General features: G+C 54.2%; 106 protein-coding genes and 5 pseudogenes (1 of these 111 running past the window's edge). 30 read left to right on the top strand and 81 right to left on the bottom strand.

What is annotated here, in order from left to right; all coding sequences use genetic code 11:
• Positions 1-114 precede the first annotated feature (114 nt).
• Complete coding sequence (locus DXB00_RS04100) at positions 115-741, bottom strand: flavodoxin family protein (protein WP_118284858.1); 627 nt, start codon at positions 739-741, stop codon at positions 115-117.
• 55 nt (positions 742-796) lie between these two features.
• Positions 797-1645 (bottom strand): YihY/virulence factor BrkB family protein, encoded by an 849-nt coding sequence (locus tag DXB00_RS04105; protein ID WP_119214560.1) that lies wholly within the window; start codon positions 1643-1645, stop codon positions 797-799.
• Positions 1646-1781: 136 nt separating this feature from the next.
• Here DXB00_RS04105 and DXB00_RS04110 point away from each other — a divergent pair, with 136 nt between their 5' ends.
• Entirely contained in the window at positions 1782-2297 is a 516-nt protein-coding gene (locus DXB00_RS04110; RefSeq protein ID WP_117489612.1) for an SLOG family protein, read from the top strand.
• Positions 2298-2547: 250 nt separating this feature from the next.
• On the opposite strand, the gene DXB00_RS04115 is transcribed toward DXB00_RS04110, so the two are convergent.
• From DXB00_RS04115 to pta, 4 genes are all read right to left on the bottom strand, one after another.
• Complete coding sequence (locus tag DXB00_RS04115) at positions 2548-2946, bottom strand: hypothetical protein (RefSeq protein WP_117489610.1); 399 nt, start codon at positions 2944-2946, stop codon at positions 2548-2550.
• 15 nt (positions 2947-2961) lie between these two features.
• A complete protein-coding gene (locus DXB00_RS04120; protein ID WP_147323780.1) occupies positions 2962-3360 on the bottom strand; it encodes a hypothetical protein in 399 nt (132 codons plus the stop codon).
• Positions 3361-3362: 2 nt separating this feature from the next.
• Complete coding sequence (locus DXB00_RS04125; protein WP_117489606.1) at positions 3363-3791, bottom strand: hypothetical protein; 429 nt, start codon at positions 3789-3791, stop codon at positions 3363-3365.
• Between the two features lie 97 nt (positions 3792-3888).
• Positions 3889-4899: a phosphate acetyltransferase gene (pta, locus tag DXB00_RS04130; RefSeq protein WP_110436271.1), complete on the bottom strand. Its 1011-nt coding sequence runs from the start codon at positions 4897-4899 to the stop codon at positions 3889-3891.
• Positions 4900-5170: 271 nt separating this feature from the next.
• Between pta and sigG the strand changes: the two genes are divergently transcribed.
• Positions 5171-5926 (top strand): RNA polymerase sporulation sigma factor SigG, encoded by a 756-nt coding sequence (sigG, locus tag DXB00_RS04135; RefSeq protein WP_118729023.1) that lies wholly within the window; start codon positions 5171-5173, stop codon positions 5924-5926.
• A 56-nt stretch (positions 5927-5982) separates the two neighbouring features.
• On the opposite strand, the gene DXB00_RS04140 is transcribed toward sigG, so the two are convergent.
• From DXB00_RS04140 to DXB00_RS04240, 23 genes and pseudogenes are all read right to left on the bottom strand, one after another.
• Entirely contained in the window at positions 5983-7110 is a 1128-nt protein-coding gene (locus DXB00_RS04140) for an anaerobic sulfatase maturase (protein WP_118479098.1), read from the bottom strand.
• A 19-nt stretch (positions 7111-7129) separates the two neighbouring features.
• Positions 7130-7918, bottom strand: a complete 789-nt coding sequence (locus tag DXB00_RS04145) for a sulfite exporter TauE/SafE family protein (protein ID WP_117489598.1) — start codon at positions 7916-7918, stop codon at positions 7130-7132.
• 12 nt (positions 7919-7930) lie between these two features.
• Positions 7931-9394 (bottom strand): annotated as a pseudogene (locus DXB00_RS04150) (sulfatase family protein); the annotation flags it as partial.
• A gap of 186 nt (positions 9395-9580) precedes the next feature.
• Entirely contained in the window at positions 9581-10327 is a 747-nt protein-coding gene (locus DXB00_RS04155) for an ABC transporter ATP-binding protein (protein ID WP_117489594.1), read from the bottom strand.
• 15 nt (positions 10328-10342) lie between these two features.
• A complete protein-coding gene (locus DXB00_RS04160; protein ID WP_442861138.1) occupies positions 10343-11134 on the bottom strand; it encodes an ABC transporter ATP-binding protein in 792 nt (263 codons plus the stop codon).
• Complete coding sequence (locus DXB00_RS04165; RefSeq protein WP_117489592.1) at positions 11107-11880, bottom strand: ABC transporter permease; 774 nt, start codon at positions 11878-11880, stop codon at positions 11107-11109. The genes DXB00_RS04160 and DXB00_RS04165 overlap by 28 nt, the downstream gene beginning before the upstream one ends.
• Entirely contained in the window at positions 11877-12671 is a 795-nt protein-coding gene (locus tag DXB00_RS04170) for an ABC transporter permease (RefSeq protein WP_117489590.1), read from the bottom strand. Before DXB00_RS04170 ends, DXB00_RS04165 begins: the two co-directional genes overlap by 4 nt.
• A gap of 112 nt (positions 12672-12783) precedes the next feature.
• Positions 12784-13914, bottom strand: a complete 1131-nt coding sequence (locus DXB00_RS04175) for an ABC transporter substrate-binding protein (RefSeq protein WP_118729025.1) — start codon at positions 13912-13914, stop codon at positions 12784-12786.
• 91 nt (positions 13915-14005) lie between these two features.
• Positions 14006-15460 (bottom strand): response regulator transcription factor, encoded by a 1455-nt coding sequence (locus tag DXB00_RS04180; protein WP_118729026.1) that lies wholly within the window; start codon positions 15458-15460, stop codon positions 14006-14008.
• Positions 15441-17228, bottom strand: a complete 1788-nt coding sequence (locus DXB00_RS04185) for a sensor histidine kinase (RefSeq protein WP_118729027.1) — start codon at positions 17226-17228, stop codon at positions 15441-15443. The genes DXB00_RS04180 and DXB00_RS04185 overlap by 20 nt, the downstream gene beginning before the upstream one ends.
• A 167-nt stretch (positions 17229-17395) precedes the next feature.
• The gene (locus tag DXB00_RS04190; protein ID WP_118729028.1) at positions 17396-18928 is read right to left on the bottom strand and encodes a sulfatase; all 1533 of its coding nucleotides are present in this window, start codon (positions 18926-18928) and stop codon (positions 17396-17398) included.
• 20 nt (positions 18929-18948) lie between these two features.
• Positions 18949-20415 (bottom strand): sulfatase, encoded by a 1467-nt coding sequence (locus DXB00_RS04195; RefSeq protein WP_119214562.1) that lies wholly within the window; start codon positions 20413-20415, stop codon positions 18949-18951.
• 429 nt (positions 20416-20844) lie between these two features.
• Positions 20845-22194: an MATE family efflux transporter gene (locus DXB00_RS04200; RefSeq protein WP_158578265.1), complete on the bottom strand. Its 1350-nt coding sequence runs from the start codon at positions 22192-22194 to the stop codon at positions 20845-20847.
• A gap of 154 nt (positions 22195-22348) precedes the next feature.
• A pseudogene (gene nagB / locus DXB00_RS04205) lies at positions 22349-23085 on the bottom strand (glucosamine-6-phosphate deaminase).
• 21 nt (positions 23086-23106) lie between these two features.
• Positions 23107-23592 carry a carbohydrate kinase family protein gene (locus DXB00_RS17650; protein ID WP_305143087.1) on the bottom strand — a complete coding sequence of 162 codons (486 nt, stop codon included), beginning with the start codon at positions 23590-23592 and terminating at the stop codon, positions 23107-23109.
• Complete coding sequence (locus tag DXB00_RS17655) at positions 23550-24017, bottom strand: carbohydrate kinase family protein (protein WP_305137753.1); 468 nt, start codon at positions 24015-24017, stop codon at positions 23550-23552. The genes DXB00_RS17650 and DXB00_RS17655 overlap by 43 nt, the downstream gene beginning before the upstream one ends.
• 3 nt (positions 24018-24020) lie before the next feature.
• A complete protein-coding gene (locus DXB00_RS17005) occupies positions 24021-24347 on the bottom strand; it encodes a hypothetical protein (RefSeq protein WP_243023989.1) in 327 nt (108 codons plus the stop codon).
• On the bottom strand, positions 24335-25387 hold the full coding sequence (locus tag DXB00_RS04215) for a family 4 glycosyl hydrolase (RefSeq protein WP_243107154.1): 1053 nt from the start codon (positions 25385-25387) through the stop codon (positions 24335-24337). Before DXB00_RS04215 ends, DXB00_RS17005 begins: the two co-directional genes overlap by 13 nt.
• 16 nt (positions 25388-25403) lie before the next feature.
• A complete protein-coding gene (locus DXB00_RS04220; RefSeq protein ID WP_158578266.1) occupies positions 25404-26048 on the bottom strand; it encodes a DUF624 domain-containing protein in 645 nt (214 codons plus the stop codon).
• 14 nt (positions 26049-26062) lie between these two features.
• Entirely contained in the window at positions 26063-27163 is a 1101-nt protein-coding gene (locus DXB00_RS04225; RefSeq protein WP_118360265.1) for an ABC transporter ATP-binding protein, read from the bottom strand.
• A gap of 15 nt (positions 27164-27178) precedes the next feature.
• Positions 27179-28030 carry a carbohydrate ABC transporter permease gene (locus tag DXB00_RS04230; RefSeq protein ID WP_117751200.1) on the bottom strand — a complete coding sequence of 284 codons (852 nt, stop codon included), beginning with the start codon at positions 28028-28030 and terminating at the stop codon, positions 27179-27181.
• A gap of 15 nt (positions 28031-28045) precedes the next feature.
• On the bottom strand, positions 28046-28918 hold the full coding sequence (locus DXB00_RS04235) for a carbohydrate ABC transporter permease (protein ID WP_118729033.1): 873 nt from the start codon (positions 28916-28918) through the stop codon (positions 28046-28048).
• 70 nt (positions 28919-28988) lie between these two features.
• Positions 28989-30308, bottom strand: a complete 1320-nt coding sequence (locus DXB00_RS04240; protein WP_118729034.1) for an ABC transporter substrate-binding protein — start codon at positions 30306-30308, stop codon at positions 28989-28991.
• A gap of 339 nt (positions 30309-30647) precedes the next feature.
• On the opposite strand from DXB00_RS04240, the gene DXB00_RS04245 reads away from it, so the two are divergent.
• The 3 genes from DXB00_RS04245 (at position 30648) to DXB00_RS04255 (ending at position 35538) form a co-directional block, all read left to right on the top strand.
• A complete protein-coding gene (locus DXB00_RS04245) occupies positions 30648-32348 on the top strand; it encodes a sensor histidine kinase (protein WP_118729035.1) in 1701 nt (566 codons plus the stop codon).
• Positions 32342-33934 (top strand): response regulator, encoded by a 1593-nt coding sequence (locus tag DXB00_RS04250; RefSeq protein WP_118284884.1) that lies wholly within the window; start codon positions 32342-32344, stop codon positions 33932-33934. The genes DXB00_RS04245 and DXB00_RS04250 overlap by 7 nt, the downstream gene beginning before the upstream one ends.
• 245 nt (positions 33935-34179) lie before the next feature.
• On the top strand, positions 34180-35538 hold the full coding sequence (locus DXB00_RS04255) for an ECF transporter S component (protein ID WP_118729036.1): 1359 nt from the start codon (positions 34180-34182) through the stop codon (positions 35536-35538).
• 264 nt (positions 35539-35802) lie between these two features.
• On the opposite strand, the gene DXB00_RS04260 is transcribed toward DXB00_RS04255, so the two are convergent.
• The 4 genes from DXB00_RS04260 to DXB00_RS04275 all read right to left on the bottom strand — a co-directional run bounded on the left by DXB00_RS04260 (position 35803) and on the right by DXB00_RS04275 (position 41231).
• The gene (locus DXB00_RS04260) at positions 35803-37455 is read right to left on the bottom strand and encodes a solute:sodium symporter family transporter (RefSeq protein ID WP_118729037.1); all 1653 of its coding nucleotides are present in this window, start codon (positions 37453-37455) and stop codon (positions 35803-35805) included.
• Between the two features lie 155 nt (positions 37456-37610).
• Positions 37611-38606, bottom strand: a complete 996-nt coding sequence (locus DXB00_RS04265) for a sugar ABC transporter substrate-binding protein (protein ID WP_158578267.1) — start codon at positions 38604-38606, stop codon at positions 37611-37613.
• A 302-nt stretch (positions 38607-38908) separates the two neighbouring features.
• A complete protein-coding gene (locus tag DXB00_RS04270; protein ID WP_118284888.1) occupies positions 38909-39847 on the bottom strand; it encodes a sugar phosphate isomerase/epimerase family protein in 939 nt (312 codons plus the stop codon).
• A gap of 205 nt (positions 39848-40052) precedes the next feature.
• Entirely contained in the window at positions 40053-41231 is a 1179-nt protein-coding gene (locus tag DXB00_RS04275; protein ID WP_117751205.1) for a Gfo/Idh/MocA family protein, read from the bottom strand.
• Positions 41232-41524: 293 nt separating this feature from the next.
• On the opposite strand from DXB00_RS04275, the gene DXB00_RS04280 reads away from it, so the two are divergent.
• Positions 41525-42427: an AraC family transcriptional regulator gene (locus tag DXB00_RS04280; RefSeq protein ID WP_118729039.1), complete on the top strand. Its 903-nt coding sequence runs from the start codon at positions 41525-41527 to the stop codon at positions 42425-42427.
• Between the two features lie 538 nt (positions 42428-42965).
• Here the strand turns inward: DXB00_RS04280 and DXB00_RS04285 are convergent.
• The 12 genes from DXB00_RS04285 to DXB00_RS04330 form a co-directional block, all read right to left on the bottom strand.
• On the bottom strand, positions 42966-43658 hold the full coding sequence (locus DXB00_RS04285; RefSeq protein WP_117489569.1) for an MgtC/SapB family protein: 693 nt from the start codon (positions 43656-43658) through the stop codon (positions 42966-42968).
• Between the two features lie 15 nt (positions 43659-43673).
• Positions 43674-44399 (bottom strand): MgtC/SapB family protein, encoded by a 726-nt coding sequence (locus DXB00_RS04290; RefSeq protein ID WP_117554962.1) that lies wholly within the window; start codon positions 44397-44399, stop codon positions 43674-43676.
• Positions 44400-44788: 389 nt separating this feature from the next.
• Positions 44789-46438 (bottom strand): putative manganese-dependent inorganic diphosphatase, encoded by a 1650-nt coding sequence (locus DXB00_RS04295; protein ID WP_118729040.1) that lies wholly within the window; start codon positions 46436-46438, stop codon positions 44789-44791.
• A gap of 357 nt (positions 46439-46795) precedes the next feature.
• Entirely contained in the window at positions 46796-47497 is a 702-nt protein-coding gene (locus DXB00_RS04300; RefSeq protein WP_118479050.1) for an MgtC/SapB family protein, read from the bottom strand.
• Between the two features lie 98 nt (positions 47498-47595).
• On the bottom strand, positions 47596-48366 hold the full coding sequence (locus DXB00_RS04305; RefSeq protein WP_158578268.1) for an HAD family hydrolase: 771 nt from the start codon (positions 48364-48366) through the stop codon (positions 47596-47598).
• Between the two features lie 2 nt (positions 48367-48368).
• Positions 48369-49415: an endonuclease/exonuclease/phosphatase family protein gene (locus DXB00_RS16270; RefSeq protein WP_158574633.1), complete on the bottom strand. Its 1047-nt coding sequence runs from the start codon at positions 49413-49415 to the stop codon at positions 48369-48371.
• A gap of 12 nt (positions 49416-49427) precedes the next feature.
• Positions 49428-49865, bottom strand: coding sequence for a hypothetical protein (locus tag DXB00_RS04310; protein ID WP_117489562.1), 438 nt, complete (start codon positions 49863-49865; stop codon positions 49428-49430).
• Between the two features lie 83 nt (positions 49866-49948).
• Positions 49949-51184 carry an ABC transporter substrate-binding protein gene (locus tag DXB00_RS04315; protein ID WP_118729042.1) on the bottom strand — a complete coding sequence of 412 codons (1236 nt, stop codon included), beginning with the start codon at positions 51182-51184 and terminating at the stop codon, positions 49949-49951.
• A gap of 65 nt (positions 51185-51249) precedes the next feature.
• A complete protein-coding gene (locus DXB00_RS04320; protein ID WP_110436250.1) occupies positions 51250-52377 on the bottom strand; it encodes an ABC transporter ATP-binding protein in 1128 nt (375 codons plus the stop codon).
• A gap of 36 nt (positions 52378-52413) precedes the next feature.
• On the bottom strand, positions 52414-53214 hold the full coding sequence (locus tag DXB00_RS17010) for an ABC transporter permease (RefSeq protein ID WP_243107155.1): 801 nt from the start codon (positions 53212-53214) through the stop codon (positions 52414-52416).
• Positions 53215-53339: 125 nt separating this feature from the next.
• Complete coding sequence (locus DXB00_RS17015) at positions 53340-54245, bottom strand: ABC transporter permease (protein WP_242994828.1); 906 nt, start codon at positions 54243-54245, stop codon at positions 53340-53342.
• 1 nt (position 54246) lies between these two features.
• Complete coding sequence (locus DXB00_RS04330; protein ID WP_117751213.1) at positions 54247-55020, bottom strand: HAD family hydrolase; 774 nt, start codon at positions 55018-55020, stop codon at positions 54247-54249.
• 268 nt (positions 55021-55288) lie between these two features.
• Here DXB00_RS04330 and DXB00_RS04335 point away from each other — a divergent pair, with 268 nt between their 5' ends.
• The 4 genes and pseudogenes from DXB00_RS04335 (at position 55289) to DXB00_RS04355 (ending at position 58148) form a co-directional block, all read left to right on the top strand.
• Positions 55289-56167: a PfkB family carbohydrate kinase gene (locus DXB00_RS04335; protein ID WP_192924436.1), complete on the top strand. Its 879-nt coding sequence runs from the start codon at positions 55289-55291 to the stop codon at positions 56165-56167.
• Positions 56168-56300: 133 nt separating this feature from the next.
• A complete protein-coding gene (locus DXB00_RS17660; protein ID WP_119191217.1) occupies positions 56301-56702 on the top strand; it encodes a LacI family DNA-binding transcriptional regulator in 402 nt (133 codons plus the stop codon).
• Positions 56666-57321, top strand: a pseudogene (locus DXB00_RS17665) (LacI family DNA-binding transcriptional regulator). The gene DXB00_RS17660 and the pseudogene DXB00_RS17665 overlap by 37 nt, the downstream one beginning before the upstream one ends.
• A 140-nt stretch (positions 57322-57461) precedes the next feature.
• Positions 57462-58148 carry a PHP domain-containing protein gene (locus tag DXB00_RS04355; RefSeq protein WP_117751218.1) on the top strand — a complete coding sequence of 229 codons (687 nt, stop codon included), beginning with the start codon at positions 57462-57464 and terminating at the stop codon, positions 58146-58148.
• A gap of 500 nt (positions 58149-58648) precedes the next feature.
• Here the strand turns inward: DXB00_RS04355 and DXB00_RS04360 are convergent, their stop codons facing one another.
• From DXB00_RS04360 to DXB00_RS04405, 12 genes and pseudogenes are all read right to left on the bottom strand, one after another.
• Entirely contained in the window at positions 58649-60970 is a 2322-nt protein-coding gene (locus DXB00_RS04360) for an S-layer homology domain-containing protein (RefSeq protein ID WP_119214565.1), read from the bottom strand.
• Between the two features lie 92 nt (positions 60971-61062).
• On the bottom strand, positions 61063-61785 hold the full coding sequence (locus DXB00_RS04365; protein WP_119214566.1) for a hypothetical protein: 723 nt from the start codon (positions 61783-61785) through the stop codon (positions 61063-61065).
• A 296-nt stretch (positions 61786-62081) separates the two neighbouring features.
• Entirely contained in the window at positions 62082-62771 is a 690-nt protein-coding gene (locus tag DXB00_RS17025; protein ID WP_330425272.1) for a transketolase family protein, read from the bottom strand.
• Positions 62717-63052 (bottom strand): hypothetical protein, encoded by a 336-nt coding sequence (locus DXB00_RS17030; protein WP_330427912.1) that lies wholly within the window; start codon positions 63050-63052, stop codon positions 62717-62719. Before DXB00_RS17030 ends, DXB00_RS17025 begins: the two co-directional genes overlap by 55 nt.
• 37 nt (positions 63053-63089) lie before the next feature.
• Positions 63090-63917 (bottom strand): transketolase, encoded by an 828-nt coding sequence (locus DXB00_RS04375; RefSeq protein WP_243107156.1) that lies wholly within the window; start codon positions 63915-63917, stop codon positions 63090-63092.
• A 191-nt stretch (positions 63918-64108) separates the two neighbouring features.
• Complete coding sequence (locus DXB00_RS04380; RefSeq protein ID WP_118479034.1) at positions 64109-65554, bottom strand: 4-hydroxyphenylacetate 3-hydroxylase family protein; 1446 nt, start codon at positions 65552-65554, stop codon at positions 64109-64111.
• Positions 65555-65848: 294 nt separating this feature from the next.
• Positions 65849-67156: an acetyl-CoA hydrolase/transferase family protein gene (locus tag DXB00_RS04385; RefSeq protein WP_118360749.1), complete on the bottom strand. Its 1308-nt coding sequence runs from the start codon at positions 67154-67156 to the stop codon at positions 65849-65851.
• Positions 67157-67174: 18 nt separating this feature from the next.
• Positions 67175-68296: a 4-hydroxybutyrate dehydrogenase gene (locus DXB00_RS04390; RefSeq protein ID WP_118729045.1), complete on the bottom strand. Its 1122-nt coding sequence runs from the start codon at positions 68294-68296 to the stop codon at positions 67175-67177.
• Between the two features lie 14 nt (positions 68297-68310).
• Entirely contained in the window at positions 68311-68883 is a 573-nt protein-coding gene (locus DXB00_RS04395; protein ID WP_243107157.1) for a 5-deoxy-glucuronate isomerase, read from the bottom strand.
• Positions 68832-69101 (bottom strand): hypothetical protein, encoded by a 270-nt coding sequence (locus tag DXB00_RS17035; protein ID WP_243107158.1) that lies wholly within the window; start codon positions 69099-69101, stop codon positions 68832-68834. The genes DXB00_RS04395 and DXB00_RS17035 overlap by 52 nt, the downstream gene beginning before the upstream one ends.
• Before the next feature lie 93 nt (positions 69102-69194).
• A pseudogene (gene iolD / locus DXB00_RS04400) lies at positions 69195-71144 on the bottom strand (3D-(3,5/4)-trihydroxycyclohexane-1,2-dione acylhydrolase (decyclizing)).
• A gap of 862 nt (positions 71145-72006) precedes the next feature.
• Complete coding sequence (locus DXB00_RS04405) at positions 72007-72882, bottom strand: AraC family transcriptional regulator (RefSeq protein WP_119214567.1); 876 nt, start codon at positions 72880-72882, stop codon at positions 72007-72009.
• 317 nt (positions 72883-73199) lie between these two features.
• Here DXB00_RS04405 and iolG point away from each other — a divergent pair, with 317 nt between their 5' ends.
• From iolG to DXB00_RS04420, 3 genes are all read left to right on the top strand, one after another.
• Positions 73200-74219: an inositol 2-dehydrogenase gene (iolG, locus tag DXB00_RS04410; RefSeq protein WP_118729049.1), complete on the top strand. Its 1020-nt coding sequence runs from the start codon at positions 73200-73202 to the stop codon at positions 74217-74219.
• 108 nt (positions 74220-74327) lie between these two features.
• Positions 74328-75713, top strand: coding sequence for an MFS transporter (locus tag DXB00_RS04415; RefSeq protein ID WP_118729050.1), 1386 nt, complete (start codon positions 74328-74330; stop codon positions 75711-75713).
• A 13-nt stretch (positions 75714-75726) separates the two neighbouring features.
• Positions 75727-76560, top strand: coding sequence for a sugar phosphate isomerase/epimerase family protein (locus tag DXB00_RS04420; RefSeq protein ID WP_243022615.1), 834 nt, complete (start codon positions 75727-75729; stop codon positions 76558-76560).
• Positions 76561-76798: 238 nt separating this feature from the next.
• Here the strand turns inward: DXB00_RS04420 and DXB00_RS04425 are convergent, their stop codons facing one another.
• The 7 genes from DXB00_RS04425 to DXB00_RS04455 all read right to left on the bottom strand — a co-directional run bounded on the left by DXB00_RS04425 (position 76799) and on the right by DXB00_RS04455 (position 81649).
• Entirely contained in the window at positions 76799-77206 is a 408-nt protein-coding gene (locus DXB00_RS04425; protein WP_118729051.1) for a TRASH domain-containing protein, read from the bottom strand.
• A gap of 21 nt (positions 77207-77227) precedes the next feature.
• Complete coding sequence (locus DXB00_RS04430) at positions 77228-77872, bottom strand: L-fuculose-phosphate aldolase (RefSeq protein ID WP_118360741.1); 645 nt, start codon at positions 77870-77872, stop codon at positions 77228-77230.
• A gap of 12 nt (positions 77873-77884) precedes the next feature.
• On the bottom strand, positions 77885-78970 hold the full coding sequence (locus DXB00_RS04435; RefSeq protein WP_158578269.1) for a 2-hydroxyacid dehydrogenase: 1086 nt from the start codon (positions 78968-78970) through the stop codon (positions 77885-77887).
• Between the two features lie 90 nt (positions 78971-79060).
• Entirely contained in the window at positions 79061-80473 is a 1413-nt protein-coding gene (locus DXB00_RS04440) for a PTS galactitol transporter subunit IIC (protein ID WP_118729053.1), read from the bottom strand.
• 79 nt (positions 80474-80552) lie between these two features.
• The gene (locus DXB00_RS04445) at positions 80553-80852 is read right to left on the bottom strand and encodes a PTS sugar transporter subunit IIB (protein WP_199667385.1); all 300 of its coding nucleotides are present in this window, start codon (positions 80850-80852) and stop codon (positions 80553-80555) included.
• A 57-nt stretch (positions 80853-80909) separates the two neighbouring features.
• Positions 80910-81368: a PTS sugar transporter subunit IIA gene (locus tag DXB00_RS04450; RefSeq protein WP_118479014.1), complete on the bottom strand. Its 459-nt coding sequence runs from the start codon at positions 81366-81368 to the stop codon at positions 80910-80912.
• Between the two features lie 20 nt (positions 81369-81388).
• On the bottom strand, positions 81389-81649 hold the full coding sequence (locus DXB00_RS04455) for an HPr family phosphocarrier protein (RefSeq protein WP_118729054.1): 261 nt from the start codon (positions 81647-81649) through the stop codon (positions 81389-81391).
• 180 nt (positions 81650-81829) lie between these two features.
• On the opposite strand from DXB00_RS04455, the gene DXB00_RS04460 reads away from it, so the two are divergent.
• Entirely contained in the window at positions 81830-82795 is a 966-nt protein-coding gene (locus DXB00_RS04460; RefSeq protein ID WP_118479010.1) for a sugar-binding transcriptional regulator, read from the top strand.
• A gap of 106 nt (positions 82796-82901) precedes the next feature.
• On the opposite strand, the gene DXB00_RS04465 is transcribed toward DXB00_RS04460, so the two are convergent.
• Positions 82902-83948, bottom strand: a complete 1047-nt coding sequence (locus tag DXB00_RS04465) for a zinc-binding dehydrogenase (protein WP_119214568.1) — start codon at positions 83946-83948, stop codon at positions 82902-82904.
• 308 nt (positions 83949-84256) lie between these two features.
• On the opposite strand from DXB00_RS04465, the gene DXB00_RS04470 reads away from it, so the two are divergent.
• The 4 genes from DXB00_RS04470 to DXB00_RS04485 are packed head-to-tail and all read left to right on the top strand — an operon-like array spanning position 84257 to position 87528.
• Entirely contained in the window at positions 84257-85159 is a 903-nt protein-coding gene (locus DXB00_RS04470) for a 1-deoxy-D-xylulose-5-phosphate synthase N-terminal domain-containing protein (protein ID WP_118284910.1), read from the top strand.
• A 17-nt stretch (positions 85160-85176) separates the two neighbouring features.
• Complete coding sequence (locus DXB00_RS04475; protein WP_118479004.1) at positions 85177-86163, top strand: transketolase family protein; 987 nt, start codon at positions 85177-85179, stop codon at positions 86161-86163.
• Positions 86164-86823, top strand: coding sequence for an HAD family hydrolase (locus tag DXB00_RS04480; RefSeq protein ID WP_118729056.1), 660 nt, complete (start codon positions 86164-86166; stop codon positions 86821-86823).
• A gap of 12 nt (positions 86824-86835) precedes the next feature.
• Positions 86836-87528, top strand: coding sequence for a class II aldolase/adducin family protein (locus DXB00_RS04485; protein WP_110436230.1), 693 nt, complete (start codon positions 86836-86838; stop codon positions 87526-87528).
• A gap of 203 nt (positions 87529-87731) precedes the next feature.
• Here the strand turns inward: DXB00_RS04485 and DXB00_RS04490 are convergent, their stop codons facing one another.
• Positions 87732-88586 carry a helix-turn-helix domain-containing protein gene (locus DXB00_RS04490; protein WP_118729057.1) on the bottom strand — a complete coding sequence of 285 codons (855 nt, stop codon included), beginning with the start codon at positions 88584-88586 and terminating at the stop codon, positions 87732-87734.
• A 224-nt stretch (positions 88587-88810) separates the two neighbouring features.
• Between DXB00_RS04490 and DXB00_RS04495 the strand changes: the two genes are divergently transcribed.
• The 5 genes from DXB00_RS04495 to DXB00_RS04510 all read left to right on the top strand — a co-directional run bounded on the left by DXB00_RS04495 (position 88811) and on the right by DXB00_RS04510 (position 93813).
• The gene (locus DXB00_RS04495) at positions 88811-89743 is read left to right on the top strand and encodes a sugar phosphate isomerase/epimerase family protein (protein ID WP_118729058.1); all 933 of its coding nucleotides are present in this window, start codon (positions 88811-88813) and stop codon (positions 89741-89743) included.
• 34 nt (positions 89744-89777) lie between these two features.
• Positions 89778-90956 carry a Gfo/Idh/MocA family protein gene (locus tag DXB00_RS04500; protein ID WP_118729059.1) on the top strand — a complete coding sequence of 393 codons (1179 nt, stop codon included), beginning with the start codon at positions 89778-89780 and terminating at the stop codon, positions 90954-90956.
• A 96-nt stretch (positions 90957-91052) separates the two neighbouring features.
• On the top strand, positions 91053-91694 hold the full coding sequence (locus DXB00_RS17670) for a sugar ABC transporter substrate-binding protein (RefSeq protein WP_305143088.1): 642 nt from the start codon (positions 91053-91055) through the stop codon (positions 91692-91694).
• Entirely contained in the window at positions 91586-92065 is a 480-nt protein-coding gene (locus DXB00_RS17675) for a sugar ABC transporter substrate-binding protein (RefSeq protein WP_305143089.1), read from the top strand. Before DXB00_RS17670 ends, DXB00_RS17675 begins: the two co-directional genes overlap by 109 nt.
• Before the next feature lie 116 nt (positions 92066-92181).
• The gene (locus DXB00_RS04510) at positions 92182-93813 is read left to right on the top strand and encodes a solute:sodium symporter family transporter (protein ID WP_119214569.1); all 1632 of its coding nucleotides are present in this window, start codon (positions 92182-92184) and stop codon (positions 93811-93813) included.
• Between the two features lie 106 nt (positions 93814-93919).
• On the opposite strand, the gene DXB00_RS04515 is transcribed toward DXB00_RS04510, so the two are convergent.
• From DXB00_RS04515 to DXB00_RS04530, 4 genes are all read right to left on the bottom strand, one after another.
• Complete coding sequence (locus DXB00_RS04515) at positions 93920-96694, bottom strand: MBL fold metallo-hydrolase (protein ID WP_118729061.1); 2775 nt, start codon at positions 96692-96694, stop codon at positions 93920-93922.
• 72 nt (positions 96695-96766) lie between these two features.
• Positions 96767-97585 (bottom strand): S-layer homology domain-containing protein, encoded by an 819-nt coding sequence (locus DXB00_RS04520; RefSeq protein ID WP_118729062.1) that lies wholly within the window; start codon positions 97583-97585, stop codon positions 96767-96769.
• 11 nt (positions 97586-97596) lie between these two features.
• Positions 97597-97806, bottom strand: a complete 210-nt coding sequence (locus DXB00_RS04525; protein ID WP_158578270.1) for an S-layer homology domain-containing protein — start codon at positions 97804-97806, stop codon at positions 97597-97599.
• A gap of 194 nt (positions 97807-98000) precedes the next feature.
• Complete coding sequence (locus tag DXB00_RS04530; protein WP_118729064.1) at positions 98001-99053, bottom strand: hypothetical protein; 1053 nt, start codon at positions 99051-99053, stop codon at positions 98001-98003.
• A 250-nt stretch (positions 99054-99303) separates the two neighbouring features.
• Between DXB00_RS04530 and DXB00_RS04535 the strand changes: the two genes are divergently transcribed.
• From DXB00_RS04535 to DXB00_RS04560, 7 genes are all read left to right on the top strand, one after another.
• Positions 99304-99498: a hypothetical protein gene (locus DXB00_RS04535; RefSeq protein ID WP_118729065.1), complete on the top strand. Its 195-nt coding sequence runs from the start codon at positions 99304-99306 to the stop codon at positions 99496-99498.
• Between the two features lie 799 nt (positions 99499-100297).
• Positions 100298-101602, top strand: coding sequence for a hypothetical protein (locus DXB00_RS16155; RefSeq protein ID WP_147359186.1), 1305 nt, complete (start codon positions 100298-100300; stop codon positions 101600-101602).
• A complete protein-coding gene (locus DXB00_RS16160; RefSeq protein WP_147359187.1) occupies positions 101599-101919 on the top strand; it encodes a hypothetical protein in 321 nt (106 codons plus the stop codon). The genes DXB00_RS16155 and DXB00_RS16160 overlap by 4 nt, the downstream gene beginning before the upstream one ends.
• A gap of 318 nt (positions 101920-102237) precedes the next feature.
• Entirely contained in the window at positions 102238-103842 is a 1605-nt protein-coding gene (locus DXB00_RS04550) for a hypothetical protein (protein ID WP_118729068.1), read from the top strand.
• The gene (locus DXB00_RS04555) at positions 103835-105031 is read left to right on the top strand and encodes a RecQ family ATP-dependent DNA helicase (protein WP_118729069.1); all 1197 of its coding nucleotides are present in this window, start codon (positions 103835-103837) and stop codon (positions 105029-105031) included. The genes DXB00_RS04550 and DXB00_RS04555 overlap by 8 nt, the downstream gene beginning before the upstream one ends.
• Before the next feature lie 99 nt (positions 105032-105130).
• Entirely contained in the window at positions 105131-105280 is a 150-nt protein-coding gene (locus DXB00_RS16275; protein WP_158578271.1) for a hypothetical protein, read from the top strand.
• A gap of 12 nt (positions 105281-105292) precedes the next feature.
• Positions 105293-106990 (top strand): recombinase family protein, encoded by a 1698-nt coding sequence (locus tag DXB00_RS04560; RefSeq protein WP_118729070.1) that lies wholly within the window; start codon positions 105293-105295, stop codon positions 106988-106990.
• A 54-nt stretch (positions 106991-107044) separates the two neighbouring features.
• On the opposite strand, the gene ptsP is transcribed toward DXB00_RS04560, so the two are convergent.
• From ptsP to DXB00_RS04615, 11 genes and pseudogenes are all read right to left on the bottom strand, one after another.
• Complete coding sequence (gene ptsP, locus DXB00_RS04565) at positions 107045-108694, bottom strand: phosphoenolpyruvate--protein phosphotransferase (RefSeq protein ID WP_118729071.1); 1650 nt, start codon at positions 108692-108694, stop codon at positions 107045-107047.
• A 12-nt stretch (positions 108695-108706) separates the two neighbouring features.
• Entirely contained in the window at positions 108707-108964 is a 258-nt protein-coding gene (locus DXB00_RS04570) for an HPr family phosphocarrier protein (protein WP_118729072.1), read from the bottom strand.
• Positions 108951-109598 carry a hypothetical protein gene (locus DXB00_RS04575; protein ID WP_118729073.1) on the bottom strand — a complete coding sequence of 216 codons (648 nt, stop codon included), beginning with the start codon at positions 109596-109598 and terminating at the stop codon, positions 108951-108953. Before DXB00_RS04575 ends, DXB00_RS04570 begins: the two co-directional genes overlap by 14 nt.
• 20 nt (positions 109599-109618) lie before the next feature.
• Entirely contained in the window at positions 109619-109786 is a 168-nt protein-coding gene (locus DXB00_RS04580) for a helix-turn-helix domain-containing protein (RefSeq protein WP_118729074.1), read from the bottom strand.
• A 19-nt stretch (positions 109787-109805) separates the two neighbouring features.
• Positions 109806-111475 (bottom strand): annotated as a pseudogene (locus DXB00_RS04585) (Cof-type HAD-IIB family hydrolase).
• Positions 111438-111710 (bottom strand): hypothetical protein, encoded by a 273-nt coding sequence (locus tag DXB00_RS04590; RefSeq protein WP_117751252.1) that lies wholly within the window; start codon positions 111708-111710, stop codon positions 111438-111440. The pseudogene DXB00_RS04585 and the gene DXB00_RS04590 overlap by 38 nt, the downstream one beginning before the upstream one ends.
• 92 nt (positions 111711-111802) lie before the next feature.
• Entirely contained in the window at positions 111803-112624 is an 822-nt protein-coding gene (locus DXB00_RS04595; protein ID WP_117489529.1) for a PTS system mannose/fructose/sorbose family transporter subunit IID, read from the bottom strand.
• Between the two features lie 2 nt (positions 112625-112626).
• Positions 112627-113481 (bottom strand): PTS mannose/fructose/sorbose/N-acetylgalactosamine transporter subunit IIC, encoded by an 855-nt coding sequence (locus DXB00_RS04600; RefSeq protein ID WP_117489527.1) that lies wholly within the window; start codon positions 113479-113481, stop codon positions 112627-112629.
• Positions 113482-113521: 40 nt separating this feature from the next.
• Positions 113522-114016 carry a PTS system mannose/fructose/N-acetylgalactosamine-transporter subunit IIB gene (locus tag DXB00_RS04605; RefSeq protein ID WP_117489526.1) on the bottom strand — a complete coding sequence of 165 codons (495 nt, stop codon included), beginning with the start codon at positions 114014-114016 and terminating at the stop codon, positions 113522-113524.
• A gap of 38 nt (positions 114017-114054) precedes the next feature.
• Positions 114055-114480 carry a PTS sugar transporter subunit IIA gene (locus DXB00_RS04610; RefSeq protein ID WP_118729076.1) on the bottom strand — a complete coding sequence of 142 codons (426 nt, stop codon included), beginning with the start codon at positions 114478-114480 and terminating at the stop codon, positions 114055-114057.
• 206 nt (positions 114481-114686) lie between these two features.
• On the bottom strand, positions 114687-115343 hold the 3' portion of the coding sequence (locus tag DXB00_RS04615) for an extracellular solute-binding protein (RefSeq protein WP_118729077.1). The gene runs 648 nt beyond the window's last position; the window shows 657 of its 1305 coding nt (coding positions 649-1305); its start codon lies beyond the right edge, outside the window; the stop codon is at positions 114687-114689.

Below are 115343 nucleotides of genomic sequence, written 5' to 3' on the forward strand. Positions count from 1 at the left end.
TTCGAGCGAGAGGCTGTTCGGAAAACGAAGTTTTTCGACAGCCTCAGGCACAATGAGTTTCTCATTGTGCCTTTTGGAACTCTGCAATTTTTGTTTAACGGATAACCATACGGATCAGCGGATAAAGTTCATCATCGTGCGCGGACGGCTTTCCGGCGGCTCGATTCCGGCCTTGTCGATCACCTTGAGCATCCATGCGATATTGCGGCCCAGCTTTTCGATGACTTCAACGCCCTCGATATCCTGCACAGCCTCGCCCTTGTCTGCGCCGTGTACGGCGTTCCAGTAGTCCGAGGTGACAAGCACCATCTCCATGGTGTTGATCGTGCCGAGCAGCTGCTGGTAGGTCTCCATGCCGCCCGAACGGCGCAGCGTACACAGCGCCGCACCGACCTTGTGCTTCAGCTGATTATCGCCGCAGCCTGCCGCCAGAATCAGACGGTCGAGCACGCACTTCATACCGCCCGCAATGCCGCCGTGGTACACCGGAGACGCGAGCACGATGCCGTCCGCCTCAATGCACTTGGCGATGATTTCATTTACACCGTCGTCGTCCTGCACGCAGCGCAGCGTGCCGTTGTCCAGGCAGTGATAGCACGCCATGCACGGATGCACCTTCGCCCCCGGCTGACATACCTCAAACTCGATGCCCTCCTGCTCGAGCACCTTGCCGAGCACCTCGAGCATCTGCGCACAGTTGCCGCCCTTGCGCGGCGAGCCGTTGATTGCTACAACTTTCATATCCTTTTCCTCCGTGTTTTCTCTATTTTCAGTGCGCGTCCGCACCGTTTTTGACTTACAAATGCTTCTGATTTTCCAATCGATACAGGCGCATGACCACCAGTGTATGATTCAGCTGCGGACCCATCAGCAGGATCATGCTGACGATATACAGCCACAGCATCAGTACGATAATCGCCGCCAGAGAGCCGTACAGCACGGAATACCGCGCCATATTGTCCACATAGAACGAAAATCCAAGCGAGACCAGAATCCATGCTACCAGTGAAAACAGTGCACCCGGCCACACCTCGCGGAACCTAAGGTGCAGATTGGGCACAACCTTGTTGAACAGCATGAGAAACACGAAAATAAACGCGATCATCACCCAGAAGCTGGCATCATGCAGTCCGTCCATCACAGCCGGCGGCACCGGCAGATATTTCGGTACAACGCGGATGATGGTTCGTCCGGCGACGACAAGCACAAAGCTGCACACAACCGAAACAAGAAAGCCCGCCGTAATACCGAACGAAATGAGCACGTCCTTGACCATGCCGCGCGAGATTTCAACGTGGTAAATATCGTTGACCGTGCGCATCATTGAGCGCACCGCACGGGACAGGAAATACAGCGTCAGACCCAGACCGACGATCATCGGGCTGAACGACGGCGTGCTGGTCAGCTGCTGAATATAGCCGCCTATGAGCTGCTGCAGACTTTTCGGCAGCATTTCCAGCACCGGCTGCATCCCCTCGATTGACAGGTCAAGCTGTGCGAGCATGGAGTTGACGAACATCAGCAGCGGGAACATGGAAAACAGCAGAAAATACGAAAGCTCTGCCGCAGACTGCGGAATGCCGTCATCAAAAAAGCGGTAAACCATGCGCTTGATCAGATATAGCCATCGGTTTTGACCGTTCATTGCGTCCCTCCCCTGTGTCGGTAGATTTTGCTGTACTTATCATATCAGCTTTTTATCAAATTTACAACTTGCGTTTTGGCTTCATCTATTGTATACTGATAAAAATAGAACATTTGTTCTGATTGGAGGGTGTGTCATGGCGGATCTGCGTCCGGTGACCTGCTGCTTTTCCGGCTACCGAATTGAAAAAATGCCGTTCCGGAACGAGGACTGTCCCGCTGCGCGCGAGTTGTTCGCCGCACTCGATGCTGCGGTCGCAGAGGCCGCCGCTGACGGCTATACACGGTTTCTCTCCGGCATGTCCACCGGCTTTGATCTGTGGGCCGCCGAAGCTGTTCTGCGCGCGCGCGCCGCACTCCCGGTGCAGCTGCTGTGTGCTGTGCCGTTCGACGGACAGGCCGATCGGTTTCCGCTCGAGTGGAAGCGCCGGTTCAACCGCTGCCTGCTCGCCGCAGATAAGGTATACGCGCTCTCGCGGAGCTATCACGCCGGGTGCTTTGCCGCGCGCAACCGGTTTATGGTGGATGCATCGTCAAGGCTCATCTGTTACTATGATGGACGGTCAGGCGGTACCGCGCAGACCGTGCATATGGCTGAGCAGAGCGGACTGAAAATTGTAAATCTCGCAGATGGACAGCTGTCGCTGCTGTAAAAAGGACTGACCGAGACGGGCAGTCCTTTTGTTTTGCATTTGTTTGCGTATGTGTTCTCTGTAGAACGGCGGGATGGGGTCATCCCGCCGTTTCTCTCTAAATTGCACCGATTTTACTCAGCTATACACAGCATCGTAGGGGCGCACCAATGTGTGCGCCCTAAGCGAACCGCCACCTATGAAAAAGGGCGGACACATTGGTCTGCCCCTACGGTAATCTGTTCAGGTAGATTGCATCACAGCGTTGTTGTTACGAATTGCAAATTTCATCCAGCTGAGTAAGAATCTCACTGCCGTTTTTCAAATCATGCACCCAGCCGTTGCCGTTGTACACAAAATTAAGTTCACCGATATTAAGGAAGGTCGGCGTATCATTATACACCGCGATGATTTCGTAGCTGACCTTATCCATCGAGAAGCTATGCTGCGAACGCGGAACACGTTTGGCCTGCACCTGTGTCAGCGCTTCGCGCAGAGCCGTTTGATTGACCTGCTCGGTCAGTTCGGTCATATCCGCGCCATTGACGCGCCAGATACGCACGTTCCAGAAGCCGTCCATGTCCGGCATAGGCGTGTACGGCACAAGCCAAACCGCTGCTCCGACGCACACCAGTATGCCCACCAATACAAATGCGATTCGTTTTTTCATGTCGGTTCCTCCCTTTTATTGTTTATCAAGCAGCGCAAGAAGCTTCTCGCTGCCGGACAGCTTATGCACCCACGGTGACATACTTTCTGTGACCTCATACGCATAACTCGGTTCACCGAGGCTGAAACATACTGTTTTACCGCCGTATACCACCTGAATCTGATAGCAGTCTTCGCTGATGCCACGATGATAACTCGGCAGACGGCGCGCTCTGATTTGCGGCAGCAGTTCGCATACGGCGTTCGTATCGACCTGCCCGGTGATGTCCTCAGCCGTATCTCCCGCATGAACATGGAGTACCAGCACGTCCACAATCTCTGCTGTATCCGGCATAGGCGTGTACGGTACAAGCCAAACCGCTGCTCCCACACAAATCAGCACACTTATCAATGCAAATACTATCCTTCGTTTCATCGCTATCCCTCCCCTTTGTTGTAGTAGCTGTCCGCCAGCAACGTGAGCAGTTCCTCACCGCCGGACACCTTGTGCATCCACAGCGTATGACGCAATATACCGTCATACACATAATCCGGTCCACCCGGTTCGCCGAGATTGATACACATAGTTTTATCCCAGTATTTCACCTCAACGACAAAACTGCCTTCCTGTATCCCCTCAAGCCGCAGACTCGGTATACGACGTGCCCGAATATGCGTAAGCAGTTCGCGTACGGTATCTGTATCAACCCGCTCGGTGAAATCATCAGCGTATTCTCCCCTGTCAAGCTGATACACCCGCATTTCCGTGATATTCACCGTATCCGGTATCGGCGAATACGGCACAAGCCAATATGCCCATCCAAAAATCAGAATACCTGCAATAACAGCTATAATCTTCCGTTTCATACGCTTTCCCTCCCCACTGAAAAAGCAAAACCCGCCGACGCGATTCACTTTTCACGTCGGCGGATTCCTTACTTATGCAATTATGTGTGTGCTGAAATTACTTCAGGCCAGCGGTGATGATCGCCATCTGGTAAACCTCGTCAGCGTTGCAGCCGCGGGACAGATCGTTGATCGGCGCATTCAGACCCTGCAGAATCGGGCCGTAAGCAGCGTAGCCGCCCAGACGCTGAGCGATCTTGTAGCCGATATTGCCAGCCTCGATAGACGGGAAAATGAAGGTGTTAGCCTGGCCTGCAACCGGAGAGCCCTTGCACTTGGTAGCAGCAACAACCGGGGATACGGCAGCGTCAAACTGCAGCTCGCCGTCGATTGCCAGCTCCGGGTTCATCTCCTTAGCGTACTCGGTAGCCTCGCGGGACAGAGCAACCGTGCCGCCCTTGCCGGAGCCCTTGGTGGAGAAGGACAGAACAGCAACCTTCGGGTCGATGCCGAAAGCCTTAGCGGTGTTTGCGGTCTCGATTGCAACCTCAGCCAGCTTCTGGCTGCCCTTCAGGGTTACGTTGCCTTCCTTATCAACAGAATCCGGATAGTCGATGTTGATCGCGCAGTCGCCCATAGCCAGCTTCTCCTCTACGCCGTCCTTCTCGCGGACCAGAATAAAGCAGGAGCTTACGAGGTGTGCGCCCGGCTTGGTCTTGATCAGCTGCAGAGCCGGACGAACGGTGTCAGCGGTGGAGTAGGTAGCGCCGCCGAGCAGAGCGTCAGCCTTGCCCATCTTAACGAGCATGGTGCCGAAGTAGTTGCCCTTGGACAGTGCAGCGCGGCAGTCTTCCTCGCTCATCTTGCCCTTGCGGAGCTCTACCATCTTAGCTACCATAGCGTCCATCTCCGGGTAGGTAGCCGGGTCGATGATCTCCATGCCCTCGATATCGAAGCCGCCCTTTGCAGCAGCAGCCTTTACTTCGTCAACATTGCCGACCAGGATGGAATCCATCAGGCCGTCCTTCTTCAGGCGTGCAGCCGCTTCGAGGATACGAGCGTCCGGGCCTTCGGTGAATACGATCTTGCGCTTGTCAGCCTTGAGTGCTGCAATCAGATTTTCAAACATATTGCATTCTCCTTCGTTTTCAATCGCCTGTGTGCAGTATGACACCGCAAACAGGCATTCTCTTGAATTTATTATACACCCTTTCCCCCTATTCCCACAAGAGGGAATTTCTGATGGGCGCAAAACGCTTTCTCGGTTCCATATCACAAGGCGAACGTGAAATTTATCGAATCTCCGGCCCATGCAAAATATTTCGTCGGTATATTTGACCGGGACCGCGGGGAAAATCCAGATAGTATCCTCATAGTGACGACCAACAGGAGGGAATTTTATGCAGACAAAAGTTGAGATCTGCGGTGTGAATACATCGGGACTGCCGGTGCTCTCCGCAAAAAAGACGGACGAGCTTTTGAAAAAATCCGCTGCCGGAAACAAGCAGGCACGCGATGAGCTGATTCGCGGCAATCTGCGGCTGGTGCTCAGCGTTGTTCAGCGGTTTCAGGGCCGCGGTGAATCGCCGGACGACCTGTTTCAGGTCGGATGCATCGGCCTGATGAAAGCCATCGACAATTTTAATACCGAACTCGGCGTACGCTTCTCCACCTACGCCGTACCGATGATCATCGGCGAAATCCGCCGCTACCTGCGCGACAACAGTGCCATGCGAGTCTCGCGCAGCCTGCGCGACACGGCGTACCGCGCTCTGCAGGCCAAGGAGGCATTCATCCGCGAGCACCAGCGTGAGCCGGACATCGTGGAACTGGCCAAGCTGATGGACGTGCCGAAAGAGGAGGTCGTGTTCGCGCTCGACGCGATACTCGACCCGGTGTCGCTGTTCGAGCCGGTGTTCCACGACGGCACGGACACGGTCTGCGTGATGGATCAGGTCGGTGACACCAAAAACACGGACGACAACTGGCTGGCCGGTATTGCTCTGCGGGACGCTATGCGCAGCCTGAATGACCGCGAGCGCCGTATCATCCGGCTGCGGTTCTTCGAGGGACGCACCCAGATGGAGGTGGCACGCGAAATACACCTTACGCCAAACAAAAGGAAGGAAGATTCCGGTCCTTTTCTTACTATATAATAGGAGTGGCAGAAAACATGAGGATCGCATATCAAAATGGCATGAGGATTTCCCTTTTACCTATACTGCATACGCTGAATGCACTCAATCGATTGTGCCAGCTGACGGAATCGCTCTGAGAAGAATTTTTTGTATGCCGTACAGTAAATATTCTGCCCGATTACGCCGCTCGGCAGGATATCTCGGTCACGGCGGCAGCCGTTGCGGCACAAACCGAACCACTGACAGGTCTTGCACTCCTCCGGTACGGCAAGCGACTGCCGAACGAATCTTTTTGCAGTCTCGCTGTTCTGCATATCAGCCAGACCAGTTTCTCCGATGTTTCCCAGCCGCCATTCATCCAACACATAAAAATCACAAGGATACACACCGCCGTCGCCCTCCACAACGAACTGCACCGAGCAGCAGCCTGCCATATTACAGGCTTCCGGCCGCTCCCCCAGAAGGATGGACAGCCAGTTGTCCAGATGGCGGATGCTGATATACTCGCCGTGCCGAAGATCGTCGAACCACAGGTCGAACAGCCGTACAAGGAAATCACCGTAACCGTCTGCGGTCAGCGTATAGCATGGCTCACCATCTGCCCGGTCAAACGGATCGATGCACGGAATAAACTGCAGCCATCTGAAATTCTGTTTACGATAAAACCGGTACAACTTTTCGACCGAACGTGCATTCTGTCCGGTTACGACACACAGAATATTAAACGCAACATTGTGTTTTTTCAGCAGCCGCACGGATTTCATAACTCGATTGAACGTATCCTTTCCCTGCACATCTGTGCGATTGCGGTTATGCAGCTCTGGCGGTCCGTCCAGCGACAATCCCACCAGAAAATGGTTTTCCGCAAAAAACGCGGCCCATTCCTCATCAATCGTGTATCCGTTGGTCTGTATGGCATTACGAATTTCCACACCCGGTTTGGCATACTGCTTTTGCAGTACCACCACCTGACGGTAAAAGTCCAGGCCTGCAAGCGTTGGCTCACCGCCTTGGAATGCAAAGGAGCAGATATGCTCGGCATATTCCATGCCCGCCTGTATCACCTTTTCGATTGATTCGATTGAAAGCATTCCCTCGAACTCCTGCTCCCGGTGTGCCGCAACATCCTTGTAAAAGCAATACTGGCATGCCATGTTACATGCAGACGATGCAGGCTTGATCAGAATATTGATCGGCGGCATAATCACCCCTCCTCAGCTTTTATTTTAACAGAAAACGATAAATATTGCACGCGCTGAGCACCATCACCAGCAGCATGGAACCTTCAAACAGCAGGGTTGCCTGCCGGTCGCTCAGACGTTTATTGATGCGTCCTCCGGCTTCGCTGCCCAGTACACCGCACAGCACCATACCGCACAGCAGAATAATAGATAATGTCGGAATACTGCCTGTCACCGCCGTAGTAATGATGCCGACGCTCTGGCTGATGAGGATAATGTACAGGCTGTTCTGTGCCGCCACCTTGGTCGGCATAGAGAAAAAGAAGAACAACACCGCCATATTAAACGGTCCGCCGCCAATACCGAGAAAGGTTCCCAGCATGCCCAATCCCAGTCCAATCAGCACGCAGACCGCCGGATTGCGCACTTGAAGCATGGTTAATCGGTCCTTGCGGATAGTATAGAGCAGCGTGGCAAACGTCGCGGTACACAACAGCGCCGCCTGTATACCGCCTGCGGTATCCGCATTTAAAAACAGACCGGCCACAGCAGAAAACATCTGTTTTCCTGCCATACCGCCAACAGCCGCACCGATTGCCAACGGTGTTGAAATCGACAGATCAATCTGCGACTCGTGCTGCACCAGCGATTTACCAACCGACCAGCACGTCATGCCAAGAACCGTACACCCAGACAGAAAATTGATTTCTGTCACCTGCATAATACCGAGCGCATCCAGTGCAGGCTTGATGATCACGCCTCCGCCCATACCGCATATTTTACCGATGATACAAGCGCCGAACGCTACCAGAAAACAAATACTCTGCACCTGATCACACCCTTAGTCCTTCGCCGTCTGACGATTTGCCGCACAGGCAGTTGTCCACGTTTTCTGCGCCGGCGGATAATGATCCACCATGTACGACAGCCTACGGCGCGCCTGTTCGATCTGCTCTCGATAAGTTTCATCTGCAATGCGGTTTTCACGCTCCTGCGGATCGCGTTTCAGGTCGTAGAATTCCTCATACGGCATCTCATCCAGCTTATAGCCGAGATATTTGATGTACTTGCTGTTCTCGGTGATGATAGTCTGCCACGCATTGCTTCGGCAGCCGTCTGCGCCGCGCCAATATGGTGTTGAAGTGATGGAAACGCCGTCGATACGCTCCTCGGTAAAGTCGCTTTCGCTAAAGCAAAAATCACGGACGCGCTCTTGTTCCCCACGCAGCACCGGCAGCAGTGAACGGCTCGGAATAATATCGTTATACGCCGGCCAGCTTCTGCTGAGCACCCGCTGTGCATCCAATCCTGCATAATCGAGTGCAGTTGCTGCAATGTCGGAAATTTCAACCGGTGCGGTGCTTTCACCAACAGGCGCTGCACCCGGCAGACGCACCGCCAACGGAATACCAACCGACTGCTTCCACGGCACGCCTTTCTGAATCATGAAGTGATCGCCCAGCATATCACCATGATCTGAGGTAAATACGATCAGCGTATCGTCCAGCATGCCTCGCTCTCGCAGCACATCCAGTGTTGCACCTATCTGATCGTCGATCAACCGAATCATCGCCTTTGCAGAACGGCGCTGACGATACAGACTCTCCTTGTCCTCATCCGAAATAATCTGTCCTTCCGGCAGGATAAAATCATCCTCCCGCTCAAGTGGAAACATATCCAGATACCGCTGCGGTGCGTCATACGGCTTGTGCGGTCCGCAGAAGGACACCATCATGTAGAACGGCAGCTCCGCCGGATGCGCGCGAAGCTGCTCGCGTGCCACACGGCCGGTAACCACGTCAATATAATCCTCCTCATCGAACGGCCACGGCAGCGCCTTATCATAGTTGTGGTTCGCTACATCGCCGTTTTTGCCGCCGCTCTGCGAGAAAAAGTCTCGTACCTGCTCGAGCATGCCCTTCTTCGCCAGATAATCACCGTAGAAGCAGTAGTTGGAAACCACCTGCTGCTTGCCTGCGGTCTCCCAGATGAAATCATAACCGTAGGACTTCTCGTCCTGTTCTCCTGCCACCGGATCCATGCCGCAGCCTCTCGGCGTAGACCACGGATAGGTCTGATTATAATGGAACTTGCCGATGCCGTAGGTCTTGTAGCCTGCACCCTGCAGGGCCTGCATAAATGTCGGTATCTGCGGGAACAGATCACCTGCCATGGTCAGCGTGCCAATCTGGCGCGGATATCGTCCCGTGATAAGCGAGGTACGCGCCGGAGAACAGATAGGATTGGTTGTATTGCAGCAAGTAAAATGGGCATGCTGTGCAATCCAGTCGATATTCGGCGTGGAAACGCAGCTGTCCGCGGCATAGCCACATAATCTGTGCGCTGCTGATCAGTCATAAACAACAGAATATTACGCGGCATATTTTACACTCCTTTTCAGAAATATCCCCTCATACTGTTTTCCCCTTGATACCAAAACGATATCAAGGGGAAAGAAGAGAGATTGAGTGAATCGGTTTTTATTATAACATTACCACCATTTGATCAAGTCGGTGACCTTGTTGCGAAGCTCGACAAATTCCGGTGAAACGACGTCACGCGGAAGCGGCAGCGGATTGTCCAGCACGGTTTTCACCGAGGTTGGCTTGTTGGTCAGCACCATAATCTTCTGGCTGAGGTATACAGCTTCCTCAATGTTGTGAGTGATAAACAGTACGGTCGTACCCGTCTTTTTCCACAGCTTGATCAGCTCGTCCTCCAGCTTGAAGCGCAGGTCTATATCCAACTGACCATACGGCTCATCCATCAGAAGCAGCTCCGGTTTGGTTGCAAATGCACGCGCGATAGCAACGCGCTGCAGCATACTGATGGAAAGCTGACTGGGATAGTAATTTCGGAATTTGGTCAAACCGACAATATCCAGCATTTCCTCTACATTGGCATCCGCCTCCGCCTTGGGCGTTTTCTTGATTTCCAGACCGAAGCGGATATTCTGCTCCACAGTCAGCCACGGGAAGGAGGAATACTCCTGAAAAATATAGGATATATTTTGCTTTTTCGGATCGACCGGAATACCGTTTACCAGAATGTCGCCTGCCGTCGGCTCATACAGGCGAGTCAGACTGTTCAGAAAAGTAGTTTTGCCGCAGCCGGTCGGACCAACGATGCACAGGAACTCGCCTTCCTCTACTTCAAAGTTCAAATTATCCAGCACCAGAAGGTCACCGAACCTTTTGGTCAGGTTCTGCACTTTTACCTTAGGCTCTTTGTTTGCCATTGTCCGGCACCTCCTTTACAGCGTATGATCTACTACCGAATCGATCTCGCGGCGCAGCCGCAGAAATTCCGGATCGGTGTAATTACGGGGACGCGGCAGGTTGATCTCATACTCTGCCTTGACACCGGTTGGACAGTTGCGCAGCACCAGAATGCGGTCTGCGAGGTACACTGCCTCCTCGATGTTGTTGGTTACAAAAATAACGGTGCGCTTTTCCGCCTGCCAGATGCGGGTCAGCTCATCCTGCATCAGATAGCGTGTCTGTGCATCCAGATGTCCGAACGGCTCATCGAGCAGCATCACGAGCGGCTCATTGCAGTACGCACGGGCAATGCCGACACGCTGCTGCATGCCGCCTGACAGCTTGACCGGGAACGAATTTTCAAATCCCTGCAGGCCGACCAGATCAATGTAATGCTGTGCCCTCTGGCGGCGTTCTTCCTTCTTGATACCGCGTACCTTAGGACCGTATTCCACGTTTCCCATAACGGTGAGCCACGGAAACAATGCCGTATTCTGAAAGACCATGCCGCGATCCGGACCGGGCCCGGTGATATCCTTGCCCATGCAGAGAACGTGCCCCGACGAGGGCATCTCAAAGCCTGCAATCAGGTTCAGGATGGTACTCTTACCGCACTGTCCGGGGCCGAACAACACAAGGAACTCATTTTCGCGCACCTTAATATTCAAATCTCCAACGACCTGATAGCGGCCTTCCTCCGGTTTGTCGAAAAACTTATCCACATCACGGAACTCGATCAACGGCTCGCCAGCAGCCGTTACTTTCCTCTCACTGTCCATGCGCATAGCTTGGATTCAACTCCTCTCATGATGGTAGTGATGAGCAGACCGGTCAGGGCAATCGCCAGAATGCCTACCATGATCTGCGTCATATTGCCTACGTCCTGACCGCTTACGATCAGCCAGCCGACACCTTCGGACGAGCGAATCATCTCTGCCGCTACAATGGTGGCCCATGCAGAGCCGAGTGCTACCTGCAGACCGGAGAAAATGTACGGAACCGTCGTTGGCAGTACAATGGAAGTGAACAGCTGGTTATCTTTCGCACCCAGCATACGCGCTGCACGAACCAGTGTTTCATCGACCGAATGCACGCCGTTGTAGGTAGTCAGTGCAATGGTAAAGAAGCATGCCAGAAAAATCAAGAAATACTTGGAACCTTCACCGAAGCCGAACCATACAATAGAAAGCGGAATCCATGCAATCGGCGGAATCGGGCGGAACATCTGAATGTACGGCATCAGAATAGAATCAGCAATCTTATACCAGCCCATCACGACACCGACCAGCACACCGAGCACGCCGCCGAACGCATACGGAATCAGCATGCGGCGCAGACTAATGAGGATGTGCATAATCATAGAATGCGTACCGATCGGTACAACAAATGCCTTGCAAAAGCCTGCAATAACCGTCACCGGATCAGGCATAACCTTGCCGAGCGAGGTAAACTTAGTCGCTGCATACCAGATACACAGAAAAATGAAAATACCGAGCACGCCATAGGCGATACGCTTGTTGCGTTCTTTCATCCACGTCTACCTCCCTTGATGAGTTTTCTGCCGATAAACTGAATAATCGAGGACAGCACCGCACCGGTAATCGCAATGACGATCATACCGACGATGATGATATCCAGGCGAAAAATACCGCGTGCCTGCTGAATCATAAAGCCGAGACCCTTAGTGGAAGCCAGCAGCTCTGCTGCAACCAGCGTGGTCCATGCGGAGCCGAGAGCAACGTCCAGACCGGTGAAGATCATCGGCAGTGCAGACGGAATCGCTACTTTGGTCAGCAGCTCCCAGTTGCTTGCGCCGAAGGTCTGACCGACCCACAGGTGCACGGTTTTTGTCTGCTTAATACCGGAATAACTGTTGATAACCATAGCGACCATCGCGGAAATAAAGATAACCAGCGCTTTGGACAGAAAACCGATGCCTACCAGCGTTACCATAACCGAAGTCCATGCAATGCCGGGAATGGTACGAACCAGATCGAATACCGGACGAACCAGCATATCCACCTTGTCGTTCCACGCCATGAAGATACCGAGCGGGATACCGATGATCGCACCAATTAAATAGCCGCCGAGTGCAACCTGAAGGCTGGCACCAAGATGCTGCAGCAGCGTTGCGCCGTCCGGCTTGGTCTCAAACCATTTTTTCACGAACGTAGAGGCAACCTTTACCGGAGAAGGCAGTGCATTCGATCGGAAAATACCCAGTCCGTCCGTTACCAGCCACCATACAAAAATGCCTGCGCAGATCGACGCAATACTGATGAACAGGTACTTATTGATCTGCAGTTTTTTCTTTTCTTGCATATGCTCCTCTCCTTTGACCGCCTTATTTTTACCTTATTTTGTAATTTTCGTCCATTTCAGGGTGCAGAAAAGGAAGCCCATGGAGCATGGGCTCCCTTTTGCTGACAGTATGTTATTTCAGGGTTGCTGCCTTTACAGTAATGCCGAGCGCATCCTGCAGCGGATTGACATTGATGGCTTCCTCAATATTGGCAACCTGATCCTCTTCAATCGTGCCGATGGAGGCGAAGAAATTGCCTACCTGCAGCAGACCGGAACCAAGATAATAATCCGAAGCCTCATAATCGGACGGAACAACGAACGGACGAATTTCGGTCTCGGTCTTAACATCGTTTTCGTCAGCCGGCTTGCCGTTCTCCGAATAGAACTTGAGTGCAAACTCGTTGCGCAGATTCGGATCGGCCTGCAGTTCTTCAGCTGCCTTACACATGCCCTGCAGGAACAGCACCACATCATCGTAACGGTCTGCCAGAATGTCCTTGCGGGCCAGGAAACCGTTCTTGAACTCGGTGTCCGTTGCTTCCATGCAGTCTGCAACCTCTACCATGTTGTTCGATTCCATCATGTTGCAGTAGTCAACGTCAGTGGCAACAAATACGTCGCCTTCACCGGTCAGAATCGCCTGTGCGGCTGCTGCGCGATCCATGTTCAGATATTCGTAATCCGCACCTGCAGTCAGGCCAAACTGTGCAAAGTACGAGTTTGCAATCCACTGCTCCATCGTGGAGGTAGGACCGAGAACGGTCAGGCCCTTCAGTGTATCTGCACTGCCGTACATATCCGGCTTGCCGGAAATCTCGCCCTTGTGATCGAGCACCGGACTGTCCTTGCGGACATAAACCTTTGCGGTGATCGAGCCGCTGTCCGACTCTGCGATCCAGTCGCACAGGCCGGAAGCCGTCGAGTAAACCGATGCCAGACCATTGGAAGCTACATCAAGCTGTTCTGCTGCCAGGCCCTCATTCTCCGGAGAGCCGTTCGGGAACATAATCAGGTTAACATCCAAACCCAGATCATCGAAATAACCCTTCTCCTCTGCATAAACTGTGGGAATAGAAATGATGTTGGACTGAACACCAACATTCAGGGTTTTGCCGGAAGCGGTAAACGTGCCGTCACCCGAGCCGCCGGGAGCGGAACCCGAGCCGCCGCCGGAGGAGGAACCGCCGCCGCACGCGGTCAGACCGGTCATTACAGTTGCTGCCAGAAGCATTGCGATCGCTCTTTTGTATCCGTGTTTCATTTTTTCAACCTCCCTTGATTTGAGTATAGTTTACCGTAAACCCTGCACAAAGTCTTTTTAATATTTGACTCGGTTTTTCACATTTATGACATTATCCGCTCTGCTTGTTCTTGCGCACATCATTCGGCTTGCAGCCGAACACCTTGTGGAAAACCGTCGAGAAGTAGCTCATGTTCGTGATACCGACACGAAGAGCCACTTCTGAAATGCGCAGACTGCTGTTTTCCAGCAAACAGCGCGCCTGCTTCATGCGCACGCTCATCAAATACTCCGAAAAGTTAACGCCGACCTCCTTCTTAAACTGCCGAGACAGGTAATCCCGGTTGAGGAATACCACATCCGCAACCGTATTAAGTGAAAGATCCTCCGCATAATGCGCATTGATGTGATCGAGTGCCTTTCGTATTGCAGCAGAATATCCTACGCCGTGCTTGCGCTGCAGTACGGCAATGCCTTCGCGAACTGCTTCACACAACGCCGCAAATGTGCAGCAGGAAGCAACTGCATCCGCTGTATGCTGCAGTTCCGGCTCCAGCTTGACAGCCAGACCGGAAAACAGCTGCTGCACGGTTTCGCGTAAAAAGCTGCTGCGTACTTTATAGTTCTCTGCGCACTGCAGCAGACGCTCTAAATCGGCACAGCCGCCCTGAATATCTCCATCGGTCAGCTTAATCGTTGCACGCATGATACAGGTTTCCACTTCACTGACATGAATCTCATGCGGCAATTTCTGTGCTGACACCTGATAAAACCGCGCATCAAAGTCCCGCACGGCCTCTGCAAATGACTTTGGCAGATTAGTAAAATGATGATGTACGCCGCTGCATCCGATTCCGCCGTTCAGCCTCTCTGCACATTGATAGAAATATGCCGCCGCATCCTGCTCCTCCGCAAAGGCATTCCGTCTAATGTTGACCAGCAGGTACACCTCCTGCTCACTGTACGCATAAAACAGCGGATTTTCAAAATGCTCCTGCATGTTTTTCTGCATAATCTCCGCATTTTGACCTTGATTGAGAAAAACCACCGTCAGAAATGCGCGCTCGTTCAAATAAATGCTGTTTTCCTGCAGATCAACGGCACTGACCGGCGTCATGTCCTCGCTCTGCTCCACCATATTGCGCAGAAAGCGGCTGCGCCCGATCTGCTGTACCGCACTCTCAGAGATATGCTGCTGCCGGCTGCTCTGCAGCTTATCCAGAACCGCACGAATCTTATCCGCACTGACCTCGGTTTTTAGAATATAATCCTTAGCACCGTTCTGCATGGCCGCACGAGCATATTCAAAATCATCGTGGCAGGTCAGCATGACGACCGCCGTGCCCGGATACTGCCGCCGAAGCTCCTGCAGCAGTTCAATACCATCCATTTTGGGCATGGTGATATCTGCAAATACCACATCGGCAGGGTTTGTCTTCATCTCCTGCAGCACCTTTGCACCTGAAGTCACCGCTGCGGTGATTTCATTTTCGCCGCCTGCATCGCGCACACACTGCACGATATACTGCTTGACCAGCGGTTCGTCGTCAACTACTATGATCTTCATTTACCTTGCCTCCCTGTTCCCGCTTCGGGATAGAACGGTAGTGATCCATCGTAATCGTTACTGTGGTGTATTTGCCGAACTCACTACGAACCGTCACATCCGACCGACCACCGTAGATAATCTGCAGACGCTTGCGCACATTGCGCAGACCGATGCCATGATGTAACCGCCCAGAGCGGTAATTTCCTGACTGTACCTGTTCTAACCGCTTCGGAGCAATACCTTCACCGTTGTCCGTTACCTCAATATACAGTGCATTACCGCGCAGACCTGCCCTCAAGCGAATTTCACAACCTTCCTCCATCTCAGCAAAGCCGTGAAAAAAGGCATTACCGATGATCGGCTGCACGATCATGCGCGGCACATAAATGCCGTACATCTTCTCCGGCACCTCGCAGATGAGAACCGTGTCCTTTTCCGTGCGGCAGTTCATGATGGACATATAGCTGCGCATCAAATGCAGCTCCTCCTCCAGCGGCACGAACTGTATCTCCGGCGTTGCCGGAATATGCAGCAGCTCGACCAGTTCATTCATCATTCGATAGGCGCGTTCCGGCTGGTGCATGGCGATCAGGCTCTTGACCGACAGCAGCGTGTTGTTAAGGAAATGCGGATTGATCTGCGCCTGTAGAAAATCGTACTCCGTGCGCTGTTTTTCCTGCTCTCGGATACGGATATCATCAATCAATTCTTCAATTCGATGTATCATGCCGTTGAAGGTGGTACTGAGCACATAGGTTTCTTCGTATTCGTCCTTGACCGGCAGTTCACTCAGCTTTTCAACCGACATATCTCCGATCTCATCCGTAAAGTCGGACAGCACCTGCGTAATGCGTCTGCCGCGCCAGTACGCAATGCTTGCTGCAACAATACAGCCGAGCAATACAATCGTCAGACAATTTCGCACGGTTTTCAGTCCGTCCCTCAGCAGCTCGTCCATATTCTGTTCTTCGACAAACGTCCAACCGCTGGACGCATCATGGTAATTGGCAATCAGTATCTTCTGTTTGGAGCGCTGGATAATCTTATAGGTATTTCTGCCGTATTCCTCCTGAAATGTCTTCATATCGAATGCCCAGTTGCCAACACGGTTGGGATTGGTGTGTGAAATGATGATGCCGTTCCGGTCGAGAATGTACACCTTCACACCGTCGCTGACCAGCTTTTGAAATGTGCGGAACAGTGCTTCATACCGCGAGGTAAGTACAATCATTCCGACAACCTTGCCATCCTGAGCATATACGGTCTTGCCGTACGCCAGACCATAAGTAGAAATATCATCCACATCCCAGAAGCGCAGATTCCAGCTGGTATCGGTCTCACCACTGTAATGCTTGATGTACCAGTAGGTGTTTTTCAGGCTTTTCAGATTGTTTTCATCCGGGTCAGTCGAAAACATGCGGCGGTCGTTCATCAGAATATCGATCGTCATATCCATGCCGATCCGTTTGAACTGACGGTCGGTCTGCTCCAGCAGCATTTGGATGGCACAGCTGCTCTTTTCACTTTTCGGCGCCGTCAGATCATCGTAAAAATCCTCATACAGTGCATCCATCGCCTTCACCATGTTGGTGCGGTTGACCGAGTTGCTGTCGCTGATCTGCTGCAGTACATCTACGCGGGCCTTGCCTTTTTCGCCTACTACAAGCTGAAAGGTAAAATATCCGATCGCGCAGACCGCAATCGCTACCGAAATCAGCACGCACAGCAGACTGGTCGCTATCATGCTCTGCGACATTTTGCGGCGTTTGCTTCCGCAAAGCAGCATACGCCATACCCCATTTCTCTTTTCTCTCTGCAATGTGCTCGCTCCTCTGCCATATTCCTGCGCTGTCAAATTCCGTCGATTGCACCGCTTCTTTTATGATACAGGAAATATGGCAAAAATGCACACCCTTATCCTTCCAGCAAGAATGTGCATTTCAACCAGTTTTATCAGATACCCAAACGTTCGTACTGCTCCGGCAGTGCGTCGTGTGCCGCCATACAGCGTTTCATCTGCTCGATGCAGTGCCGCTCCAGTGCTTCATCGTGCAGCGGATGCTCCTGTGCATAATCCGATTCGATATCGAACAGCAGTGTTTCCTCGTTATACGGCGAACGACCGACAAACTGCTGCGAATCATTGCCCCAGTGAATAATATCCGCCGGGAAACGGTATACCGGATAGTCCGTCCAAGGCAGGAAGCGACCCATCTCAATCCGCTTGTAATCCTCGGTGTTTACAGCATCGTTGCCGCCGTAGAACTGACGCAGAACGGTCGGCATAGCTGTGTAAACGTACAGCGGCTGGTTTTTCTCGTCCTTTGCGGCACGGAAATAGGTGTATTTGCCGTCCGTCCACGCCATCTGCTTGCCGAAATAGCCGAAGATCGCACCGTCACGAACCTTGTCGATCTCACCGCGCAGCAGCGGCAACAGGCTCTTGCCGTGGATTGGATACTGCAGCACCTCCTGCGAAATCTCGTAATACTCCATCACGGTCGGCAGAACATCAATGTTCTGCGTTACTGCACTGCATCGTCCTGGCTGTACACCGGGTGCCGAAATCATCAGCGGGATGTGGAAAACCTCGTTGTACGGCGCCATATAGTTTTTCGCCATATAGCCGTGCTCGCCGAGATGATAGCCGTGGTCCGTGGTAAACACCAGCATAGTGTCCTCCCACATGTTGTACTTATCCATCACATCAAGAATTTCACCGAGATGACGGTCAGTCATGGTCATGACAGCCTTGCAGCGTCTGCGCAGATGCTCGGTCTCCGCCTCATTAAACTCGTTTGGCGCATAGGACGGATGCGTGAAGTCCGGTCCGTCATAGTCGCCTTCCTTCTCGTACAAATCGAGATAATACTTCGGGCAGTCATACGGCTCATGCGGGTCAAACGCCTCTACCCACAGAAAATAGTTATCCGCGTCATGATTGTCCTCCAGCCATTCCGCTGCATGCCACATGGTCTTTACGCTCGGATAATCATACTCTGTGTGAAAGTGCGAACGGTTTTCATGTTCAGCTTCGGTCCACGAGCCTTTAAACCACTTCGGCGGCGTATCCGGACGAATACCGTCCTTACACGGACGCGTCCACACCGGATCACATTCCTGACCTCGGTTGACCTCCCATGCGGTAAACCCCTTGACATAATTTTCACCGCCGCAGATGATATAGTGCGCATGATCGGCAAACATCTGCGTATGCACATTCTTTTCACCAGAAAGAATGCTCTGCAGGCTCTGATCAAACGGCTCCATTGCTCCCCACGGTTTTTCAAGAAAGTTCAGCCGTCCGGTCATGATGTCGCGGCGTGCGGGCATGCACGGCGCAGAGCCGCACCAGTGGCTGTCAAACACGACAGATCGCCGCGCCAGCCGGTCAATATTCGGTGTGATGGCCGCGTCCTCGCCCGCACCATACGCGGACAGCATGCGTCGATTGAGTGTATCGCACAGAATGAAGATGGTTTTCATGTTGTTCCTCCCTGTTATTCTTACGGCTGCTGCAAGCCGATTCTCGCATATTGCTCTGCCGGCGCATCGTTTTCCTGCATCAAACGACGCATTAAATCAATCATGTGCTGCTCCTGTATCAGATCCTTTATCGGGTGTTCTTGCTTAGGATCGGTCTGCAGATCGAACAGTGCATCTCGGTTTTCCTCCGGCGCAGTGGACATGCATGGATAAAAATCCTTTGGCATGGCAATTTTCAGCGTTCTGCACCCTTTGGTAAAGGAAAACGGCTCGTGCAGCGTCAGTTTCTGCAGTTCTTCCGGTGCATACATGGCTCGCTGATGCAGCGGCAGCAGCGTATAATCATAGAGCGCTGTGCCCGGTCGATCAGCCCGCATATATACCCATCGACCATCTGTCACGCAGACATGCGCGCCGAACATACCAAACAGCGCAGCATCACGAACTGGTATATCCTGCTGCAGAACGGTTTGCAGGTCGTGACCCTGCATATCCGGTGGAACAGGTACGCCAAAGTACGACAGTAGCGTCGGCGCAAGGTCGATAGTCTGCACCAGAGCTTTCCGGCGTTCTCCTGCTGCTCCGGTTCGCGGATCCCAAATGAACAGCGGTGTGTGCGACAGCTCCTCGTAAAACAGCGGACGATTTTTCGCCCACCATCCATGCTCTCCCAGCAAAAAGCCGTGGTCGGTCGCTACGATGAGCATGGTGTCCTGCCACATCCGATGTACATCCATGTAATCGAGCAGTTTGCCCAGATATGCATCACACATGGTCAGCAGTGCACCGTACTGATTGCGGCAGTGCACCTGTGCAGCCAGAGGTTCCGTCACATGGTCATAAGGCGGCCAATCAAACCGCGTCCCATTATAGTCATCCGAATAGCGCTTCTGATACTCTTCCGGCACAAAAAACGGCTCATGCGGATCAAAGGGTTCGATATGCAGCAGCCAGTTATCCGCATCACGGTTTTCATTCAGGAATTCATACGCCAGACCGAACACCTTCTCCAGCGGCTGCTTTCCCCGTCCGCGGATATAGGCACGGTTAACTTCATCCTGTTTATTTGCCTGCCCCAAATGCGGCGGCAGTTCCACTGCACCGACATGAGCCTTCCACGGATCACCTTCCTGTCCTCGCACGCACTCCCATGAGTTATAGCGCGTGTGATAGGTAGCACCGCCATCCTCCCAGTAGTGCTGATGATCCGAGATCAGATGCGTGTATACGCCGCTTTTCTTGAGCAGCTCCGGCATTGAGTCATCAAACGGCTCGATTGGTCCCCAGCTTCGGTGCAGAAAATTATACCGTCCGGTGTGCAGCTCCCGCCGAGCAGGCATGCACGGCAGTGAGCCGGCATAACAGCGGTCAAACATGACCGAATGCTTTGCCAGACGGCTGAAATTCGGCGTTTGCGTCCAGCCGCAGCCATACGGCTCCAGACAGTGCCGGTTCAGTGAATCAAAAAGCAGTAAAATTGCTCTCACCGGTGCACTCTCCTTTCGTCCGAATACGACTTTCCCAGTGTATTGTTCTGTACGACTTGATTATAGCGTCCGGAGACAAAATCCGTCTTTCGATTATTTGAGGGATTTTTTCACTTTTTTGTGTTTCGATGAGTAAACAGATAAACGACTCTGTAAACACAAAAAGACAGCTTTCGCTGTCTTCAGTCTGTCGAAAAAGTCAATCTATCGTTTTTACTTTTCGTGCGGCAGCACGCATAAAATAGAATTTGCACAGCAAATTCATAATTCCCGGGGGCGTGTACCTCGGGAATTATACAAGGGACGAAAAATTGTGCCCGTAGGGCGCGGCTTTTCGTCAAGATTCGATTGAAATCGTGGTTTCAATCGAGAGGCTGTCGAAAAACGGAGTTTTTCGACAGCCTCAAGACAGCTTTCGCTGTCTTTTTGTTATTTCAGCATATCCCGCTTGATTTTCCCAATCCGGATATAATACCAGACCAGATTGAGCGCCGCCGCGCACACCCATGCTGCGCCCTCCGCAAAAAATACGCCGCTCTGCCCGATGAAGGTTGGCAGCACGAGCGCCGCGCCCATGCGCATAAGCATTTCTACAAAGCCAGAGAGTGTCGGCACAGTCATCTCGCCCAACCCCTGCAGTGAGGAGCGGTATGCCTGCAGCACGAACAGTGCAAACAAAAATGCCATCAGCACCATAAGATACTGATAGGCCACCGCCAGCGCATCTGCCGCGCCCGCTTCCTCGGTCGAAAGAAACAGTCCCAGCAGCGGTTTGCCCGCAAGAAGCATAGCCGTCACGATGGCGGCTGTAAATCCGGCGGATAGGGCCAGTACCGCCCGAATGCCTGTATCAATGCGTGCCGCGTTTCGTGCACCGCGGTTCTGCCCCATGTAGGCTGTCATGGCATAGCCAAACGCCACCGATGCACTTTCGAGTATGCCGTACAGCTTGTTTGCCGCCGTGTAGCCCGCCACAAACACCACGCCGAAGCCGTTCAGCACGGACTGCAGCACCATGCCGCCCAGTGTGATCATGCTCATCTGCAGACCAGTCGGAATACCAAGACGGCACAAGTGCAGCAAAATCGCAGGGTCGGTTTTCCAGTCGACTTTGGCCAGCTGAACGAACGGCAGCCGTCGCAATGACCGCAGACACAACAGAAACGCAATCAGCTGTGCCAGTACGGTTGCGAACGAGGCCCCGAAAATGCCCCACCCAAACCCCATCACGAACAGCAGGTCGAGTGCAATATTGGCAAAGCTTGCCGCGATGATCGCGAGCAGCGGCGTTCTGCTGTCGCCCAGACAGCGTAGCACGGCCGCCGCCATGTTGTACGCAATGATGATGAGCGAGCCGCCGAACTGCACATATAAGTACGTCTGCGCTCCACCGAACACCGCAGGATCGGTGTGCAGCAACGAAAGCAGCGGCCTTACCAGCAGCAGGCTGATGATCGTCACCGCAATGCCGAACCAGCACGACAGCTTAACGATCATAGCCAGTACACGACGCAGCCGGTCATAGGCGCCCGCACCGAACTCCTGTGCTGCGAGGATTGCAAAGCCCTGGGTAAAGCCCTGCAGTCCCCATAAAACCAGCCAGTTGATCCAGTCCGCCGCACCGATGGACGCCAATGCCTGCATGCCGACACCGCGTCCGATGATAATCGTATCCACAATGGTATATAGCTGCTGAAACACGCTGCCCAACATCAGCGGCAGCGAAAACAGCAGAATCAGCCGTATCGGACGGCCGTGTGTCATATCGGTAACGCGCACCCTATCACACCTCCCTTGCGAAAAAATCATAAAACCCAAAGCGCAGAAGGAGACAGAACTGCACTTCGGGTTTCAAAACGACGGTACCGCAGAATGCTGTTGATTTACCGCACGGCGAGATAAAACGCAGTACCGCCGCTGCCATGGTCATCAATCAGAGGAAATCGCCGCACAGGCTGAGGGCCGCCTCATCCGCGATAACGATCGCGTCGTTGTGCAGCTGCAGAATCGAACCGGGCACCTTGGGCGTTACCGGACCGAAGCAGGATTCACGGATAGCCCATGCCTTGTCCTCGCCGCTGGCAACGACCAGCACCTTTTTTGCGGTCATGATGGTGTGAATGCCCATCGAGTAGGCACGGCGCGGCACCTCATCCTCGCTGGCGAAAAGCGCTTGTTTGCCTCGATGGTGGACTCGGTCAGCTCCACGCAGTGCGTGCCCTTGGCGAAGCAGTCGTCCGGCTCGTTGAAGCCGATATGGCCGTTGCGGCCGATACCGAGCAGCTGAATATCCACATCGCCCACACTGCGGAGCACCGCGTCATAGCGGGCGCACTCCTTTTTCTCGTCCGGCTCCATGCCGTTCGGCAGATTGATACGCGACGGGTCAATGTTCACATGGTCAAAAAAGTGGTCGTGCATGAAATAATGATAGCTCTGGTCGTTTTCCGGCTTCATGCCATAGTATTCATCCAGATTGACCGTAGTCACATCCGCAAAATCCAGATCGCCCTTTTCGTACCACTTGACCAGCTGCTCATATGTGCCGATCGGCGACGAACCGGTAGCAAGACCGAGCACGGAATCCGGCTTGAGGATGACCTGCGCGGAAATGATATTTGCCGCCTTGCGGCTCATGTCCTTGTAATCCTTTGCACGAATGATTCTCATAACGAAAAAGCCTCCAAACGCTTATAAATCCTTATACTTTTCACGCAGCGCGAGCAGCTCGCTCTCCTGCACATACTCGGTCAGGCAGCCTACGCCGGTAACACTCTTGCCGCCTGTGATGTTGCCGAACCGCACACAATCCGCAAACGGATAGCCGTGGTACAGACCGTACATCAGTCCTGCAAGGAACGCATCGCCCGCACCGGTGGAATCCTTACAGGTGAATTCCGGAATATTGCGCAGCAGACGCGGCGTGCCATCCTCGAGAATGAGACAGCCGTCCTTATCCAGCTTGACTAGCGGGTGCTCAAAATACTCCGCCAGCACGCGGAGCGCCTCCTCCGGCGTGTCCCTGCCGGTAATCTTGAGCGCTTCCTTGGTATTCGGCGTATAGTAATCCGCCAGACGCAGATAATCACCGTACTTCTCAAAGCTCAGCTCATCATCCCAGCCCATGTCGAAAATCAGAATGGCTCCTTCCTCGTGCAGCTTGCGATATACCGGCAAAAAGCCTCCTGCATCTGCACCAGCTTAGCGCCCTTGGACATGGTATATACCCGCTCGAGCAGCTCGTCCGTGATGGCGGTCGGCTTGCAGTAGGTCGCAAATGTGCGGTCGCCGGGCGTGAGCATGGCACTGGTGACATTCACCGGAATACCGGTCTCGCCCTCCGCCGCCAAATTGTACGGAGAAACGCCGTTCTGCTCAAACTGCGCGCGGGCAAAGCCGGAAAACAGATCGCTGCCGAGATAGGTCGCCAGACGGGTCGGAATGCCCAGACGGGCGGCGTTTACTGCCGTACCCGGTGCACCGCCGCCGAGCAGCACGCGGAAATCCTGCGAAAAGATCTCCTCGCCCTCCTGCGGCACGCGCGGCATGCCGACATACATCAAATCCACATTGGTCACACCGACCGAAGCGAGAAACGACATGTGTCAGTCCCTCCAGTCCCCGATGTACGGCGCGTTGAGCTTGATATACTCGTCGGTCAGCTTGCTTGCCAGCGAGTACGAGCCGACCAGCGGGTGCATGGTCAGACACTCGGTGATATCCTTCCTGGAGCGGTTGACGATGCCGCGTGCCGCCAGACGCTCGTAATATTTTACGCGGCGGATCATTTCCAGATTGCTCTCCGGAATATTGGTGATATGGTGCGGCTTGCAGCCCTCACGGGAGATATCGCAGGTGACCTCAATAATATCGGTCGGCTCGAGGCCCTCGATGGCATTGCCGTTCGGCGCGCACAGAATCATCGTGCCCATGCCGCCGGAGGTGCAATCTCGATGAACTTGAGCGCAACGCCTGCGTAGCCGCCCGCGTCCTTGGAATACACATCAAACGTCCACGGCTTGTCGCGGTGAACACCGGTCTCGTTGGCCATATAGTTGTTCTCGCGGATGCCGTACCACTTTTCAAAGCACTTGAGACCTGCCTCGAAGTCGTTCTCAATGTCGATCTTAGACAACTCCTCGGTCATGTGGCGGTTGATGTCGCAGATCATCTCGCCGCGCGTCTGCTTGGCATTCAGAATGTTGGCAACCGCCTTTTCACGGTAGTAGAAGTAGTAGAGGTACTCATTGAGCACGCAGCCGCGGTCCTCGAGCAGCTTTTTCTCGAAAAAGCGCATATCGGTCTTGGCGTAAGCCTCGTCATTGGCGATCAGCTCGGGCATGATCTCCTTTCCGTCCACCTTGATGCTCTGGAAGTAGGACAGATGATTCAAACCGTAGCACTCGCCGTAAATGCGGGACGCATCCACGCCGTACAGGTCGGCAAACTGGTGCAGCATGCCGCTCGGCGCGTCGCAGATACCGTAGGTGAAATCATATCCCATATCACGCAGCGCCTGTGAAACCACGCCCGCCGGATTGGTAAAGTTGAACACCTTGACGCCCGGCTTTGCCAGCTTTTTGATCAGCTCGCAGTACTCAGCCAGCGCCGGGATCGAGCGCATGGCAAACGAAACGCCGGCAGCACCTGTGGTCTCCTGACCGAGAATACCCAGATCAAGCGCCAGTCGTTCATCGCGCACGCGAGTCGCGTCGCCGCCGACACGGATGGTCGTGATGACGTAATCCGCATCGGTTACCGCCTCCTCCGCACTGGAGGTCAGCGTGAACTTCATGGTCGGGCACAGCATACGCGCAACATGTGCCGCCAGACCGCCGTAGATGCGGAGCTTTTCCGGATCGTTATCCATAAATACCAGCTCATCAATGTGCAGCTCCTCCGCACGCTGTGCAATGCTCTTTGCGAGGAACATAGAGCGTACACCGCCGCCGCCGATTACCGTTAATTTCATAAAAAGATACCTCCTGTTATCGAATCAGATACCGTTTGCAGCTGGACCAGCCGATCATGCCCGAGGCAAATCCGGACAGACCGCACGGGAACAGCAGCACATACGGCAGAGAAAGCGGGAAAAACAGCACTGCCGGAATCAGCAGCAGCGCATTTACGCCCAGCCCCAGCACAGTCATGCCGGGACGGAGCAGACACAGCAACCACGCATTTTTCGCCGCCGCTGCAAACGAGATGTCCACCGCTGCCTGCACCGCCCAGAAATTCTGAAAAAACGCAGCTGTGACGCAGAGCAGCAGCATACCCAGCAGCGCCGGGAAAAATCCGTCCGCCGTTACCAGCATCACGCCCATCCACAGCAGCGCAAGCTCGGCCAGTCCGCACAGAAGATTACGCACCGTATCCTGCCGCAGTGCCGCAAGAAAGTCGGTCCACACATCATTTGGCACATCACGCGCCATATTGACCGTGCAGCGCGCCATAGCAGCTCGAGCCGTGCCAAAGGTCACAACCGGCAGACAGCACAGCAGAAACAGCACGTTCAGCTTGACGAGCTGCCAAAACTCCCGTACAAGGGTCTCCCCGACCCATGCGGCGCCGGTCTTTTCCGGTGCATCCTTGGCAATGCCCGGACCTTCCTTCAAATAGGATGGACGAAACACAGATTTTCCTCCTGTCAGAACGCGATCGCGCGTTCGGTCTGCTTATCGAACAAATGGATGCGACTCATATCCACAGCCGCGGTGATGGTGTCGCCCGCATGAATCGGCTCGCCGGACGGCGTACGCACGGTCACGGACGTACCGTCACAGGTGCAGTGCGCGTAAATCTCCGCGCCCATCAGCTCGGCAATATCCACATGCATGGTGAGCGTATGCGCCGCATTCTGCGTAAACTTTTCACCCGAGGTGTGCAGATTCTCCGGACGGATGCCGAACACGACCGTCTTTCCAACGTACTCACTCAGCGCATCGCTGCCCGCAAAGTGCAGGCTCTGGTCCGCGAAGGTCAGCTTGTAGCCGTCCGCATCGCGTCCCAGCTCGGCGTCCATGAAATTCATCTGCGGCGAACCAATGAAGCCCGCTACGAACAGATTGCACGGATGGTCATACAGCGTCTGCGGTGTGTCCGCCTGCTGAATCTCGCCGCCCTTCATAACAACAATACGGTCGCCCATGGTCATGGCCTCGGTCTGGTCATGCGTGACGTAAACAAAGGTCGTATCCAGCTTCTGATGCAGCTTGATGATCTCGGTGCGCATCTGGGTGCGCAGCTTGGCATCCAGATTGGACAGCGGCTCATCGAGCAGGAATACCGCCGGGTCGCGCACCATCGCACGTCCGAGCGCGACACGCTGCCGCTGGCCGCCGGAAAGCTGCTTGGGCTTGCGGTTGAGCAGATGCTCGATATCCAGCACCTTAGCCGCCTCGTGCACCTTGCGGTCGATTTCGTCCTTAGGTGTTTTTCGCAGCTTGAGCGCGAATGCCATGTTCTTGTAAACCGTCATATGCGGATAGAGCGCGTAGTTCTGGAAAACCATCGCGATATCGCGGTCCTTCGGCGCTACATCGTTCACCTTGCGGTCACCGATGTACATTTCGCCGTCCGAAATCTCCTCCAGACCCGCGATCATGCGCAGTGTGGTGGATTTGCCGCAGCCGGACGGTCCGACCAGTACGACGAACTCCTTATCCTTGATCTGCAGGTTCAGGTCGGAGATAACCTCGATATCACCGGGGTACACCTTCTTGATGTGATTCAAACTAATGCTTGCCATGTAATTTCACCTCGTTTATTCTTTGACCGAACCCGCGGTCAGGCTGGAAACGACCTGCTCCTGGAAGATCGCAAACACGATGATCGAAGGAATGACCGCAATGGTAACTGCGGCAAACAGCGCCGTATAGTTAAAGCTGAACTGGCTGGTAAAGTAGCTGAGCGACAGCGGCAGCGTGCGGGCACTCTCGCTGCTGGTCAGGATCAGGGAGAACGTAAATTCGTTCCATGTATTGAGGAAGCACAGCACAGCTGCGCTCGTAAGACCGCCCTTGGCGCACGGCATCATGATCTGGAAGAACGTGCGCAGGAAGCCCGCACCGTCGATGTAGGCGGCTTCTTCGATCGCCTTGGGAATGGACTGGAATGCGCCGCGCAGGATGAGCAGGCTCATCGGCATATTCAGTGCGGTATTGACCAGAATCAGACCCGCCTTGGTATCGTACAGGCCCAGATTGTTGACCACGCTGTACACCGGCTGCAGCAGTGCCGTCATCGGAATGACGAGCGACAGGCTGAGCAGCATGTACAGCAGCTTATCGCACGGAAAGCGGAACCGCGCAAACGCGTAGCCTGCCATAGCGAAGACGAGCACATTGAGTACGGTCGCACAGCAGGTGACGATCACGCTGTTGCCGAAGAACTTGAAGATCGGCGCCATATCCAGTGCGGACTGATAGCCGTCAAACCCGAAGTGCGTCGGCAGCGAAATGCCGTTCGACAGGATCTCCGCATTCGTCTTGAACGAGGACAGGATGACCCAGATGATCGGGAACAGCGCAACAACCACACACAGCGCCATAAACAGATATTTGAGCACAAAGCACAGGCGTTCTCTGCCGGTCATTGCACCGAAGCTGGTTTTCATTTGTCGAACGCCTCCTTAGTAGTCTTCTTCGTTGACGCGCATCGCCTTGTTGATGAGCGTCATGCAAACGACACCCGCGATGACGATGCAAACGCCGATTGCATTCGAGTAGCCGTAGTTATTTTCGTTCTTGTACACGCTGTACAGCATGAGCGGCAGGTTCATGGTAGCCGAGCCGGGGCCGCCCTTGGTGGTGATGTAGATCAGGTCGAACATCTGCAGCATATAGGTTGCCGCCATGACCATGGTCGTGCCGATGATCTTGCGCAGCAGCGGCAGCACAACGAACATATCGGTCTGGAACGAGGTCGCACCGTCCACACGGGCCGCTTCGAGCACCGAATCGTCAATGGTCAGCGCCTCGGCGAGCACGAGCGTCGTGGTGTAGCCCGCAAACAGCAGCCACGTCATGGTGACGGACGGGAACGCCGTTGTGGTATCCATCAGCCAGTTATGCGTCAGGCTTTCCAGACCAACAGCCTTGAGGATGGAATTGACCACGCCGTACTGCGGGTTGAAAATATTGAGGAAGATCATGCCCATTGCGGCGTTGGAGATGATATTCGGAATCATGTATGCCGTACGGACAAATTTCCAGCCGCGCGGCTTTTTGTACAGCACAAGCGCCAGGATAACGCCGATGGAGACATGAATAATACAGTGGATCAGAATCCAGACGACCGTGTGACCGCACGCCTGCCGGAAGGTCGCATCGCTGAACAGCTGTGTATAATTCTGCAGACCGATGAATGTCATCGAGTCGCCCGTCAGCCGGTAATCAAACAGCGAGGAAACAAACACGATCACCAACGGAACAGCATAGACCAGCAGGAACAATGCGACAGCCGGAAGCAGGAACACCGGCAGCCAGCCCTTTTTACGTTTCATAAAGCGGTTTCCTTTCTTGTTGAGGAGAAAAACAGGGACCCGTTTTTGACGGGTCCCTGCGGTAAACAGTTTACTGGTTCTTCGCTGCAGCATCCGTCAGCGTCTGGCAGAAGCCCTTTGCGTCCAGCTCACCCGAAGCGAGCAGCGGGAGCTGCTGGCTCATAACGTCGAGCAGGTTGGAGTACATCGTAGCCTGCAGAGTATCCGAGCGCTTTTCACCCTCAGTGGTTGCAAGGTCAAGGAACTCAGCAAGCAGCGGGTACTTGTCCTTTGCGGTGTCGGTCAGCTCTACCGTGTTGGAGGCCGGAACCATGCCCTGCATCTCCATTGCGGTCTGCTGTGCCTCAGCCGAGGTAAAGAACTTGACCATCTCAATGGCAGCCTCTTCTACCTTCGGGTCGTCCTGCTTGGTAACGATGTAGCCCTGAATCGGTGCATCGTATACAAAGTTGCCCGGGAACAGCGCTACGCCGACCTTATCAGCGAAGCCTTCCTCTGCCATGGAGGTATCGGAGAAATCACCGATCATCCACGGGCCGTTCGCCAGCATTGCGGTCTGGCCGGACAGGAAGTTGTTTGCAGCATTCTCATACTTGCCGCCGATTGCATCCTGCGTGGTGTAGTTCTGGTACATCTTCTGGATCTTCTCGGCTGCTGCGATCATTTCCGGCGTGTTGTAGTCGGTCGGGTTCATGGTATTCATGAACTCCAGGCCTGCGTCCGACTCGGTGCCTACCATAGCGCCCATCCACAGCTGGGTTACCCACGCAGAATCTGCGGTATCCATGGACAGCGGGGTGACGCCGGCTGCCTTCAGCTTGTCGCACTGCTGGAAGAACTCGTCCCAGGTCTTAGCCGGCTCGGTGATGCCTGCCTGCTTGAACAGCTCCTTGTTGTAGAAGTAACCGATAACCTGACCTTCCATCGAGGAAGCGTAGATCTTGCCGTCGCGGCTGTTGGTAGCCAGTGCGGTATCGGAATACAGTGCCTTCCAGTCTGCATCGGAATTTACCGCATCGGTCAGGTCAACTGCCAGATCCTTGGCAACGACCATATCCAGCAGATTGTAGCCGCCGCCGTAAATAACCGGCGGGAGATCGCCCGTGCCAAGCTGTACCTTGATCTTGTCGATGTAGTTCTGGTCGCCCGGAACGTCTTCCTTCTTGATCTCGTACTTGCCTGCGTACTTCTCATTGAATTCCTTAATCAGTTCATCGCATACCGGAGCGGACGTATTCGTGCCGCACTGGAACGTCGGATAGTTGATGGTGATCACACCGGAGCTGTCACCGCTCTGTGCAGAATCATCCTTCTTGCCGCCGCAGCCGGTCAGTGCGCCGGTCAGCAGCGCGCCTGCCATCAGCAGGGAGAGGATACGCTTTGTTTTCATGTGGGGTTCCTCCTCTTTCTCTCCTTACGGCATTTGTCTCATTCAAATACCGCTCTGTGTTTTGTTGTATTTATTATACCCGAGGAACAGTCTGCCCTCAATGCAGTAAACCGGTCAAAACATATGACGATTTTGCTTTTCGTTCACACGCTCTGCACTCCTCTTTGAAAACATAGGATTATTTTGCGCCAAAACAGGATATTTTTTTCTAATGTCGCTTCTCCCCCTCCGGATGGTACACAAAGCGGTCGAATTGTGGTATATTTAGGGTAACTCCGCAGTTCTATTATATGGTGCTGCCCTTGTATAGTTCGCAGAAGCTCCCGTGAGGTGTATTGTATGGCAAAACGCAAGATCTCTCTTATCGGGCTGGTCGTTGTGATGATATGTGTTCTGGTATTCGCACCTGTTGTCACCGCCGGCATCTATTTTATCCATACCGTATCCGGTCAGCTGCAGCATACCGCCAGCGAGACGGTTTCCATGTATCTGAACGAATTCACCGACCGCACCGACCGCATGATGGAGACCCTGCGGGATGGTGTGTACTACCTGACCTCAGACAGTGCCGCCCAGCAGATGATGAACAGCAGCAAACCGCTCACCCAGATCCAGATTCTCCGGCTGGAGCAGAATTTCAGCCGCGCATTCTCGCTCGGCGATTCGCTCAACCCCGATGTGGTCAGCGCCATCTATCTGATCAAAAACGACCAATATGTGCCGGTCTACGGCGGCAACTACTATTTGAATACCTCGTGGCGCGTCCGGCAGATGTACCAGACGCACGAGGACTGCAACTCCGCACGCACGCTGTACACGCACTACACCATCATTGGATACGCATATATGATCGTCGATTTTGTTGACCTCAACACCATGCAGCCGCTTGGCAAAATCATCGTGGAGCTGAACATCGACAAGCTGCTCTCCACGCTGTCGCTGAACCAGCTTTACCCTTCCACTGTCGTCATTTTCAGCGGTGCTCAGGGCAAACGCATCGGCTCTCTGCAGACCGACCTGTTCCGCGAGAACGAGGATATGAACAAGTGGTATCATGCGTCCAGCTCACTCCGAAAAAGCCGTGAGCGCGTGGACATCTATATTCCAAACGCCGAAATCCTCACCGGTGTGCGCCAGAGTACGCGTGTGTATTTTCTCGTCTGTGCTGCCATCCTGATCCTGGCTCTGCTGCTGGCCGCCACCTGTCTCATCCTGCTGCTGCGTCCTCTGCGGCAGATGCTGCACACCATCGGCAGTATCGGCAGCGGTGATTTTTCCGTGCGCATGGATGAAACGCCCTACACCGAAACGACCGCTATCTCGCATGCCTTCAACGACATGGCCGACCGGCTGGACACCCTGTTTCAGGAGGTCTATCAGCGCGGTCTGCTGCTGCGTGACGCAGAGATTCATCAGCTGGAGAGCCAGATTCAGCCGCACTTCATCTTTAATATTCTCGAGCTGATCAATGTCCGCTGCATGGTAGCCGGTCAGCCGGCCATCTGCACCACGGTGCAGAATCTGGCACAGCTGCTGCGGGCAAGCGTTGTTAACCACGGCAAGCAGATTATCACCCTGCAGGAGGAACTGGATTCTGTAAAATACTATCTCGCCCTGCAAAAGGAACGCTTTGAGGAAAAGCTGCAGTACACCGTCGATGTGGAGGACGACAAGCTGCTCGGCTGCTACCTGCCTAAGCTGACCATTCAGCCGCTGGTAGAAAACAGTATCGTACACGGACTCGAGCCTAAGCGTCACGGCGGCTGGGTGCGCGTCAGCATCTGGGAGGAGGAGGACGCCGTGTACATCCGCGTGCACGATGACGGCGTAGGCTTTGACCCGTCCGCCATCCCCCAGCCCGGCAGCGACGACAAGCACCACACACATGTTGCGCTGCACAACATCGAGCGCCGTTTTCAGCTGCTGTACGGCGAGCCCTACGGCATGTCGATCAAATCCGAACCCGGACACGGCACGAGCATCGTGCTGACGCTCCCCATCATCACCGCACCGCCCGAAAAGGAGAAAGACCTATGCTGAAAGTTATGATCGTTGACAATGAATCCGCCATCCGCAAGGGTCTGGTACACTGCATCCACTGGGGCGACCTCGGCTGTGAGATTGCCGCACAGGCAGACGACGGCATGATGGCGCTCGAGCAGATTCCGGTCATTCAGCCGAATATCGTTATCAGCGATATCCGCATGCCCGGAATGGACGGTCTTGAGCTTGCCGAGATCATCGCCCGCGACCATCCCGGCATCAAAGTCATCATTTTGACCGGCTATCCGGATTTTGCCTACGCGCAGCGTGCCATCCAGTATCATGTGGTTGATTTTGTACTCAAGCCGATGACGGTAGAAAACCTGACCAATGCCATCGAAAAGGCCAAGGCCGCCATAGCGGAAGACCGCAGCAGTCAGGACCTGCAGGAGAAGCTCTCCACGACCTCGGCGCGCAACATGGAGCTGCAGCAGAGCATGCTGCTGCATGACCTCATCCACCGTGTTGCATGCTCGCAGCTGTATGTGCTCAACCGCCTGGCTCAGCTGAAAATGGACCTGCACAGCTATTTTGTACTCAAGCTGCATATTACCTCGCTGTCCGAGGAAGCGCTGACCGAGGAAGAATACAACGAGTATCTCAATCAGTCGCAGGAGATTCTGTCCGACTGTCTATCCTCCTACCAGCATTACTACATTGCCCGCGGCACGCAGGACTGCTTTGTGGTCATCTGTGCCGCCGGTGAAGCACCCATCACCGCACTGTGCAAGGAAGCAGTCAATATTGTCGGAAGTCTGGCTCATTTTCTGCTGTTCATTGGCATTTCCAACTGCAATGACAATCCCATCTGCCTCGCCGATGCCGCCGACGAGGCCGCACAGGCGGTGCGCTTCACCGTCTTCACGCCCGACCATCCGGTGACGCACTTCGCTGAGCTCAGCTCGTTCCCGCAGCAGCTGACCGACGAAATCTTTGAAATGCTCTCTGCCCTTAAATCTGCGATGGAGCTGCGTAATCCCGCCGACACAGAGCAGCTGCTCGACTGCATTTTCGCCTATGCGGACAGCAACAAGCTGCCGCCGGATACCGTGCGCAATATCTGCGTATATATTCACCAGTTCGGCATGGAGCTGCAGTTTCCCGGAATGGCCGGACATTCGCTCGAGGGCAGCAGCATTTCCTCGCTCAAGCGCATTATGGAGACCAACTCCATCGCCGAGATGGAATCCTGCACCCGCGCACTCGTGCAGCAAACGCAGGACATGGCGCAGAGCAGCGCCGCCAGCGCAGACCATATCGTTTCCTCGGTACAGGCCTATATCAGCGCACACTATGGCGAGCAGCTTTCGCTCGACCAGCTCGCCCAGCAGTTCTATCTCAGCTCAAGCTATCTCTCGCGCCTGTTTAAGCGCGAGACCGGCACAACGCTGACGACTTATCTGCAGAACGTGCGCATCGAAGCCGCAAAAAATCTGCTGCGCACTACGGCACTCAAAAGCTATGAAGTTGCCGAGCGGGTCGGCATTAACGATCCCGTGTATTTCTCACGCATATTTAAGAAGATCACCGGTCTCAAGCCGAAGGATTACCGTCACAGCGTGCAGAACGAATCATCCGTATAAACGGAAAGAATCGAAAACCGCTCCGGTACGCATCCCATCAGAACCTTTTCCGCAATTCTCAAAACTATCTGTGTGCCAGCAAATCGGTTGCATTTTCCGCACCTTTACTGTATAATATATAATCAAATATATTTAATTGTCAGTAAAATCCATGGCAATACCGCATGATCGAACAAGCGTGATCTGCGAGCAAATTCCACAGCCGGATCCGTCGCGGTACTGCCTATATAAAGGTAATCAGGAAAATGAATACAACCTGGGAAACACACAAATTTGAGCACTACATATTCAGCCTTTTGCTGGCAGTGGAAGTCATTATGTCCTTTACATTTTTAGGATATGTGCATATTCCGCCGATTTCCATTACCACGGCGTATATCCCTATCATCATTACCGCCTGCCTGTTTGGCCCGGCCGAGGCTTCCCTCGCGGGACTGCTGTTCGGTCTTGGCAGTCTGTATAAGGCTTCCGCGACCTATGTCATGCCTGCAGATGCGGTCTTTTCTCCGTTTCGGAGTGATTTTCCCATTGGAAGCATACTGCTGAGTGTCGGCACGCGTGTGCTGTTCGGTTTTCTGCTCGGCTGTCTGTTTCAGCTGGCACGCAAAAGCAAACGAAAGAATCTGTGTAAGCTGCTCATCACAATCGCGGCACCTAAGCTGCACGCGCTTTTGGTTTATACTGCGATGGGGTTGTTCTTCCCCTCTCTTGGTTTCAATTTTTCATCAATCTTTATGCTTGAAAAAAGCGACCTCATCATCCTGCTGTTCTGTGCTGCGGTCGTTCTGGCGATTGACAAGCTGTATCACAGTTCCTTTATCCAGACCTATAAAAAAGCGGTCAATGAATACGAAAACACCCCGTACTGGTCTCCGAAGATTGGTTTCGTGCTGGGGGCCGTAAGTACGTTTATCTTCTGTATGGCGGTCCTCTCGACCGTCTACTTCTCCAACCGTATGTACTACATGCTCGGGCAGCACAGCGTAGATGTCACACAGCACATCCATCGGGATATTCTCCACCTGCAGGTGCAGTTTTTGACTGCCATGCTGGCGCTCAACTTCATTCTGCTCATCCTCATCCTGATGGTCTACCGCTACATGAAATTTCGTGAGTACACCGGCGAGCTGGACTTCCTGACCGGCATTATGGGCCGCAAGCTGTTCCTGCACACCTGTCTCCGCAGCCAGAAGTCCCACGCCGGAACAGCCGGCTGGTTTCTGGTCTGTGATCTGGATTATTTCAAGCACATCAACGACAAATACGGCCATTCTGTCGGTGATGAGGTCCTCAAGCAGTTCGCCGAGCATCTGCAGAACACCTTTCGTTTCTGCGGCTTTGTCGGCCGTATCGGCGGTGACGAGTTTGCCGTAATGCTCGATATAAATCTGTCGCCGGACCAGCTGGAGCATCTGCTGACGCAGTTCCTGCGCGATATTTCCGGTATTCTCGAGCAGGTCACGGTCAGCTGCAGCATCGGCGCGTACCGCTTTGTTTTCCCGCAGGAGATCAAGCACCTGCTCACTGAAACCGACCGCGTGCTCTATCAGGCCAAGGAGAACGGCCGAGCGTGCTTCGTGATAGAGGATTCGACTGAAAAGTAAATTGCAAAAGCCGCACAGAGTAAAGCAGCTGTGCGGGCTTTTGTGTCTGTCGAAACACTAACGTTTTCCGAGCAGCCTTTCGATCGAATTTCGAAGAAAAGCCGCGCCCTGCAGGCACATTTTTCTTCCCTTGTGTATCTCGGAATTTATGAATGCTCCGCAAATTCTATTTTATGCGTGCTGCCGCACGAAGTACAAGAGTCGAAATGCTACTTTTTGACATACTAAAACGGAGTGCAAACGCACTCCGTTTTACTTTCGATTTTAGAAAGGCTGTGTATAACTCCATGTACCGATACCGAGCGGCGAGAACGCAAGGTAAACCGCTGCGACACAAATGAGAATCAGTGCGGTGGCAACCCAGCGATACTTCCACGGGGTAAGATCGACAGCGCCGATGTCCTTCTGTACCCATGCCTCCGGATGCTTTGTCTTGTTTCGCTGATTGAAAATGAACATAATCAGCAGCTCAACCGGCAGCATAACGAATACAGCATACAGATAATGGAACTTGCTGTTGAGGAACAGCAGGAACGAGCCGTAGCAGACCACATGCAGCGCCAGAATGACCTTTGCGCTGTATTTCGGCAGGTGCTTGAAGAAGAAGCCGCCGAATACGGCCGTCAGAACCGGCAGTGCAATCAGCATTACGAGGGAATCTAGGAAGGTCTTGAGACCTGCCGGGAAGAAGTAGATCAGCGGACCAACGATGGTGGTCAGCACCGCGAAGATGATGCCGACATTCTTGCCGACCTTGACGAGCTTGTCCTCGGAAGCGTCCTTGTCGATGAATTCCTTGTAGATATCCATGGTGAACATGGTATCTACCGAGTTCAGCACCGAGTTGAACGAGGACAGGATCGCACCGAGCATTACGGCTGCGAAGAAGCCCATCAGCGGAGCCGGAACAACCTGCGAAACCAGCTGCGGGTACGCTTCGTCCATCATGGATACCTGATCACCCTGCAGCTCAAACAGCGCATACGCGATAACGCCCGGCAGCGCAAGGTACATAAAACCAATAATTTTCAGAAACGCGCAGTAGAGTGCGCCCTTCTGTGCTTCCTTGAGGTTTTTTGCAGCAAGTACACGCTGAATAAACGACTGGTGCGTACACCATGACTGCAGACCGAGGAAGAACAGACCGGTAAATACGGTCGGCCACGGAACCGCAGGCGGCAGAGAATCCGCCGGAGCGATAGAGTTGAGCATATCCGAATGGTTTTCGATCAGGAAACGCATACCATCGATAACCGACAGACCGTCACCGCCTGCCGTTTTGCCGAGCACGCTCAGTGCGAAGAACGGGATCATGAAGCCGCCGATCAGCAGTCCGATGCCGTTTACGGTATCCGATACGGCAACGGCTTTCAGTCCGCCGAAGATGGCGTAAATCGAGCCGATGACACTGATGATGATACACAGAATGATAACGGCCTGGAACTTGGTTACGCCCAGAATACCGGATACGTTGAAGATATTTTCAAATACCAGCGAACCGGAGTACAGGATAACCGGAATCTGTACGACAATGTACAGCAGGATGTACGCGATGGAGAACCACAGCTTTGTGCTGCGGTCATAGCGCAGACCGATCAGCTCCGGAATGGTGGTAATGCCGCTTTTCAGATAACGCGGCGCCGCAAACAGCGCCAGCACGATACAGCACGGAGCCGCTACGATCTCGAACGCCATCGGGCTCATGCCCACACTCCATGTCTGGCCATTTGTGCCGACCAGCTGCTCTGCCGACAGGTTGGTCAGCAGCAGCGAACCTGCGATAACAAAGCCCGGCAGTCCGCGTCCGGCCAGAAAATAGCCGTCTGCGGTGCTCTGGTCATCGCCCTTTGTTTTTACATACGAAATGACTGCAACAAGTATCGTAAAACCGATAAACGTCGCCATAGTCCAAACCATTGGAATCCCCTCTTTCACGCGGTCCCTCAACCGCTTCAATTTCCCATATTTGTAATTTAATTCTCAAAAATGCGTATAGTTAGGGCGGACGCATGTGTCGAACTCTGCGTCCGCCCTGTCTATAAACTGTTTATGCTGTCAAATGTGTGTTTGAATTACTCCCACAGACCCTTGGACTTCATGTCGGAGACGTACTCATCGATATTGGAGGAGTCGATAACCTTGGAGCCGGAGTCGATGAAGGATTCAACCGAGCCGCCCTCAAGTACGGTAACTGCTGCTTCAACAGCCTTGTAGCCCATGTCGTAGCCCATCTGAGCGATGTCGATGGTCAGAGAGCCGTCCATAACAGCCTCAATGGCAGACTGGTTGCCGTCAAAACCGCACAGAACGGTATCTGCGTAATTGGTGTTGCCGGAATCCTTGATAACCTTTGCAGCTGCAAGCGCCATGTCATCCGCGATGGACAGAACTGCGTCTACGCCGTTCGGGTACTTCTGGATAACCGCCTCCATAGCGGCGGCTGCCTTGTCCGGCATGGTGTCGGTGTACTGCACTTCGAGCACCTGACCGCCTGCGGCTTCGATCGCATCGCGGTAGCCGCGCAGACGTGCTTCATGGGTCTCGTCGCCCTGTACGCCTGCGATGATAACCGCCGTCGGCTTGTCCTTGCCGAGTGCCTTGCAGGCCTCAGCAACCGCCTTGCCGCCGTTCAGCGCTGCGTCCTCGTTGCCGGTGCCAACGAAGCATGCCTTCTTGTCCGAGGTGAAGTCGGTATCGAGTGCTACGACCGGCTTGGTCGCGGTATCTACCAGCGTTGCGGTAGAGGTGGACTGCTGCGGAGCGATAACAACGGCGTCAATGCCTGGGTTGCCGAGTGCCGTCTCAATCATGTTGACCTGCTCATCATACGAGGTAGCCGAGGTCGGAGACTGGATTTCGACGTTTACATTGTCGTGCTCGCTGCCGTAAGCGCGCGCACCGGCAATAACCTTGTTGAAGTGACCGTCCGTATGCTTTACGATAACGGTTACGTTGTAGGCATCACCGGAAGCGTTGGAGCCGCTGTCGCCCGTACTGCCAGTCGATGCGGACGAACCGCCGCCGCAGCCTGCCAGCATGCCGGCACACAGAGCACTTACTAACGTCATTGCTAAAAGCTTCTTTTTCATAGTTCAAACACTGCCCTTTCTCTTCTTCTCATATTGATTTTCTTTCTTCTCTATGGGGGTGGTGCTGGAATTGCGAAAATGCTGTGGACTTAATGAAAAATCTTTTTCTTTTACGGTATCACCGGAACAATTCGACAAGAGCAATTTGCGAACAAATTTTGCGTCCTGATTAGGCGCGGCTTTGCAGCGATACTTTGTGTATTGCAAAAAGTCGGAACGACATCAGGCACAAAATTTTCGCAAAGTGCCGCAGACGCAATTGTTCGGTGATGCCGCACCAATTACTGGCTGATGGTCTGGCGCAGCGCGTCGATCGAGGTGTTGACACCTGCATCAACAGTCATGGTCAGGTCCTCCATCTCGAGGGAAACGTCTCCGTCGTAGCCCATCATGTGGCAAACGGAGAAGAATTCCTTCCACCACTGGAGGTCCTTGCCGCAGCCGACTGCAACGTAGTTCCATACACGGTCAGCGGACTCGGTAACTGGGCGAGGCTCGAGCAGACCGTCGGTGTCTGCCAGACCGCGCTCGATGCGGGCATCCTTGCCGTGAACGTGGAAAATGCAGCCCTTGAGAGCACGAGCAGCCGCAATCGGATCAGCGCCGAGAACCATCATGTGGGACGGATCGAGGTTGATGCCGAGCATCGGGTCGGTAGCCTCACGCAGCTTGAGCAGAGTCGAAGCAGACCAAACCATGGTGCCCGGGAATTCCTCGATAGCGATGTGCTCAATGCCGCACTTCTTGCAGTGTGCGATGAATTCGTTCCAGAACTCGATCGTTACCTTCCACTGGTACTCATACGCCGGAGCCATGAAATCCGGCCAGGAAACGGTAGAGGTGATCCAGTTCGGGGTGGTGTCGGTTTCGTTGCCGGCCGGCAGACCAGCCATCGCAACGATCTTCTTGACGCCCAGCAGACCTGCCAGCGTAGCGCAGTCGTACATGGACTTCTTGTATTCCTCGCCGGTCTTGCTCGGCCAAAGCGGGTTGCAGGACGTGTTCAGTGCAGAGATGCGCATGCCGCGCTTCTCAAGTTCGCCCATGAATTCCTTGCGCTTGCCTTCGTCCGCGAGCAGCTCCGCGGTGTTGCAGTGCTTGCGGGCACCCCAGCCGCCTGCGGTCATCTCGACCGCGTCGATACCGAGAGACTTTACCTTATCGAGCATGTCCGTGTAGGACAGATCAGCAAAAACATCCGTGCAAATTGCGAGTTTCATATAAAAAACCTCACTTTTCTTCTTTTTTGTTGTAGTAGAAATCGTTGGAGCGATTTTTAGAGAGAGAATTCTTTCAAGTATGTTATCAAAAGGGAATTTTAGCGTTATAAGCGTTTAAGAGTTTACCGCTGCCCGCCTTATGGAAGGCAGCGGTACAGAGAAAAGAAATGAGAGAGTGTCTTAGTTTAGATGGAAATCGGGAGACTTACTTGAAATCTACCCATACGCCGCCCTTGTCAGCAGACTCTACGCACTTGGTTACCCAGCGGATGCCGTCGATGCCGTGCTCCAGATCCGGGTAAACCAGATTCTTGAGGGTTTCCTCGTCGCCGCGGTTCTTTGCATCCATTGCGATAGCAAAACGGGTGTACAGGTTGCTCCAGGACTCGATCAGGCCGGTGTAGTGCAGAGCACCCAGGCGCTCGTACTCGAGAGCTTCCGGATTCAGGTAATCCATTGCACGAACCAGCGTCTGACGCGGCTGACCCTGTACTTCGTAGTACAGCTCATCCGGATGCATGTCGTTCCACTCGAGGGAAGCCTTGGTGCCGACAATGCGGATGTGCTGGCTGCTCATGTCACCTGCGTTAACTGCGGATGCCCACATACGGCCAACTGCGCCGTTCTCATAACGCATCAGGACGTAAGCATTGTCCTCCAGCGGTGCGCGGGACTTGATGAAGCTCTGGCGGTCGCACAGCAGCTGCTTCAGCTTCAGCTGCGGGCAGATCAGCTCGGACATGTAGAAGGTGTGGGTGGACAGGTCGCCAAGTACGAAGGACGGGCCGGACTTTGCCGGATCAACACGCCACTTCTGACCCTCAGCCTGCTTGTCGCCGGTCGGGTCGCAAGCGAAGCCATGTGCGTAGCGGAGGTCTACCATGGTAACCTCACCGATGTCACCGTTCAGAACCATGGAGCGCATCTGGCTCAGCAGGTCGAAACCGGAGAAGCCGTAGGTTACGCAAACGATTTTGCCCTTTTCCTCCGCCAGCTTCTTGATCTCCTCGCCTTCCTCAACCTTGAAGAACAGTGGCTTCTCACAGATTACATGCAGGCCAGCTTCCAGAGCTGCCTTGCAGACCTCAAAGTGCTGGAAGTTCGGGGTTGCGATGTCAACAGCCTCGATGCCGTCCTCGCGCTTTGCTTCCTCAGCGAACATGGTCTTGTAATCCGGATAGAGGCGTTCCTCATCCATGTTCAGGTTCTTGCCGAAGTCTACGCAGCGGGCGAAGTCCAGGTCGAACGCTGCAGCCTTGAGTACGAACGAGGTGTTGTCTCGCATAGCACCCAGACGATGCTTGTAGCCAACGCCGGAAGTGCGGCCGCCGCCTACGATACCCCAACGGAACGGACGAGCAATTTTCTTTTCACCGATAAACATAATGTTTTCCTTCTTTCTTCGATTTGCAAAAAAGTGTTTGATTCTGTTTTTGTACTGCTAATTTTGATGTTTTGTGAAATACATACAACAAATTCGATTTATCTTTGTTTATTGTATCCATTTCCTAACTTCTGGCCTAAGTATAAAATATTTTATGGATATATTCAATAAGCGTTTCTGCTGCAAAGTTCATCAATCCTGCTTTCTGTGAAAAAACACAGAAAACCAGTTCATCAATCCTGCTATTTCGTTCATGGATTCTATGAGTGCAAAATACGGAAGGAGAAGAGTCTATGCAAAGTGTTGATCCCGGCATCCGAAGCGAGTCGGTTTGTTTTCCGTTTACGCCGTCGCAGACCGCGAGAGAGCTGCTGTTCTACCCGACATGGTGCGGTCACTACTACTGCACCGCCAACTATTTTATGAAGCGCGACAGTTATCCGCCGCTGCTCATCGCCTACATCCGCAAGGGACGCTTCCGCGTGGAGTACCACGGTGAATTCCATGTCGCCGAAGCCGGTGACGTGCTGCTGCTCGACTGCATCGAGCCGCACTACTACCACGCCGAGGACGGACTGGAGTTCGTGTACATGCACTTTGAAGGCTCGAACGCGCGTGAGCTGTGCCGCCGCATCACCGACCGGCACGGCTGGCTCATCCGCCGCGATAACAACATGCTGATCGGCAATCTGCTGTACGACATGGTGCGCTTTTACGATGAGAACGGTGTAGAGACCGACATGCAGCGCTCGGCACGCATCTACCGCATGTTTGACCTGCTGCTCTCACCGAGTGCCGCCGAGCAGTCAGCGGATACGCCGGTCGAGCAGGCCATCCAGTACATCCGCTCGCATATCGGTCAGCCGATTTCCGTGGAGGAGCTGGCGTCTACCGTATGCCTGAGCGCATCCTATTTCGCGCATATGTTCAAGCGCCGCACCGGCTTCTCCCCTGCCGATTATGTCATCAACTCGCGCATTGAGCGGGCGAAGGTTCTGCTCGTGCGCACGCAGAAGCCGATTGCAGAAATCGCCGAGGAGGTCGGCTACTCGACCAGCGGCAGTCTGATCAACCTGTTCGTTAAGAAGGTCGGTACGTCACCGCGGCAGTACCGTATCCAGCATATGTCCAAAGCGATTGATGCGGTATGCAAAACCGATGTACCGTTCATAGATACAGATGTGCCGGAGCTGTAACCGTGCAAATATGCAAAAAGACGCACATCGCAAGATGTGCGTCTGAGGCTGAAGAAAAACCGCGTCCTCCGGACACATTTTTTCTTCCCTTGTATAAAAACCGAGGTACATGCCCCCGGTTTTTATGAATTTGCTGCGCAAATTCTATTTTATGCGTGCTGTCGCACGAAGCACAAAATAGAAATCTAACTTTTTCGACAAGCTGAGACGCACATCGCAAGATGTGCGTCTCAGTCTGTCAAAATGTCATATTCCTGCAATTTAAACAATTCGCGCGCCAGTGCGCGTTAAAAGGTTTACGGTCTGTTAAGACAACACCGCATAATGAGAACCGCAGCTTCTTGCGCAGACTCCGGTCGCGCTACTGCGACGCTTTGCTGAAATTCTGCACCCTGACTTTGCTGCGTTTCCATGGTAATACCTCAAGTATTACCGCAGAACCAAGCCTCGTCAGCACGCAAAACCTGCTCGCAAGTCGCCTTTTGTCTCATTATGCGGTGTTGCCTGAAAGGATGAAATGCAATAGATTTGTTCTGTTTTACAGTTCCTCGACCGACACGATGCCTTTACGCTCGCCGACCAGTGTCATCAGACGGTTTACCGTGCAGCTGCGCGGCAGGCGCAGCGTGAAGATGGCACAGGCATTGTGCTCACCGTTTTCCGCCGCACGGGTGATCTGGATATTCAGCACTTTGACATCACATCTGCGGTACAGCTGCAGCACATCGTCCAGACACGTTTTATCCTCGTATTCCATATACACATTGATCTCGGGAACGTGCTCCAGCACACGGTACTCTAGCCGCGAGAACACCTGCTCTGCCAGCATGATAAAGCCGGTGGCCAGAATGCCGCCCTCATAAAAGCCGCCGCCGAACGCCAGACCGATGATAGCCGAGGTCCACAGTCCGGCCGCCGTTGTCAGTCCCTTCACATTCTGCCGCTTGGTGACGATGATCGTACCGGCACCGATGAAGCCGATTCCGGCAACAACCTGCGCGCCCAGACGCGCCATATCAGTGAAATAATGCATATTCAGATACAGATACTGACTGGTCAGCGTGGTGATCGCTGCACCGATGCAGATGAGGATATGCGTGCGGAAGCCTGCCGGACGGCGCTTGTACGAGCGCTCGATGCCGATGATGCCGCCGCAGATAAATGCACAGGCGAGACGCACAAATACGGAGAGCGTGGTAACGCTGCGCAGACCGTCAAAAACAGATAACATATTGCTTCCCTCCCGTTACAGCTCTTCGATTACACACAGACAATCCAGCCCGGCCAGTTCGGACAGCAGCTGCGTATGCGGTATTTTTTCATTCAGACGAATCGAAAAGATCGAGCTTGGATGCAGCTGCTCACCGCTCCGGTTGCGCTCGATGTCGATGTCGTAGATCTGCACATTCTGCGCTTTCAGCTGATTGATGATCGTGCTGACATCGTCCATTGAGTTAAACTCCAGATACAGATTGATATCGCGTGCGTTTTCCTGAATGTATGCATCCACGATCGGGAACAGGCGGATGCTCAGAAAGATCATAGCAAACGCGATCAGTACGCACTCGTAAAATCCCGCGCCGACCGCAAGGCCGGTGCACGCCGAAGCCCACAAGCCGGCGGCGGTAGTCAGTCCCTTGACCTGCTGACGGCCGGTGACCAGAATCGTGCCTGCGCCGAGAAAGCCGATGCCATTGATGACCTGTGCGCCGAAACGGGAAACGTCGGTTTTTATGCCGATCTCTGCGCAAATATCCGACCACGGCCCTGTCACCATGGTAAATTCGTACAGGCTGAGCAGCACGGTCAGCGTTGCACCCAGACACACCAGCATATATGTACGGAAGCCCGCCGGACGGCGTTTTCGTTCCCGCTCCAGACCGATGCAGCCGCCGAGCAGCATAGCCAGAGCGAGCCGCAGCACGACCGATGCAAAGTGAAATTCGCGAAGATATGCAATCGTTTCTGTCATGTTCTGCTCCTCCTCATTTCCTGCGGAAACCGTTTACGCACACGTTTGCGCTAATGGTCGTTTTACACCCTGCACTCCTTGGTATATATACAGTATAACACCGAATCAGGCAAAGTTTCATCCCTCACATTGTAAGAAGTATTTTGTTCATTTTTGTGTAATTTGTACATTCGCAAACGTTTGTGTATTTAATTGTCTCCATATTATTATATATTAAGTTCTAAATATCCGCATTTGTGAAATTTTTTATTTCGATGCATCCTCTCCGAACTGTTTTTTCCCTTCCACAGAGCGTAAATACCCCCATTCTGCACAGATTGTGCAGAACGGGGGTATTCGTTCTGTATCGCACGAAGCTGCGCCTGCACGCAGCACAAGGCACTTCCGCCTTACATGGTCCCTTCCTCCTCCATTGCACTGAGCAGCGGCGTTACCATCTGCTTTTTGCGACTGACTACACCCGGCAGCACGACCGAATGCTCCCCACATTCCTTGCGGAACGCGGTATGCACCAGATTCTTTGCACCCCTGCCGACATAAAGCAGTTCGGTCTTTTCCTCGATGATATTAGTCAGCATGACAAACTGCATGGACAGTCCGCTCGTCTTGAGATAGTCCTCCATATAGCCCAGCATTTTATCCCGGATGCCGTTCAGCTCATTCTCGCTGACACTCGTGATCTGCGAAATGGCGATTTTTTTATTCTGTACCTGAAAGTACTTGAAATCCATGTGGAACAGCTCATCCATTGAACGGTCGCGCAGGCGCGAGCTGGAGCGGAACATCTCCGTTGCATACTCTCTGATGTCCAGACCTGCGATCTGCGCCAGCTCCTCTGCGGCGGCGCGGTCGAGCGGCGTACAGGTCGGAGAACGGAACATCAGTGTATCCGACAGAATCGCAGAGCACAGCAGACCCGCGATTTTCGGTTCGATCGGCACATTATGCTCATGATACATTCCTGTGATAATGGTCGCAGTACAGCCGAGCGGCTGATTGCGGAAATAGATCGGCCCGCTCGTTTCAACCGAATCAATGCGGTGATGGTCGATGATTTCAATGATATTAGTCGAACGAATGCCGTCTGCCGCCTGATCCCGCTCGTTATGATCGACCAGAATGACCGATGGACGCTCCAGATCCAGCAGATTGCGCTGAGAAAACATTCCGATATACCGTCCCTGCTCATCCAGCAGTGGATAGTAGCGCATACGCTTTTTGGATACCGCGCGCTTTACATCCTCTACCACGTCATCGGGTTCAAAGGTGATCAATCCCTTGCGGCGCATGACATGGCGCACCGGCACAGCCTGACTGACCACCTTGGCGCAGCTGTATGTCGTCAGCGGCGTTGCGATGATGGATACCTGATTTTCACTTGCCAGCTTGCGGATGGTACGCGAGACTTTCGCGCCGAGCCCGATAATAATGCAGCCCGCGTTCATCTCAATGGCGCAGAGCTGACTCTCATAGCGATTGCCGAGAATGACCATGTCACGCGGCCCGATATAATCCTCCAGAACATCCGGATTGGCTGCCGCAACCACCACGCTGCCCTGCTCGAACCGCTTTTCGATATCACCGACAATCAGCGTACCATCCAGTACATCCACCAGGTTGCGATAGCTTGTGCCGGCCTCCGCCAGTGCGTTCGCGTCCTTATCCTCCATATAGAAGCGCGCGATATCACTCAGCGTCAGCAGTCCTTTAAGATGACGCTCCTCATCGACAACGGCCAGAGTCTGAATATCATTTTCGTTCATGTAATTCCATGCGCGGTGCAGCGACATCTCCTCATCAATACCGGGGATCCTGCGATACTGCACATCGCTCAGACACGGCTCAAACGACTTGATATAACGCGGCGCTTTTACGCCGAAGCGCTCCAGGACAAATTTGGTCTCTGTATTGACATGGCCTGCCCGGCAGGGGATATATGATTCTCCGGTCAGCCTGTGCTTAAGCTCTGCATAACAGATCGCAGAGCAGATCGAATCTGTATCCGGATTACGATGTCCGATAACAAAAACCGGGTTCATACTGTACCGACTCCTTTGTCTGAGAAATGACCGCGGGAACTGCTGTGGTTTTCCCAACGGTGTATGATTGCGGGTAAAAGGAAACAGCAGCACCGACCATGCCACTGATTCGGGTGCTGCTGTTCCCCTCGGGAAGAAATAGGACAATACCGCATAATACTGCAAGCAAATTTTTCTGCACGGACGAGGCGTGATCTTACAGCAATACCTGATGTATTAACATAAAAGCACAGCAAGGTCAGGGCACAAAATTTCCGCCAAGCGCCGCGGCAGCGCGACCGGAGCCTGCGCAAGAAACCGCGACAGCGCGACCGGAGCCTGCGCAAGAAACCGCGGCTCTAATTATGCGGTGTTGCCTTAGATATGGTCATTATGATTTTCCATGCGGATCATGCCGGAAACACCTGCCAGCTCCTGACGGAATGCATTCTGCGCGGACTCATATCCGTTCGGTGGAAAGCTTGCACGGAAGCTGATGATATAGGTGTTATGCGGAGTTCTGCTGAAGGACAGATCAAGCAGCTTCGCGAAATGCCGTTCTGCCAGATGCGACAGTTCCACCATGATGTCGCCCATATGGTCACATTCGATCTGCAGATCCAGTTCCGAGCGGCTTCTGGCGCGGATTTTCTCCTGAATCCCGTCAAACGCCACCAGTGTTACAAAGGCAATCACCGTACCGACTGCCGTGAGCACATAGTATCCCATGCCGACCGACAGACCGAGACAGGCAACGACCCAGACACTGGCCGCCGTTGTCAGTCCGCGAACGGTAAATCCCTCACGCAGGATCGCACCGGCACCCAGAAAACCGATGCCGTTGATGACCTGTGCGCCCAGTCGCGCCGGGTCAGAGGGCGTTGTCCCAAATACTGCGATCGTCTGCTCATACAGGATGCAGCTTGTCACCATGACCACACACGAGCCGAGTGCTACCAGAATATGTGTGCGGATTCCCGCCGGATGCGAGGTCCGTGCGCGCTGCGCGCCGACGGCAAACCCGACGATCACTGCACCCAGCAGCCGCAGCACGATATCCACCACTGTAATTTTCCCCATTTTCGTTTCCCTCCTGTCTAAAATATTTGACCGCACCCTGCAATGGCAGGGTACGGTCAGAAAAAGAGAGAGAGATTGTTACGGTTACGTTCTTTTTCTTATTGCATCGTCAAGCGCTCTGCTCGATTTCGCTCCTCCAGATAATCCACCAGCTCCGGCAATTCCCGAATGATATGATCCGGCTGGTAAGCAGCATCTACACCGGCATCCTTCTGCGCCGACAGGAACGACTGGATCTGGATCGCGGCACCAAAATGCATTCGCTTTGCACCGATGATATCACGCGAGATCGTATCTCCCACATAGGCACATTCCTCCGGCTTCGCCTGCATCTGGCGCAGCGAGATCTGGAAAATAGACGGATGCGGTTTCCGGTATCCGGTCACGCTGGACAGGGTAACATCTTCAAAATAATCGCGGATTCCGTACTGCTCCAGCACATCGAACACCGAATAAAGCGATGCCGTGTTGGAGATGACGCCCAGATGATACCCGCGTTTTTTCAGTTCCTCCAGAGTCTCCTTGACCTTCGGACGAAGCTCGCGGTGATAATAGGTCACTTCCCACATGCCGGCCAGCTGTTCCGCTACCTCCTGCAGTCTTTCACGGTCCAGATTGAAGTCCGCCATATAATACTCCGGCCAGATTTCCTCTGGTTTTTTCTCCAGTTCGTTGGATTCGCTCCATTGTTTGTAGGTACGGATACCGCTGTTCAGCTTGTTCCAGAAGGTAATGTCATTGCAGCCTGTACCCAAATCATGTTCATTGAGGAACGTCCGCAACTCTCCGGTAACCGAGTGAATCGTCTGATCATTATACCAGATATCCTCGAGCGTTCCTCCCATATCAAATAATATAGTGTTAATCACGTTTACTCCTCCTTCTGCGGCAGTGCAAGGGAGGCACGAACCACATTGTGATCGCTCAGCTCCGGCTGTGTATACCGGGCCAGCGCGCTGTCCTGCGCAGCAAAGCCGCAGTCTGCCGTCAGTGTAGAAATCACACTGCTGCAGTGCACGGTAAAGCCGCGCGGCAGCAACCAATCCAGCTTCATATGCAGGCAGCCGCCCTCCGGCAGCGGTTTGCGCCGTGTGCAGTCCGCACCGCCCGAAGCCGCCCGCCATGCATAGCCCGCTGCGGTGCAGTCCTGCAGAAGCGGTTCATACAGGTCGATCATTTCGATCGCCGCAGCCAGTTCCTCCGGCTCGTCACACAGATGACGAATCACCGCCTTATCGCGTCCGTCAAAGGTATTGGTATTGAGATCGCCGCCCAGCACAACGGGAATCCCCGGAAATACACGCTCAACCTCCTGCAGTACAGCTTTCATCTGCTGCAGGCGGCCCGCGCCGCTCGTCCGGTTTTCCAGATGGATGGATACCGCGCCGACCTCCTGTCCCTGCACATCAAGCTTTGCAAAAACCGCATTGCGGCCGCCGATGCGCTTCTGTCGGTCATAATACCAGTTATACTGCTCTGGCAGACGGAGCACCTCTGCCCACAGGATCGGCCAGCGCGAAAAGATTGCATTGCCGTGAAACCCGTGTGCAGCGTCCTTCAGCTCGACAAACTCCAGCCCGAACACATACTGCATTCCCAGCGCACGGGCGATCTCTGCGGCAGTATCCCGCTCGCCCGACCGGGCACAGCCGCTATCCAGCTCATTGGCCAGGATCAGGTCATACGGCCGCAGTGCCGGGCATTCCCGGAGAAAATCTACTGTTTCAGCAAGACATATGCCCCGCTCCATGTTGAACACCAGCGGATTCAGTTCTTTCTTCTGCGGCACCGCACCCGCAAACCGGGTCACGATCTCCGCCTCAAAAAACTGAGGAATATCCCGCATCACCGCATCCTGCGATTCCTGCTCCAACCGTGCCGCAGATTGCAGCACGCACTCTTTTGTCAGTTTTTCCATACTGCTCCCCCTTTACAGGCGGCGCGGCATCGGTTTTTTGTACAGCTTGAAATATAGCGTCCACGATACCGCGTTGCCGACAAGGATCGGCATCAGGGTATACAGGAAGGTCACATACAGCATCATATTCCGGGCAGCAGGCTCCAACTGGAACGCTGCGACCACGCACATGATCGTGATAACCGGCAGGCTCGCAAAGCTGTAAGGCACGATCCGCTTATCCGGCAGCAGAAACAGGATGCAACAGACCGCAGTACCCACCACAGAGATCAGACCGCAGTGGATCCAGTTCTCTGCCATGCCTCCGCCGAGAGGCAGATGGTCATGCAGTACGCCGGTCAGCAGTGCATACATACCGCCGAATACCAGGCAGAACAGCAGATCCACGAAAAAGCAGGTAACTGCCATCGGACTCTTGCGCTTGCCTTCCTTGGTTACGAATAAAGCCATTCTGTATGCTCCTTCCGCTTTTACTGTCCGCGGCAGGCTTTTCAGCCTGCCGCGTCCGTATCGTTTTCTCTTTTGATTACGTCTTAGCCAAGCAGCGTCCAGAAATCACGAACCGGGTTGATGTTCTCATAGATATCGGTAACGTTGAAATCAGAAACATGCAGCTCGCTGTACGGGGTGGAACCCTCAGCCGGTTCGATATCATCGCGTACCGGCCAGCCGCCCAGCGTATTGAAGTACTTGTAGCCGGATACATCACCGTCTGCGCCGCCCATCATGAAGCGGACCAGCAGCTTGGCAGCATTCGGATGCTCGCACTCGCCGACAACGTACAGGGTGTTAATCTGCGGGATACCAGTGGTCGGCTCGAGGTTTACCGGAGCGAGGCACCAGTTGTTATCCTCGTTCTTACGCAGCTTGGAGGAAGCGCAGAAGCCGATCGGCGGATTGGTCTGACCCTTGGTACCTACAGCTTCCGCGATCTCGTCAGAAGAAGAGGTGAAGATGGGTTCGTTGTCATGCAGACGCTTGAGGAACTCATAGCCTGCGTTCTCGCAGCCGTCGGACAGCGTCAGCTCTTTACCGTACAACTCCTTGTAGGAAGCAGCCAGCTCATCCGGAACATCGCCTACGCAGAAACCGGTGATCCAGGAGCCCCATGCCAGATTATCCAGCGGGTTCTGCATCATGACACGGCCCTTCCAGTCCGGCTCGGTCAGCTGCCAGATATTCGTCACCGGAGAACCGTCCGGATAAGCTTCACTGTTGTAGAACAGCTGCGTCAGCTCGACATACATCGGGGTCTGCGTCTTGGTGTACTTTTCATCAATGTGCGACAGGATATCTGCCGGCTTGTAGTTATAGAACTTGCGCGGCAGAATATACTCGTTGTACAGCGTACCGTCCTGATCCTTGATATGCACCACGTCGGCAACGTGCTGACCGGCATCATACTCACGGGTAACCTTTTCCAGCAGCTCGTTGGTGGAAATATCGAACGGCTCTACTTCAACGCCGGGATACTTCTCCATAAAGGCATTGGCGACCTTGGTGATACGGGAGGAAATCGAATAGATGGTTACCTTGCCCTCTTCCTTCGCCTTCTCGTACAGTTCCTCATCGGTCTCATCCGTGTTGAAGATACCGGAGGACTCTTCCCACTCGCTCAGCTGGAGCGTGCCCGCTGCCGCTGCCTCATTCGGATCCTGCGCGGCATCACTGCCCGGGTCCTTCGTCGCTCCGCCTCCGCCGCACGCGGTCAGCGAGAACATCATTGTTGCTGCCAGAATACCTGCTAAAGTGCGCTTGTGCTGTAACATTTGTTTTTCCTCCTTCAGTTTCCTCTCTTTTTTTCTTGTGAAAGTGCGAATGGATGGTATGGTGCTTATTCAACCGAATACTTGATGAGGTTTTCGGTTTTCTTATCAAATACGTTGATCTTGGTGGTGTCGATCGACAGATAGACCACCTGATCCGGGTTGTAATGCGTAATGCCGAGTGCCTTGATGACCATGCTCACGCCGCCGACCTTGACGGTGACCAGAGTCTCGGAGCCGGCAGGCATCGAGGTGTAAATATGCGCTTCGATGTCGGACGGGGACTGACGCGAGGTGTTGATGGCAATCTGCTCCGGACGAATGCCGAGCACGGCATCGAACGATGCTTCCTGCGGCATATTCTCGTCCTTGAGATGATCAGCCGGGAATGTCATCCGACCCAGCACGCTGTTTACTGTCAGACCGGAAGCGGAAACCTCTGCCTTGCCGTCAACAAAGTTGATGCGCGGGTTGCCGATAAAGTCTGCCACATACAGATTGGCGGGGTTGTTGTACAGCTCCAGCGGATGTGCCACCTGAATGATGATGCCTTCGCGGAAAATCGCGATCTTGGTGGACATGGTCAGCGCCTCGACCTGATCGTGGGTAACGTAGATCATCGTCGTGCCGGTTTCGGTGTGCAGACGCTTGAGCTCGCTGCGCATATCCACGCGGAGCTTTGCATCCAGGTTGGACAGCGGCTCATCCATCAGCAGCAGATGCGGCTCGGAAGCGATAGCGCGGGCGATTGCAACACGCTGCTGCTGGCCGCCGGACAGCTCGGACGGATAACGGTCTACATACTGGCCGATCTGCATTCGTCCCAGGGCATCCTTGATGCGGCGATCTACCTCATCCTTGGGCAGCTTCTGGATATTCAGACCGAACGCGATGTTCTCGCGCACCGTCATATGCGGCCACAATGCGTAGGACTGGAATACCAGGTTGAGGTCACGTTCGCTCGGAGGCGCGAAATGAGCCTCCGCAGCGTTGACGATTTCCTTGCCGTCCATGTGAATGGTGCCGTTCTGCGGCTTCTCCAAGCCGGATACTACACGCAGCGTGGTAGTTTTGCCGCAGCCGGACGGGCCGAGCAGCGTCATAAAGTCACCGTCTTCAATCGTGAGGTTTACATCCTTCAGAATGTGGTTCTTACCGTAGAATTTATCAATATGCTTCAGTTCAATTTTGCTCATTTTCCAAACTCCTTTTTTCCGGTTATACCATGCGGATCAACCGCCCATGCTCTTCGCCAGATCTGCGTCGCCAAAGATATTCGCCAGTGCGTATACCAAGAATACGATGGAGAACATGACGATTGCCACGCAGTCAGAAGCCTGCGGAGAGTTACTGTTCTGATACTGGAATGCCAAATACGGCAGCGTGGAGGTTTTCGGGGTCATCAGCAGGATGATCAGATCGAGTTCCTTCATAATGGAAACGAAGATCAGCATGAAGCCCGAAATGAAGCCGCCCTTGGAAAGCGGGAATACAATGCGGATAAAGCGCTTGAAGAAGCCTGCGCCTGCAATCTCGGCTGCTTCCTCCAGCTCGCCGCCGATCTGCAGCATATTGGAGGTGCCGGCGCGGGAAGCGAACGGCAGATGCTTGACGACCGAGGTAATGGTCAGCAGGGCGAACGTGCCGTACAGGGACGGAACCAGCGTTACACCGAACAGCTGCTGCGGACGGGAGAACATCGACAGGAAGATACCGCCGAATGCGATGGACGGGATCAGATACGGAATAAATACCAGCTGCTCTACGACCTTGCCGTGCAGCTTGCCGCGGCCCTTGGCGCAGATATAACCGATGATCTGGCCGAAGATGGTGCCGAATACACCGTTTACAAACGTCAGCTTGAGGGAATTGATCAGCGAATTGATAAAGTTAGCATTCTTGAAGATACCCGGCTGACCTTCCATTACCGTTGCGATCGGATCGCCGATCCAGTAGTGCAGCGTCAGGTTGGACAGCGAGTAGTCGCCCTGCCGGAGCATAAAGGACTCGAGGATCAGCAGTGCGATCGGCATGATGATGCCGAAAACAAAGAACAGGAACAGTACAGCCGTGATCAGCAGCTTATGCTTGCCCAGACGGATCGGGGTGGAACGGCCGCCCTTGCCGCCGATGGTGGCGTAGGACTTGCGCGAGCCGATCAGCTTCTGGTTGACGAATACCGAGATCGAGCGATGCAGATCATGATGAGTGCCATGGCAAACGCGGTCTGGGTATTCTGGGACTTGCTGTTCATGTACAGCTGGCTGGACAGGGTCACGAAATTGACCTTAGAGCCCAAGTAGTTGATAACGCCGAAGGTGCCGATCGCCTTGGAGAAGGTCAGGATAACGGCGGAAAGCATAGCCGGCAGTACCAGCGGGAAGGTGATCTTGCGGAGAATGGTCGCCTTGCCGGCACCCTGGATCTCGCCCATCTCCTCCAGCTCGGAGTTGATGGAGTTCAGTGCTGCGGAAACCAGCAGATACGCATATGCGTAATAATGAAGCGAAAGCACGGTGATGATCGCGACCGGGCCGTATGCCAGCCAGTCGGGAACATTGATGCCGAGACTCATCAGGAAGCCTGGCGAACCGCCGATGCGTTCGGTCTTGAACATGGTCAGCCATGCCTGCGACTTACACCAGCTCGGGATCATATAAGGAATGATAACTGCCAGCGAGAAGAACGGCTTGAAGGGAAGATCCGTGCGGACCATCAGCCATGCAAGAACCGATCCGATCAGGATAGCGAAGAACGATACGCAGACACCGATCAGCAGCGAATTGAGCAGCGGCTGGAGCAGCATCTGCTTGGTCAGTGCGCTGCCGAGCAGGCGCTGCCAGTAATACAGTGTGAACGATCCCGCTGTGCCGCCCGCCAGTCGTGCATCCTTCTGTGCCAGCGTAAACGAGGTCGAAATCATATCCAGCAGAGGAAAAACGATCAAGTAGGTCAGCAGCACGATCGCAATCAGCACGATCAGGTTATACGGGTTGGTGACAACCGCCTTGATCTGGTTCTTTAACCTTCTGGATTTGGAGTAGTTCTGATCTTTTGGTTTCATTTCAGTTTTGCCCCTCCTTCAAATTCCGATTGTATTGTTCCACCGCGGTCACCACTTCGGGCAGCGAGCCGATCTTGACATCCGGCTCATACCCCATGCCGCGGTACTTTTCGTCCTTGTGATAAATGCGAGGGTTATCGATCTGAATCATCAGCGGCCATCCGGCGTTCCGCACGCCGCGCACATCGCGGGAGATGGTATCTCCGACGTAGGCCGCCTGTTCTTTCCCGATTCTCATTTCGTTCAGCGCGATCTCGAAAATCTCCGGCCGCGGTTTGCGAATGCCGCAGACGCTGCTCATCGTGATCGTTTCAAAATACTGCGCTATGCCGTGTTCCTCCAGAATGCGCGGTACGAAGGTCGTGCTCATAATGTTGGAGATTACACCCAGCCGATATCCGCGCTGCCTGAGAGCCTCCAGCGTTTCCTTCAGCCCCTCGCGTTTGACGATGTGCTTGCGGTATCGGTCGAACATGTAGCAGAGCTCCTCGCCCAGTCCCGCAAGTTTTTCTGCCGGAATGTCAAAGTCCTTCAGGAAGAACTTCTGCCAGATCACATCCGGCGGCAGCTCGATCAGTTCCTGTTCGGTATAGGACTTGTATGCTTTGGCGCCTGCATTGATGTGCTCCAGAAGCTGCTCCGGCGTTTCTGCGGTGTAAATATGATTCATATGAAGGAAGCACCACAGTCGGCGGATATAATCGCGGTCACTCTCCGGGGTAGCGTCCTGTGTATGTACGGTTCCTCCAATATCGAAGAAAACAGCTTGTATCATAACAACTCCTCTCTCTTCCCTTTTTTCTTTACTTCTGCATTTTCATTTGCATCACGTTTTACGCAAACGTTTTCATTTCCTGATTCAACCGTACCACTATCTCCCGGCTATGTCAATAAAAAATCACATTCTCCTATCAAAGTTTTATGATATTCACAATTTACATCCAGGTGTTTTCGTTAATTATGCACAGTTGCTTTTCTCTCCACATTCCCGTATACTGTAATCAACGCAAACGTTTCCGTAGAAATGAGAAAGAAGGATTCGTATGAAATATGATCTTATGCTGATCGGACCCGCCACGCGGGACATCAATATCGACTATACCGGTCAGGAAGTCCGCGAAATCGGCGGCGCTGTATTCTTCTGTGCATACGCTGCCGCAGCCGCTTCCGCAAACCTTTTCGCTTCAGTCAAGATCCATCCGGACGATACCGATGTACTGGATGCATTTCATCTGGACAGCGACCATATCGCCGTGCTGCCCGCCCAATGCACCACCCTGATGCAGAACACCTACTTCACCGCCGACCGTGAACGCCGCAAGGCCGAATGCCTGGCACAGTCGGATGCCATCACTCCCGATCAGATCCCCGATGTGGACTGCGGCCTGTATCATCTGGCCGGTCTGCTGTACGGCGATTTCCCCAACGAGCTGATCCCCGCGCTTTCCAAAAAAGGCAAGGTATCCGCAGATATTCAGGGATTTCTCCGGCACAACGAAAACGGCCTGATGAACTTCCACGACTGGAAAGACAAGCTGACCTATCTCCCCTATTTTGACTTTCTCAAAACCGATGCGGCAGAAGCCGAGATCCTCACCGGTCTGACCGACCGCCGCGCTGCTGCCAAGCAGCTTTATGAATGGGGCGCAAAGGAGATCCTGATCTCGCACAACAGCGAAATGCTGGTCTATGACGGCAAGGACTATTATACCTGCCCGGTCAAGGCACGCAATCTGTCCGGCCGTACCGGACGCGGTGATACCACCTTCGGTGCTTATCTTGCCAAGCGCATGATGGGCGTTTCCATCCCGGATGCGCTGCTGTTCGCTACCGCAGCCGTTTCGCTCAAAATGGAAACCCCCGGTCCGCTGCAGGGTCCCGAACAGGCTGTCCTCGACTATATCAAGGAATTTTACGCCTGAGTCCATCCGGAACCGCTTCGGCACCCGGAACATATCTGATATTTTTCCCGCCTTCTGCCGTTATCCTTGTCTTTCCCCGGCAAATACGGTATTATATTCTTATTAAAACTACTATGGGAAGGAAGCGGCATCTATGCGACAGCACATTACCATCAAAGATATCGCCCGCATTGCCGGTGTTTCGACTTCTACCGTCTCCCGCGCACTCAGCAATTCGCCTGAACTGAGCGAGCAAACCCGCCAGCGGATCCTGGAAATCTGCCGACAGGAGGGCTACCGTGTCAATGCACTCGCACGCAGTCTGATCTGCAACAAAACCAACGTCATCGGCCTGATCGTTCCCGAGGTGACCAATCCGTTCTATGCCGAACTCTCTCTCGGCATCGAAACGCACGCACGCAGCCTCGGCTACAACATGATCCTGTGCAATGGGCAGAATGATCCCAAAGTGACCGAAGAGCTGTTCGGTTTCCTGATCAGTCATCAGTTGACGGCATCATCCTTGCCAGCTCACAGCAGGATGCAGGAACCATGATCCAGAATTTCGCTCCACGACTGCCTACCGTTCTGCTCGGAACGCCGGCACTCGTCAGCGGCGATGAGGTCAACTCGGTCTGCATTGATAATCTGGCAGGCGGCCGTCTGGCAGCAGAGCATCTGCTGGAACTCGGCCACCGTGACATTGTCTATCTGGCAACCGCCCCAACAGCCTGACGCACCAGCTTCGTCTGCGCGGCTTTACCGAAATGATGGAAAAAGCAGGTATCACCCCGCAGGTCATCGACAATCCGCATGGTTGCTCCTCGATCGACATCGGCTGTGCACTCAGCCGGAAGCTGTTCGCAAACGGCTGTTCCGCCACTGCGATCTTCGCCTCGACCGATTCCATGGCGCTCGGCGTATTGCAGGCAGCAGACGAATACGGCATCTCTATCCCCGAGGATATTTCCCTGCTCGGCTTTGACAACATCATTTATTCCGCACTGCCAAAGATCGAGCTTTCCACCATCGATCAGCGCAAGCAGCTTCTTGCAGAAGCCACCGTTGATCTGCTCACGCGCATCATTGATTCGGATGAGCAGGACGAGTTCACGCACCGCATGATCCGTCCGACACTGGTTTCGCGCAGCTCATGCCGCGCATCAAAAAAATAAATCCACAGCACTGCGCACCGACCGCCTTTCTCTCTTAACCCTTTTATCACACACAATACACCAACAGGTCAACCGCAGCGCTGCTGATTGAGAATGCCGCAGGATTCTGCGGCATTCTCATACACCAAAAGGAGGATCTTATGTACCGCATTGAAACCCATCTGCATACCACCTACATCTCCCGCTGCGGCTGGCTTGGCGCAGAGGCCATTATGAAGTATTATACCGCGTGCGGCTATGACGCGATCTGCGTCACCGACCACTACAACCGCGAATGCTTCGACTATGCCGAAATTGATCTGACCACCCCCGGCAGTAAAACGCAGGCCTTCCTGCAGGGCTATCACCGGCTGAAAAAAGTGTCCGAAAAATACAATATCCGCGTGTATGCGGGTGCTGAACTGCGTTTTGACGAATCGGACAACGATTACCTGCTGTACGGCTTTCACGATGCCCTGCTGGCCGATCCGGATCGCGTCATGCGCGAGGGTCTGGCGGCCTTTGCCCCGCAATACCGCGCAGACGGCGCACTGCTCGTGCAGGCACACCCGTTCCGCAAAAAATGCACCCCCGCTCCGGCTGAATATCTGGACGGCGTCGAGGTGCTCAACCTCAACCCCCGCCATGACAGCCATAACGATCTTGCGCTGGCCTATGCCAAGGAGCATCATCTCATCATGACGGCCGGATCGGACTGCCACCGTCCCGGTGATCAGGGTACGACCGGTATTCTGTCCGACACCCTCCCCGAAGACAGCTTCGGTCTTGCAGATCTGCTGCGTTCGGGCAACTATACCATCATCCGTCCCGAATGCACCGAGGATTGAGACAAAACGATACCATGTAAAAGCTGCTGTTGCCCCAACGCAACAGCAGTTTTTTTGTCGTACATCACGCTTTATTCCCGATGCACCGCAAACGTTTTCCGTTTGTATTTCACCTTTTATTCTTCTTGTTTCATGCAGTTTGCCTTTTCTATTGTTTATTCTGCATAAAAGTATTTTTATTTCATTGTATATTCCGTATACGTTTGCGCTTGTTTTGCACAAAGTAATCTGGTAGAATATCATCAGTAAAAAAAACAAGACTGAATTGAGGTAATTGTAATGCGTAAGAATTTTTCCAAGTTTCTGATGAACACCGCTATGTTTGAGCTGTCCTGCGATCCCGGCACCACTAAGCTGTTCACTGCACACCGCACCAGCCGCAAGTAAGCTGCTCCTCAGAAAACACAAACTCCGCAAGCGAAAACGCTTGCGGAGTTTTTTCTGTTCCGGGCAGCGACAGCCGCCGCTGCGCCCCCGTTTATGGTTTATCTTTCAAAGGATCATGCTACAATGCGCTGCATGATGGTCGCCATCTCCGCACGGGTGATGGTAGACTTCGGCGCAAATACCTTGCCCGGCTTGCCCTGCACCAGACCGGTCTTTGCACAGTAGGCTACGCCTGCTGCTGCCCAGTCGGCAATCGTGCTGCCGTCGGTAAACTGCTTGACGATGCTGCTGTCTGCCGCGGTATCCTCACCGCTCAGCTTGCGCTGACGAGTCAGAAGCGTTGCCGCCTCCTGACGGGTCACACTGCGGTCGGGCGAGAATTTGCCGCCGCCGACACCCTGCATGATACCGGTCTTTTCTGCCCATGCAATCGCGGTGCGAGCCTGATGCGTTACCGGAACATCGCTGAAGCTGTCAGTCAGCTTGGTCTTGGGCTGGCCTGCCAGATTGTACAGTGCCTGTGCGACCTGTGCACGGGTCAGCGCCTTGTTCGCGCCGAACTCGTAAGCCTTATCACCGGAGAGCAGACCGTTTTTGGTGACATACTGCGCCGCATCATAGTACCATGCGCCTGCCGGAATATCGGTAAAGTCCTCTGCGTCCTTGCCTTCGCGCAGGGTGTTGCGAATCTCGTAGCTGTCCACTGCCTTGAAGCTGTTCCAGTTGTCCTCATCCTGCTTCTGGTAAGCGGTGCCCTTGATGGAATTCTCGCTGAACTCGATGATGGAGAATACCTGCTTATCCTCTTCATCGGTGTAGAAATCGGTGGAGTAGTCCGAACGAGCCGGAATGTACTCGTAGAACTTGTTGCCTACCGTACCGCCGGTCAGATAGGTCGTGCCGTCGCCGGTATTGACCTTAATGTCGTTCTTCACGGTAGAACGGATATAGATGTGGTCATGGCCGTTGAGGAACAGGTCAACGCCCATTGCGTCGAGCGAATACTCGCTGTCGTTGATGTAGTAATCTCGAACGTCCATCGGATCATGGTTGGAGGTATACGGGCCTGCGTGCGTCATAACGATGCGCCATTTCTTGTCGGAAGCATCCAGCACGCTCTTGCACCACTGGAGCTCTTTCTTCATGATCTCTGCCTTCTGATCCGCCGGAGTGACTTCGCCGTTCAGGATAACGAAGATAGCATCGCCATATTCGAAGTAGCCCATCGTGCGGTCGAACTGCGGATAGCCGGTCTTTGCGCCCGACATATTGAAGCGCTGTGCGAACGATACGAAATTCCAGTCGCCCTTCATCTCGTGGTTGCCCGCAACGGTAACGGTCGGATACTTGGCGTAGTAATCGCCCATAACCTCAAAGCAGGCCTCCCATTCGGTGGACTTGTAGCCGTTCTGGGTGGTGTCGCCTGCGGAGATCATCAGATCCGGGTTCGGGCAGATCTTGAGTGCCTGATCGATGGAGTACTTGAAGCTCATGTAGTTCTCTACGGACTCAGACTGCGGGTCAGAGTAGAAGATAACGCTGAAATTCTTATCCGAAGCGGACTTCGGTGCGGTGAACGACTTTTCCTCGCTCATGAAGCTGCCGCCGTCGCCTACGCGGTATACATACTCGGCAGACGGTTTCAGGCCGGTGATTTCCACACGATGTGCGGCTTTTTCCTTATAGCCTGCGGTTACGGATTCTACATAAGAGGTGCCGGACTTGCTCTCCCACTTGGAAGTGCCCTTGACCTTGTACTGGATAACGGTCTTGGTGACAGCGGGATCAGTCAGCCAGCTGAAGCGCAGGCCGCCCTGCTTGGTATCCGGCGTAATGGTGATCTGATCGGGTTCGCCCTTTACCTTGCCGTCATCAATATTCAGCACGATCGGCTCGGACTTGGTGTACGGCTTGGTTACGGTTTCCTTGTTGGTCTTAACCTCGATATAGTAGAACATATCGCCGGTCTTATCGGTCGGCAGAGAAGCGGTGTAGGTGCCATTCGATTCCTTCATGGCAACAGCGGTATCGACCTTGGAAGAATCATAGCCGTAGTACAGGGTCGCGCTCTGTACCTTGTCGCTGGTGACGATGCGGGCAGAGACCTCGGCCTTGCCTTTATGCGGTGCGGTGTTCAGCGCGCGGGAGATGATGCGCGTGCCGCTGACGGTGTAATCCACTGCCGGGAAGATAGAGGCATCATAGCCGCGCAGAACAGGCTGCTTGCCGGAGGCACTCCAGTCCCAAACCTTGCTCATATCCCAGCCGAGTGCTTCATAGGTGGACTTATCCTGCATTTTTGCGGCGGAAACATCCTCCCACTTAATCGGCTGCTCGGTCGGCTCGTTGCCGGACAGCAGCGTGCCCTCCCATGCAATATTGCCGGTGATGTTGGTAGCTGCCTCGTCGTCGAGCTGACCGACGATCTTATCCACGTCCGCAACGCCGTTGATAACGGTCTGTGCAGAAACGCTGTCCTTGAGCGTTTCACCGGCGTTGAACGAGCCTGCAATACCGCCCGCATGACCTACCGTGCCGCTCTTTGCGATGGTATCGACCGTACCGGCTGCAAAGCAGCGTGCAGATAGCCGCCGCCGTCCTGAATGCCGGCAACGCCGCCCGCATCATACGGAGCGGAAACGTCTGCGTTGACATAGCAGTCCTCAACATGACCGACGATCGGGCCTTCGCCCTCCTTCAGCTTGCCGCAGATACCGCCTGCGGTGTGCGAGTTGGACAGATCCAGGCACTTTACCTCACCGGTGACAACACAGCCGGTAATCGTACCGTAGTTTACGCCTGCCAGCGCGCCGACATTCTGCTGACCGGTTACATAGCAGTCGAGCAGGGCAACATCCTTGATATATGCCTGATCGTCCTGATTGCCGACATAGCCGAACAGACCGGCATATTTCTTTTCATATTCTACGCGCAGTCCCTTGATCGCATGGAACTGACCGTCAAATGTGCCGGTAAAGCCCTGATCCTTTTTGGAAGCAATCGGCTTAAATCCTTTGACGCCGGTCATATCAATATCGGCAGTCAAAACATAATGTCCATCGCGGGGAGCGCCGTCCCTCCAGCTGCCGGACAGATAGAGCAGCTGGTCCGGGGTAGAGATTTCATAGCAGCCTGTTGCCTTATTATATACCGGCGGCTTTCCCTTGTCGCTGGCAGCAAAGGCTCCCGTCGGGAGCATCGTCAAAGCCATTGCAGCAGACAGCGCCAAACTGAGTATGCGTTTTTTCATGTATCTCGGACCCTCTTTCTTAAAATTTTGTTTCTTTCTCGATTCTGCAGCGAAATCTCATTCCTCCTCCCCGTGCAACAGATTCGTGTGGTTATGCATTCCGTTTTCTTTCTCGCAAACGTTTGCGTAACTTGTACTTATAATTCTATCCCTGTTCCGTCAGAAAAGCAATCTCACTTCTCACCAATCTTTTCAAGCAAAAATTATGCATTTCTTCCTCAACGCGTGTCCGCTGCTGCGCGCAGAAAAGCTCCCGCCGGAACCGATCAACCGTTCCAACGGGAGCTTTTCTGTAATTATCCCTGCTTGCGGGCAATGGCACGCAGAGCTGCCGCCGCAATATCCTCTGCAGTGAGGTTATACTGCTGCATAAGGAAATCCTGCGGGCCTACCTGACCGAAGCGGTTCTGGATGCCGATACGCTCCACCGGAACCGGATTCTTTGCGCTCGTCAGGTTGGTGATGGCAGAGCCGAGACCGGTGCCGACCTGATGGTTCTCTGCGGTGACGATGCAGCCGGTCTCTGCAGCCGCACGGAGCACCAGCTCCTCGTCAAGCGGCTTCCAGGTGTGCATGTCGATCACGCGGGCGGAAATGCCCTGTGCTGCCAGCTGCTCCTCTGCCTTGAGTGCCTCGTCTACCAGAATGCCGGAGGCAATAATGGTTACGTCCTTGCCGTCGCGCAGCGTAACACCCTTGCCGATCTCAAAATCCGAGCCATCCGCGTAAACCGTGGTGAAGCCCTTGCGGATCAGGCGCATGTAGGACGGACTGCCGCAGGCAGCCAGCTTCCTGGTCAGTGCCTTGGTCTGTGCAAAGTCGCACGAGTCGATAACGACCGCGTTCGGAATGTTCATGTACAGCGCACAGTCCTCAAACGGCATGTGGGTTGCGCCGTTGAACGCTGCGCAGACACCCGGGTCGGAACCGATCACATGCACCGGCAGCTCAGAGTAGCCTGCTGCCAGAAATGCCTGATCGAACATGCGCGGGCAGCAAAGCAGCCGAACGAGTGCGCGAATACGGTCAGGCCGGTGGCGGCCATGCCGGAGGCAACGCCCATGGCGTTCTGCTCCGCGATGCCTGCGTTAAAGGTCTGGGCCGGGAACGCCTTCAGCAGCTTTCCGGTGTTGATGCAGCCCATCAGGTCGCAGTCAACGTGCATCAGCTTGGGATTTTCCGCCATCATTTCGAGCATGGCTTCTACATAGCCGTCGCGGTTGGCGCGGCTGTCCTTTTCATGCTTGCCGATCAAAGTAAAACTCATTGTGTTCCCCTCCCTTACTTTTCGTTTTTCACTGCAGTCAGAGCGGCTTCGGATGCGGCGATCGCTTCATCCCACTGCTCCTTGGTCGGCTGCGAAGAATGTGCGCCGGACGGCTCGGCAAAGGTTGCGCCCTTGCCTTTACCGTGTTCAGGATCAGGCAGGTCGGCTTGCCCTTGCATGCCTTCGCCTGCTCGAGCGCGTTATAGATCTGCTCAACATCGTTGCCGTCGGCTACGTCAATAACATTCCAGCCGAATGCGTCAAACTTGGCGCCGATACCCTTGCCGTGGCTCATAACGTCGGCAACCGCGCCGTCCAGCTGGCGGCCGTTGTTGTCCACGAGACAAACGAGGTTATCCAGCTTGTAGTGTGCGGCAAACTGCGCACCTTCCCAGATCTGGCCCTCGTCACACTCGCCGTCGCCTACGGCAACGTAAACACGGCTCGGACGATTCTGCGCACGATTGCCGAGCGCCGCGCCGATGGCTTCGCTCATGCCCTGACCGAGCGAACCGGTCGTCAGGTCAACGCCGATGGTCTTGCTGCGGTCGGTATGCGACGGGAAATTCGTGTTCGGCTGGTTGAGCGTGTACGCGCTCTCCATCGGGTAATATCCCTTGAGACCGAGCGTCGCATACATGACCGGGCCGCCGTGTCCCTTGGACAGAACGAACCAGTCGCGGTCCTCCCAGCGGGGATTCTTCGGGTCGATATGCATAACCTCGCCATACAGCACCGCCATAGCATCCGCCATCGACATCGAGCCGCCCACATGGCCGAAGCCGCGCGACGCGATCACCTTGAGCGTTTCCAGACGGATTTCCGCCGCAAACACGCGCAGCTCGTGCAGTTTTTGCTTATCCATTGCTTTCCTCCTTGAAATTACGGTTTGCAGAACAAAACCCGCCCTTCCGCAATAAAAAGGACGGGTCTTGTTAGTTTTTATCGGTGATATTGCCGCTTTCGTACCGGTCTGCCGGTTAGACATACTCCATTTTGACATGGAACCGTCAGACCTTCCTTATACCGCAGTTCTCACAGAATTTACTTTATGTTTTAGCCGATGCGAGCGATCTTCTTCGCCAGTTCCTTCTTCATTTCCATGTTGGACTGACGAGCGATCATAATGCGCTGTGCCTGCGGCGAGCCTGCGCCGTGCATGGACTCGGGCAGATAGCCGACAGCAGCCGTGCCCATGGTCATGTTCTCGATCAGGCGCAGCAGACGCATGCGGTCCTCGGTTGGAACGGAAGCCACACCCTTGAGGTACTTCTCGATGTAATCGTGGGTTGCCGGGTTGCGGTAATCTGCCTCGGACGGCTGAGTAACCATGATGCCGCCGGCCAGATCCTGTGCCAGACGAGCGATCTCATACGGGAAACGGGTGACATTCTGCTTGCAGACGTTCGCCAGAAGCAGATCGATCAGGTAGTTGCCGCTCTTGGTCTTGGTGCCCTGAGACGAGCATGCAATGCCGCAGCAGTACAGGGTTTCGTTCAGGTGGGTCATCTCGATCAGCTTATCCTTAACATGAGAAGCCTTTGCAGAGCCAGCCATCTCACCTGCCAGTGCGGTAGCGCCGATGAGCACATCGCCTACACCAACCTTGCAGCCGCCGTAGGACTGACGGTGATAGCCTGCAAAGCGCTCTACCATCATGCCTGCGAACTGGGTCTCGCCGTTGAGGAAAATCATGTCATTCGGGATAAATACACGGTCGAAAATAACCAGAACCTCGTGACCGCCGTAAACCTTGTTGCCGACATCAATGTCGTTGTATTCCTCGGTCTTGCGAGTGTCGCAGGACTGACGGCCCAGAATCAGGGTGATGCCTTCCGCATCGGTCGGGCATGCGAAGGAAATCGCGTAATCTTCGTCGCCTTCACGCATGGAAATGGTCGGCATGACGAGAACGTAGTGGCTGTTCAGATAGCCGGTTTGGTGCGCCTTCGCGCCGGTAACGTAAACGCCGTCAGCGGTGCGCTCGACAACGTGCAGGAACAGGTCGGGATCCGCCTGCTTGGACGGAGACAGACCGCGGTCGCCCTTGACGTCGGTCATAGCGCCGTCAACACCCCAGTCATTGTTCTGTACATCGGTCCAGAACTTGACGAAATTCTCGTGGTACTTGGTGCCGCAAGCCTCGTCGGTCTCGAACGTAGTCGAATAAACGGCGTTTGCCGCGTCCATGCCGACACAGCGCTGGAAGCAGGCTGCGGTCTTCTGACCGAGCAGACGCTGCATTTTTACCTTTTTGATCAGGTCATCGGTGGACTGATGCAGATGGGTAAAACGGTTTACCTTTTTGCCGGTCAGATTGGACGTTGCCGTCATCAGATCTTCGTACTGCGGGTCCTCTGCCAGCTCGTACGTTGCCGCAAACGAGTTAAGCGACGGACGAACGATCGGGTTGTCCACGACGTTCTCGACCTTCTTGCCGAAGCTGTACAGATTGAGGTGCAGCTTTCGCAGGGATTCGATGTACTGGTCTTTTGTCATCATGATATCATCTTCCTTGTCCTTTTTCTTTCTTTTCAATAGGAAAAAGCGCCGATTCACCGATTTTGATAACATATTTGAGGAGACATGAAGGGAATAGTCTTTGTAATGGAAAAGTTCGGTTTCTCGGCGCATATCCACAGAATTTATACGTCCATGAGCAGATGTGTGAGATAAACACAGCAGCCGGAGAGCACGATCAGCAGCAGCAAAATCACATGAATATAGATGATTTGAAAACGAGAGAATGTCTTTTTCATCGTTATGACCTCCTGCTGTATGTTGAATTATAATTGGTTACACCTTGAGTTTTTCACCGAAGCGCTTCTCGAATTCCTCGGCAAGTTCTTCGCGGAATTTTGGATGCGCAATGGCAATCAGACGCTTTGCGCGCTCGCGGAGTGTTTGACCGCGAAGCTGCGCCACGCCGTACTCGGTGACAATGTAATTGACATCGCAGCGGCTGGTGGTAACCGGGCCGCCGGTGGTGATGGTTGTAACAATCTTAGACGCAGACTCGTCCTTGGTGGTTGAGTGCAGCGCAATGATGGAGCGACCGCCCTTGGACAAGTTTGCGCCGCGCACAAAGTCCATCTGGCCGCCAATACCGGAAATCTGGCGCAGACCGATTGCCTCGGCGCAGACCTGACCCTGCAGATCCACCTCAACGCACGAGTTAATGGAAACCACGTTGTCGTTCTCCGCGATAACCGCCGGATTGTTGCAAACATCCACCGGAAGCATGTTGATAATTGGGTTGTTATCCACAAAATCATACAACTTGCGCGTGCCCATCAGGAAGGTTACGCTCACCTTTCCGACGTCGCGCTGCTTGCGCTTGCCGTTGATGTTTCCATTTTCAAGCAGCGGCAGCACGCCGTCCGAAATCATCTCGGTATGCAGACCAAGGTCGTGCTTGTCGCCGAGGAACGAGCAGACCGCATCCGGCACCGCACCGATGCCCAGCTGCAGGCAGTCACCATCACGCACGAGTTCAGCGATATATTTGCCGATTGCACGGTCTTCCTCGCCGATTTTCGGCGGCGCGGACTCCGGCAGCGGCTCCCACGAGCACAGGAAGCCGTCAATCTCGGATACATGAACGAAGCTCTCGCCATAGGTGCGCGGCATGTTCGGGTTGACCTCGGCAATGACCGTTTTCGCGGATTTGACCGCCTGTGCGCCGTAGTCGCAGGACAGACCGAGCGACACATAGCCGCGCTCGTCCGGAGGCGAGCAGGTAAACGCAAAAACATCAACCGGCAGCGTGTTGTCGCGGAACATGCGCGGCACGTCCGAGAAAAACGCCGGGGTGTAGTCTGCACGGTTTTCCGCGATCGGCTTGCGGGCCGGACCGCCGACAAACAACGCGTTGTGGCGGAAATGACTTTCCATGCCCGGCTGCAGATACTCGCCCGAGCCAAGGTATACCATGTGTGCAACTTCCACGTTATGGAACTGCTCTGCCATTCGCGCCATTGTGCGCTGGAATACAATGGGTTCGCCAACCGCGTGACCGAACACAACGCGGTCGCCGTCATGGATCACACCAACCGCCTGCTCAGGCGTCATCGTGTGCTCTTTATAGTATGCTCTCCAATCCATTTCTCGTCCCTCCCGCGCTCAAAATGCCTTGCGGTAGATGTCGAGCAGATCGTCTTCTGACAGCTCCACATAGTTGTTGCCGAGCAGGCGCTGCTGGGTTTCGATGACATTCTTTGCAAAGACCGGCAATTCATCAGCGGTTACCCCGTGTTCGTGCAGGGGATCCTTTTTCAGTACCTCGTCCATCAATTCGTACAGATTTTCGAGTGCAAATACCGGTTCAACATCCAGTTCTGCGCTCAGAAGTTCTTCCAGCTGATTCAACTTGCCGATGGGCTTCTTTTCCTGATACTTGCGCATTACGTCCGCGAACATCAGCTGATTTGCCTGACCGTGCGGAATGTGGTGCACGCCGCCGAGCGGATACGCCATCGCGTGAACAGCCGCACAGCCCGCGTGACCAAACGCGATGCCTGCATAGTTGGAGGCGCGCAGGAACTCAAGTGCATGCTTCTTCCACGCATCCTTGCCGCCGCTTGCTACCGCGTCCTTCCAGCAGGACAGGATCAGGTGCAGTGCCTTTTCGGAGAACAGCTCGCTCAGTGCGCAGGCGTTCGGAGAAAGGTAGCTTTCGACCGCGTGGACCATGGCGTCAATGGAAGAAGTTGCAAAAACCGGATACGGCAGGCTGAGCAGCATGCCCGGCACGAGCGCCGCCTCGTCCGCAAACATCGCCGGAGACACCAGACCAACCTTGACGCCCTTAGTCGTACGGTTGATGATGGAAATGTTGGTAACCTCAGAGCCGGTGCCACAGGTAGTCGGCACGATGATCAGCTCATGCTCCTTCTCAAGGTTTGCCATGCGGTCGTACAGATCGTCCACACGGTCGGTGGACTTGGCAACGGTCAGCACCTTGGCGATGTCGATTACTGTACCGCCGCCGACCGCGATAATGCGGTCAAACTCCTTGCCGCGCAGGTCGTCGAGGATGGCGTCAACCATGACGTCGGTCGGCTCACCGCCGCCGAACTTTTCCTGAAAGCAGGTGTGGCAGCCGAGATTCAGCGCCGCGATTGTCGGATTGTAAATATATTCATTTGTCAGAATCAGGTCTTTCGCGCCGAGGCTTAATTCCTTCGCCAGCGTGCGAAAATCGACGTATTCCGTAATAGAAGGTACGATTTTGAAGGCTTTCACGTTATTTCACCGCCTTAAATATCCGGAAAATACTTCGCGTCGGCCTTAGTTACCCACTCATACTCGGGCACAACGGTCGTCACGATGTTCTTGTCGTCCTGCAGGCGGATGCACCACAGGTAATACTCCGCGTAGCCGGGAGCCGCAGCCTGAGAATGGGTCACGTTTTCCGGCATGCCGGTCAGGTCGTTGTTCTTTACCTTAAAGGCATCGTCGCCATATTCCGCCAGACCGTAGCCGTTTTCCGGCAGGAACTTGTAGTAGTACAGCTCCGGCTCAACGTGCTGATGCGGTGGATAAGAGGACCACTTGCCGGGGAAATGCACCACTTCACCGATGAAAAAGTTAGTCTCCGGGCAGTTGGAGCGGTCAAAGGAGGTGCGTACCAGACGGGTCGAGCACTCGTTCATCTGACCGGCGCCGCGCTCCTCATTCGCGCACAGGCAGTCCTCCGGACGCAGCAGACGAGCTGCGAAATCACGCTTGTTTTCCGTGCGGGAAACGGCGATTTCCACGTCGTTTTCGGCAGAAATTGTCACCTTGGTGTTCTGCGGAACGTGCAGCAGGATCGCACCCTCGTGGAACACGTCACGGCGGGTAACGGTCTCAGACTTGCCGTTCCACTCGAGGTCACGCTGCCGCTCATCAGGTCGTAAACGACCTCCTGCGCGTAGTCGAAGTGCATCACGTCGCCCGCTGCCATCTTGACAACACCGAACTCCATGCCCATCATTTCCGGGTTCTCGACTGCGGAGACCATGCCGTTGTAGCCCTTATCGAAGGGGGCCTTGTGCGTATATTTCATAATTCTTGCTCCTCTTTTCTTTGCTCGATACCTTATTATATAAGCGAAGCCGCCCGTCCGAAAACGGGCGGCTCATATTGAATCTGCGTTTAATTAGTACATGCGTGCTTCTGCCAGATGATCGTCGATGCGCTTGCGTGCAGCCTTTACCTCGTCAGACTTGGAGGTGGACGCTACGCCGATGTGCCACCAGGACTCGTAGCCCTCAGCCATGGTCTTGGGCAGAACCTTTGCGTCGATGATGCAGGAAACACTTTCCTTCTTGGCGTCCTGAACGGCCTTGCGGAATTCGTCCGGGGTCTTGGCGTAGAACGCCTTCATGCCGAAGCCTTCACCGATCTTGCCGAAGTCGGTGTAGCAGTAATCGCCGTCCAGCTTGCCGGTGGTCTCGTTGCGGTGACGCATTTCGGTCGCCAGAGAGCCAACGCCGTTGCCCATCTGCAGGTTGTTGATGCAGCCAAACGCGCAGTTGTCGAATACAACAACGGTGATCTTCGCGTTCTCCTGCATTGCGGTCGGGATCTCGGAGTTGAGCATCATAAACGAGCCATCGCCAACGAGTGCGTATACTTCCTTATCCGGCTCAGCCAGCTTGGCGCCGAACGCACCGGCAATCTCGTAGCCCATGCAGGAAGCGCCGTATTCCATGTTGTAGGAGTTCGGTGCGTCGGTGACCCACAGACGCTCGAGGTCTGCCGGCAGCGAGCCTGCTGCTGCAACCACGATTGCGTCGTCGTCTGCCTCCTCGCGGAGAATGCCGACCGCATTGGACTCAGTGATGGTGCCGCCGATCTGGTCAACAAAATCGTTCATGATCTTCTCGGTCCAGCTGGGAACGCACGGCACGAACTTGCCCTCGCCGAAGCCTTCGCCCTTGTACTGAACGCCCAGAACACGCAGACGCTCCTCTTCCCAAACCTTGCGGATATCCTGAATTTCGGTGGTGTAGCCGGACTTATAGCCGTCTGCCTTGAGTTTTCCATGATAGCCTCGAGCGTTACCTTTGCGTCACCGATGCAGCGGGTTGCGTCCAGCTTTTCCGCGTGGAACTCAGAGGTGTTGATAGCGAGAACCTTAATATCCGGGTTGCGGAACAGCACCCACTTGGAGCCGGTAACGAAGTCGTTGAAGCGAGTGCCGACACCGATAACGAGGTCGCAGTCCTTGCAGAGTGCGTTCGCCGCCAGACCGCCGGTTACGCCGATGCCGCCGACCGCCAGTTCAAACGAATCCGGCAGGCAGGAGTGGCCGGCCTGTGTCTGAGAAACCGGAATATTGAACGCCTTGCAGAAGTCCATTGCGGTCTGACCGGCCTCGGAGTAACGAACGCCGCCGCCTGCAATGAACATCGGCTTCTTGGAAGCTTGATCATCTCAACTGCCTTCTCGATATCGTAGTCATCCGCTACGCGGCGTGCAACGTGATGTACGCGCTTCTGGAAGAAGTAATCCGGGAAGTCGAAGCTCTCACCCTGTACATCCTGCGGAAGCGAGATAACAGCGGTGCCGCAGTTTGCGGTGTCGGTCAGGACACGCATTGCGTTGACCATCGCGCTCATCAGCTGCTCCGGACGAGAAATGCGGTCCCAGTACTTGGCAACCGGCTTGAAGCAGTCCGAAGCGGACATGGACAGGTCGTTCGGAACCTCGAGCTGCTGGAGAACCGGATCCGGCTGACGGGTTGCAAAGTAATCGGACGGGAACAGCAGCAGCGGGATATTATTGATGGTAGCGGTCAGTGCTGCGGTTACCATGTTCGCTGCGCCAACGCCGATAGACGAGGTGCAGGCGATGATCTTGCGGCGGTTGTGCTGCTTTGCGTAGCTGATGGCGGCGTGTGCCATGCCCTGCTCGTTGCGGCCCTGGTAAACTCTCAGGTGGCCCGGATCCTCCTCCAGTGCCTGACCGAGACCGACTACCATACCGTGACCGAGATCGTGAACATGCCGTCTACGAAGGGTTCCTCTTTGCCGTCCATCTCAATGTACTGCTGATTCAGGAACTTTACGATTGCCTGACCGACTGTCATTCTGGTTTTGCTCATTGTGTTTTCCTCCTCAAATGCTTTACTCTTTTTCCCTGCCGAGGCTCTTTCTTTTCGCTCCCGGCGGTGTTCTCTTTTGATGATTTAAGTTTAGCATTTGAGCGTTTGCTTTTCTTCTAACATCTTGAGAAATCGCCTTTTTTCTTATATTTTTACGTTACATACGAATATTTTCACATTTTATTATAGAATTCAGAACTTTTCTCTCCCCTACCGCATTGTTTTCCGTGTCTGCCGTTCCCGCCTGCGGCCTGCGTTTTGCACCTGTTTTTTTAATATCTCGCTATCGTGCGGAAAACGCGGCATACTGTCATTACAGAATTTCGCATTTTCCGTCCTAAACAACAAGCAAAAAAGCATATATCTCAATATTTTATAAAAATACGCAATCTTTCTCCCGCCTTTATTTTTCACTCACAGGCTGCATTTTCACCACTTTTTATAGGTTGTTGCTGCCGTTTTCCGCGTATGCTGACCGTCTGTGCCGGTCAAATTATAGATTCTTGCTCAACTCTATGAAATACAAGAAGTTAGAAGAAAAACCGCGTCCAAGGGACTACAATAGAATCATCAAAGGAAAGCCGAACGCAAACGGCGAAAGAACGGATAACGGAGGAATAAATATGTTATTCACCATTTTTCTGTAGTAGTTATCCTTGCAAACATGGTCATTCCGCAGACCGTGCTGTATCAATAAGATAATTACGCTCCGGCAAACGATCATCACACACACTCTCTAATTTCACACACATCTCCATTTCACCGGCGCAGCGCTCTCTCTCGGCTGCGCCATTCTTCTATTTGTAAGTAAGATAGAAAAACACCGTGCCAAGCGTTACTGCTCTGCACGGTGTTTTCCGTTTTACGATTCCTCTTCTTCACTTTTTCCTTTTTCGCTGTGCGTGATGCTCTGCTTGAACGACTGCCGGAACTTACCGGGCGGTGTGCCGGTGTACTTCTTAAACATGGTGTTGAAGTGACAGATACTGCTGAAGCCGAGTGTATCCGCAATCTCGGCGATCGGGATGCCGGTATTCATCAGAAAACCCTGCGCCTCACCAATCCGGCGCTTCATCACATACTGCATAGGCGGCACGCCGAACTCCTGCTTAAACACATGCGCCAGATAATACTCGCTCACGCGCAGTCGCTCCGCCACCATACGCAGCGTGATCGGCTCACAGTGGTGTGCATCCAGATAGCGCCGCACGCGCTGCGCCAGCACAGACGGCATTTCACGCTGCTGCTCCTGCTGGTGGATACGACTGCGGAGCAGGGAATCGGTCAGATTCAGCATTGCCTCTGCCAGACTGCAGCACACGGCATGCAGGTTTCCCGCATCGGCGCTGAGCAGATACAGCAGGTGCATGGTCTCGCCTACCTGCCTGGCAAGCTGTCCGCACGATACGACCGGACACTCCCCTTCTGCGATCAGGCAGTTGGGCGGCAGACCTTCTACATTGACATCAGTAATTGCGACGCTGTACGACCGGATCTGCCGCACCTGATCGGGTTCCTCGCCGTGCAGCACACCCTGATTGCAGATAACAATGTCGCCCTCTCCAATCGGATAATACCGGTTATCCACCATGTACTGTCCTTGTCCGCTGCACACATAGAACAGCTCCAGACGGTTGTCGTGCATATGCGGAAGTATAGACTGCTGGTTGTTGTAATTGCGGTCGATCGAAATGCAGTTGAAGAATGTTCCGCTCAGTTTACAAGGCTTGTTTCCCATGTATGCTCCCTCCCAAGAATCACAAGATTACGAAAGCCTTCCCTCGATTTTCTTTCTTCCCCTCGGAAAATCCTGCTGTTTTTTCCACAAGAACACGATAACGCTCTCACGGACTTTGTTTGTATAATAATCACAAGAAAAGCGTAAATGATTCAAAAACAGCAGTTTATATCGTTGTTATATTCGATATTTCAATGTTGTTCTTCTCTGTGTGCAATTATTATATCATAGAAGCACAGAAAAAAACTTCTAACATACTGCTTTTTGAGCAAACGCGTCAATTCAGGTTTCAGAGTAAAAAAGGAGTGCAAGAAAAAATGGCAAACAAGGTAAGAATCGGTCTGCTGGGTGCAGGCAGAATCGGCAAGCTTCACGGCGAAAATCTGGCACATGCAGTGCCGAACGCAGACCTCTACGCAGTGGCTGATCCGTTCATGAACGATGCGACCCGTGCATGGGCAGCGGACATGGGTATCGAGAAGTGCTACGATGATCCCGAGATGATCTTTGGCGATCCGACCATCGAGGCTGTGTTCATCTGCTCCTCCACCGCAACGCATGCAGACTTCATCATGCGCGCTGCGCAGACCGGCAAGCACATCTTCTGCGAGAAGCCGATCGACACCAAGCTGGCAAAGATCGAGGAAGCACTCGCTGCGGTAAAGAAGGCAGGCGTTAAGCTGCAGGTCGGCTTCGTGCGCCGCTTTGACCACAACCACAAGGCCGTCCGCGATACGGTCGCTTCCGGCAAGCTGGGCAAGCCCAATCTCATCAAGGTCACCTCCCGTGATCCCGATCACCAGCCGATGAGCTATATCAAGGTTTCCGGCGGTATCTTCATGGACATGACCATTCACGATTTCGACATGGTCCGCTATCTGGCAGGCAGCGAGGTTACCGAGGTTACCGCTTACGGTGCAGCGCTCTCCGGCGCCGGCTACGAGGAGTACGGCGATGTGGACACCGCCATTGTAATGATGAAGTTCGAGAACGGCGCACTCGGCGTGATCGACAACTCCCGTGCCGCTCACTATGGCTATGACCAGCGCACCGAGGTGCACTGCGACCAGGGCTGCGTGCAGGTTGCAAACGATCTGAACAACACCGCCATGATCTCCTCCGCCGCAGGCGTCGAGGTTGCAAAGCCGACCTGGTTCTTCCTCGAGCGCTACAACAACGCATTCATCGCAGAGGCAAAGGCGTTCACCGATGCCGTTCTGAACGACACCGACACGCTGGTTACCGGCTTTGACGGTCTGCAGCCGGTCAAGATCGCAATGGCAGCAAACCTGTCCATGAAGGAAGGCCGTCCGGTCAAGCTGAGCGAAATCGAGTAATTTATCCCCGCATATCACAGGAAAAGAGAAGAAAAAGAGTTATTCGGCAAGCCGCCGCACTCGGCGGCGGCTTCCGTTTTTTGAGAAAAGAAAGAGGGGTTGCTCCTTATGAGTGAAAAGAACAACACTGCCTCCCTTGGCTGGGGAACCCGTATCTCCTATGGTTTAGGCGATACCGCCTGCAACATTGTGTTCGGTATGATCACCGCGCTGCTCACCCTGTTCTATACGGATTACTGCGGTATTCCGGTCGTTACCGTCGGTCTGGTCATGCTGATCTCGCGTATTTTTGATGGCTCGTCCGACGTTATCATGGGCATCATCGTAAGCAAGACCAAATCCAAATGGGGCAAGGCCCGTCCGTGGATCTTGTGGATGAGCGTACCGTATGTTCTGTGCGCGGTTGCGATGTTCTGTGTGCCGCACAGCAGCAGCACGACCGTTCAATTCTGGTACATTTTTGTTACTTATAACCTGTGCACCACCGTATGCTACACCGCAATCAACGTGCCCTACGGCACCCTGTCCACCATGATGACCCGCTCCTCGCACGAGCGCGACCTGCTGTCCGTTGTGCGTATGTCACTGTCTCCGATTGGCAAGATCATTGCCGTAACCTTCACCATGCCGGTCATCAAGCTGTTCGGCAACGATCAGGCCGCCTGGATCAAGACCATGAGCATCTGGTGCGCCATCGCACTTGCTCTGCTTGTCATCTGCTTTGTTCGCTGCAAGGAAACCGTCAATTTCGAGGCCGCGCAGCAGGAGCAGCCCAAGGTTCCCGCTTCCCGTGCGATTAAAGCGCTGCTGGGCAACCCGTATTTCTGGGCAACGCTCGTTCTGTGGACCGTCACCTGCGTACATACCACCATCATCGGCACCGATCTGCCGTATTACTGCAAATATGTTCTCGGCAACGATGAATGGTATTACAGCGTCATTTACACCTCCGAGATCGTCGCACTGATCGTTGGCGCGCTGCTGTGTCCAATACTGCTGCAGAAATTCAACAAGCGCAACCTGTCGCTCGCCGGCTGTATCGTAGTTGTTATCGCCCATGCACTCATTATGGTAAACCCGATGAGCTTCCGGTGGATTCTGGTAATGACCATCATCCGCTCGCTCGGTCAGGCTCCGCTGACCTCTCTGGTATTCGGCATGATGGGCGACGTTGTAGAGTACGGTCAGTGGAAGAGCCATCTGCGTCAGGAAAGCCTGATCTTCGGCGGCGGTTCGCTCGGCTTTAAGATCGGCACCGGTATCACCAGTGCGGTTATGACTGCCATGCTCGAGGGCGCAGGCTTCCTCAGCTCGGTTACCGGCGGTGCTATGCAGCCGGCTTCCGCCCAGCAAATGATTTCCTCTATCTTTAAGTTCGGTCCGATTCTGGTCTGGATCGTTGCCATTATCGTCCTGCTGTTCTACAAGCTGGATAAGATTTACCCCACTATTATGAAGGAACTCACCGAGCGTGAAGCACGCGGTGAAATGTAAAGGAGACTGTCTTATGCTGAAACTCGGATATAACGAAGCAACCTGCAAGGAAAATTCCACGGTTGAAAACGACCTGCTGCTGTGTGAAAAGTACGGCTATGACTATATCGAGCTGCGTCTCGATATGCTGCAGGACTACCTCAAGACCCACACCACAGACGATCTCAAGGCGTTTTTTGCAAAGAGCCATATCAAGCCGTTTGCATTCAACTCCATTGAAAACATCAACTTCTGCACGCCGGAGGAGTGGGAAAAGCTTGTAGAGCTGTTCACCTTCGGCTGCAAGGTGGCCCAGCAGATCGGCAATCCGTACATTATTGTTGTGCCGACTGTTACCAACGAGATCTGCACCAGGAACGAGAAGGAGATCTTCGACGACTCGGTGAAGGTGCTGAACAAACTCGCCGACATTGCTGAACCATACGGCGTCAAGCTGTCCTTCGAGCCGATCGGTGACAAGAAATGGTGCGTCAATAGCGTTCGTCAGGCGCTTGAGATCGTAAACGCCGTCAACCGCGACAGTGTTGGCCTGACCGTGGACTGCATCAATGTTTACCTGCACGACAAGTGCGCGGACGTTGATTTCATCCGCAAAATTCCCAAGGAGAAGCTGTTCGTGTTCCACATCAACGACTGCGAGGACCTGCCGCTCGGCATCCTCGACCACTGCCACCGTCTGATGCCCGGTCTGGGTGCCATTCCGGTGCAGGAGGTTGCTGATGCGGTACAGGCAGTCGGCTACGACGGCCCTGCGTGCCTTGAGCTGTTCCGTCCGGAATACTGGAGAATGCCTGCTGAGGATGTGATCCGCATGGGTGCGGAAACCACCCGTCCGTTCCTCGGTTAATTTTCCCGAATCGCAGATCAAATTCCACATTCAATTTATTCTCTCTTATTTATATTCAAGTCTCCAAACAGAATACAAATATAATTTTCTCCACAAAAGGACGGAAGGTACTTGGACCCTTCCGTCCTTTTGCTTTCCATCACATCAGACAATCCTGCAAAACCCCAAAGGGCGCTCCTTCGAGCGCCTTTGGGGGTATGGAAAGACCTGACTTTCGCCAGACCGATCGCACTTGTCTTTACCGCAGCGTGAGCACCATCAGCACGACCGCCGACACGCTCAGCACAAGACCGATAATGTGCGTCAGCCGCGTTACGCCGCGGATGCTCATCGCGTGAAAGCTCTCAAACGAGGTGACCGGATACGGAAACGCGATAAACGCCAGTCCCGCAACAAGCTGACCGGCATACGCACCGATCATGCGCAGCGGACTGTCACCGCCGAAAAATGCACTGATAACAAATCCGATGCCGCCCAGAAAGACCAGAAGATACAGTGCGGTCTTGAATCGCTTATCCAGCTTGATATACTGTTCGGTCTTTGCCGCACAATCCGCGCAGCACACATCGAACGAGCGCGTGCGCACCTTTACCTTAGTCGGCTTTTCCGGCAGATCACCGCCGCAGTATACGCATTTTTCCTCCATAATGGTCCCCTCCTGCAAAATTTATTTCTGTCGGTAGGTCTGGAATGCCTCCAGCACCGAGTTGATCTGCTCGTCATTCAACAGCTTCGGCTCCTGACCGGCTGCCTTACAATTATAATAGAGCTGTGCGCAGAATTCGATCTGCTCGGACACATCCAGCGTGTAGCTGATATTGCCGCCGACGCACAGCAGACCGTGATTTCCGAGAATGCAGGCGTAATTATCGCCCATGCCGTCCAGCGCCGCCTGTGCCAGTTCATAAGTGCCGAACGGCACATACGGAATGCACGGCACCTCTCTGCCCGAATACGCCACCAGATAGTGCAGCGGCGGAATGCTCCAGCCGAGACACGCCAGCGTAGTAGCGTAGCGCGGATGCGTGTGCACGACCGACTTGATGCCCGGGCGCTTCTGGTAGAAAATACGGTGCATGTCCACCTCGGAAGATGGCTTGCGGTCGCCGTCCGCCTTTTCGCCGTCGAGCGTCATAACGACCACATCGCTTGCGTCGGTCTTAAAATAGTCCATGCCGCTCGGACTGATGGCAAACAGGTTCTCCTTTTCGTTGTAAATGCTCAGGTTGCCGAAGGTGCCTGCGGTCAGACCGCGCTTGAGCATTTCCTGTCCGTATACAACGATTTTCTCTCTTTCTTCCTGCAAAAGCATTGCGTTTCCTCCTTACTCCAGTGTGATGGACACATGATTTACCACCCGATCGGTCACTCCGTCAGCCAGAAACCGATCAACCTCACGCATAAGCAAAAACGGCGCCCGTGGGATCGCGTCTACCGTGGTGCCCGCAATGTGCGGCGTTAGCAGCACGTTGTCCATCTGCAGCAGCGAATCGTCCACGGCGAGCGGCTCGCTGTCGTACACATCCAGCGCCGCGCCTGCCATGCAGCCCTGCTGCAGCGCCTCGACCAGTGCCGGCTGATCGACCAGACCGCCGCGCGCGGTATTGATAAAGTACGCCGTTTTTTTCATGCGGGAAAAATACTGCATACCGATCATATGCTCGGTATCCGGTGTCAGCCGCAGGTGCAGCGATACAATATCGCCCTGTTCAAACAGGGTTTCAAGTGAATCGACCAGCTTGATTGCACCGAGACCGGCCTTTTCCAGCTTTTCCGGACTGGTGTATGCGTCATACGCGATCACCGGCACGCCGAGTGCCAGCAGACGGCGCGCCAGCGCGCTGCCGACGTTGCCGATACCGGCCAGCGCCACCGTATGGCTGGAAAGCGTCATCAAATGGTCCGAGTTGTAAAAGCTCTTCATCCATACACCTTCGCGCATTTTGCGGTGCGATAGCGCGATATCGCGCGTCAGATCAAGCATCATGCCGAGGGCAAAGTCCGCGACCGGCTCTGCATTGCGGATAACGTTGAGCACCGGAATATTGCGCTCACTTGCAGCTGCAAGGTCAATGTGCTCCATGCCGCCGCGGCAGGTCAGGATGACCTTGAGGTTAGGCGCTTTCTCAATCAGCGCACGCGGCACCGGATTGAAATGCACGAGCAGAACCTCTGCCTCGCCGATCACCTCGTCCAGACCGTCCGCATACGGTACGGCTTCCGGACCGTTCCGCTCGAGTTTAAGCTGCCGCGAGGTGAATTCCTGCTTGTCGGAGCCGCCCCACATCAGCTTAGTGATCCTGCCGCAGCAGAGTGTGCTTTGCTGCACCGCCTGCTCCATCGTGTCCGGCGAAACAAAAGCATCGCCGACCAGTACGATATTCTGCGGCTTTTGTGTCAGTTCCTTCATCTTTTCCTCCTCTTCGGAATAAAACAACAGCCGGCTGCGCTGCATTTGTTTGCAGCAGCAGCCGGCTGTTTTCAGTTTAGAAGCAATCGCTTAGTATGCCGAGTAAGCAGCAGCAGCGTTCTCCAGATAGCCAACGAAACGCTCCTTGTTCTTCTTGAACAGGAAGTACAGTACGAAGTATGCAATGACAACCGCACCGATGATGATCGGATTCTGAGACCAGAATGCATAGAACAGACCGGCGATCAGCGGGTGGCACATAATACCGAAGCTGATGATGAATACGCCTTCCTGTGCCAGCTGGAAGCCGGCGTCAACAGCGACCTGCGTAAAGGTCGGCGCGAGAACGGACGCAACAACCAGGCCCAGAGAGAACCAGATCGCACCGGAAACAACGCTCTTTGCGATATTGCCGTTGGATACGCAAACAAATACCTCAACCATGTACGGCAGAGCGCACAGGTCAGCCATCGGCAGGATGGTGTTGCCCGGAAGAACAAATGCTACAACCAGCATGATCGGGATCAGCAGGATGCCGGTAACCAGTGTATTCGGCTCGCCGTAACCGCATGCATCGTTAACAGAGAGATACCATTCACGGCCTTCGCCGGACTTGGCAGCCTTGGACTTGTACGCATCAGTCAGAGTGGTAAATGCGCTTGCGAAGATACCGGCTACCTTCGGGAATACTGCCATGATCGCTGCGGTGGAAACAGCCGCAGAGGATACCGTACCCCAGGCCGTCAGCGCACCCTCGCCGACCAGAGCGTTAAAGTTGCCGATGATGCCGATCAGAGCGCCGACAACCAGGCCGATGAACATAGGCTCACCGAGGATGCCGAGCTTCTTCTGCAGGGTCTGTGCATTCAGCTTGATCTTGTCAAAGCCGATCTTGCCGAGGAACCAGTTCATGAATACCGCAAACGGCAGGCTCTCCAGATGATGAGGAGCGGTCATGCAGCAGTTATCGTAATCATAATAGGTAGACCAGCGCTTTGCGCAAGCCTCAGAGAACAACAGGATGTACAGCAGCTGAACGACCATCAGAGCCATGGAGAGCATCATGTTGTCGGTCAGAGCATACAGCATGGAGCCCCAAACCATGAAGGAGTAGTTGTTCCACAGATCGGATGCCATAAATACGTTTGTCCACTTGGTGAAGAACAGCACAAGCTGCAGAATGATTGCAACGCCGATGAAGATCAGGCCAACCTTGGTCGAATATGCGATAACCGACGTGGACTGCCAGCCGGTATCGAGCGTCGGCAGGTTTACGCCTGCGTTCGTAACCATCTGGTTAACAACCGGTGCGATAATCGCGGAATAGCTGTTGATAACGAGGTTGAAGCCCGTCAAGCCGACTGCACACAGCAGTGCCGTGTTAAATGCCTTCTTACCGGTAACACCCATACACTTTGCAATGATAAACAGAATAACCGGTACGAATACTGCAGCACCGAATGCACTGAACACATCACTTAATGTTTGAAAGAAACTTGCCATGCTTGGAACCACCTTTCTTTTTTACCCTTTTGCCTTTACTCTTTGCTATGGATGACTATGAGAAAATGCGCCTTACCCTTTACGCATTTGCCTCCAGGATCTTCAGGCAGTCATCGACTACCTTGTCCTCGGACAGACCGGTCAGCATGCCGACTGCCTTTACCTTCGGGATGCCGAAGTCCTCGTAAACCGGGCTTACACATGCAATCAGATCAAACTTCTTGCCGGTGATCTCGGTCGAAATGCTGTTCGGGCTTGCTTCCACCATGGCAGCATCCCAGCCCTTTTCCTTCAGGCGCTCCTTGAGCTTGCCTGCTACCATTGCGGAACTTACGGTACCCGAACCGCATACACACAGAATGTTACAAGTTTTCATCATTTGACCCTCCAATAAATTAGATTTAACCGTGTTTTGAACAGAACCGCAGTCCTGTAATCAACCAATGTACTTCTGAGCCGCCTCGAACAGCTCGTCTTCATTTTTTGCTGCGCGGAATGCAGCAACGACCTCCGGCTGCTGGAATACGCCGAGCACCTTCTGCAGCAGCTCGACCTGCTCATCCGGATTCTTGATGGCCATCATGAACAGCATTTCCGCCTGCACCTTGGTATCCGGATCGCCCATATGTTCAAACTCGACCGGGTGCTTAAGCTGTGCGATGCACACGCCCGGGCGGTTAACATGCTGCGGATCGGTGTGCGGCATAGCTACCGCGATATCCGCCAGCTGCAGACCGGTCGCGTAATTCTTCTCACGCGCAACAACTGCATCAATATAGGTGTCCTTTACGAAGCCTTCATCGTAAAAACGCTGACCGACCTTGCGGATTGCCTCCTCGGCGTTTGCCGCTTCCACATCCCGCAGGATCAGATTGCGAAAGGTTGCCTGTTCCATCTTCATTTCTCCTTTTCTTCTCAGTCGGTCAAGCCTTCCAGGAATTCCATGATCTTTGCACCGGATTCCTGCTCGCTGGCGCCTTCTACCTCGATTTTGATTGCTGAACCTTTTTTCAGGCCTGCGGTCAAAATTCCAATTACATTTTTGGGATTGATCGTGCCTTTTTCGCAGATCAGACGAATATCATCCGGAATATCCTTGCACAGCTTGGCCATCTGGCTGGCCGGACGTGCGTGCAGACCGGTTGGATTTTTTACAACAAATTCACTGGTGAACATGGATGCTTCTCCTATCTCCTACTATTCCTATGGAATATTATCACAATTCCTACGGGCAATATCATATTGGATTTTTCGCTTTTTGTCAATACGTTTATTGACATTCTATACGAAAAACGCTATACTTTGTGTTGTGAACAAATGTTCATCTAACTTTTCAAATTTTTAAGGAGGCCTATTATGAGCAGCCGTACCGATTTGCTCGTACGAATCTCCGAGCTTTATTATCAGCAGAATCTCAGCCAGCAGGATATCAGCAAAATCACCGGCATTTCCCGTCCCACCATCTCCCGCCTTCTCGATGAAGCGAAGGAGACCGGCGTGGTTGAAATCATCGTTCATAGTCCGATCAACAAAAATCCGCAGCTTTCGCACCTTGTTCGTACAACCTTCGGTTTACGCGATGCGGTCATCGTTGCCGGAGATTATGAATTCGACCAGTCCCTGACACGCTGTGCACACTGTGCAGTAGATTTTCTTTCGACCGTACTGGAAAACAACATGTCTATCGGCATTTCGTGGGGCCGTGCACTGGAAGCACTGTGCGATGTCCTCGAACCGACCGATTATTCCGACTACTATAATGTAACTGTTGTGCAGATGGTCGGCTGCCTCGGCACCGGCAATCCGCGTGTGGACGGCCTCGAGCTTGCGCTCCGGCTTTCCAAAAAGGTGCACGGCACCTATTCCAACATCTATGCACCGGTCTATGTGGACAGCGAGTTGGTTTACTCCTATCTCACCGCCGAGCCGCAGATTGAAGCAACACTCAAGAAGGCAGGTTCGGTAGATATCATCCTCACCGGCATCGGTTCGCTGAATGACGCTAACGGCTCACTTTATAAATCCGGCTGCTACAACGCCGAGGAGCGCAAGGAGCTGATGCGCCGCGGTGCGGTTTCCAGTCTGCTCGGCCGCATGTTTGACATCAACGGCAACGAGGTTCAGCTGGACAGCCGCTACGTCATCTCCGCTCCGTTGGAGGCAATGCGCACTCCGGCGTGGTCGATCGGCATCAACGCCAGTGCCGAAAAGGCAGAGTGCACGCTTGCCGCCGTGCGCGGAAAGTACATCAACGTACTGGTCGCGGACGAGGCACTCGCCCGCCGCATGCTGGAAATGGAAGGCGTTGCCGTTCCCGAATAAGCACCCCTTTTTAGAATCAACCAATACCGCAAAAGCGGTATTGGTTTTTTCTTTTCTCTCATTTCTTTATCATAATCAGTTCATTCTTTATCCATCGTGGGATTGCTTATTGCAGACTGTCATCGAGCACGATAACACCCTTGGCGCCTTCGCCTCGGATCATCTTGTCAAAGCCGTCGCGCCATTTCTCCAGCGGATCAATCGAGGTGACGATCTTTTCCGGTACAACTGTGCCTGCCGCCAAAAGCTCCAGAGCCTTGACCCACGAGGACGGCTTCTGGCTGCGGGAGCCAACATAGTTGATCTCGTGATGCAGGATCAGGTCGGTCCAGATACTCTCATGCGATTGCGGGAACACGCCCATCTGTACAACTGTGCCCTTGCGGCGTACCAGTTCAAGCGCCTTGTTGGCTGCCGGAACCGCACCCGAGCACTCAAAGCACTTGTCCGCGCCGACACCGTTCGTCATCTCCATCACGATATCCTTGATGTTCTCGGTCTGCTGATCAACACAGCGGTCCGCGCCTGCACTCTTTGCAATCTCAAAGCGTTCCGCATCGTGGCTCAGTCCGGCAACGATAACGGTCGCGCCCTGACTCTTTGCCACCTGCATAACCATCTGGCCGATTGCGCCGACACCGAATACCACGCAGATATCGCCAGGCTGTACATTGCCCTTCTCGATAGCAGCATGTACGCCGCACGCAAGCGGTTCAGTGAGCGCGGCACTCAGCAGCGATACGTTATCCGGCAGGACGTGAACGCTTTCCTCTCTGCTGACCAGATACTCAGCCATCGAGCCGTTAATCTGGGTGCCAATACCCTGCCGGTTGCCGCACAGATTGTAATCCTTGGATTTGCACATCGGGCATACGCCGCAGGTCTTGAAGGTGGTCTCGCTGGTAACGCGATCTCCCACCTTAACATTCTTTACGTCCGAACCGATCTCGGTGACTACACCAGAGAACTCATGGCCGAGTACAACCGGCGGCTTAGTGCTCGCGTAGGTGCCCTTGAACGCATGAAGATCAGTGCCGCAGATACCGGAGTATGCGATCTTGATCTTTACCAGATCTCCGGTCGCTTTGGGTTCCGGAATATCTGTATACTGCATATGATCAAAACCGGTCTCCGTTTTCACAACAGCTTTCATAATTCATCTTCCTTTCATGGAACTCGCGGGAATGTTTGAAATTTTGTTCATTGTTGTGAACCGTTTTCTAAATTCCTTTTATCTCATTATAGGCAACATAAACAGTCTCGTCAAGCCATTTCCGCGCTTTAATCGTCATTTCTCACTATTTAACCAATTTCATTAACTCGTTTTTGGCACAAATGACAAGTTTTCTATCATTGACATTTGTGCTCGCATATGAAATAATGTTTTTAAGAGATCGACACCACAACCCACAGCACCGGCTGTTCGTATAGGTATTGGATTCAGAAAGGAGTCATGCTCTTATGAGTGAAAAAAATTATTCCACCGCCGATATTCAGGCGGTCGCTAACGGAATCCGCAAGCAGATTCTCGGCGTTGCACTGAAAACCGGCGGCTGCTATCTGGCACAGGCGTGCTCGTCGGCAGAAATCATTGCCTCCCTGTACACCCGTGTGATGAACCTCGGTCCGTCCGTCGGCAGCTGGGAGCCGATTCCGTTCCCCGGCGTTCCGGGGCCGGATAATATGGATTATCAGCGAGGCTCCTCTTACAACGGCGCTCCCGCACCGGATAAGGACCGTTTCTTCGTATCCTGCTGCCACTATGCTTCGGTTATCTACGCCGCACTGGCAGAGACCGGCCGCATCAGCCCGGACTGCATGGACAAATTCAATGTAGACGGCTGGAACATGGAAATGATCGGTGCGGAGCACTCCCCCGGATTTGAGAATACCGCAGGCTCGCTCGGCCAGACCATCTCGATCGCAGGCGGCACGGCTCATGCCCGCAAGCGCCGCGGCGACACCGGCAAGTGCTATGTTCTGCTCGGTGACGGTGAGCTGCAGGAAGGTCAGACCTGGGAGTGCATTCAGGCAGCCGGTTACTACAAGCTGGATAATTTCATCGTTGTAATCGATGCAAACGACCAGCAGGTTGAGGGCAGGATTGAGGATCAGATGACCGAGGAGCCGCTGATTGACCGCTTCACCTCGTTCGGCGCGGTCTGCGTTGAGGCAAACGGCCACGACATTGAGGACTTCTGCAAGGCATGCGAGACTCCGCATGAGGGCAAGCCGCTCGTTGTTATCGCACGCACGCACGGCTGGACCGGTGTTAAGCCGCTCGAAAAGCCGCGTTCGATGCACTTTATCCGCATCGGCGCTGACGAGCGTGATGAATTCCAGAAGATCTATGACGAGATGTGAGAAGGAAGGAGTTCAAAATGAAGATCGAAGTTAATACACATGAAAAAAATATGATTCGCTTCGCAGCCGAGCATCCGGAGGTTCTGGTTATGTCGGCCGACCTCGGCTCCTCCTGCGAAGTAAAAAAGTTCCGCCAGACCTACCCGGACCGCTATCTGACCATGGGTATCGCTGAGCAGAACATGTGCTCTTGGGCAGCCGGCATGTGCCGTGAAGGCTACCGTCCGTTCCTGCACACCTTTGCGGTATTCCTGTATCGCCGCATCCTCGATCAGCTGGAAATGAGTGTTGCTTATCCGAATCTGCCGGTTGTATTCGTCGGCTTTGTGCCGGGCATTACCACGCCGGGCGGTGTTACCCACCAGTCCATCAACGACATCGGCGTACTTCGCACGGTGCCGAACATGGCCATCTTCGACATCGGTGATGCGACCGAAATCGAAGGCGTGCTCGATCTGGCATACAACTACAACGGTCCGGTTTACATCCGCATGCTTCGCAAGGAAGTTCCGCGCCTGTTCCCGGCAAACGAGCCGATGCAGTTCAACCGTGCCCGCGTGCTGAGCGAAGGCGATGACATCGTTCTGCTGTCCTCCTCCATCTGCACCGAGGAAGCAATGCGCGCTACCGCAGTTCTGAAGGAAAAGGGCGTTTCCGTACAGCATATGCACGTTTCCACCCTCAAGCCGTTCACCGACCCGACCATCGTTGAGGCCATCAATAAGAGCAAGTACGGCGTTGTTACCATCGAAAACCATCTGGATATCGGCGGTCTCGGCTCCGCTGTTGCTGATGTTATCGCAGAGAACGGACTGGGCAAGCGTCTGGTCAAGATCGGCCTGCCGGGCTATCCGCACGGTGCGTCCAAGATGTATCTGATGAAGAAGTACGGCATTGATGCCATGCACCTCGTATCCGCTGTCGAGGACCTGACCGGCAAGAAGCTCGGCGTTGCAGAGTCCGATCTGGAAGCCGTTCGCTTTGTAGACTTCCTGGAGGTATAAATGGGCTTTCGCGCCTGCGTCTGGGATTTGGACGGCACGCTGCTCTATACCCTGCCGACCATTCACCATTACTGTAACCAGTCCCTTCGTCATTTCGGCTTTCACGACATTACACTCGACGAATGCCGTGACCTGTGCCGCCTTTCTATCGCGGAGTTTTACCATAAGCTGCTGAAGCTCGGCGGCTGCCCGCCTGATCGGGTTGCCGCACTTCAGCCCGCGATACGCGATTACGACTGCGCCGCGTACCTCAGCGATTTCACCTATCTCACCCAGCCGTATGCAGGGGTGTGTGAAACGCTTGCGGAGCTGAACCGCCGCGGCATCAAGAACGCCGTTCTGACGAATAAACCCAACGCCGTTGCCTGTGCGCTCATCGACCGATTTTTCGGAGATGCGATGGAGCTGTGCGTCGGACAGACGCCAGAGACCATCTCCAAACCCGATCCGCACTCGATGGACCCTGTGCTTGATCAGCTGGGCATACCACGTGAGCAGATACTCTATGTCGGTGACACCGATGTGGACATGCAGACCGCACGCAACACGCAAACGGCAGCCGCTGCTGCCGCATGGGGCTATCAGCCGCTCGAAATGCTGCTGCCCTACCATCCGGAATTCATCGTCCGCAAACCGGAACAGCTGCTCACGATTTTTTAGGAGGAATTCACCATGTTTTCGGAAATGAAAAAAGAAATCATCGAAGCCGGTATCCTGCTCGACCGTTATGAGCTGGTATCGCTGACCTGCGGCAACCTGAGCGTACGCATGCCGACCGGCGAGATTCTCGTTACGCCGTCCGGCATGATGTATGAGAAGATGGTCGAGGATGATATGATCGTCATGGATATCGACGGCAATGTCATCGAAGGCACCCGCAAGCCCTCGTCCGACACACCGGCTATCCTGCATATCTTCCGCGAGCGTCCGGATATCAACGCCGTTATCCACACCCACCAGCCGTATGCGACTGCGGTTTCGCTCATTCCGGGCCTGACCGAGTTCCGCGTATGCATCACCGCACTGGCCAATGCCGCCGGCGGCAATGTGCCGATCACGCCGTATTCGGCTGCCGGCTCGATCGATATGGGCATCGATACCGTCAAGTACGTCGGCAACGGTCATGCCGTTATCCTGTCTCAGCACGGCGTTATGACGGTCGGCAAGGACCTCAATCAGGCGCTGTACGCTGCGGTCTACCTCGAAGAAGCCGCAAAATGCTATCTGGCTGCCCGCGCAGCCTGCGTCAACGGCGAGATCAAGCAGATGAGCGACGCGCAGATTCAGCAGATGGTTGACGTATTCCAGTATTACGGTCAGGGCACTGCCAAGATTCCGGAGGATCTGGTAAAGCGAATCGACTAAACTCACACAGTCTACCTATTCACTCAGATAGAAATTTCCAAACCAAACCTTAAGACAACACCCCTCTAATAAAATCAGGACGGAAGGTCTCTCGAGCCTTCCGTCCTGATTTTTTAGCGGGCATCGTCCGCACCATTATAAAATTCCTGTAGAATATCTAAAACCTCGTCAGAGAATCCGCTGCATTCTTTGACGAGGTTCTTTTACTGCAGTCTGCTGCCCTGCATATTCTCCAGATACTTCCTGCGATACCGAATCGGCGGCAGACCGACCAGCTTCGCAAAAATGGCGTTGAAGTGGTTTACGTTGGTGTAGCCGACGATGGCGGCAATCTGCGTTGCGCTGTAATCGGTGGAAATGAGCAGGTTCTGCGCCTCACCGACACGACAGCGTATCATATAATGGATGGGCGACATACCCGTGATCTCCTTGAAAATATGCGCCAGATGATACGGCGACATGGACATCGCCTCTCCAATATCCTCGAGTGTCAGCTGCTCGGTGAAATGCGTGCCGATGTACTGCCGGATACGGTTCGCCAGCACCAGATTATGCGGCTGATCGGCGGCGCGCGCATCCGGCGGCAGATTGGCCGACAGGAGCACCAGCGCAGGCAGCAGCTGTGCGACGATTTCATCCGAGTAGGACGTTCTCCGTTCCGCGTGCTCGTAAATCAGTTCGCTGAGCGACTGCATGTGGTCAATCTCGTCCATCGCCGGACGCACAAATCCGTTTTCTGCCTTGGTGAAATGCCCTTCCGGCAGTCCGCACAGCTGCAGACCGGAAATGCCAAAGCAGAACGTACCGATCTCGTGTTGCAGGGACGAGGTGACTTCATGCAGATCGCCTTGATTATATAGTAAGATATCCCCCGTGCGGATCGGATAGCTGTAGCCGCCCGCGATGTACTGACCCGCCCCCTGATAGACATACAGCATTTCCGTGAACCGCTCATGCCGATGGATGGCGCGTGTGATAGTCGATGCCGCTACGATCTGCTTGGTGGCGTACAGCAGACTCGGCATCTGACCGGATACAAAACGTACTTCTTCCGCCATGCTCTTTCCCCCTGTGCGAATATAGGTATAGTATATCGTATTTTGGTGCAGACCGCAAGAATCCGTATAAACCAAATTGATACCCCTGCTTTTTGTGCAATATTTCGAGAGTTTTCACAAAACAAAACGCAAGAACAAAGAAACACCATATTCGCCGGAATAGTATAATAAAATCATCAAAAAGAACAAAAACTTCACGGAAACAGCGAAAGGAGTTTTCAATTATGAGCATTCAAATCTGTGGCGCACCCTGTTGCTGGGGTGTGGATGACCCCAAGAATCCGTATTTACCGCCCTGGACGCGCGTACTGGAGGAAGCCGGTAAAGCCGGTTACAGCGCCATCGAGCTTGGCCCCTACGGCTACCTGCCGATTGACGCAGAGCTGGTAGCCAACGAGCTTCGCAAGAACGGTCTTGCCATCGTGGCAGGCACCATTTTCCACGATTTGCTCGACGCGGACAATCAGGAGAGCGTGCTGCACGCGGTTGACGACATCTGCCGTCTAATCACCGATCCCAAGCTGCCGGTGCTCAAGACCCACGACGGCCAGAAGTTCCCCACGCCGTACATGACCGTTATGGACTGGGGACATGACGAGCGCGACTACGCCGCAGGCCATCCGGACACCGCGCCGCGTCTTTCCGATGAGGAATGGGCGCGATTCATGGGCAACGTCCGCGCTGTATGTGAACGCGCGAACAAATGGGGTGTACGCCCAGTCATCCATCCGCACGCGGGCGGCTACATTGAATTTTCCGACGAGATTGCAAAGGTCGTGCGCGATATCCCGTATGAGGTCGCCGGTCTGTGTCTGGATACCGGCCATCTGTATTACTCGCACATGGACCCGGTGGAGTACCTCAAAAAGTACGCCGATAAGCTGGATTACGTCCACTTCAAAGACGTAAACGAAACCGTTTACCGTCAGGTGCTCGGCGAGCGCATCCGCTTCTTCGACGGCTGCGGCAAGGGTGCCATGTGTCCCATCGGCACAGGTTCGCTCGACTATCCGGCCATCAAGCAGGCACTGAGCGACATCGGCTACGCCGGCTACATCACCATCGAGCAGGAGCGCGATCCGCGCAACTCGGATACCAGCCTGCGTGATGTAAAGGCAAGCGTTGATTATCTCAAGTCGGTCGGCTACGAGATTTAACAAGAATATGATATAATTACAGGAGGTTTCTTCGATGTATTACGGTGAAAAACGAGTAGAAAATCCCATTCGCTGGGGCATGGTCGGCGGCGGTCGTGGCAGCCAGATCGGCTACATCCATCGCTCGGCTGCACTGCGCGACTTCAACTTTGAACTGGTTGCCGGCGCGTTCGACATTGATCCGGAGCGCGGCAAGGACTTCGGCAAGCAGCTGCACGTTGACCCAGACCGCTGCTATCCGGATTACAAGACCATGTTCGCTGAGGAGGCCAAGCGTCCGGACGGTGTACAGGCGGTGTCCATCGCAACGCCGAACGGCATGCATTACGAAGTCTGCAAGGCTGCTCTCGAGGCCGGTCTGCACGTTGTCTGCGAAAAGCCGCTGTGCTTCACTTCCGAGCAGGCAGACGAGCTGGTCAAGCTGTCGGAAGAAAAGCACCGCGTTGTCGGCGTGACCTACGGCTACTCCGGCCATCAGCTGATCCAGCAGGCGCGCCAGATGATCAAAAACGGCGATCTCGGTGAGATCCGCGTTATCAACATGAGTTTCGCGTTCGGCGGCTACAACTTCAAGATCGAGGACAAGGTTCCGTCCGCAAAGTGGCGCTTTGACCCGTCCAAGGCAGGTCCGTCGTTCGCACTCGGTGATGTCGGCACGCACCCGCTGTTCATCATCGAGGCGATGATCCCGGATATGAAGATCGACAACCTGATGTGCACCAAGCGTTCCTTCGTTGAGGGTCGTGAGCTGGAGGACAACGCCTTCGTTATCATGAACCTCAAGGGCAGCGAAAACGTACAGGCAGGCGCTCAGATCTACTGCTGGGCAAGCTCGATCAACAGCGGCGCACGCCACTACCATAAAATCCGCGTAGTCGGCTCCAAGGCATCTCTCGAGTGGGATGACGAGCGTCCGAACCAGATGCTGTACGAGGTAGAAGGCGAGCCGTCCCGCGTGCTCGAGCGCGGCGCAGGCTACCTGACCGACGAGGCGCGTGTCGAGGATCGTATCGGCGGCGGCCATGCCGAGGGTCTGTTCGAGGCGTGGAGCAACCTGTATGCACGTTTCGCAATCGCTATGGCTGACGCGGACAAGGGCGCTTACGGCGACTTCTGGTATCCGGATGTCAAGGCCGGCGCACAGGGTATCAAGTGGATTGAAAAGTGCGTAGAATCCGCAAATAACGGCTCTGCTTGGGTCGATTACGAATAAAACCAACGCTGTTTTCTCAGCACCTCTCTCTTCTCTCCGGCAACTCTCTCAAAAGTAAAGAAAAAAGATAAAGAACTGATTTTGGAGGAAAAGATTATGAAAAAGAGATTACTTGCTGTATTGATGTCCAGTGCAATGCTGATGAGCGCTCTCGCAGGCTGCGGCGGCAGCACCGCACAGACAAATAACGGCGGTGACACTGCCGACCAGACCACACAGCAGGATTACCATATCAAGGTCATTCTGAAAACGCTCGCATCCGAGTACTGGCAGTATGTCGGCAACGGCTGCAAGCAGGCCGGCAAGGATTTGGGCGTGACCGTTGATGTTCTGGGTGCAAGCTCGGAGACCGCATATGACGAGCAGCTTTCCATGATTGAAACCACGCTCAGCGCGAACGACTGTGATGCAATGGTGGTTGCGCCGCTTCAGGCGGAAACCGTTGCAACACAGCTTGCAAATACCGACCTGCCAATCGTGGCGATTGATACCGCCATCGACTCGGACAAGGTGCTCAGCTTTGTCGGCTTCAACAACGAGGAGCTGGCCGCAATGGGCGGCAAGGCCGCTGTTGAGGCAGCAAAGGATAAGGCTGGGATAAGAAGATTACCGCCATCGGCATCATGGGTGTGCAGGGCGACTCCACCTCGGAGGCACGCATTGCAGGCTTTAAGCAGGGCATTGCCGAGGCTGGCGGCGAGTATCTCTCTGCTGAGACGCAGTACGCAGACAGCGTAGCGGACAAGGCTGTTACCTGCATGGAGGCCATCATTCAGGCACATCCGGAGGGCGTATCCATCATCGTAGCGAACAACGATGATATGGCAGCCGGTGCCGCCCGTGCCGCAGCCGCATTCCCGGCGTACAAGAACACCATCTTTGTCGGCATCGGCGGCAATCTGGCGGGCATTGATGCTATTCTTGCCGGTCAGGAGACCATGACCGTTGCCGTTGACGGTTACGATGTTGGCTACCTCGGCGTGCAGGCCGCAGTCGATGCGCTGAACGGCAAAAAGCTGGACGAGTTCATTGCGACCGATGCGACTGTCGTAACGGCTGACAATGCCGCAGAACGCCGCGCTGAAGTAGAAAAGCGCCTGGGCCAGTGACCGAATCTCTGTGTTCCATCGAATAAAATGCAGATACCGCCTCTTCAAAGGGGAGGCGGTTTTCTGCGCCCAAAAATCAGCCCACACAGTAAAAAAACAAGGGGGAAAACAACAAAATGGCATTTACTGTCGCAACATTTGTCGCGTTCACCATTCTGGTAGCAGTGCTTTCCTGGTGGAAAACACGCGATGATGACCTGTCCACCAAGGAAGGCTACTTCCTCGCGGGACGCGGACTGCCCGGCATCGTTATCGCCGGTTCACTGATGATGACCAACCTTTCCGCAGAACAGCTTGTCGGCACGAACGGACAGGCGTTTGCGGGCAACATGAGTACGATGGCTTGGGAGGCCACCTCGGCGTTCGCGCTGATCGTGCTGGCATTCGTATTCCTGCCCAAGCTGCTGCGCGGCGGCATCGCCACCATCCCGGAGTTCTTCGAGATGCGCTACGATACCTTCACCATGCGCCTGTTCTCTCTGCTGTTCCTGATCGCGTATGTCGTTACCATGCTGCCGACCATCCTGTATTCGGGTGCGGTCGCACTGGTTAAGATCTTTGACCTCGAGAGTATGTTCGGCATCAGCTATTTCAGCGCCATCACCATCATCTGCATCGGCACCGGCATCATCGGTATGTGCTATGCAGTATTCGGCGGCCTGAAAGCCGTTGCCTACTCGGATACCATCAACGGTGTCGGCCTCATCATCGGCGGCTTTGCTATTCCGATTCTCGGCATTATCGCCCTCGGCAAGCTGGACGGCGGCGGCTTCATGGCCGGTCTGGATCACCTCATCTCCGCAACGCCGGAAAAGATGAACGCATGGTCCGCGCCGAACGCACTTCCGCCGGAAGTACCGTGGCCGCTGCTGCTGACGGGTATGTTCGTCAACAACCTGTTCTACTGGGCAACCAATCAGTCCATCATCCAGCGTTCGCTCGGCGGCAAAAACCTTGCAGAGAGCCAGAAGGGTGCGATCTGGGCAGGTTTCTTCAAGTGCCTTGACGTATTTGTCATCGTTCTGCCGGGCATTATCGCATTCCAGCTGCTGGCGGCAAACGGTCAGATGGATACCTCGGTCGGCATGGCGGCTGACCAGGCCTACCCGCTTCTCGTTATGGAAGTGCTGCCCAAGCCGCTGATGGGCTTCTTCGCAGCCGTTATGTTCGGCGCGATCCTCTCCTCGTTCAACTCGGTGCTGAATTCCGCATCCACCATCTTCACGCTGAACGTTTGGCAGCCCATCTGGGGCAAGCAGGCCTCCAACAACAAGGTTGTTAAGGTCGGCCAGATCTTCGGTACGATTGTCGGCGTGGTTTCCATCGCCATTGCACCGTTCGTTATGTTCTTCGGCACCGGCATTATGAACTTCATCAACGAGTGCTGGGGCTTCTTCTCCATGCCGCTGCTGACCGCGGTTCTGTTCGGTCTGCTCAGCAAAAAAGCACCTGCTATCGCCCCGAAGATCGTTATTCCGGTCCACATCGTGCTGTACGGTCTGACCAAGGTCATCCCGTTCTTCAGCCAGTTCCACTATCTGTATGTTGTATTCGCACTGTTCGTTCTCGAGTGTATCATCTATGCAATCTGCATCAAGGTAAGTCCGCGTCAGCTGGCGTGGGAGATGCCGGATGCCAAGGTCATGGATATGACCCCCTGGAAGAGCGGCAAAGTCTGGGCGATTGCCGGTGCGGCAGTTGTTGCGATCATGTACCTTATCTTTTCGCCTCTCGGCATTGGTGCATAACGTCCGACTCCCCGTGCACTGCTGCCATTAGACAGCGCCGCTGTGTCCCTCCGCAGTGGTGCAAAAGGCTCCTGTGTCTTGTGACACAGGAGCCTTTTGTTATTGCTCACACCAGCTGATCAAACCGCTCAAAGAACCGGAACAGCGTATCGCCGCTCATGGCCAGCGCACGGACACATATGCCCTGCACCGCGCGGCTTGCACCGGACATGCCGCCCGAATAGTCCGAACGGTATTTCTTGTCCAGTTCGTCTACTGCGGTGTAATCCTCGCCTGCCAGAACGTTCGCCTTGCTGCCGTTCATGCAGATGAAGTGTCCGGTGCCGCCGTTTGCATAACGGTCGCCCGCGAAAGAAGCGCCGTCCGAGCCGCCGGTATTGCGTACCGAAACGCGCATCGCGGTTGCCGGACCGTAGTCCACGATGTTCTGTGCGGCGGTGATCAGCGTATCCAGATGACCGAGCAGATCGTGAATCTCGTAGTCATCATGGCCGCTCCAGACGACCAGCTTGTCGAGGTCGATCTCGCCCGCTTCCGCCAGTGCAGTTACCTTATCGCGGAAGATGCGCAGGCTTGAAAGCAGTACGCGAACGTCATTATTTATCAGAGTCAGCGAATCTGCAACGCTGCGGCGGTTACAGCCCAGCTGATCGGACGAATAAAGAATGTTGTGTGCCTTGTCGAGCAGCATCATGCAGCCCGGCGTATGTCCCGGAATGTCGTAGTTATCCAGCACAACGCCGCCGAGGTCAAACTGATAGCCTTCGCTGATGCAGGTAAAGTCGCCTGCCGTTACGGTCTTGTCGTTCACATACTGCAGCGCCATCGGGATATCCTTTTCGTTGATGTAGACCTTGCGGCCTGCCTGAACGAAATCGCCCAGCTGCGTGATATGATCCGGATGACCATGCGAAATGTAAACATCAATATTATCCGTACCTGCCAACTGCTTACAGTATTCATACAGGTTGTTTGCGCCTGCCGGTGCCATGCCTGCGTCGATCAGCAGTGCGCCCTTAGAGCCTTTGATCAGATACATTTTATCGCTGTCGTAATCAATGACGCTCCAAACCTTCATGCTGTCCATATCGTACATCAGACGGCTCTTGTGCTCCATCTTGGACATGCGGTCGATCGTGTAAGTAAAGGTTACGACTTCACTGTCCTCCATGCCTGCCTTGGAGGCATAGGCTTTTAGTTCCACCTTGGTCTGCTTTGCACTGCCGTCCCAGTTGTCCGTATCTGCGCCGATGGTGATGAGTTCCTTCACTTCTGCACCGCCGACGTCGGAAGCCGCCTTGAACTTGGTCTGGTCGAACACCTTTGCCGTAGTCGAAGTCTTGGGGTCAGAACCATCCACCGTATACTTGATCTCAGCACCCTCGGTATCCGAGAACAGCGCTATGTACTGCGTTACCGTGAAGGTACCCGGCGTATCCGGATAGTACGGGTCGGTATAGCTGTCATAATCCGTATAGGTGTACGGTGCTGCAACCTGATTGCTGTTCTTCTTGCTGACGTTCAGCGTATAGGTCTTGCTGTCCGAACCGTTCTTTGCCGTTACCTTGATCACGAAGCGCGTAGTACCGCCGGTGAGCGCGCCCTGATACGCCTTGCCCGATTCTACCGTCTTGCCATTCACCGTAATTTTCGCGCCGGAGGACGCCGCGGTCGGAACAATCTCGATCGAGGTCGCGTCAGCATCCGCCTCAGCGGTAAAGCTGGTCGTGGTCTTGCGGGTCGGCTTGGTGCCGTCCGTCGGGTACTGCCAGTTTACATTGATGCCGAAATTCGGGTCGTTCCACAGCAGATTGCCCTTCTCGCCCTGCTTGTGTACGGACAGATTGGACAGATCTGCAATCTTATCTTCGTTGCCGTTGCGGTAGCCGTCGGACAGATAATTCTGCAGGTTGACGTTGATGCCGACCCAGTTGATATCCTTCAGACGGTCACCGACTACAACAGTCTTGGTGTTTTCGAGGTATCCATTAAAGCTGTCAAGCGTGCGCAGCGTCGGCGTCATAGCATCCTCGCCCTCGTCAACGACCTTCTGCACCGCTGTCTGCAGGTTATCCAGATAGCTTGCTGTGCCGTCCAGCACTACGTCGTTATGGCCGGTGAGAATGCGTTTTACTGTGCCGAGGCTGTCTACGCGCTCCAGCGCGATCTGCAGAGAGGACAGATACACGTCCATCGAGTCCGCGAAGAACGTCGAAGACAGGTTTGCGAACTGCATCCAGAACGAATCCGTGATGTGTGCACGGTTGTTGCCGACCTGATCGGTCGTGAACAGATTGCCGGTCGCGGTATCAAACAGCATAATGCCTGCTACCTGATGGCCCGGCAGCTCGATTACGTTGAACTTGGTGCCGCCCATGTCGTAAACGTCGCCGTTTTTCAGCGTTTTCAGCTGTGCAGCGTAGGCCGCGTCTGCTGCGTCCTTATCCGCGAACATGCCGGAGGCTACGCCGAACTGCTCCACGTACTCGCGCAGCACGTCGATACCGCGCTCGTTGACATAAACCTTAGCGCCCAGATTCTTGTTTTCTTCGCACAGGAACTGGTGCGTCATCTGCACATGATCGGGGTGCGGGTGGCCGATGATAAGGTCGATCGGCTTGCCTTCGCCGACGATCTCTCGTGCGGTCTCGTACAGATTGGCCGCGTCGTCTGCGTCAAAGTAGCCGGCATCCAGAACCATTGCGCGCTTGGCACCCTGCACCAGATACATCTTGTCGCTATCGTAATCTTGAATGAGCGTTACATCCGGAACATCATTGCCGTTCCAGTCCTTGGGTGCGCCTACCTTCAGCTCGTGGTGCGGAATGCTGGTAACATCGTAGTTCCAGTTTGCAACACTGCTGGTTCTGCCGTTCTTCACCGCGATCGCCTTGACGTTATAGGTCTTGGTGACCGGATCATCCGCACTTGCGGTCGGCTGGGTGATCTCGATCTAACGATACTGGTAGGTTTCAAACTTTTTGCTTGCCGTGGTCGGAACGGCTGCCTTGTCCGCGCCTTCCGCGATCTCGTAGTAAATGTCTGCACCGTCCTGTGCGGTCAGCGTGACAAAATAGGTCATGTCATAGTTGAATACGCCCAGACTCTTGGAGGTCTCCTGCCCCTTGGTGCGCGGGTACGCGCTCGGTGCTGCCGGTGCAGACGAGCCACCGCCCGAGGAACCGCCGGTCGAGCCGCCCGTGCTCGTGCTGCCGCTGGTTACCAGCGTGGAGTTGTGAATCTTAACAACCTTGCCGGTAATCTCGCAGTCGGTCGCCTTCACTTCGCCGGCCTTGCCGCCGAGAACAACCGTACCGCTCAGCTTAGTCTTGTTCAGTGTAACGCCAGACGTCTTGACGATGACAATATCGGTGCCCTTGGGTGTTACCGTGCCAGATTCGGTGATATAATCCGAAATCATGTTATCTAACAGCTTGACGACCTCTGCGCGGGTGATATTCGCCTTCGGCTCAAAGCGGTTTCCACTGCGGCCTGCGATGTAGCCATTCTCCGCAAACGCTGCCACGTTTGACATTGCCCACGAGGAAATGCGGCTGTTATCCGCAAAATTCGTCGAGCTGCCGCCCACTGTTACCGACAGTGCACGTGCCAGCATGCTGACCGCCTCTTCACGGGTGATCTTGTCCTTCGGGCGGACATTTTTGCCGTCACCCTGCATAATGCCCGCCTGCGCTACACGCAGGATCGGGTCGGTGTAGTACGCCGTACCCAGATCAGCGAAGTTGTTCTCCGCCTTAGTCTGGTAGTCCATTACGCGGTCTATTATAACCGCATATCTGCTCTTGTTATCGGGCTGTTCGGCTCAAAATCGCCGTCGTGGCCCTGAATGACACCGCGGTCGCTCCAGCGGTTGATCTCGTCTTTCGCCCAGTGTCCGCGGGTGTCCGCAAATGATACGGCAAAAGCTGACGGCAGCATCGTCAGCAGCATTGCCACAGTGATAAACCATGCACATATCCGTTTGCGTTTCATTTTCATTCTCCCTTCTTTACTCGTGTCGGCTGAATTTCATCGTTTTCCCTACTGGCATTATTGTACCGTGTTCGTACCAAAGCGAAAATGAAGAAAAGCCAGAATTGTTGCACGATACGCAGGAGTTTCGCCTGCCTGCGTTCTGTGTTGTACGATTCCTATGGGATTCGTTGTCCGATTGTTAGATCCCCCGGTTATTCGGCAAAGCCGAACACGCTCTGCAGACTCGGCAGCGCCTTCCGTTTCCATGCACGACCGATCGTCACCGGGTTGATCCCGCTCGTGCGCTGATAGACCATCAGTGCGGCATACTGCGAGCCGGAAAGTTCCGCGCAAAGCGCACGGCGTGCCTTGCAGGCGCTGCTCATGCGTGAGGTCTGCGCAATCCATGTGCCCAGCCGCTCCCTCTGCACGGATTTTCCCGCTTGGGCAAGCTGCTCCTGCACCGCCGCAAGCGAGTAATATGTTCCCGCCGGAAAGCAGTCCTGCATAGCTTTGCACAGGATACACGATGATTCCTGCAGGAACCGGTACAGCAATTCCGGTGAATACGACAGATCGGTTATGCCGAAGTGCTTTTGCAGCATGGCGGCGCCGTATTTCGCCTCCAGCCGGAGTATACCCTGTGCCTGCTGATAGTCGGTCAGCTGTGCGCTGTAATCGTCCCGCAGCTGATCCGCTTTGGAGTACAGCGAGATGGCATACTCCTCTATGCTGTACGTTAAATCGTAGGAATACGCGTATCGAATGAGTCTATTCCGCTTTTTGTTGTCAAACCGCGGATAGGTCTGTTTAAAGCCGTTCGGCACACCGCCCTTGTGCGCCAACGCAATATACGCAAGCGGGTCCGGTGTTTTTGCGTTCACGCTGAAGTCTACCCGTGCAAATGTGAAGGTCTCCGGTGTGCCGAGCTGTGCATCACGCAGGATATCGCGCAGATTGCAGTCCAGTGTTCTCATATAATCTCGGCACGGGCTGAATAATGCTACTCTCTGTATCTCCATATAGAGCAGCGAATTGAGATTGATTGTTAATTTGATAAAACCGCAGTTTCGCGCGGCCCGCAGGCTTATCATCACGCCCTGCGGTGCGTACATGTAAAAATAGTATTCATTTTCTGATTTTCGATAGCTGCCTGTTCCATATCTGTCAGACAAGCCATACAGCAGACTGCGATAGCTGCTTACTTCCTCAAGCGGAATCTTCCGCTGTAACGTGATTGTATGTATAGAATGATAAATGTCCATCTCATATACCTTCTTCTTTTATAATTTTATCAGACTGTTGTGCACAGATAAAAAGTTATATCGTCCGAACAATACAGTAATAAACAGTAATCATTCAAGAACGATATTTGTTATACAAGATAGAAATATATAGCAATTACTATCCTGTCAGTTTATACTATAACTGAGAATTGAAAATATCCTATGGATAGATCATTTATATCCTATAGGATTGGAATAAATGTACTTTATATATAGAGGTGATACTCTTATGATTACATTTAAAGAAACTCCTCAATTTCTATCCCCTTCCGAATCGTTTAAACTCCGAAAAAATATTCAAGAGGTCGAAGATGATCTGCGGTTTTTCTTTGCTTGGAAACCATCTAAATCTAACGCTAAGACTCTGCCAAATTGGCTTGATAAAAAACTAAAAAAATTTCCGTATCTGCAGAAACATACATAAAATTTCCTATCTTTTCTGCACACACAAACCTCAACTTTTAACGGAACACAACAATCCTTATACGACATTTTGATCAGCTGTGTCATCACAGACTGGATCATGGCTGCGCTTCAAAAATATGAAAAGCAGTACCGTATAAAAGAATTTCGCACTGTCCTGCACCCGCAAACTACTGAAAAGGATCCCCCCCGAATAACCATATTCTGGAATCCAAAGCCTATTTTGATTGGCTGTTCCCCAACCTATCCGACAGCATCAAAATGTCAAATCTCCGGCGCAAACCGCTGCACAGCTATTATAACGACACAGACGACAATTCGTTCCTGCCGCGAACGCTGGACATGGAATTTCTCCAAGCAATAACCGTTCTGTATAACAACTATCTGCGTAAAGGCGATCTGCGCTATATGTTATCACCTGCCTGTTTCCTGCCTCTGATGAAACAGCACCCCTATTTCGTCTATTCACTTGAAAAATATTTTGGTTATTACCAGGCACATTGCAAGCGAAATGATTTCTCTCTTTCTACATGTGACGAACTTATTCGTTCTCTGTATGATGATTATGATCATTCTCCACATATTTACAATTACTTGCAAGCCTTCTATAGGTCTGTCTGCGTTTCATATACGGATCTTCTATCTTACTATGAGGATTTCTCCATTGTATGTAAAAAAATCAGCTACGCTATGATGACTTTGATTTATACGATAATCTTCAGACTGCTCATCAAGACTTCTCTACTTCTTACGAAAATCTTCTGGCCTATTATAACGATTTTCCGGTCGTATGCGAGGATTTGCCAACCTCTTATGACGATATCACAGATTTATATGAAGCCCTTCAAACAGAAACTTCATACGATCTCAAAGATGCAACCCGTGATTACTATTATTCGCTTTTCCAACTTGTTCAGCTGCTGCGAGAATGGCTCCGACTATTTTCCAATCGGTATTACAGTTTCGCATTTCAAGATGAAGGCAACAGCAATTCACTTCTCCGCTTTCAAAACGCCGATGATGCTGTCGCAATCGATCCATTGATATACAACTGCTTTACTACAAAAGAACGACTTAAGCATTACCGCTTTGCCGTTAATCTTCTCAAAAAGCGTGGTCATTCACTCTCTCCCGACTGGGACAAGCAACTCTATTATTCTTTTTTCTGTACAAGCTATGATGAGGATCGATACAAGATTCTTTGCAGCTTAAAAAAGCAACTACATAAAAACGATATTCCTACCAATATCAGCAAACTATTTTACCTTTGCTTTTCCACTCTTGAATTCGTAGAAAATCCTCAATTCTCCGCATTACGCCAATTCCGTGAACTGGTTTGTTCCCCAGAGATCACGCGACGATTGGCCTATACTTTAAATGAAGCCAGCTTAAAAAAAGTATCCTCGGATTCCAATAAAGATACCGATACCAATCTGCATGTTTATTTGCAAAAACTGCAGACCGCATTGGAATCTGCAAAACGCAGCCATCAGTATGATGATATCTTCTGTACGCTAAGTGCATTGTTCTCGGATTCGAAATCATTTAAAATACCGCCAATTCCATCAAAACTGATGGATAACAAAACATTGAACAAAGAAATCAGCAAATACCGCAAACAGGCACAGGCAGCCAGAAAAGAGCTTCCCTCCGCTGTTGCCTCTTTTGTTGCAGCACTAAATGATTTTACCGCTGACGCACTCGAGCTGTCTCTGGAGCACAAGAAACAACATCACTCGTATGGATATACCCACCCCTTCTGGTTTCAATGTGAGCCACATGCCCTCGATATGCTTGAAGGGGATCCTCCATCTGTTCCGATACTGCTTGAACCGAATGACTATGTGACCGGACCCTGTACCAAGATGTTTTTTACCCGTCTTCATCGTATCATTTGGCCAAAGGCATCTTCTGATCCAAACACATCTTACTCCACCGCGGACTATTTCATCGGTGCTTTTGTAACAGCGCATCTTCTGGAACAGCAGATGGTCTCTGCTCCATCACCTGCACTTGATGAAGTTTACTTTCCGGGGGATTCTTTCTGGACGAAGATGAAGAATCTGAAGTTACAAATCTCTGGCTGTGGGCACAGAACTTTTTGAAAACCGCGCAATCTTATCCCCAGTATGTGGATAACTATGAAGGACATGCAGCACAAGTACCTCACAAACTGCCGCTGAAGATGTCCGGTACCGATTTTCCATTACTGACCCATACAATCCAATGGTTCTATCCAGAAGATACTCTAACTAACCTGATGTACGATATATTGCTTTCCACAGAAGACAAACTGCTTGATTCATGTTGGTTCTTGTTGCCGTCTGATCAGCTTATCTCACGCGCTGAAGACCATCTTTCAAAAGGTGCTGATTACTGGAACTCCATTCGCCAGAATCAAGATCCTTTTGCGAATGCTTAAACATTCCCATTTCCTATTTTTCACTGCGACCGTCTGTCTCGTGCAGACGGTCGTTTTTTTTCATAACATAAATTTACCCTGCTGTGAGCACACATCTTCTTTTCTCCCTGCTCATATCATTACACATTACATTTCCCGAACAATATTTCTATTTAAAATCGTATTATATCTATTTTTACTTTTTTTCAAAACTAGCTGTTACATTTCCCCTGCTGTGAGCACGTTAACTCGATTGGAGTTCTTTCATTATGTATAATAAAATCACAAACAGCGAAAAACGTTTTTCAAATCATCACCCCCACAAAAAGGAGCAAAATTATGAACGAAGAAGAGCTTATCCGTACCCTTGCCGCGCATGCGGCTGACGCTGTCGTCCTGCTTGAAAAAATCTGGCCCGACGACGCATTTCCCGCCAAGCTCTGCGATCGTGTCGATGCGAGCGATTACTTCATCACGAACCGCGGTGCTGTGATTGCCAGCGACCTGCGCGTGCCGTTTCTCGCCGAGCAGGTCGGTGCGGTCGGCATTTCGTCCGCCGATGTGCATACGCGTTGGAAAATTGTAGTAATTTATCAATCAGACATTCGCCTCACCTATGCCGTCCGCACGACCGCATGGGACAAGAAACCGCGCTTTCCTGGACTTGACCTCAGCGACCGAGAGGTTGACCTTGTATACGAGATGTGCGACACCTTATCCCGCAATCGTGCGTACGTCGAGAAAGATTTTTCTACAGAAACGGCACTTTTTTCCGACATTCTCAGCAATACGCAGGCTGTCAAGTCGCTCGGTGCTTTCGACGAATCCCGATTCATCGAACTGCTGCAGAATGACCCGCTTGTCCTGCCGGTTCTCGAGGCCGTACTGCTCGCAAGCGTATGGAGCGAATCGACACTGGAAAGCGTCCCGAATTTCCTTATGGTTTTCGCACTGCCGAACGCGCAGGCCCTTTCGGTTCGCGAAAACCTCGAAGAACACTTCCATACGGTTGACCTGCTCCGCTCTCCCTCTGCGCCGTTCGAGCGCCCACTTACGCTGCGCCTCGAAAACAGTCAGCCTCCGGTGTACAGCCCCGCTGCGAGCGGGCGGCTCGTTCTGCTCGAGCCGATCGGAGACGCACCGCGCAAGCTGCTGATCGACACGATCGAACAGCATTCGCGCATTCGGCTGCTTACCAGCAACGCCGAGGCACGCCCGTTTGCCGCGTTCCCCATCGTCATCTCCACGCATACCTTTCCGGCGGCGTATGCGTACACCGTCACTGTGCCCAAACAGGTACACGCTCCGCGCGAGTCCGACGCAGACTGCCTTCGCCTGGCGGCTGCCAAGCTGCTGTGCTGCATTTCTGGAGCAGCAGGCACGCTCAACGAGGCCATTGATGATCTTGCCGGCAATCCACACGCCTACCGGCTGAATCTTCCGGAGCGCTGGATTACCATTGCACGGCAGTTTATCCGCCACGCTCTGCTGACCAATGAAAACAGCCGTGCTGCATTCGACCGCATCTCCGGCGAGGCTGAGCGCGTCGCAAAAGAGGCACAGCTTTCCCGCGCAGAAACAATCGATAAGGGTGTTGCCTTCCTGCTCGAGCCGGAGCGTTACAAGGACGCGATCCATCCGCGGCCGCAGTCACTCGAGGAACTTGCTGAGACAACGGCGTTCGAATACACGTATCAGAACGAGCCGCTGCTAGTCTATCATCCCGACCGCTTCGCTGGTCTGCTGCAGCGTGCCGGAGTCGGTCCCGAGCTTGTCGAAGATGTTGTACAGGCATTGAAGGACCGTTCGCTCTGCACGTCTGAAAAGGTCAAAATCAACACTGAGGGGGCTGGCAGACGCTATCTTGCAATCCCAACGAAAAAGTTCATAAATTCCAGCATTCCATCCATTCCGGCGGGCAACGAGGAGGACAATAATGTATAATAGGGATATATATCCTGCACTGCAGACATTCGGTATCGAACATCTGCGCGATGAACAGGAACGTGCACTGACGCCGATTCTTGCCGGACGTGATGTCCTCGTTCGGCTGCGAACCGGCGGCGGAAAGTCATTACTGTACCAGCTGCCTGCACTGCTCGATGAGCCGGGTTCGCTCACGCTTGTTTTCTCGCCCTTGCGCGCGCTGCAGCGCGATCAAGTACAGGCACTCGAGCGCAGAGGCGTGCACGCCGCCCTGCTGAACTCCGACCTCAGCACGTCCATGCACGCTGATATTCTGCGAGACTTTGCCGCAAACGGCGGCCTTCTCTACCTTGCGCCGGAGCAGCTCCGCCGTGAGGACGTGCGCACCGCACTTGTCGCCGCGCATGTGCGCCGCGTGGTCGTTGACGAGGCGCATATTTTGCCGCAGGTCGAGCACGCCTTTCGCAAGGATTACCGCCGTATCGGGCCGTTCATCGAGTCGCTGCCCAAGCACCCGCAGGTGCTGGCGTTCACCGCGACCGCCACGTGCTCCGACCTCAACTACATCGCCGAGCGGCTGTGCATGCACGACCCCAAGCGCCTGCTGTTTCCGATTCGTCGGAAAAATATCAAAATCTATGTCAAGAAGATTACCATCCGCGATAAGACCGGAAAGACCCGCAAGCTGCAGAACGCACGGCTCAGACTGCTGGACGATGTACTTCGCAAGTACCGCAAGCACGGTGCCACGATCATCTACTGCCCACGCGTCAAGGATGTCAAGCGCACCACCAAATGGCTGCGTTCTCGTGACTATCCAGTGAAGGCTTATCACGGCAAAATGAAACGCCGCAAACGCGCCCACGTGCAGGACTACTTTCTGACGAAAAAGCGTCCGATCATCGTAGCTACGAACGCCTTCGGTCTGGGCATTGACCGTCCCGACGTGCGTCTGGTCGTGCACGCCGGACTGCCCATCGGCATTGACGCGTACACGCAGGAAATCGGCCGCGCCGGACGCGACGGAAAGAAAGCTCGCGCCGTACTGCTCTACGCGCCGTCGGACGAGTATGTGGTGAAAAACCTTATCCACAGCAGCCGCGACCCCGAAACCGTTTCCAGCGGCAAAAAGCGTCTGAAGGCGCTAAAAAAGGTTCTGCGCGAGCCGAACAAGGTGTGGAAGGGTATCACGAAGTACTTTCGATAAGCGTATCAACCACGCCTGTCATTGATATAATATTTATATGTATGAATGATTAAACCGCCCGCATCACGGCAATCCTAACTACCAGAAGGAGGAATTTTCATGACCAACAATTTCCTGTGTGCGCAGATCTACCAGATTCTCGCACTCAACGACGAAATGCTGAAGAGCGGCTGCATCACCCGCGACGAGCACGATTTTGTCCGCCATGTGCAGACGGACAAGCTAACCCGGCTGCACAGCACGCCGTAAGGAGGCCGCCTGATGGACGTCCGCAGACTGGACGAAATGCAGGCGCAGGGCCGCAGCATCTTCGATACCGAGCTTGCTGTGGCGTACTATGCCCGCGTTTCGACCGACAAAGACGAGCAGATCAACAGTCTCGGCAACCAGAAACGCTATTTTGAGGACTACATCGCCGCAAATCCGCACTGGAGATTTGCCGGCGGCTACGTCGATGAGGGCATCAGCGGCACGTCTGTCGAGGGACGTGAACAGTTTCTCAAGATGATCGAGGACGCGAAACGCGGCCGCTTTGACCTCATCGTCACCAAGGAGATCAGCCGTTTCGCCAGAAATACACTCGACAGCCTGCGCTACACGCGCGAGCTGCTGCGCTGCGGCGTGGGCGTGTACTTTCAGAACGACAACATCAACACCTTTGACAAGGATGCCGAACTGCGGCTCACCATCATGTCCTCTATCGCACAGGACGAGGTACGCAAGCTATCCGAACGCACGCGCTTCGGCTTTAAGCGTGCGCAGGAGAACAGTGTGCTGCTCGGTCAGAACAATCTGTTCGGGTACAACAAGGTTGACGGGCGATTGGAGATTGTCGAGCCGGAAGCCGCCGTCGTCCGTGAGGTGTTCGAGCGCTACGCTGCCGGAGACCTCGGTCTCCGCGCCATTGCCAACGACCTGGACAGCCGCGGTGTACGCGGGCGGCAGGGCAAGCCACTCACCTACTCCACGCTGTACGGCATGATCCGCAACCCGAAATACAAGGGCTGCTATGCCGGTCGGCGGTACGCCTCGCGCGACTACCGCGACAAACGCAGCTACCGCCTGAGTGCAGACAAATGGCTCGTGCATAAGGACGACCGTGTGCCTGCCATCGTGCCCGAAGCGCTGTGGGAGCGGGCTAACCGTCTGCTTGCCTCGCGCGGCAAGACCATGAAGGCGCACGCGCAGGCATCCCAGAACCGCTACGCCTACAGCGGCAAGCTCATCTGCGCGAAGCACAGCACAACTTTCCACAGGCATGTGTATAAAAGCAAAAGCCGCGGCGAGGCGGAGTGCTGGAACTGTAGGCTGTACCGTGAAAAGGGCAAAACCGGCGGCTGCAATTCCCCGACGGTTTACAGCCGCGAGCTGGACCGCATTTTAGAGCGTGTGTTCGAGCAGATAACGGACGAGCGCTCAGCCGCTGTGCAGGAGTACATCGACAATCTGCGCGCCTTTGCCGCACAGCAGGATAACGCCCCTGCGCTTGCTCAAGTCGAGCAGGAAATCGAAACGGTCACCCGCCGCAAGGACAAGCTGCTCGACCTCGCGCTTGCGGGTGCGCTCTCCAACGACGAGTTCAAGCAGCGCAATGAGACCTGCAACGAGCAGCTTGCCGCCCTCGAGCAGCAGCGAACAGAACTACAGAATGCGAACAAGACACTGGAAGAACGTATCCGACGGGTGGAAAATCTGCGCCGCATTATCGAGGAACGGTGGCAGATGAGCTGCGGGTTCTCGCGCGAGATGTCCAAGGCGCTCGTTGACCATATCATCGTGGACTCGGACGAGAGCAAAACCCATATCTCGCTCGATATTTTCCTCACCACCGGTGCAGAGCCGATCGTATCTGAGATGCAAACCTCTAACTCACAGCTGCAAATGAGCTTTCAGCGGGCGCGATCCGGTTATCAGGGTGAGTATACGGTGACGTATCTCGTGCGCTGGCATTTGGAATAAAAAAGCAGTGATGCTGCCTTCAAAAATGAAGCGCATCACTGCTTTTATCCTTTTTTACAATTCCAGCGGAGCCAGTGTTGTCGTATCAATCGAGCGAATCGCCGACCGCAGCGGCAGCACCGCCGACGGCGAAACCGAAAGCTCGTCGATACCCATCGACAGGAAGGTTTCGATCAGTTCCGCGTCTGCGCCGAGTTCGCCACAAATGCCGATCCAGATTCCGGCCTTGTGCGCGTTCTCGGCTGCCATGCGGAGCATACGCAGCACCGCCGGATGGTGCGCGTCAAAAAAACGGTCGAGACCCACACCCTGCCGGTCAACCGCCAGCGTGTACTGCGTCAGATCGTTCGTGCCGACCGAGAAAAAGTCCACCTCACGCGCCAGCTCTGCGCTCATCATGACGGCGGCCGGTGTCTCGATCATAATGCCGAGCTCGACCTTGTCCGCCATCGGTACACCTTCTTCCGCGAGTTCCGCACGGATGTTGCGGCAGATACGCTTGATCTCCTGCACCTCCCAGACCGAGGTGATCATCGGGAACATGATAGCGATTTTGCCGTACGCCGATGCGCGGTACAACGCCCGCAGCTGTGTGCGGAACACCTCCGGACGGGTCAGACAGATGCGGATGGCACGCAGACCCATGGCAGGGTTTTCTTCTTTATCGAGGTGGAAATAGTCCGCCTGCTTGTCCGCGCCGATGTCCAGCGTGCGGATGATAACGCGCCTGCCGCCCATGCGCTCCGCGACCGTCTTATAAGCCTTGAACTGCTCGTCCTCGGTCGGATAGTCGCTGCCCTGCAGGTACAGAAATTCCGAGCGGAACAGGCCGATGCCGCCGCCGTCATTCTGCAGAACCGCATCAATATCTGCCGGGGAGCCAATATTGCAGTAGACCATCACATTCCGGCCGTCCTTGGTCACATTCGGCTTGCCCTTGAGTTGATCGAGCAGTTCTTTCAGCGCCTTCTCCTTGGCCTGCTTTTTGAGCAGACGCTCACGCTCGGCATCATCCGGCTCGATAACCGCCTCGCCGGTCTGGCCGTCAATGATGGCGTACTTGCCCTCCATTTCCGGCTGCAGCGCATCTCCTGCACCGATAATGGCCGGAATGCCCATCGTGCGGGCCAGAATCGCCGTGTGTGAGTTCGCCGAGCCGCCTGCCGTGATGAATCCCAGAATAAGAGCCTTATCCAGCTGCACGGTCTCGCTCGGCGCAAGATCATCTGCCGCCACGATGCACGGCACATCGGACACGATGCCGCTTTCACCCTCGCCGGTCAGAATACCGATCACCCGCGCGGAAATATCGCGGATATCCGCTGCACGCGCCTGCATGTAGCTGTCATCCATCGCAGCAAACATTTCCGCGAACTGTACACCGGTGTCGCTGACGGCGGCCTCGGCGTTTACACGGTCGTTCTCAATCATACCCTCGATGCTCTCCACGAAATCCAGATCGTCCAGCATCATCTGGTGCGCCTCGAACAACATTGCCGCGTCCTCACCGGCCTCAGCAAGTGCCTTGTCATACAGCTTTGCGAGCTGCTCCTTCGCCGTCTCCCGCGCTGCGCGGAATCGCTCCAGCTCTGCCGCAGTGTCGCTCACCTCATGGCGCGGAATGACGCCGCTTGCTCTGCGGTAAAAGCTGATCGGGCCTGCCGCTACGCCTTTGGATACGCCTTTGCCGAAAATCTGCTCCATCTCGCTCACTCCTTACAGGTTCGCCTTGAAAAATACCTCAATCTGCGCTGCCGCTTCCGCTTCGTCCTCGCCTTCCACTTCCACGCGAACGGTGTTGCCGTGCTTGATGCCCATGCCCATGATGGCGATCAGACGGCGTGCATCCGCTTTTTTATCGCCGAAATGCAGGAAAACCTTGCTCTTGAACTTCGCGGCCTCCTTCGCCAGCAGGCTTGCCGGACGTGCATGAATGCCAATGGAATCCGTAATGGTGTACTCAAATGCTGTCATGATGAAAACTCCTTTTTTCTTCATTCAAATGGTGGATTGCGGCGAGAAATGTCGCTGCAACCTGCGGTTCGTGTCCATAAAAGTCCACTGCACCCGGTCGATACGGCGGCTTGTTCTCGCTGAGAAATCCGCTGCCGCCGGTGACGATCAAACCGTGTCTGCGTGCCAGTGTGTGATACCGCGCGGTATCTGCTTGGCTGTGACTGACGTATGCTGCAATGCCGTCGAATGCCGCCACCGGAAAGGTGTCGTCCATCTCATTCGGCGGCACGAGCACGGCCAGTCCGCCTGCTTCGTGAATCGTGTGAATCGCCTGCTCGGCTGCAAATGACTGCACCGAATCGTTCCGCGTCCGCTCAATCTCGAGCAGCGCCGGACAGGTGATGTCAATGCCGATGCCGAGCGTGAGAAAATCCTGTTCCCGCCAGCGGCAGTCGAGTTCAATGCCGGGCAAAATGCGCACACCGAGCTGTGCGCCGCGCCAGATACATTCCGGCACACCGCTGACCGCCCGCCGGTCGGTCAAAGCCGCCAGCGTCAGCCGTTCCTCACAGCAGCGTTCGGCCAGTGCACGCGGTGAAAGCTCCCCGCCTGCAGTCAGGCTGCTGTGGATTTGCAGATCGGTTTGTGCCATGGAAAGACCTCCGACAAGGTTCAGGATACGGGAAGGATTTCGGAAGGACAGGCCGCGTCCTCCGGGATAAACCAGCGCTGATGCACGCGTATCGCGCCGAGAATCGCATGGTTTTCGCAAAGCTGCCGCAGTTCGGCGGCGGAAATGTGCCATAAAACCGCAGCTTCCGGAATGGTCATAAACGGCATGTCTCTTCCTCCTCTTGTGTTATTGGAATAGGTGATAGACCGCCTGTGCTACGCCGTCATGGTCGCAGTCTGCGGTGATGTATTTTGCCAGATCCTTGAGCGCTGCATCCGCGTTGCCCATCGCCACCGGCATCCCGACTGCACGGAGCATTTCCGCATCGTTGTCGCTGTCACCGATGGCGACCATTTCGTCCGGCGTGATGCCGAGCATCTCGCTAGGCGGGTGAGCGCGCGTCCCTTGTCCGCACCGGCAGGCAGAATCTCAAAGTTGTCCGAGCCTGAGCTTGTGATCGTTAGACCCGGCAGCGGCCGAATCTCCACAAGCGCCTGTTCGAGCACCTCGCGTTCACCTAGTGCGTACACCTTGGTGACGTTCAGATGGTTTTTCCGAATCTCACCGGCGATGTCCTCCACGACGATTTTATTCGCATGAAAGCCCTCTACGCGGTAATTTGCGACAAAATCGCGGTTGGAATATTCGTTGATATAGATTTTGCTGCCGACGTAGATCATCACGCGCACCGGCCGGCTCTGCACCGCCTCAACCACCTTTGCGCCGATTTCGCACGGCATGTCCCAGCTTTGCAGAATGCGCTCATCCGATGCAGTGGCAATCGCCGTGCCGCCCGCCGTGACCATCAAATCCTCGCAGGGCAGCTCACGGGCGAACTCCGCCGCTTCGCCGACAATGCGTCCGGTCGAGAGCACAACGTGTACGCCGCGTTCCTTGACCCACTCGAGCGCCTGTTTGACCTCAGGCGTTACCTCCTTGCGGGAGTTCAGCAGTGTGCCGTCAAGGTCGAGCGCGAGTAAACGGTATTTCATGCCTGCACCTCCTCCGATATGGCGATAAATGGCGCACGCCACGCCGTCCTCGTCGCACGAAGCGGTCACTTCGTCGGCGGCTGCCCGTGCAATCGGAGAAGCGTTGCCCACTGCAATGCCCAGTCCGGCAGCGCGGAGCAGCGGCGCGTCAATGTCGTGATCGCCGAGTGCCATCACCTCATTGGGCGAGATGTGCAGCGAATCGCACAGCACATGCATGGCCGTGTCCTTGCCCGCGCCTGCCGGTACGACTTCAAGATATTCGTCCTTGGAGCGCACGAGCGTCATCGGCAGGTGCTTTGCCTCCAGTACCGGAATCATTTCGTCAATCTGCGATTTCTCGCCTATGCAGAGCAGTTTGTGCGCGCCTGCGTCGCCCCAGTCTGCAAACAGCGTCTCCAACGGCGCGACGGTCGGCTGTACGCCGGTTATCTGCGCCTCGGCGCGGCTCCACTCGTCCTCGGCGGCAATGAGCCAGTCGAGGTCGCGGTAAACGCTCAAGTGGATACCTCTCGCCTGCGTTTCCTGCCGGACAGCCTGCGCACATGCACGGGTCAGGCGGCTGTCCGCCAGCCGGTTTTCGCCCGAGAGAATAAGTCCTCCGCCGCAGCACACCAGCGGTCCATCCACGCCGAGCGCATCCCGAATCGGGAACACCGCCCGCGGCGGTCGTGCGCTCATCAGGCAGATGGTCACGCCGTTCTTCGCCGCAAACTGCACAGCCTCGCGGTTGGCGAGCGGCAGCTTGTGCGCCGAATTCAGAAGCGTGCCGTCAATATCCATGCACAGCAACCGATATTGTTGTTGATTCATTGCATTTCTTCCTTTATGCCTGCTCTGCCGCCGACAAAATGTTGGCGACATTGCGGTTTCCGTTGCGGATGCCCAGTCCGATCACAGCCGCGCAGACCGCGCACACCAGCGCAATAATCACGCCGCATACGCCGCCCGCAAAGCGCAATCCGCTGCCCGCGATGCCCCACCATGCCAGCACCGCCGCGCAGGAGGAGAGCAGCATAGCGATTCGCTTCCAGAGGGAAAGCTGCCGAAGGGCCTGCTGCTGCTGTTTGGCCTCGTGCAGTAATGCGGTCTTGTTCATTGAGAAAACTCCTTTCCTGTACGGCGGCCGCTGAACGATTTCGTTCAGCGGCCAGAGGGGTGAAAGTGTGATATAGTCTGAGTGAAACGATTTTAGTATGCAAGCTGCGGATCAAAGAATCCAACCAGCACGCCGACCAGCGCAATGCCGACCAGCACGAGCATAACGGTCGTCGGTGCCATTTTCTTCTTACTCATCAGCCAGTAACAGAGCATAACGGTAGCCAGCGGCAGCATCTTGGGGAATATGGTATCCAGCACATCCTTTTGGAGAGAAATGTCACCGGGCAGGACAAGCGGCGTTGTGATCGAAATCCAGCTTGCGGCAACCGCGCCGATAACGACCGTGCCGAGCATGATGATGCTCTCGCGGATGGCGTTCGCCTTTTCACCGACGATCATTTCAACCGCCTTGCCGCCGAGCTCATAGCCCTTGAAATACAGCAGGCGCATGCCGAGCGTCAGAATGACATTGTACGCGATGATGTAAAAGATCGCGCCGAGCGGCGAGCCGCCAGAGGATAAGCCGAGCGCAACGCCCAGCAGAATCGGAATCAGCGTGCCAACCAGCAGGCTGTCACCGATACCGGCCACCGGTCCCATCAGACCGGCGCGAATGCCGTTGATCATCTCACCGTCGATGTCCTCGCCGTTGGCCTTGGCTTCTTCCAGACCGGCGGTCATGCCGACGATGACGGTGCCCAGCTGCGGCTCGGTGTTGAAGAATGCGGAATAAGTCTTGAGGGCTTCGGTCTGCTCCTCCTTGGTGTCGTACAGCTCCTCTACCAGCGGCAGCATGGCGCACAGGTAGCCGAACGTCTGCATATGCTCCTGCGAGAAGCAGGTCAGATGGCCGTAAAACCAGTTGCGGAACGATTTGTTCAGCGCTTTCTTGGAAAGTTTCTTTTCTGCCATGATCAAATCTCCTCCTCATCGTCGTCAAACTCTGCTGCAGAGGCTGCAGCTGCGGGAGCGGCTTTCTGCAAAGCAAGGATCTTGATGCGGTAGTTGATGACCGCAAAGAAACCGCCGACGATAGATGCCGCAATCAGGTTGAGGCCCATGCAAGCGGCCAGCGTGAAGCCGAATACGAATACCAGAATATCAACCGGCTTGGTCGCAACCTGCTTGAGCAGGATGGCGATACCGACTGCCGGAAGCAGCGAGCCGACGGTGAACAGTGTTTTCATTGCAACGCCGTCCATCGGCAGGTAGGCCTTCATCAGATCTACCATGCTGGTGCCGACCTTGGTGATGATAAACGTCGGAATAAACGAGCACAGGATGTGAGAAATCCACGGGAGACCCATATCGACCACATACAGCTTGCGCAGATCGCCCTTTTCGAGTGCGCGCCAGCCCATATGCTGCCAAACGAGGTTTACGGTAGCTGTTCCGTAAAACAGCACGGTGCCGATGGTGCCGACAGCCGAACCGAGCGTTACCGCCATTGCCTGTCCCTCAGCGGATGCGGGATTGAGACCCATGGAATGCACGGCAACCATGGAAAGCGGAATGCCGATGTAAGAGATCGCGCGAACGTCAGCGGAAACCGTGCCGCCCGGCGTTACGAGCGCGATGTATACGACCTGAATGGCCGCGCCGAGATAAATGCCCGTCTGCACGTCGCCCATGATGAGGCCGACGATCAGACCCGCTACCAGCGGACGGCCCAGCGTGTAGTTGCCGAGCACCGTACCGCCCAGACCGGGCATGGATGCCAGACATGCGAGCAATCCGAACAATGCAGCCTGCCAAACTTGAACTTGCATAAGTTCTCCCTCTTTTCTTTTTTATTTTGTGAAATAGAATTTAGTAGCCGAACTGACCGCGGAACTTCTTCCAGTTGCCGATGGCAGCCTCCTTGATGAGCGCGAACTCTACTTCGTAGCCCTTCTGCATAATGGCCTCGAGTGCGTCCGCCTCCGGCTGGGTGATCGCCTGATTGTTGCCCAGCTTGGTCGCGCCCGGGCGGTCGTTGCACGGTCCGATGATAACCGTCTTTACCTCACCGGGATCAAAGCCGTCGTCCACGAGGATGCTCTTCATCGTGATCGGGTCCTTGGTGATGAGGAAGTAGCGATCCTTGCTGGCAAGCACCTTGCCGCACTTTGCGCGCCACTCGTCGAGCGTCCACACGAAGGTCTTTTTGTCGCTGGCGTTCTTGTACGCAGCCTTGAGCACCGGCGTGGTAGCCGCCTTGTCGTTTACGGCAATGAGGCCGTCGCACGGATACTCGAGCGCCCAGCGCGTGCAGGTCTGACCGTGGATCATACGGTCGTCAACACGAATGAAAGAGATTGACATAACTTTTTCCTCCTTAATACTGCTCTTTACTATTTTTATTAAATATCGTCGTCTTCATCGCCGCCGAGGTCAAACCGCTTGATCTGGTCCTTGGCCTCGCCGGTCAGCTCCTGTTCCAGCTCCTCGAGCGGCGTATCCGCATCCGCAAATGCGGCGGTCAGCACGAGCGGCAGGTTCATGCCGCCGATGGCAAGCGTTTTGCCCAGCAGACCCTTTTCGGTGAGCACATCGAGTGCGGTGGTCAGCGGCGAGCCGCCGATGATGTCCGCGGTGAGGATGATCTCGTCCTCGGCGGTGATGTCCCCCACCAGCTCTGTGAAGTTTGCGCGGAAGGTGTCAACGTCCATGCCGTCGAGCAGGCTGGTCGAGCGGATGTCCTCGCGGTCGCTGCCTGCCATCATGCCGAGCGCGTTGTGCAAACCCGGTGCAAAGGTGCCGTGGCTGACTAAAATCAGGTATCTCATTTTCCGTTCCCTCTTTCCTGTTTGTTGAGCATAGTATACCGGATTTTATCCTGTATGAAATCTGCATTTTGTCATGACTCGCTTGTGATAATCGTCCTGTTTTTCTATGACAAATGTCATGCCGATTATCAAAATACGCAAAGAAAAAGCGCCCTGTCTGTGCATATCACACAAACAGAGCGCTGAACGCCTGCGTTTTTCGCTGCTTATTCCTGTAAATATTCCTGCACCTGATGCTGGACTCTTTGAAGCTGGAGTGACAGATTATGCTCGTCCTCCATCGCATTCTGCACCAATCCTTCGGTGAACAGCAGTGCCTGATCGTAATTGCGGAAGCGCGGCGCGGCAACCGCCTGCTCCATGACATCCGACAGCATTTCCACGCCGGACTGGCTTTCGCCGGGCGTGTCCTGCCGGAGAATCCGGCGGGTTTCGTCCGAGTCGGTCACGCTCCGCAGCGCGGACACGCTGTGCGAATCCGTAAACAGCATAGACTGATTATCCGCATTGGCGGTCAGCTCGCGCAGAAACTGCCACGCAAGCGTTGTATGCGCCGAGCGGCTGCTGATACCTGCGAGCACGGTGCTCAGCTCCGAGCTGTTGCCGCCTGCCGGACCATGCGGCATGGGAATGCAGTCCCACAAGAAATCCGAGTACCGCTTGATGCGCCACGGATACGGCTGATAGGTCCGGTAATCCGAGAACAGGAACGGTCGGAACGCTACTTTTCCCTCATCGAAGTCCCGCGCAGAAGGCGTGGTCTCTGCCGTGAGCTTGCCGAGCCGTTGTGCAAACGCCACCGCCTGCACCGCCTTCGGTTCGGAAATCAAGCAGCTGCTGCCGTCCTCGGTGAACAGCGATGC

The sequence above is a fragment of the Butyricicoccus sp. OF10-2 genome (genome assembly GCF_003481925.1).
Taxonomy (GTDB): Bacteria; Bacillota; Clostridia; order Oscillospirales; family Butyricicoccaceae; genus Agathobaculum; species Agathobaculum butyriciproducens.

Excerpts from the sequence above, each read along its gene's own strand:
- DXB00_RS04380 (WP_118479034.1), bottom strand. The coding sequence starts at position 65,554 with ATGATGACAAAAGACCAGTACATCGAATCCCTGCGAAAGCTGCACCTC.
- DXB00_RS04455 (WP_118729054.1), bottom strand. The coding sequence starts at position 81,649 with ATGTTCACCAGTGAATTTGTTGTAAAAAATCCAACCGGTCTGCACGCA.
- DXB00_RS04575 (WP_118729073.1), bottom strand. The coding sequence starts at position 109,598 with ATGGCACAAACCGATCTGCAAATCCACAGCAGCCTGACTGCAGGCGGG.
- DXB00_RS16275 (WP_158578271.1), top strand. The coding sequence starts at position 105,131 with ATGACCAACAATTTCCTGTGTGCGCAGATCTACCAGATTCTCGCACTC.
- DXB00_RS17025 (WP_330425272.1), bottom strand. The coding sequence starts at position 62,771 with ATGTTCGATCAGGCATTTCTGGCAGCAGGCTACTCTGAGCTGCCGGTG.
- DXB00_RS04300 (WP_118479050.1), bottom strand. The coding sequence starts at position 47,497 with ATGGGGAAAATTACAGTGGTGGATATCGTGCTGCGGCTGCTGGGTGCA.
- DXB00_RS04570 (WP_118729072.1), bottom strand. The coding sequence starts at position 108,964 with ATGACAGCATTTGAGTACACCATTACGGATTCCATTGGCATTCATGCA.
- DXB00_RS04295 (WP_118729040.1), bottom strand. The coding sequence starts at position 46,438 with ATGAACCCGGTTTTTGTTATCGGACATCGTAATCCGGATACAGATTCG.
- DXB00_RS04265 (WP_158578267.1), bottom strand. The coding sequence starts at position 38,606 with ATGACGTTAGTAAGTGCTCTGTGTGCCGGCATGCTGGCAGGCTGCGGC.
- DXB00_RS04375 (WP_243107156.1), bottom strand. The coding sequence starts at position 63,917 with ATGGATAAGCAAAAACTGCACGAGCTGCGCGTGTTTGCGGCGGAAATC.
- DXB00_RS17030 (WP_330427912.1), bottom strand. The coding sequence starts at position 63,052 with ATGAGTTTTACTTTGATCGGCAAGCATGAAAAGGACAGCCGCGCCAAC.
- DXB00_RS04160 (WP_442861138.1), bottom strand. The coding sequence starts at position 11,134 with ATGCGCATGGACAGTGAGAGGAAAGTAACGGCTGCTGGCGAGCCGTTG.
- DXB00_RS04240 (WP_118729034.1), bottom strand. The coding sequence starts at position 30,308 with ATGAAAACAAAGCGTATCCTCTCCCTGCTGATGGCAGGCGCGCTGCTG.
- DXB00_RS04520 (WP_118729062.1), bottom strand. The coding sequence starts at position 97,585 with ATGGACTACCAGACTAAGGCGGAGAACAACTTCGCTGATCTGGGTACG.
- DXB00_RS04235 (WP_118729033.1), bottom strand. The coding sequence starts at position 28,918 with ATGAAACGTAAAAAGGGCTGGCTGCCGGTGTTCCTGCTTCCGGCTGTC.
- DXB00_RS04605 (WP_117489526.1), bottom strand. The coding sequence starts at position 114,016 with ATGTCAATCTCTTTCATTCGTGTTGACGACCGTATGATCCACGGTCAG.
- DXB00_RS04275 (WP_117751205.1), bottom strand. The coding sequence starts at position 41,231 with ATGTTTATCGGTGAAAAGAAAATTGCTCGTCCGTTCCGTTGGGGTATC.
- DXB00_RS04215 (WP_243107154.1), bottom strand. The coding sequence starts at position 25,387 with ATGAAATTAACGGTAATCGGCGGCGGCGGTGTACGCTCTATGTTCCTC.
- DXB00_RS04435 (WP_158578269.1), bottom strand. The coding sequence starts at position 78,970 with ATGAAGGAACTGACACAAAAGCCGCAGAATATCGTACTGGTCGGCGAT.
- DXB00_RS04580 (WP_118729074.1), bottom strand. The coding sequence starts at position 109,786 with ATGCCGTTTATGACCATTCCGGAAGCTGCGGTTTTATGGCACATTTCC.
- DXB00_RS04600 (WP_117489527.1), bottom strand. The coding sequence starts at position 113,481 with ATGCAAGTTCAAGTTTGGCAGGCTGCATTGTTCGGATTGCTCGCATGT.
- DXB00_RS04285 (WP_117489569.1), bottom strand. The coding sequence starts at position 43,658 with ATGTTATCTGTTTTTGACGGTCTGCGCAGCGTTACCACGCTCTCCGTA.
- DXB00_RS04280 (WP_118729039.1), top strand. The coding sequence starts at position 41,525 with ATGCAAAGTGTTGATCCCGGCATCCGAAGCGAGTCGGTTTGTTTTCCG.
- DXB00_RS04430 (WP_118360741.1), bottom strand. The coding sequence starts at position 77,872 with ATGCTTTTGCAGGAAGAAAGAGAGAAAATCGTTGTATACGGACAGGAA.
- DXB00_RS04480 (WP_118729056.1), top strand. The coding sequence starts at position 86,164 with ATGGGCTTTCGCGCCTGCGTCTGGGATTTGGACGGCACGCTGCTCTAT.
- DXB00_RS04170 (WP_117489590.1), bottom strand. The coding sequence starts at position 12,671 with ATGCAAGAAAAGAAAAAACTGCAGATCAATAAGTACCTGTTCATCAGT.
- DXB00_RS17035 (WP_243107158.1), bottom strand. The coding sequence starts at position 69,101 with ATGAAATATACGCACAAGGCCCCCTTCGATAAGGGCTACAACGGCATG.
- DXB00_RS04460 (WP_118479010.1), top strand. The coding sequence starts at position 81,830 with ATGAGCAGCCGTACCGATTTGCTCGTACGAATCTCCGAGCTTTATTAT.
- DXB00_RS17670 (WP_305143088.1), top strand. The coding sequence starts at position 91,053 with ATGAAAAAGAGATTACTTGCTGTATTGATGTCCAGTGCAATGCTGATG.
- DXB00_RS04485 (WP_110436230.1), top strand. The coding sequence starts at position 86,836 with ATGTTTTCGGAAATGAAAAAAGAAATCATCGAAGCCGGTATCCTGCTC.
- DXB00_RS04385 (WP_118360749.1), bottom strand. The coding sequence starts at position 67,156 with ATGGATTGGAGAGCATACTATAAAGAGCACACGATGACGCCTGAGCAG.
- pta (WP_110436271.1), bottom strand. The coding sequence starts at position 4,899 with ATGTTTGAAAATCTGATTGCAGCACTCAAGGCTGACAAGCGCAAGATC.
- DXB00_RS04120 (WP_147323780.1), bottom strand. The coding sequence starts at position 3,360 with ATGAAACGAAGGATAGTATTTGCATTGATAAGTGTGCTGATTTGTGTG.
- DXB00_RS04255 (WP_118729036.1), top strand. The coding sequence starts at position 34,180 with ATGAATACAACCTGGGAAACACACAAATTTGAGCACTACATATTCAGC.
- DXB00_RS04560 (WP_118729070.1), top strand. The coding sequence starts at position 105,293 with ATGGACGTCCGCAGACTGGACGAAATGCAGGCGCAGGGCCGCAGCATC.
- DXB00_RS04315 (WP_118729042.1), bottom strand. The coding sequence starts at position 51,184 with ATGTTACAGCACAAGCGCACTTTAGCAGGTATTCTGGCAGCAACAATG.
- DXB00_RS04590 (WP_117751252.1), bottom strand. The coding sequence starts at position 111,710 with ATGAACAAGACCGCATTACTGCACGAGGCCAAACAGCAGCAGCAGGCC.
- DXB00_RS04310 (WP_117489562.1), bottom strand. The coding sequence starts at position 49,865 with ATGGCTTTATTCGTAACCAAGGAAGGCAAGCGCAAGAGTCCGATGGCA.
- DXB00_RS04365 (WP_119214566.1), bottom strand. The coding sequence starts at position 61,785 with ATGAAAAAACGCATACTCAGTTTGGCGCTGTCTGCTGCAATGGCTTTG.
- DXB00_RS16270 (WP_158574633.1), bottom strand. The coding sequence starts at position 49,415 with ATGGAAAAACTGACAAAAGAGTGCGTGCTGCAATCTGCGGCACGGTTG.
- DXB00_RS04415 (WP_118729050.1), top strand. The coding sequence starts at position 74,328 with ATGAGTGAAAAGAACAACACTGCCTCCCTTGGCTGGGGAACCCGTATC.
- DXB00_RS17660 (WP_119191217.1), top strand. The coding sequence starts at position 56,301 with ATGCGACAGCACATTACCATCAAAGATATCGCCCGCATTGCCGGTGTT.
- DXB00_RS04110 (WP_117489612.1), top strand. The coding sequence starts at position 1,782 with ATGGCGGATCTGCGTCCGGTGACCTGCTGCTTTTCCGGCTACCGAATT.
- DXB00_RS04270 (WP_118284888.1), bottom strand. The coding sequence starts at position 39,847 with ATGAAACTCGCAATTTGCACGGATGTTTTTGCTGATCTGTCCTACACG.
- DXB00_RS04405 (WP_119214567.1), bottom strand. The coding sequence starts at position 72,882 with ATGGGAAACAAGCCTTGTAAACTGAGCGGAACATTCTTCAACTGCATT.
- DXB00_RS04155 (WP_117489594.1), bottom strand. The coding sequence starts at position 10,327 with ATGGCAAACAAAGAGCCTAAGGTAAAAGTGCAGAACCTGACCAAAAGG.
- DXB00_RS04140 (WP_118479098.1), bottom strand. The coding sequence starts at position 7,110 with ATGCCGCCGATCAATATTCTGATCAAGCCTGCATCGTCTGCATGTAAC.
- DXB00_RS17655 (WP_305137753.1), bottom strand. The coding sequence starts at position 24,017 with ATGTCGTTTCTCGCTTCGGTCGGTGTGACCAATGTGGATTTGATGTAT.
- DXB00_RS17005 (WP_243023989.1), bottom strand. The coding sequence starts at position 24,347 with ATGGGCACGATGATTCTGTGCGCGCCGAACGGCAATGCCATCGAGGGC.
- DXB00_RS04445 (WP_199667385.1), bottom strand. The coding sequence starts at position 80,852 with ATGATGAAAACTTGTAACATTCTGTGTGTATGCGGTTCGGGTACCGTA.
- DXB00_RS04125 (WP_117489606.1), bottom strand. The coding sequence starts at position 3,791 with ATGAAACGGAAGATTATAGCTGTTATTGCAGGTATTCTGATTTTTGGA.
- DXB00_RS04260 (WP_118729037.1), bottom strand. The coding sequence starts at position 37,455 with ATGGTTTGGACTATGGCGACGTTTATCGGTTTTACGATACTTGTTGCA.
- DXB00_RS04115 (WP_117489610.1), bottom strand. The coding sequence starts at position 2,946 with ATGAAAAAACGAATCGCATTTGTATTGGTGGGCATACTGGTGTGCGTC.
- DXB00_RS04610 (WP_118729076.1), bottom strand. The coding sequence starts at position 114,480 with ATGAGATACCTGATTTTAGTCAGCCACGGCACCTTTGCACCGGGTTTG.
- DXB00_RS04465 (WP_119214568.1), bottom strand. The coding sequence starts at position 83,948 with ATGAAAGCTGTTGTGAAAACGGAGACCGGTTTTGATCATATGCAGTAT.
- DXB00_RS04335 (WP_192924436.1), top strand. The coding sequence starts at position 55,289 with ATGAAATATGATCTTATGCTGATCGGACCCGCCACGCGGGACATCAAT.
- DXB00_RS04425 (WP_118729051.1), bottom strand. The coding sequence starts at position 77,206 with ATGGAGGAAAAATGCGTATACTGCGGCGGTGATCTGCCGGAAAAGCCG.
- DXB00_RS17015 (WP_242994828.1), bottom strand. The coding sequence starts at position 54,245 with ATGAAACCAAAAGATCAGAACTACTCCAAATCCAGAAGGTTAAAGAAC.
- DXB00_RS04470 (WP_118284910.1), top strand. The coding sequence starts at position 84,257 with ATGAGTGAAAAAAATTATTCCACCGCCGATATTCAGGCGGTCGCTAAC.
- DXB00_RS04225 (WP_118360265.1), bottom strand. The coding sequence starts at position 27,163 with ATGGCAAGCATTAGTTTGAATCACATCAAGAAGGTGTACCCCGGTGAT.
- DXB00_RS04320 (WP_110436250.1), bottom strand. The coding sequence starts at position 52,377 with ATGAGCAAAATTGAACTGAAGCATATTGATAAATTCTACGGTAAGAAC.
- sigG (WP_118729023.1), top strand. The coding sequence starts at position 5,171 with ATGCAGACAAAAGTTGAGATCTGCGGTGTGAATACATCGGGACTGCCG.
- DXB00_RS04500 (WP_118729059.1), top strand. The coding sequence starts at position 89,778 with ATGTATTACGGTGAAAAACGAGTAGAAAATCCCATTCGCTGGGGCATG.
- DXB00_RS04250 (WP_118284884.1), top strand. The coding sequence starts at position 32,342 with ATGCTGAAAGTTATGATCGTTGACAATGAATCCGCCATCCGCAAGGGT.
- DXB00_RS04525 (WP_158578270.1), bottom strand. The coding sequence starts at position 97,806 with ATGAAACGCAAACGGATATGTGCATGGTTTATCACTGTGGCAATGCTG.
- DXB00_RS04555 (WP_118729069.1), top strand. The coding sequence starts at position 103,835 with ATGTATAATAGGGATATATATCCTGCACTGCAGACATTCGGTATCGAA.
- DXB00_RS04475 (WP_118479004.1), top strand. The coding sequence starts at position 85,177 with ATGAAGATCGAAGTTAATACACATGAAAAAAATATGATTCGCTTCGCA.
- DXB00_RS04595 (WP_117489529.1), bottom strand. The coding sequence starts at position 112,624 with ATGGCAGAAAAGAAACTTTCCAAGAAAGCGCTGAACAAATCGTTCCGC.
- DXB00_RS04175 (WP_118729025.1), bottom strand. The coding sequence starts at position 13,914 with ATGAAACACGGATACAAAAGAGCGATCGCAATGCTTCTGGCAGCAACT.
- DXB00_RS04230 (WP_117751200.1), bottom strand. The coding sequence starts at position 28,030 with ATGAAAACCAGCTTCGGTGCAATGACCGGCAGAGAACGCCTGTGCTTT.
- DXB00_RS04185 (WP_118729027.1), bottom strand. The coding sequence starts at position 17,228 with ATGCTGCTTTGCGGAAGCAAACGCCGCAAAATGTCGCAGAGCATGATA.
- DXB00_RS17010 (WP_243107155.1), bottom strand. The coding sequence starts at position 53,214 with ATGCCGATCGCACTGCTGATCCTCGAGTCCTTTATGCTCCGGCAGGGC.
- DXB00_RS04190 (WP_118729028.1), bottom strand. The coding sequence starts at position 18,928 with ATGAAAACCATCTTCATTCTGTGCGATACACTCAATCGACGCATGCTG.
- iolG (WP_118729049.1), top strand. The coding sequence starts at position 73,200 with ATGGCAAACAAGGTAAGAATCGGTCTGCTGGGTGCAGGCAGAATCGGC.
- DXB00_RS04290 (WP_117554962.1), bottom strand. The coding sequence starts at position 44,399 with ATGACAGAAACGATTGCATATCTTCGCGAATTTCACTTTGCATCGGTC.
- DXB00_RS04100 (WP_118284858.1), bottom strand. The coding sequence starts at position 741 with ATGAAAGTTGTAGCAATCAACGGCTCGCCGCGCAAGGGCGGCAACTGT.
- DXB00_RS04550 (WP_118729068.1), top strand. The coding sequence starts at position 102,238 with ATGAACGAAGAAGAGCTTATCCGTACCCTTGCCGCGCATGCGGCTGAC.
- DXB00_RS04510 (WP_119214569.1), top strand. The coding sequence starts at position 92,182 with ATGGCATTTACTGTCGCAACATTTGTCGCGTTCACCATTCTGGTAGCA.
- DXB00_RS04450 (WP_118479014.1), bottom strand. The coding sequence starts at position 81,368 with ATGGAACAGGCAACCTTTCGCAATCTGATCCTGCGGGATGTGGAAGCG.
- DXB00_RS04535 (WP_118729065.1), top strand. The coding sequence starts at position 99,304 with ATGATTACATTTAAAGAAACTCCTCAATTTCTATCCCCTTCCGAATCG.
- DXB00_RS04495 (WP_118729058.1), top strand. The coding sequence starts at position 88,811 with ATGAGCATTCAAATCTGTGGCGCACCCTGTTGCTGGGGTGTGGATGAC.
- DXB00_RS04180 (WP_118729026.1), bottom strand. The coding sequence starts at position 15,460 with ATGAAGATCATAGTAGTTGACGACGAACCGCTGGTCAAGCAGTATATC.
- DXB00_RS04165 (WP_117489592.1), bottom strand. The coding sequence starts at position 11,880 with ATGAAAGAACGCAACAAGCGTATCGCCTATGGCGTGCTCGGTATTTTC.
- DXB00_RS04355 (WP_117751218.1), top strand. The coding sequence starts at position 57,462 with ATGTACCGCATTGAAACCCATCTGCATACCACCTACATCTCCCGCTGC.
- DXB00_RS04245 (WP_118729035.1), top strand. The coding sequence starts at position 30,648 with ATGGCAAAACGCAAGATCTCTCTTATCGGGCTGGTCGTTGTGATGATA.
- DXB00_RS04420 (WP_243022615.1), top strand. The coding sequence starts at position 75,727 with ATGCTGAAACTCGGATATAACGAAGCAACCTGCAAGGAAAATTCCACG.
- DXB00_RS04440 (WP_118729053.1), bottom strand. The coding sequence starts at position 80,473 with ATGGCAAGTTTCTTTCAAACATTAAGTGATGTGTTCAGTGCATTCGGT.
- DXB00_RS04490 (WP_118729057.1), bottom strand. The coding sequence starts at position 88,586 with ATGGCGGAAGAAGTACGTTTTGTATCCGGTCAGATGCCGAGTCTGCTG.
- DXB00_RS04530 (WP_118729064.1), bottom strand. The coding sequence starts at position 99,053 with ATGGACATTTATCATTCTATACATACAATCACGTTACAGCGGAAGATT.
- ptsP (WP_118729071.1), bottom strand. The coding sequence starts at position 108,694 with ATGGAGCAGATTTTCGGCAAAGGCGTATCCAAAGGCGTAGCGGCAGGC.
- DXB00_RS04330 (WP_117751213.1), bottom strand. The coding sequence starts at position 55,020 with ATGATACAAGCTGTTTTCTTCGATATTGGAGGAACCGTACATACACAG.
- DXB00_RS04105 (WP_119214560.1), bottom strand. The coding sequence starts at position 1,645 with ATGAACGGTCAAAACCGATGGCTATATCTGATCAAGCGCATGGTTTAC.